The organism is Mesorhizobium sp. M0074 (assembly GCF_040322975.1).
GTDB lineage: Bacteria > Pseudomonadota > Alphaproteobacteria > Rhizobiales > Rhizobiaceae > Mesorhizobium.
In genome coordinates this window covers 1-115343 of sequence record NZ_JAMYUM010000017.1, presented here as the reverse complement: position 1 = coordinate 115343, position 115343 = coordinate 1, and the positions used below count along the sequence as shown (strand labels likewise).

The window sequence follows — 115343 nt, the reverse complement described above, 5'->3', positions numbered from 1 at the left end:
CTTCGGCCGCCTGTTGGAAGAGGGCGCCAACGGCATCATTGTCGAGCAGCCAGGCGTAATCCTCGTCGGCCATACGCATCGCCTGGCAGCGGCTGAGCTTCAGTGCCTTCAACATATGGTAGAACTGATGCACGTCGCTCAGCCCGCTCCAGTGCTCGCGTAGGTCGTCGACCGTGGCGGCTTGGTCTGGACTCACTGCGTTATCGCGCACCCCGCTCGCCTCGACCGATATGATCGGCTCCTGGTCGGAGGATGCGAGCTCTGCCGCCAGATTCTGATAGGCCTGCAGGTTCGAGGCGGGCCTGAGATGTACTTTGTGCATCGCCTCGCCGGTGGCATCAAAGAATTGCAGGCTGCGGCGGATCTCGGCTCCCTCGCGCTTCTCGACGGCGAAGCCATACGCCCACGCTTTCGGGAAGATGCGCAGGTCGATCTCGTCGCCGAGCACCATGGCATGCGGGTTGCCGGTGACCACTTTGTCGTAGACGCCGATCTTTTGGTGCACGGCACTTTGGTTGCGGGTGACCGCCATCACCTCGCCGACCGCTTCGAGGCCGGTCAGCAGATCATCGACGCGCGGCTCGATGCGCACCGCGCCGTGACCACAATGCGCCGCGACCAATTCGGCTTCCGAAATGGCCAATCGAGCGGCGAGATCATGCTCCCGGATTTTCGGATTGTCTTCGCACGCCCGCCGGATTTCGTCCGGCGATGGTTTCTCGCGCTGGTCCATGTCTTACCCCTGCTTCCACCTACGTGTGAGGATCAGCTGCACTGCCCGGGAATCTTCAGCCGATAAGGCGCGCCGAAACGCTCGACCCTGATCTGCTGCTGGCCCGTGAACAAAGTGTCGCTGGACAGCGTGCGCACGTCGTCGCACCCGCGCGAAAACCGGGGGTGCTATCGGAGCGGCGAGACCCGAGTGACACGTGCAGGCACATGCCGATGGAATCTCATCGAGCCGGTCGGTGGCCACCGGGCGGTGGTGAGCGATTGTGGGTGTTGTCGCAATCGGCCAATCGGTCATTCGGATGCCACGGGCGGCGCTGCTTCGCCAAACAAAGCGTGTCTGACCCAGTCCTGACATGTTGCTCCCTTGCTTCGCCGCATCGATCGCGAGGGCACCCACGACACGATTGTGGATCGGCAGTCTCTTGCCGCCTCGCCAGTGGAGCTTCAAAAACCGTGCCAATTGCGCCGAAGCAAGCTCAGAAGGAGTCTTCTGCAATGGTCATTGGTTTAATGTGAGTTCAGCCAACAACTCAGGCCCAACATCCCGCGTGGCGGACCCGACAAACCCGACAGTACGTGTCGGTTGGCCGACACCTTCGCAGCAATGGACTCACAAGAACCACCGCAGGGTCAGAGATGCCGCGCTGTGTTGAAACATTTTTTCGCTTTGGCACGGTGCATGCAACGTGATGCGCAAGCAGGTCCCGGACTGAGGAGAATGGAGCCATGATTACGCTCACCGACAACGCTGTTGCCGCCATCAAGACTGCTCTTTCCCGCGCCAGCGAGCCGGCGGAAGGCTTTCGCATCATGGTCCAGGCCGGCGGCTGCGCCGGCTTCAAATACTTAATGGGCCTGGAGAGCGTGTCGCGCGAGGGCGACGCGATCACCGAGACAGATGGGATCAAGCTGTTCGTGGACGCGGGCTCCCAACCGCATGTCGCCGGCATGACCGTCGACTTCCTCACCGGGCTCGAATCTTCCGGCTTTGTCTTCGATAACCCCAACGCGCGCGAGAAGTGCGGCTGCGGCAAGTCCTTCAGTTGATCGCCCGAAGCGCCTGTGCGGGTCCATGAAGCGATTGCCGCCGACGGACTCATTTGCGGCAGAGGAGGCTTATATGGCCGGCACAACAGATGTCCCTGTCCTCAAGAACAAGGCAAGGTCGAAGCCGATCTTGGGACCGGCAATCGCTTCAGGTAGGATGCAAAGAACGTCGCCTGCCGAAACAGTTCGGTTCCTGGTGGCACCCAAGCTGCTGGCGGCCAAATCGCGCCGCTGCGCCAAATTCGGCTTATCGATAACGTTGTCGTGTTCGGGCGTCCTTACCTGCGGGCTGACGGCGGCGACTGCGGACTTGTCCATGTGGACGCCGATCCGGTCTACGTCAAACTCTCGGGCGTCTGCGCCGGCTGCCAGTTCGGGCCCATCATCATCAACGGCATACGCCAGAGGCTCAATGAGGCGGTCGCGCGCTCGCGTCATTCCGGTCAACTGAGGATCGCACATGAAACCTGTCTACCTCGACAACAACGCAACCACACGGGTCGATCCTGAGGTCGTGCAAGCGATGTTGCCGTTCTTTAGGGAACAATTCGGCAACCCTTCGTCGGCGCACGCTCTTGGCGCCTCAGTCAGTGCGGCGGTGAGAAAGGCGCGGAGGCAGTTGCAAGCTCTGATCGGCGCGGAGTTCGACGATGAGATCACCTTCACCTCGGGTGGGACAGAAAGCGACAATGCAGCGCTTCTTTCGGCGCTCGAGGCGGCGCCCAACCGAACCGAGATCGTGACGTCCGCGGTCGAGCATCCCGCCGTGCTGACGCTCTGCGCGCATCTTGAGAAGACCCGCCGCGTCAAGGTGCACAGGATCCCGGTGGATTGCCGTGGCCGGCTCGACCTCGACGCCTATGTGGCCGCCCTCACCCCACAGGTGGCAATCGTCTCGATAATGTGGGCGAACAATGAGACTGGTGTGATCTTCCCCGTGGCCAGGCTTGCCGAGTTGGCCAAGGAAGCGGGCGCCCTTTTCCATACCGATGCTGTGCAGGCGGTCGGCAAGCTTCCGATGGACCTGAAGTCGACCGCAATCGACATGCTGTCGCTCTCCGGCCACAAGCTGCACGGGCCGAAAGGGATCGGCGCGCTTTTCGTAAAACGTGGCGTCAATTTCCACTCGCTGATCAAGGGGGGCCACCAAGAACACAACCGGCGTGCTGGCACCGAGAATACGCCCGGCATAGTCGGGCTCGGCATGGCGGCCGAACTCGCCTTGAAATTCATGGACGACGAGACCACACGGGTAAAGTCGCTCCGCGACCGTTTAGAGGACGGGATTCTCCAGAGCATCCCAAGCACCTGTGTCACTGGTGATCCCCTGGAACGGTTGCCCAACACCGCAAACATCTCCTTCGAACATGTCGAAAGTGATGGAATTCCACTCCTCCTCAGCCGCGTGGGCATCGCGTGTTCCTCCGGCTCCGCCTGCACCTCCGGCTCTCTGGAACCGAGCCATGTCCTGAGCGCGATGAAAACGCCACACGCGGCAGTCCGCTTCTCCTTGGCGCGGGACAACGGCGAAGCGGACGTCGACCAGGTGCTCGAGGTCATGCCGGCAATCGTGGAGAAGCTGCGTGGCTTTCCCAGTTCTGGGCCGGGTAAGCGAAGCTCCGAAGACGTTCAATCCGGTCTATGCCTGAGCGGCAGCAGAACAGGCTACCGTCCATGACCCGCCATGTCTTTCTCAACGATACGACCTTGCGCGATGGCGAGCAGGCGCCCGGCGTCGCCTTTACCATGACGGAAAAGCTGGAGATCGCCGAGTCTCTTGCGGCGGCCGGCGTCACAGACATCGAGATCGGCACGCCGGTCATGGGCGCCGACGAGATCGAAACAATTCGCGCCGTGGTCGCGCGGCGTCTCCCGGTTCGGCTCATGGCCTGGTGCCGGATGACGTCGCTGGATTTCGATGCAGCGATCGAGAGCGGCGTCCACGCCGTCAATCTATCGATGCCTGCGTCGGACATCCAACTTGCCGCCAAGCTCGGCCTCGATAAGGCGGGAGCGCTCCAGGTCATCGAGCATATGGTCAGGCGCGCAGCCGCCGCCGGCTTCTTCGTCGCGGTGGGCTGCGAGGATGCCTCGCGGGCCAATCGGGATCATCTCGCCCGCGTCATCGAGACGGCTGCACGCGCCGGCGCAAGCCGCGTCAGGCTAGCCGACACAGTCGGCGTTCTCGACCCGTTTTCGACCTTGGAACTTGTCGCCCAGCTCGTGGCGCAGTCTCCAATCGACCTTGAATTTCATGCGCACAACGATCTCGGACTTGCTGCCGCCAACACGCTGGCCGCGATCCGCGCAGGCGCGCGCCATGCGTCCGTCACCGTCCTGGGGCTCGGCGAGCGTGCGGGCAATGCCGCGCTGGAAGAGGTGGCCGCCGCGATGGCGGTCTTCGACGGCGCGGATACCGGCATCGAGCTGACCGCATTGCCCGACCTCGCCGCCCAGGTGGCTTGGGCCGCCCGCCGGCAGACCGCGGCCATTAAGCCGGTCGTCGGCGCCGATGTTTTCACCCACGAATCCGGCATTCACGTCGCAGGGCTGCTGAAGGACTCGCGTACTTATCAAGGGCTCGATCCGGCTCTCGTGGGCCGCTGCCGGCGTATCGTCATCGGCAAGCATTCCGGCGCCACTGCGATTGCCCATGTGCTGAGCGAAAGCGGTCGCGATCTCGACCCGGATCTGGCAGCCGCGATGGTGGCCCGCGTCCGGCGCGAGGCGGCCGAGACCAAATCGACCGTCACTGCAACTCAACTGGTCGAGCTCTACGATGGAATGTGCAGCGAGGCATCCCTCGCGGAGCTGTGCGGGTCGAGGTCAGCCGTGCGCGAGCGCACCGACACCACAGTTTTCCGACCAGGGAGAATGCAATGAATTGTTCCGCTGACAGCCGCCCCATCGATGTCACCGACATCCTCGCACGACTGAAGCGCCTGTCGGCTGCGGAGGAGTTCTTCGCAGTCCTTGGCGTCTCCTATGATCCGAAGGTGCTGAATGTCTCGCGGCTCCATATCATGAAGCGCGTGGGCCAATACCTTGCCGAAGAAGATTTCTCCGGTCTGCCCGACCAGGTGATTGCCGCGCGGGTGCGCGCGACGCTCGAACGCGCTTACGAGGACTTCGCGGTTTCCTCGCCGCTCACCCATCGGGTCTTCAAGGTGCTCAAAGACCACGATCCGAACAAACCTGCCACGCCGGGCCGCACCTTTGTCCCGTTCGACTCCGTACTGAAGCGGTTCGGACAGGAATGACCGCGACACGGGTTGCGACGCGACAATGTCGAGAAGCCGACAAATCCAGTCATCACCAGGCGCCCTCAGAAGCAACCAAGCGAAGTTCTAGGAATAGGGGGCAGCGCAAAACAGTTGGCACGAATGATGCGCACCAAAGAGATAACCGCCAAGCCCGCATCCGGACAGGAGCCCCCAATGCACATCGTAATCTGCATCAAGCAGGTGCCGGACTCGGCACAGATAAGGGTCCATCCGGTGACGAACACGATCATGCGCCAGGGTGTTCCGACCATCATCAACCCTTACGACCTGTTCGCCCTCGAAGAAGCCCTCAGACTGCGCGACTCCTATGGTGGCGAAGTCACCGTGCTCACTATGGGTCCGCCCATGGCAGAGGACGCGCTGCGCAAGGCGCTCGGTTACGGCGCCGACCGAGCGGTGCTCTTGACCGACCGCTATTTTGCCGGCTCCGACACGCTCGCGACCTCGTTCGCCCTTTCCCAGGCAATCGCGAAGGTTGGCGAGACGTTCGGCACGCCAGACCTCGTCTTCACCGGCAAGCAGACGATCGATGGCGACACCGCCCAGGTCGGGCCCGGCATCGCCAAGCGCCTCGGACTCGTGCAGTTGACCTATGTCGCGAAGATCGCCTCTATTGACCTTGCTGCGCGCGAGATCAAGGTTGAGCGCCGCTCCGAAGGCGGCACACAGATGCTGAAGAGCAGGCTCCCTTGCCTGATCACCATGCTGGAAGGCACAAACGAGATCCGCCGGGGCTCGATCCAGGACGCCCTGTGCGCCGCGCGCAGCCAGGTCTTGAAATGGAGTGCGGCCGACGCCGGCATTGAGGATCTCACCAAATGCGGCCTGCGCGGTTCACCGACGGTCGTCAAGCGCGTTTTCGCCCCTCCTGCGCGGGCGGAAAAGGCGGCAAAAATCGACACCGCCGAGATGGCTTTGCGCGATGTCGCTGACGAACTCATCACGGCAATCTTCACCCGCCAGCCGGCATTGGAACATGAGCTCGCCTTCAACGGCGGCGCGTGAGAGGGCAAGGATCAGACGATGTCGAACGCGAACCGAGAAACCCCTCGCCCTGCCGCCGGCCGTGCCGGAATAAAGAAGGAGCTGCCCGCGCATTTCAAGGACTACCGGCACGTTTGGGTTTTCATCGAGCTCGAACGCGGTCAGGTCCATCCCGTATCATTCGAACTGCTCGGCGAAGGCCGCAAGTTAGCAGACAAGCTTCAGGTCCAGCTTGCGGGCGTCGTGCTTGGACCGCCGGGAGAGGCCATCGGGAACGCCGTTGCCGAAGCCTTCGCTTATGGTGCCGACCTTGTCTACATCGTCGAGGAGCCGCTGCTCGCCGACTACAGGAACGAGCCTTTCACCAAGGCGATGACGGATCTGGTCGATACCCACAAACCCGAGATCCTTCTTCTCGGTGCCACCACACTCGGCAGGGATCTTGCCGGCTCCGTGGCGACGACCTTGCAGACAGGGCTCACGGCCGACTGCACCGAACTTGATGTGGATACCGACGGTTCGCTCGCCGCCACCCGTCCGACTTTCGGCGGTTCCTTGCTGTGCACGATCTATACGCTCAATTTCCGCCCCCAGATGGCGACAGTGCGGCCGAGGGTCATGCCCATGCCGCAGCGGGCGGATAAACCGGTCGGGCGTGTCATCCGGCACAAGCTCTCGGTAGCCGAGGACGAGATCGTTACCAAAATCCTCGGCTTCCTGCCGGATAGTCAGTCGGCAAAGGCAAATCTTGCCTATGCCGACGTCGTGGTTGCGGGAGGCCTCGGTCTAGGCGCGGCGGAGAACCTGCAGCTTGTGAAGAATCTCGCGCGAGCAATCGGCGCCGAGCACGGCTGTTCGCGCCCGTTGGTCCAGAAGGGCTGGATGCCAGCTGATCGGCAGATCGGCCAAACTGGCAAGACCATCCGGCCGAAGCTTTACATAGCGGCCGGGATTTCCGGCGCCGTCCAGCATCGGGTTGGCGTCGAGGGGGCGGATCTCATCGTGGCCATCAACACCGACCCGAACGCGCCGATTTTCGATTTCGCTCACCTCGGGATCGTCACCGACGCGATCCGCTTCCTGCCCGCACTGACGGAAGCCTTCACCCGGCGGCTGTCGCCCCACAGTCGCGACAAGCTTGCGAGCTAAGGGATGGACATGATTGAGGAACAATTCGACGCCATTGTTATTGGGGCCGGCATGTCCGGAAACGCAGCTGCTTACACCATGGCCAGCCACGGCCTGAAGGTGCTGCAGTTGGAGCGGGGTGAATATCCGGGCTCCAAGAATGTCCAGGGTGCCATCATGTACGCGAACATGCTGGAGAAGATCATCCCGGATTTCCGGGACGATGCGCCTCTCGAGCGGCATTTGGTTGAACAGCGGCTTTGGGTGATGGACGACACATCCCATACCGGGATTCACTATCGGTCGGACGACTTCAATGAGGCGAAGCCCAACCGCTACACGATCATCCGTGCCCAGTTCGATAAATGGTTTTCGCGTAAGGTGCGCGAGGCCGGCGCGACGGTTCTGTGCGAGACGACCGTGACGGAACTCATCCGTGACGCCAAGGACAGGGTGATCGGCGTCCGCACAGACCGGGCCGGCGGAGCCATCTACGCGGACGTGGTCGTCCTCGCAGAAGGCGTATGCGGACTGCTTGGCACGCGGGCCGGCCTGCGCGAGATGCCGAAGCCGCAAACCGTGGCGCTCGCCGTCAAGGAAATGCATTTCCTGCCCGAAGAGGTCATTGAGCAGCGGTTCGGCCTCAAAGGCGATGAAGGCTGCGTGATCGAGGCGGTGGGCACGACCTCCCGCAGCATGGCCGGGCTCGGCTTCCTCTATACCAACAAGGAGTCGATCTCACTGGGCATTGGCTGCCTCGTCTCCGATTTCGCCGCGATGGTCGAGAGCCCTTACGTCCTCCTCGACGCCTTAAAAACCCATCCTTCGATCCGGCCGCTGATCGCCGGCTCGGAAGTGAAAGAATATTCCGCGCATCTCATTCCCGAAGGCGGCTACAAGGCTATTCCGCAGCTCTTTGGCGACGGTTGGGTCGTGGTCGGCGATGCCGCGCAACTGAACAACGCCATTCACCGCGAGGGTTCGAACCTCGCCATGACCTCCGGCCGCATCGCGGCTGAGGCAATCATCGAGGTCAAGAGCCGCAACGGTCCTATGACCAAACGGAATCTCGCCCTTTACAAAGCCATGCTGGACAAGTCCTTCGTGGTCAAGGACCTAAGGAAATACAAAGACATGCCGGCCTTGCTCCACACCAATTCCTGCAATTACTTCACGGCTTATCCGCGGTTGATGTCGCAAGCCGCGCAGAACTTCATGCGTGTCGACGGCACGCCGAAGATCGAGAAGGAAAAGGCGACCACGGCGGCCTTCATCAAGGCGCGCTCGCGCTGGGGGCTGGTCAGCGACGCGGTCCGCCTTGCATTGGCGTGGCGCTGAGGGGAGACGAAATGACGATCGCAGTGACGAAGTCACGTGTCGAGGACAAGCTTTACCAGAACCGCTACTTGGTGGATTCTGGCCGTCCGCATATCAAAGTGCGACCGCACGAGAGGCCAAGCGCGAACTTGCTCGCGCTGACCCACGTCTGCCCCGCGAAATGTTATGAGTTGAACGACAAAGGTCAAGTGGAGATCACTGCCGACGGCTGCATGGAGTGCGGCACCTGCCGGATTTTGTGCGAGACCAGTGGCGAGATCGAGTGGAACTATCCACGCGGCGGCTTCGGAGTCCTCTTCAAATTCGGATGAGGACGCACGCACCGTATCAAGAGGGTCAATCTTGGTACACCTGAGGTCGCGACCAACGCCAAGTCTATCTTTGCTTGAATTGCCGCGCCACGAAGAGGCGCTCGTGAATACTGTGCTTTCACAATTCAGACTCAGACACGAAAGGAGGAGCACTCTGGACGACAACCGCTGAGGTGTTTCCATGGCTCACGTACCGCAAGATCGGGTCGACGAGGTAGCACCTCGGGATACCCGCCCTGAACCGCCCATCAAAAGCATGCCCCAAGCAGATATCGCGCTCAGGGGACTCTACGAGATATCGAAGGTGCTGACCGCCCCCAGCGAGCTGGAGATTACGCTCGCCAATGTCGTGAACATCCTGCCTTCGTTTCTGCAGATGCGTCACGGAGCAATCGTCGTCCTGGACGCTGAAGGAGAGCCGGAGATTGCCGCAACTGCCGGCAATACCCACGCACCTCAATCAGGCACTCGCCGCGTCATACCACAGGCCATAACAGATCAAATCGTCGCTACGGGGACGCCGCTCTTCATACCGGACGTCCGCAAGTCCCAACTATTTCAGGCTGACCTTCAAACATCTTCGAGCAGCGGCACCATCCCAATTGCCTTTATCGGTATCCCGCTAAAGGCTGATCATAAAATCCTTGGGACATTGTCGATCGACCGCGCCGGAGACGGCGCCACCGACTTTCGCGACGACGAGGACACATACTTCCTGACGATGGTCGCCAACCTTGTCGGCCGGACGATCCGTCTCCATCGCATCCTGAGTACAGATCGTCAGCGGTCTGTCCATGAGCAATGGAGACCGGAGAAATCGCCCAACGAGGGGAGGACCTACGACCCTGCCCGGCATGCGGATGTCAAAATCGACGGGATCATCGGGGAAAGCCCCGCACTCAAGCAGGTGCTCGAAACCGTCTCGGTCGTAGCAGGGACCAATTCCACCGTGCTACTGCGGGGTGAAAGCGGCACCGGCAAGGAATTCTTTGCGCAAGCCATCCATAAGCTCTCACGTCGGAGGAAGAAGTCTTTCGTCAAATTGAACTGCGCCGCACTGTCTGAAAGCGTTCTGGAGTCAGAACTGTTTGGGCATGAAAAGGGCGCTTTCACGGGTGCTATCTCCCAGCGCGCCGGTCGTTTTGAATTGGCAAATGAGGGAACGCTGCTACTTGATGAAATCGGCGAGATTTCGCCGGCCTTTCAAGCCAAGCTGTTGCGTGTCTTGCAGGAAGGCGAGTTGGAGCGAGTCGGCGGCACCAAAACGCTACAGGTCGACGTGCGCCTCATATGCGCCACCAACAAGGACCTCGAGACGGCCGTCATAAAAGGGGAGTTCAGGGCCGACCTTTATTACCGCATCAATGTGGTGCCAATCATCCTGCCTCCGCTCAGAGAGCGACCCGGCGATATTCCACGCCTTGCGAACGCCTTCCTCGACCGATTCAACAAGGAGAACGATCGCGCACTCGCCTTCGCTCCGTCGGCGCTTGACCTGATCTCGCAATGCTACTTCCCTGGTAACGTCCGCGAGCTGGAGAACTGCGTCCAAAGGACGGCGACACTTGCGCGTTCAAGGACGATCACTCCATCCGATTTCGCCTGTAAGAAGAGCCAGTGCCTTTCCTGGCTCCTCTGGAAGCGAGCCGACCGCTCGAATGGCGGCAATGCCATCGACGATCTCGCACGGGTCAACGCAGTGCCGGTCGGATTGCGGCTGCCGGCCAGTCGCATCGGTGCCTCCGCAGGCAAGGTATCTCCGCTTACGGCCGGCGATCCGAACGATCCCGCTTGTCCCCCGCGTCTGACGGAACGCGACCGGCTGATCGACGCGATGGACAAGGCCGGTTGGGTTCAGGCCAGGGCGGCTCGTATCCTCGGCCTCACGCCGCGGCAAATCGGCTACGCCCTGCGCCGGCATGGTATCGAGGTGAAGAAATTCTAGACGTTGTGATGACGTCAAACGTAAGCCCGGAGTAGTCTCCCTCACACTCTGCGCGCCCAAGGCTGGTAGCCTTCGCGACCCGATTTGCTTGTCCACTGTCGGAAGCCCGACAAAGGTGTGTCGGAGCAATCCGACGGAATCCGACACGAAAGCCAATTCGTGAACCAAAACCGCTCTTTGAGCTGGCATAGCTCTTGCGGTTTGAACTGCGACATTCACCCAGCAACGGAGCCGTTCGATGTCCGCACCGGCAATTTCGCTTGAGAGCCTCAGCACGACATTCGATGACCAGTTGCTTGCCACCGTGAAAGCCGGGGGCTGCGCGTCTTCGTCCTGCGGCTCGTCGATAAAGCCGGACGACACGGATCCGGCTATCTGGGAGAAGATCAAGGATCACCCCTGCTTTTCAGAAGAGGCGCATCACTATTTCGCGCGCATGCACGTCGCGGTCGCGCCCGGCTGCAATATCCAGTGCAACTACTGCAATCGCAAATATGACTGCGCCAACGAAAGCCGGCCTGGGGTGGTCTCCGAAAAGCTGACGCCCGACCAAGCGCTACGCAAGGTGGTCGCGGTCGCCAACGAGGTGCCGCAGCTCTCCGTGCTCGGCATCGCCGGACCGGGCGATGCCTGTTACGACTGGAAGAAGACGAAGGCAACGTTCGAACGAGTTGCCAGGGAAATCCCAGACATCAAGTTTTGCATCTCCACGAATGGGCTCGCGCTGCCGGACCATGTCGATGAGCTTGCCGACATGAATGTCGATCACGTGACGATCACCATCAACATGGTCGACCCTGAGGTCGGTGCAAAGATCTATCCTTGGATCTTTTACGACCATCGCCGCTACTTCGGCATCGAAGCCGCCCGGATCCTGCACGAGCGGCAGATGTTGGGTCTGGAGATGCTGACCGCGCGCGGCATCCTCACCAAAATCAATTCGGTGATGATCCCCGGCTTGAACGATGAGCATCTGATCGAGGTGAATAGATGGGTCAAGGAGCGAGGCGCGTTCCTGCACAACCTCATGCCGCTGATTTCGGACCCGGCGCACGGCACGCACTACGGACTGAGCGGGCAACGCGGCCCAAACGCAATGGAGATGAAGGCTCTTCAGGATCGTGTCGAAGGCGGCGCCCAGTTGATGCGCCACTGCCGGCAGTGCCGGGCAGATGCCGTCGGCCTGCTCGGTGAGGATCGTGGCCAGGAATTCACACTCGACCGGATTCCCGGCGAGGTCACCTACGATGCCCGCAATCGCAAGGCCTATCGGGAGCTGGTCGCGGAGGAGCGCCGTGATCACGTGGCGGCTAGGGGAGAAGCGATCGGATTGGTCAAGGCAGCGAGCCCCGGCAAGTCCCTTCTCTTCGCGGTGGCGACCAAGGGCGGCGGCCGCGTCAATGAACATTTCGGCCATGCGAAGGAATTCCAGGTTTATCAAGCCTCGCCGAGAGGGATCAGTTTTGTCGGGCATCGCAAGGTCGAGCAGTATTGTCTCGGCGGCTGGGGCGGAGAAGCCGCCCTCGATGGCGTCATCGCAGCGCTTGAGGGCATAGATGTCGTGCTGTGCGCCAAGATCGGAAACTGCCCGCAGGATCAGCTCGCCGACGCTGGAATCCAAGCCACCGACGCATATGCCCACGACTATATCGAGACCGCAATCAGCGCGATTTACGCGGCCGCGTCTGGGACCCCCGCACTCGCGGCGACGGCCTGAGCGCGTCTCATCCATTCGGACCAGGAGTTAAAATGGCTTTCAAGATCATCGCATCCCAATGCACCCAATGCGGCGCCTGCGAATTCGAGTGTCCCTCCGGCGCGATCAAGTTCAAAGGCGAGAGCTATGTGATCGAGCCGCAAAAGTGCACCGAGTGCGAGGGGGTCTTCGATGCGCAGCAATGTGCCTCGGTATGCCCGGTGCCGAAGACCTGCGTTCCTGCGTGACGGACATTGGGCTGCCGACATGGTCGGGGATGCCTTCGCAGGACGCCTGGAACGCCTTTGTTCACAATCTGCAGCCTCAAGAGAAATCAGGGAACGGACATGTCGCTCGGACGCGAAGAGGAGGTCGAAATCCGCAGGCCTCCACGATTCATGCCGGGAGAGCGGGTACGTGCCACTCGCCACATAAAGAATGACGGCACCTATCCTGGCAGGGAGATCGGCGAAAATCTCGTGCGGAAGGGCGACGAGGGATATGTGCGCGACATTGGCACCTTTCTCCAGCAGTTCTTCATCTATGCGGTCGAATGGATCGACCGTGGCACCGTCGTCGGCATGCGAGCGCGTGAACTGATGAGCCTCGACAAAGCCGAGGCGCCCTGCAGTGCTGAAAACAATACCAATGAAGGGACGGCCAGATGAAAGTCATGATCCGCAGGACCGATGCTGGCTTGTCGGCGTATGTCCCCAAAAAGGACCTCGAAGAGCCGATCATCAAGCTTGAGAAGGAAGAGTTGTGGGGCGGAACTGTGACGCTCAGGAACGGGTGGCGGCTCCTCCTACCCGATCTTCCACGGGATACGCGTCTGCCGATCACCGTCGAGGCAAGGAAGGTTTCCGAAGAGGACTGATGCTGCCCCTTGATAGGTGCGTCGCGAGGAAACGAGCATGAACACCATCCTGACATCGGGCCACCTCGTCATCGTGCGGGACAGTTTTGCCGAAAAGCTGCTTGACCTGGCGGAGGAAGCGCTCGCCGCCGATGAGGTGATCCCCTATCTCGGTCCGGGTCTTCTTGAATTCAACTGTGCGGAACCGCCTGTGCCGCATACGCCGGAGCTCGTTGCCGCGGCACTCAATGCGCGGGCGCCAGCCCCTTCCAGGATCCGCACCAATATGTGGTCGGTTGCGCAGTTCATCGAACAGCGCCGGCATCGCCGGACGCTTCAAGCTTGGATGACCGACATATTCGCAGCGCCGGTGGCGCCGACCCTCCTCCACGCCTGGCTCGCAAGGCTGCCGCTCTCCCTCATCGTCGACAGCTGGTACGACGGCGCGATGCGCACGGCTCTCGTAGAGACCGGCCGAACGGACGTCGTTGAGATACAAGGCGTCACGCGGGCGAACGAAATCCGGGACATTTGGACGAAAACCTACGATCTGTCCGGGAGGGAACTCGACCCCCGATCGGGGGCAAAGACGGTTCTCTATACACCTCACGGGAGTATTAGGCCGGCGCAAAACTTTCTCGTCGCAGATTCCGACTATGTCGAAGTCCTGACCGAAATCGATATCCAGACACCGATCCCAGACGTGGTGAAGGAAGGGCGCATCACCCGTGGATTTTTCTTCGTTGGCTGCCGCTTCAACGATCAGATGCTGCGCACCTACGCCAGGCAGATCATGAAGCGCTCCCGAGGTCCACATTGCGCGGTAATGGACGCGGAAACGCTGTCCAGAAACGAAGCGCGTTTCCTTGCGGCAAGCGGAATCACGGTGATCGACATGCCAGTAAGTGAAGCCGCGGCTCGGCTTATAGGAACGGGCACTGCTGCAGGTGGTGGACAGGATTAACAATGGCCGGCCCCTTTGATGATTTCCTTCGGCTTGCCTCGAAGGCGAAAAATGCAGTCGGGAATACACCCGTGAGCAGTGATGCTATCGACAGCGCAACGAACGCTCTGAATTCGTTGACCGATGTGGAAGCGGCGCGCTGGGGCCGGGATTTGAGTACGCTGTTGCGCATCACGCGTATGAATTTGCGGCATCCCTGGCAGGTCGCCTTCGCTATGGGCTCGACGATTATGGCGGCAATCCTCCAGTTGCTCATTCCCCAGCTTCTCGGCCGGGCTGTCGACCAGACCCAGACAGCCATTGGGGGCGGTGTCGCGGGGACCGCGGCAGGACAAGCGCTCTGGACCCCGGCTCTCCTGCTGCTCGCCGTCAGCGCGCTACGCGGCCTTTTCACGATGGCGCAGAACTATTTTGCCGAAGCCGTCGGGCATCATCTCGCGTACGAACTGCGGCTCGCCTACTACGACAAGATCCAGCGTCTCAGCTTTTCCTTTCACGACCGGGTCCATTCAGGCGATCTGATCACCATCGGAATGCTCGATCTCCAAGGCGTGCGGATGTATTTTTCCACCGCGCTCGTTCGCGTGCTCCTGCTCACCATGCTGATCGGGATCGGCGCCTACATGATGATCTCGACCGATCCCATGCTCGGCCTGGTCGCGCTGAGCTTCGTGCCTTTTGTCGCCTGGCGCTCATCGGCCACACAGCTTAGGCTGCGCGCCACCTGGCTCGACCTGCATGAGCGGCTTTCGGTACTAAGCCGCGTGATGGAGGAAAATCTCGCAGGCATCCGCGTGGTCCGCGCTTTTGCGGCTCAAGCCTATGAGATGCTGAAGTTCGACGGCGCTTCCAAGAACGCGCTCGACCTCGCCCACGACCGAGTTGACATCTACGTGCCCAGCACGTCGGCGATGACCTTGTCCTTCTTTTTCGCAATGGGATTGGTGCTCTGGATCGGTGGCAGCAGGCTCGTCGCTGGCGAGATCAGCGTCGGAACAGTGGCGACCTTCCTGACCTTCATGACAATCCTGCAAATGCCAGTCCGCCAGGTCGGCCTCATGGTCAATGCCTTTGCCCGCGCTTCTAGCTGCGGTTCGCGGCTTTTCGGTCTCCTCGACCAGGCGATCACAATCAGGGATGCTCTCGAGGCCAGACCGCTCGAGATAAGCGACGGCACTCTGCGCTTCCACAATGTCTCGTTTGCGTACCCCAGCGCCGAAAACTGCGCCATTTTGAAGAACCTCAGCTTTGAGGCCCGTAGAGGCGAGACGATCGCGATCGTCGGTCCGCCGGGTTCGGGCAAATCGACGATGGCTCATCTGGTCCCCCGCTTTTACGACGTGACTGGTGGCGCCATCACGCTGGACGGCCAGGACATACGTAATGTCACCCTCGCGACGCTTCGCAAGGCGGTCGCCGTCGTACAGCAGGATGCATTCCTATTCACCACCACGATCGAGAACAACATCGCTTATGGCGATCCCTGGGCGAAGAGACAGCGAATAGAACGCGCTGGCGAATTCGCCCAGCTCCACAACTACATCCTCGGGCTCCCAGCAGGCTACGAGACGGTCGTGGGCGAACGCGGCGTCTCTCTCTCTGGCGGCCAGCGCCAGCGTCTCACGATTGCTCGCACCATGATGCTGCGCCCCTCCGTCGTCGTTTTCGACGACTCAACGGCGGCGATCGATGCCGGCACCGAGCAGCGCATCCGCGCGGCGATGCGGCGCTTCGCCAAGGGTCGGGTGACGATCATCATCGCGCACCGGCTGAGTGCGCTTATGCACGCCGATCAGATCCTTTTTGTCGATAACGGCGAAATCGTAGAACGCGGCACGCATCAAGAGCTTTTGGCGAAGCGGGGACGCTACAGGGCCCTTTACGATCTCCAGACGCGCCCGGGTGATGACATTATGACCCAGTATGGGGGCGCCCGCTGATGGCGCAGGGCCGCGCCGGCGAACTCGAAGCCGAACGTGACGACGGCAGACGCCCTCCGCGCGCCGTTGTCGGCTCGCACCGCATCGAGGAGGAGATGTTCGGCCGGGCTTTCGACAAGAGCATCCTCCGGCGCATCTGGACCTTCGTCCGTCCCTATCGGGCCAGGGTAGTCATCACCATTGCAGCAATGCTGATCTTCACCGGGACGCAGCTTCTCATCCCGTTGATCATCCGCTACGCGATCGACCAGGGCATGAACCCGGCAAGGACCGATCGCTCAGCCCAGCTTGCGGCCGTCGGCGCGTTCGTTTTGGCGATTTTGGTCAATTTCGCTGCCGGCTACATGCAGGAAACCGTGGTTGGGAAAGTGGCCGAAACTGTCCTGTTCGACATCCGCCGCGCCATGTTTGGCCATCTGCAGAAGGTTTCGCTCTCCTTCATGGACAAGACCGAGGTCGGACGCCTCATGTCGCGCCTGCAAGGCGACGTCAACTCCATACAGGAATTCCTCGAAACCTCGGTATATTCCGTAGGCGATGTTGCGCTTCTCTTCGGCATCGTTTTCGTAATGCTGTGGCTCGACTTCCGCCTCGGCCTCCTGACGCTCTCGGTTCTGCCGGTCCTGGTGATCGTCCGCATTGTCTGGCTGCCGCGTGCCCGCGCCGCCTTCATGGCTGCACACGAGACTAATTCCGTCGTCAACGGCGCGCTGGCCGAAGCCATTCACGGCGTGCGCACCGTCCAGTCCATGGACCGCCAGCAGGTGAATTCCATTCTTTTTGACGACAAGGCCCATGCCAACCTCAGGACCCACCTGATCGCTGCCAAATATGCACTGGTCATGGTGCCTATCGTCGATGGCCTCACCGGCCTCGCCATGGCCGCCGTTATTGTGGTCGGCGGCTCGATGGTCATGAATGGCCGCATAGATGTGGGCGTATTGGTTGCCTACCTATTTTACATCCAGCGCTTCTTTGACCCGATCCGCTCACTCACCCTGCAATATTCGGTCATGCAGCGCGCCATGGCCTCAGGCAAGCGCCTGACCGATGTGCTCGACGTCAAGATCGATATTCAGGACAAACCCAATGCCGAGGTGCTTTCGCCCGAAATGGACGGCTCGGTCGAGTTCAGGGACGTCACCTTCGGCTACAATCCGAACCGTTCGGTGCTGAAAAATGTATCCTTCCGGGTCAATCCCGGCGAGACGGTCGCACTGGTCGGGCCGAGCGGTTCTGGCAAATCGAGCGCGATGGCCCTGGTCCACCGCTTCTATGATGTTCAGCAGGGCCAAGTGCTGGTCGGCGGACATGATGTGCGCGATCTCACCCAGGAATCGCTCGGCCGCCAGGTCGCCATGGTGCTGCAGGAGCCGTTCCTGTTCACCGGGACGGTCTTCGAGAACATTCGATACCACAAGACGGAAGCCACGCGGGACAAGGTGATCGAGGCCGCCAAGGCGGTCGGCGCCCACGACTTCATAATGAGCCTCGCCGACGGGTATGAGACCCAACTTGGCGAACGCGGCGACAACTTATCTCTCGGCCAGCGCCAGCTTATCAGTTTCGCCCGCGCCCTCGTCGCCGACGCCAAGATCCTCGTGCTCGACGAAGCTACCGCCAACATCGACAGCTACACGGAAATGCAGATTCAGAAGGCTCTGATAAAGCTGCTTGAAGGGCGCACTGGCCTCGTCATCGCCCACCGTCTTGCCACGATCCGGGGTGCCGACCGCATCATCGTGCTTCAGAATGGCCAAGTTATTGCGACTGGCAACCACGATCAGCTATTAGCCATGGGGGGCCTGTATTCCAAACTCTACAATCTCAACTACGCCTCCTTTGACGATATTCCAGAACACGATACGACCGTACAAGCCGGCTCCCAGACCTGACGTCTTGGCGGCCTTGTGGTACTGACATTGACCTCGGGCGTGCCGGCGGACACTCAGGCCGCCGCAGACGAGGAAGCAGGCAGCATTCATGCAAAGCACTCGCGCGGATCGTGAAGACCGGCTGCGAACGATTTCCTCCAGCGTCGTTATCCGACCGCGGTGCACGCCGCGACATCGGGCGAACTCGCTCCAGGTGGTGTCGCTCGGCGTAGCAAAGCCGCTCGCGAGCGCGCCCTCAACAGCGCCGTAGCGAGTGACGGCTTTGCTACCGCCGAGCCGCTGATGAAGCTGGATGCGGGAGCCGCCACCGGCGCCGCCACGGTCGAGAAGAACCTCTTGCGGCGGGCTATGGGCAACGACTAGCGCGAGCGCGACGAGCAGATGCGTGCCGGCATCGTGACGCGCTCGGCCATCATCTCCTTAGGATCGTGCAGTCTCACACCGTGCCCAGATGCCGGCCAACGCACAAACCTGGTAATCTGTGCCGCCGGCTCGTCGTCAGTTTGGCCTCCCTCACGATTTCCCAATCCCCACCACGTGCACGCTCGAGCAATGTGAGGGAGCGCTGTTACAACGATTTACCTTCGGATCAGACCGCGAATTTCATGGTCAGCCAAGTCGAGCCATGATTTCGGATTGAATGGTCGTCGCGGTGTATAGGGAAGCATCTAGCGGCAGATTCCCAAATGCCAGTTGACAAAGAAGGTAGTTAGCACCTGCCTCTTCCAACTGACTGAGCAGAGCTTCTCGCACAGACGCTGCTGATCCTACCACGCACAATTCACTCTCGACTGCCGCATCGAAGGTCAGCGGCAGGTTGGGTGGAGTGGGGATAGTGTTAAGCTCGTAAAGGAATTGGAAGCTCTTGAGCCATCGTTCGTAAGCAGGTGCCGCGAGCGAATAGGCATGTGTGTCACAACGCCCAACCACGACCATGCGGAGCAATCCAATAAATGGCGCTCGATCGCCCGCGCCAGCGTTGTCCTCTTGATAGGCGCGGAACGCATCAGTAGTTTTGCGGACAGAAGAGGAAGGTCCTACACACGCGATATTTGCTCCATTCGCAGCGGCCCAGGCTGCGGACTCGGGTCGATTGGCGGCGACCCATGTCGGCGGATGTGGACGCTGATGAGGTCTTAGCGTCAAAGGAACGTCATTGAGCTCAAAATGGCGGCCTTGATAGCACAGCGTGCCAACCTTCATGGCATTAACAAGTATTTCAACAAGAATTTCGCTGGCTTCCGCATAGCGGCCCGGCACCGCGTCCGCACCAATCCCGAAGTAACCCAATTCGATCGGGAGAGCACCGCGCCCTATGCCCAGTTCGAGCCTGCCACCGCTCAACTGGTCCAGCATACAGATCTCTTCGAACGCACGCAGCGGATGATAAAGCGCAAGCAGCATCACCAAGGGTCCGAGACGCAGGCGCCGGGTGCGCTGGGCGACGCTCGATAAGAACAGATTCGGCGATGGACCTCTCCCATGGGGGGTACAGTGGTGCTCGGCGAGATGATAGGCATAGAACCCTAGCTGATCGCACGCCTCTGCTAATATCAGGCGATCTTCGTACTGCCGGGCGATATCGAGGCCGTCCTCGTCCAGATGATCGAAGATGCCGAAGGCTAGGTTTGAAGGAAAGACGTTTGTCACTCGATTGTCCCCGATTTTAAAGAAAAATGTTGTCGTGCTTGGGTGACCAAGCAAGTCTAAAGATAGCAATGTGTGATATCGGATTAGCGTCAGCGTACCGAACGAGCAGAGCCTGACGCTCCCCTGCCCGTGGTGCCTGGTATGTTTAAGCTTCCAACTATATCGCGAGCGGCAGCAAGAAATGCATCCAATTGCTCTTTTGTGCCGATGCTGACGCGGATGCAATGTTCCAAACCATTGTCCGGAAAGTAGGCAACGAGTATCTTTTGCCTTTCCAAGGCTGCTTGCCACCATGAGCCGTCCTGTCCCGCTGGCACACGGGCTAGCAAGAAATTTGCGTGGGAGGGCGTTACGGAAAATCCAAGTTGCGACAGTGCGGCTGTCACTCGCTGTCGTTCATGTCTGATGTGCTTGTGGTTCTCTGCGTAGGCGCCGCGATGCGCAAGCACGCTGATACCAACCGCATGCCCGATCACGTTCATGTTGAAGACGTTCTGGATGTTGCGCAGCCTGCCAATAATCTCAGGGTGACCGAAACCGAAACCGACGCGAATGCCGGCGGCGGCATAGCTCTTCGAAAATGTTCTCAAGATCAGAAGGTTCGAATAACGGTTGATGAGGCGCAGCCCGTGATCGGGTGCAAAGTCGACGTAGGCCTCATCAAGGACGACCAGGCGATCCGATTGTGCCACGAGGCGTTCGATATTGCTTATCGAGAGGAATGTTCCGGTCGGATTGTTTGGATTGGCCACCAGAATGAACTTGGCGTCTTTTGCCGGACCGGAAAGCAATTGCTCCATTGGCAGCGAATGAGTTTGACATCCGATCTCGAGAAACTCAGCACCATGCAACATGGCAAGTTTGCGGTTGAACGAAAACCCTGGCGATATCATCGCCACCTTGTCGCCAGGGGCGAGGAAAGCTCTGTAGATGAGTCCGAGCAGTTCAGACGACCCGTTGCCTGCGATGACCTGATCCGTGGATACGCCATAGGTACTGGACGCTGCTTCCCTCAAGCTGATGTTATCGTCGTCCGGATACAGATACTGGCGATTGAGGGCCGCCACTGCACTTTGCATTATGATTGGCGGCAACGGAAACGGGTTCTCATTCGTATTCAGCTTGACAAAACTTTTGTCCGGCGCTGGTCCGTTGGACGGCAGAGCATCTAACTGTCGCGTCCCTTGCGGAAGAGACGAAAGCACAGCTTGCAGTTTTGCATCGGACATATTTTATCTCCGTTTCAGTCGCACAGGGGCATCCGTATGAGCTCGCAACGAGAGCAACATGGCGGACGGATTGACGATGGCAGCGTCGCCTTTCACAAGATGGTCGCAACGCCGGCTGCCACGGGAATTCGGCCAGGCTGTCCTCGGTCGGATCGACTTGACGCGGACGCGGATCTGCATCCCTGCGCGGGCCAAGCCGCTAAGCGGTCTCAGCTAATCCGCCTGAGTCATGCTTTCACAGACGCTTGACCTCGATGCCGTATTTCCTCAGCACGTAGCCAATCTGGCGCGGGGTCAGTCCAAGCAGGCGCGCCGCCTTTGCCTGCACCCAGCCACATCTTTCCATGGCAGCAATGACGCGCTCGGCGTCGGTGGTCCTCGCGCCCAATGAGTGGGTTGCTCCGGCAGGCGGGACTGTGGTGGCGGCCGAACGAGCGGCCGCATCCGGCGGCGTGGCCGGATTCACTGCCTCTGGCAGGATTGGCGCTGGTTGCAGCGCGGCCTTGCCCGATCTGCTCTTCCGCAGCGCCTCAGCAAAGCATTGGTCGTGGGAGCACGCAAAGTCGTTTCTCCCGATTGATAGTCCCTCCGCCAGGATCGCTGTCCGGTGCACGCAATTTTCAAGCTCGCGAATGTTGCCGGGAAATTCACATTTCATCAGTACTTCAATCGCACGCGGATCGAAGGTCAGCGTACGGCCGTTCTCATCGTTGAAATTCTTGAGAAACTCAGCTGCGAGGAGCGGAATATCGCTGCGCCTTTGGCGTAACGCCGGCACCAGCAAGGGAACCACGTTGATGCGATAATATAGGTCGGCGCGGAACTCATTCCTTGCAACCGCCTCTTCAAGGTTCCTGTTCGTGGCGGCAATCACGCGAACGTCGACCTTGATGGTCTGGTTGCTGCCGACGCGCTCAAACTCCTGCTCCTGCAGCACGCGCAGTAGCTTTGCCTGGAAGGAGGCCGAGATCTCGCCGATCTCATCCAGAAACAACGTCCCCTTGTCGGCGAGCTCAAAGCGACCCTTGCGGGAATTGAACGCGCTTGTGAAGGCACCCTTCTCATGACCGAACAATTCGGATTCCAGGACTGTCTCTGGCAGCGCTGCACAATTGAGTTTGATGAAGGGCCGCTTGGCGCGCGGCGACAACTCGTGAATTGCCTTGGCAACCAGCTCCTTCCCGGTACCGGATTCGCCTCGCAACAGAACCGTGGTCTTTGCCTTAGCTACCACTGCGATCTTCTCGAGCAGCGCGCTTAGCGCCGGACTATCGCCAATCATTCCCTTGACGTGAACCTTCTTGCGCTGCGGTGCAGGGTGCTTGACATCAGAGAATTGCGTTTGCAGCCGATCTTCCACCTCCGTCGGTCGTTCGCGGTCGCCCGCGGAGAAGCGGTGCAACTTGACTGTCTGTCCCACCATGTTGGCTATCATGGTGAGCAGCCGGACATCATAATCGAGCCGATACGTTGACCTGCTGTCCAAGGCGCGGTCGATAGTCAGCGTGCCTACGGCGTTCCCATCAACACGAATGGGAACGCCGATGAAGGACACGGTGTCGGAGGCCCCAAGCACCTCTATGTCAGCGGCAGTGAAGGCCGAATGCACCGCTATGTTCTCGGCGACGAGCGGCGTGTCCGTCGTCACAATCAGATCGATTGCCTTGCGCGGCAGGCGCATCCGGGAGCGCTCATCGCTGTTCTCGTCGCAGCCGGTGACTACGGTGATGTCCAGTACGCCCTCAGCGTCGAAGAGAGCGATGATGCCGTGCCGCATCTGCACAAACGAGGGCAGGAGATCGACGACCTTGGCCAACGTGACTTCGAGCCGGGCCGGGTCGGTGAGTACTTTCGATATTTCGAAGATGCCGATAAGCGCGTGCTCGTGCGATGGCACAAAAGGGACCGCGGTGTTCGTCTCGGACTTTGGGTAGCCCCTTTTCGCATCCGGAAGCGAAATGCGGCACTCGCTGGCATTTTGTTCTGATTTGGGAATGTTGTGGTGCATGTGATCCTCGATCTCGCGCCGTGAAATGCATGCCGGCGGCATGTGCGCCCGCGACGTCGCGGGCAAGCGCGAAAATGCTCTGACGTGAACTCGTGCCACCGCCGTGTGGTCGAGTGCAAAGCGGGTCGACCCCTGACGCATCGCTTGGCTCTCCCTCCACGAAGCTTGGCCACGTTCTCGGCTTGCACGGGGGCAACCACACGTTGATTTTCAAAAGACTGGAGCGAGGCGGGATAGTCAATCGAGCTTTCTTTCATTCGTGAAAGGAAACCTCGCGGCCTATGATAGAATTCATCAGTTCTAATTTTTGTCGGCGATGTTGAACGACAGAAATACGGCGCCGGCGATGCGGTGCCCGAGCGGCTGACCGCGCCGAGTATAAAATGCCGGGCCGTGCCATTGACCAGCGCCTGCAAACCAGGGGCGGGAGCGATAATCAATGCCGACGACACTGGTCGGTCGCGGCAACCGCCATTTCCTCGATATTGATGACGCAGATAAGGCGGCGGCGTCGCGTGTGAAGGCGCGAAGCTGGCGGTCGAGCGCGGCTTTCTCGGCGGTGCTCGGAACTTCTGAACCGCATCGTCGCGGTCAGCACCAGCGGCGTCAATCCCTACGTCTCGACGTCGCTTTCAAGCTGTCGCTGCAGCGGCAGCGCGGCAAAGAACACGGCAATTCTCCGCTCTGGTGCCAGCGATGCGGCCCTTCCCAAAGTCGGCAAACCGAGGAGCCCACCACGATGTGCAGCAAAACCGCAAGCCAGAGAGATCGACCGGCAATCTGCCGGAGAACATCAAGCGCGTGCTGGACGGCGGCCTTGTCATTCCCGTCTTGTGCCACCGCATTCATCCCATCATTGGCGAGCCCAACGTCACAGGTCATGCGGATCCATTTGGCATGGGTATTGCGGCGGCGTTGGTGCAGCGTTCGACCGGAGCGCCGCGATAGGGAGAAGCCCGGGAGAAGTCACGCCACCTTGATCCGGTCAGGGAGAGAGAAACAGTGTCAGCTGCACAAGTCCGCGGCGCGAGTCCCGCGCCCCGCAAACCCTTCTATGCCAAGCTTTACGCGCAGGTGCTTGCCGCCATCGCCCTCGGCGTCGCAATTGGCTATTTCTATCCGGGAACCGGCGAGAGCCTGAAGCCGCTGGGTGATGCCTTCATCAAGCTGGTCAAGATGATCATCGCGCCTGTCATCTTCCTGACAATTGCGACCGGCATTGCCGGCATGAACGATCTTCACAAGGTCGGCCGGGTCGCCGGCAAGGCAATGGTCTATTTCCTCACCTTCTCGACGCTGGCGCTGATCGTCGGCCTCATCGTCGCCAATGTCGTCCAGCCTGGCGCCGGCCTCAACATCGATCCGGCCTCGCTCGATGTCCAGGCCGTGAATACCTATGCCGCAAAGGCCCACGAGCAGTCGGTCACCGGCTTCCTGATGAACATCATCCCGCCAACGATTGTCGGTGCCTTCGCGGAAGGCGACATCCTGCAGGTGCTGTTCTTCTCGGTTCTGTTCGGCATGGCGCTCGCGATGGCCGGAGAGACGGGCAAGCCTGTCGTTTCCTTCCTTCAGGCGCTCATCGCGCCTGTCTTCAAGCTCGTCGGCATTCTGATGAAAGCCGCGCCGATCGGCGCTTTCGGCGCAATGGCCTTCACCATCGGTAGATATGGCATCGGTTCGGTCGTCAACCTCGCGATGCTGGTCGCGACGTTTTATTTAACCGCCTTCCTCTTCGTGTTCGGGGTTCTCGGCGCGGTCTGCCGCTACAACGGCTTTTCGATCTGTTCTCTTATTCGCTACATCAAGGAAGAGCTGCTGCTTGTCCTCGCAACGTCCTCCTCGGAGGCCGCGCTCCCCTCGCTCATGCAGAAGATGGAGAAGGCGGGCGCCAGGCGTTCGGTTGTGGGTCTCGTCATCCCGGCCGGATATTCGTTCAATCTGGACGGCACGAATATCTACATGACCCTGGCGGCCCTCTTCATCGCGCAGGCGACGAACACGGATCTGTCAATCGGCGATCAGGTGCTGCTGCTGCTCGTTGCGATGCTTTCCTCCAAGGGCGCTGCAGGTGTAACAGGTGCGGGCTTCATCACCCTGGCTGCTACGCTCGCCGTAGTTCCGAGTGTTCCCGTTGCTGGGATGGCACTGATACTCGGCATCGACCGCTTCATGTCCGAATGCCGGGCGCTGACGAATTGCGTCGGCAACGCAGTGGCATCCCTCGTCGTTGCCCGCTGGGAAGGAGAATTGGACCGAGCGCAGATGAAAGCCGCCTTCTGCGGTCATCAGCTTGCCGAGGCATCAAACCGGCTATCCTCCGCCGAGTAAGGGCGACGCACCGCGACCGGTTTCGCCAAGCTGGTCACATGACCTGAACGATCGACTCGCAGCCTCTAAACGGCGCCTCACGGACCATGTATCAGAAGCGCTAAATGTGTGAGTGCAAATCGTCGCCGCCCTAAGCGAATGAACCTTCCGTTATACCCGGCCGGTCTACGTCTGGAGTAGTCCGATACGCTGTCGATCATTCAGTATGCGGGCGTCTTCACTTTGCCCACCCGAAACCATTGTCGAATCGCGCTAGGTGACAGAGAGCCAGCCTGCGTCAAAAACCAATCAGAATAGGACCCATGACCAAGCGCCCCACAATTGCCGATCTCGCCCGCGAAGCCCGAGTCAGCGTAGCAACGGTCGATCGGGTTCTGAACGCCCGCCATCCGGTGCGCGAGGAGACCGCGCGGCGGGTCCACGACGCCGCCCACGCGATCGGCTATCACGCTGCCGGGCTCATCAAGCAGCGCTTGCGGCGAGACCTACCGTGCTACCGTCTGGGCTTCATCTTGAGAAAACCGGCCCAGCATTTCTACCAAGACTTTGCGCGCGAGGTCGAAGCGTCGGTCAATTTGGCCCAGTCCTTCCACGGCATTCCGCTCATCCAATTCGCCCCGTCACATATGCCGAGCGACCTAATCGCACCGCTCAAGGATTTGGGCGCACGCTGCCATGCGATCGCGATGGTGGCACCGGACCACCCAAAAATTACAGCAGCGGTTGAGGACCTCAAGGCCAAAGGCATTCCCGTTTTCTCGCTGCTTTCCGACTTCGCCGCCGGCGTGCGACAGGGCTATATCGGCCTCAACAACCGCAAGGTGGGGCGCACGGCCGCTTGGATGGTGTCCAAGGTCGCAAAACGGCCCGGCAAGGTGGCGGTGTTTGTCGGTAGCCATCGTTTCCAGGGGCACGAGCTCCGTGACGTCGGCTTTCGCTCCTATTGCCGTGAGAACGCGCCGACGTTCGAGGTGCTCGATCCGCTTGTGAACCTGGAGAAACGGCAGGTCACCTACGAGGCAACGCTTGATCTCATGCAGCGGGAACCCGAGCTCGTCGGCTTCTATGTCGCCGGGGGCGGCATGGAGGGCGCCATCTCCGCGGTCCGGGAAGAGGGTAAAAGTCGCGATCTCGTCGCGATCGTGAATGAAATCACGCCGGAATCTCGGGCGGCACTCGCTGATAACATCATCACGATGGCGGTCGCCACGCCAATGCGCCGGCTTTCCCAGGAGCTGATAACGCTGATGACGCGGGCTATCGAGACCGGCACTGCTGAAACACCAGGACAGACATTTCTGCCGTTCGACATTCATCTGCCGGAAAATATATGAAACTGATGGCTTCTATCGTAAGCGGGGAAGTTTCCTTTCATAAATGAGAGAAAGTTGATTGATGATCCCATCCACGCGGGGTAGCCGCACCCCAAAGGACTCAGCCGCGGCCCAGGATGAAGCGCCAATTGGGTGAACGGATCGGCCACGCGTTCAGGCGGAAGCGCGAGGTAAATTGCCTACATCCGCAGCGTCAATCGCGACCGGCTTCATTGCCAACATCTCGACGTTGTCGGTGCAGGGCGGTGTCGTCAAGGATGCCTCACGCCAGTAGCCGAGCGAGGCCGGCACAGTCCATTGGGATTGACCTCGTCGACCGGCATCTCCTCGCCTGGCCGCGCGTGAAAAGCCGCGGCAAGGCCGGCAAAGTTGGCATTTGAGTGGGGCTAGACATCTTCTGGGACTTCGCACGCGAAATCGGAGGCGGCAGTCAACTCAGCACCAACCGGGCATGTGTTCTGCTCGTTCCTGGCCCTCGTACTCAGCAAGGAACTGCGCCGCTCTGCCCCGAATGGCAACCGCTCCTCCGCGACCGCCTCCAGGAGCCACCATCGAAAAGGATGGTCGCGTCGTCACCACCACGTCACGGCAAAAGTGGGCAACGTCTTGAAGGCAGCTGGCATCGCTCTGCGACACAGCTCGACAAACAACTCGCCTGAGATCACCCCCAAAAAGGTAGTGGTAACACGCGCCGGCGCGCGCCTAACATGCTGATTAATGACATTATTCTTACAGCCGGTGTTTAAGTGGGGCTAAATCTCTTCTGGGACTTCGCACGCGAAATCGGAGGCGGCATTCAATTCGGTACCAACAACGGCAAGGTCGGATCCGGCGTGCCCGAGACGCTCAATAGTTTCAAGCAAAGGCGCCAGGCGAGATGCCTCCTGCAACATCATTTCCCGCATCCACAGGCTTGCCGGATCAGTATTGTGAAGCGCAGGCCATTGGACGGCCTCCGTGAATGCGGGATGAGGAAGTGGCGGCGGAAGTCCGACAATCCGCAGGGGTGTTGTTTTTGCGAAATGCTGCGCCAGCCGTAAGGGCATGGTCCCGATGCGGTTGGTGCCTGATACAACGGGCGGGATCATGCTAAAGCCCTGTACGACGACCTCGATACGTCTCTCGAAACCGTGCTCGAGCAAATACCATTCCTCCATGGTGGGCTGCCGGGTGTGCCTGAATCTGAGCACAACATGCCCCATGGACAAGTATCGCTCGAATGTAAGTGGCTCTGACAGCTGCTTGTTCGTGCCGCAGCCTACGCATACGAGCATATCTTCGAACAGGGCTGCGCGAGGATGTTTCGACATGAACACTTCCGGCATAATCAGAAAATGAACGTCGCCGCGCCGGAGAAGCTCCTCGGGGTCGTCGGAAATAGGCAGACATTCGAAGCGGACGGCGGGAGCTTCCCGCGCAGTACGCTCTACGATCTTCTTAAAAAATACGAGCGTGAGGTAATCGGAAAGCATGATTCGGAAGAGACGATCCGATTGGGCTGGGTTAAAGGCGTCCCAGGAAATAATCGATAGCTGGATGTGCAGCAATGCGTCCCGGACTGCTGGGGCGAGCCCCTCCGCGCGCGGTGTCAAAATGAGCTCGCGGCCGTTCATCGCAAATAGCTCATCGCTGAAATAGGCGCGTAACCGAGCGACGGCGGCGCTCATGGCCGGCTGGCTCAGGTTAATACTCCGGGCCGCCGCGGTGACTTTACGTTCCCTGATCAGAGCGTCCAGCACAACGAGGAGATTTAGATCCAGCCCCTTAAAACGCATGTCCTGATCTATCCAGCGTGTGGATGGGTATCATCTAAACAATCAATTTTACGAATTTACGAACCATGCATTAGAGGAACGTAAATGACCGACGTCAAGCTCAAATCGACGGCGCCGCAACACGGGCGGGAACATCGAAAGAGCTCATTTGCGAGCCCGACCGGCTGGCTCACCTTCGCTAACGACAACGGTTGAGTGCAGTCAAACAACGCCGCCGCTTTGGCCGGGTAATGCGGCCCGCAAGAAACCAATAAGAAAGAGAGATCCTGAATGCGCTCGCAGGTGCAGTGGAAGTTGTGCTGGGAAAATGAGTTGCAGCTCTCCGACCATGTCGAGCTCGCCAAGTTCTTTCGAAATACCTATGGGCCGACTGGGGCGTGCAACGCAGAACCGTTCGAAGGTAGTCGAAGCTGGGCCGGAGCCAGGCCTGAACTCCGCGTAATCGCCTATGATTCGAGCGGTGTAGCGGCCCACATGGGCATACTGCGCCGTTTCGTCAAGGTTGACGCGGTCGATCTATTGGTGGCTGAGCTGGGCCTGTACGGGGTACGTCCGGATCTTGAGGGCCTCGGAATCGCCCATTCAATCCATGTCATGCTTCCAACACTGCAGGAGCTTGGCGTTCCATTCGCTTTCGGAACCGTCCGGGACGCGCTGCGGAATCATGTTGAGAGGTTCGGGCGGCGATACAGCCCTTTGGCTGTTTTGTCGGGAATTCGCGTGCGCTCCACCCGACCAGAGGCGCGCCTCGACCTGCCGCCCACACGCATCGATGACGCACTCGTCATTGTTCTGCCAGTTGGACGACCGATCAGCGAATGGCCCACCGGCGCGATGATCGATCGGAACGGACCAGAGCTATGAGCCGTCCCGATTGCTTATACGAAGTGCGCCGTGAGTGCTCTGACGGCACCGGCCGTCGCAGCGTTTATCTGACGTTCGACGACGGTCCCAATCCACTTTTCACACCGGAGATTCTGGATGTGTTGGCAGAGCAGCGGGTGCCGGCGACTTTCTTCGTCATCGGCGCCTACGCCTTAGAGCACCCGGATCTAATCCAACGAATGTTTGCAGAAGGGCACGAGCTAGGCAACCACACGATGACTCATCCGGATCCGTACAAATGCGGCTTCGGCGAAGTGCAACGTGAGATCTTTGAAGCGAACGGCGCCATCATGAGGGCGTGCCCTCAGGCCTCGGTGCGCTATATTCGCGCGCCCTACGGCGCCTGGAGCGAAGAAGTCTTCACAGCGTCACAGATCGCCGGGCTGACGGCCCTCCATTGGTCCGTCGACCCTCGAGATTGGTCTCGCCCTGGGGTCGACGCGATTATCGATACCGTGCTCGCCTCTGTCCGGCCGGGCGCAATCGTACTCTTGCACGACGGATGCCCTCCCGGCGAGTTGAGCCAGGGCGCTCACGCCGGTCTGCGCGACCAGACGGTCACGGCGCTGTCCCGTCTGATTCCAGCACTTCATGAGCGCGGATTTGTAATCCGCTCACTTCCTCAACATCACTGAACAAACGAGATCCCATGACTCTTCTTGGTACAACCAGCACTGTGGCCATTTCGCTTTATGCACTGCTCTCGACTACTTATAAGAGCATGCAGGGGATTTATGCTCTGCCGACAAACGACTCATCGGCGTTGGAGGATCTCGTCGGCTCCGATCAACTGCCCAGCGTGGATGTCATCGTCCCCTGCTTCAACGAGGATCCGCGCACGCTTTCAGAGTGCCTGGCTTCCATTGCAGACCAAGAATACGCCGGAAGACTTCGGGTCTATGTGGTTGATGACGGTTCTGGAAATCGCGAAGCCGTAGGAACTGTCCACGAAACCTACGCGCGCGACCCTAGGTTCGACATCATTTTGCTTCCCGAGAATGTTGGAAAGCGCAAGGCACAGATCGCCGCGATACGCCGCTCATCCGGGGATTTGGTGCTTAACGTTGATTCAGACACGATACTCGCGTCCGACGTCATTACCAAGCTTGTACCGAAGATGCGAGATCCAGCGGTCGGCGCAGTCATGGGTCAGTTGACGGCCAGTAACCGGAGCGAGAGCTGGCTGACCAGGCTGATAGACATGGAGTACTGGCTGGCTTGCAACGAGGAGCGCGCGGCACAGGCTCGCTTCGGTGCCGTTATGTGCTGTTGCGGCCCATGTGCCATGTACCGCCGGTCTGCGCTCCTTTTGTTACTGGACCAGTACGAGTCGCAATTTTTTCGGGGCAAGCCAAGCGACTTCGGTGAGGATCGCCACCTCACTATCCTCATGCTGAAAGCAGGCTTTCGAACCGAGTACGTTCCGAGCGCCATCGCGGCCACAGTCGTTCCGAACAGACTCGGACCGTATCTGCGCCAACAACTCCGTTGGGCACGAAGCACATTCCGGGACACGCTGCTTGGGCTGCGCTTGCTGCCCGGCCTCAATAGCTATCTCACGTTGGACGTGGTCGGACAGAATCTCGGGGCGCTACTCCTCGCCCTATCGGTACTAACGGGCCTCGCACATTTCGCACTGACAGGCACTGTGCCTTGGTGGACGGGCCTGATGATTGTGTCCATGACCATAGTCCGATGCAGCGTGGTAGCGTTTCGTGCTCGACAGTTTCGATTTCTGGGCTTTTCCCTGCACACGTTCATCAACATCTTTCTCTTACTTCCCTTAAAGGCCTACGCGCTGTGTACATTGAGCAATAGCGATTGGCTGTCGCGAAGCTCTGCTGTCGCTACATCGAACACTGGGGGAAAACAGGCCCCCACCCAAACTCCGATCACTGGATCAAGCAGGGCAGAATTCTCACCGCATGCGGCTCCGCTTCGCAGGCTCAATCTTGGGCGGGATTCTTCGGGATTAGCGCTTTCGGGCAACATTTGCGGCGACGAGTGATCGCTGATTACCTAGGTGGACGAGAGGTGGACGAGTTTGACCCAGAACATGAATCATCAGTTGCTCGATCGGGAATTGGCCGCAGACGATCCGTGGCGCCTCGACGGCAATCCGTTCGAGCGGGAGCGCCACACGCAAATGCTCCAGCTGGCGCTTGCCCAAGGCTCCATTACAAATGCCCTCGAAGTCGGGTGCGCTGCCGGCGCATTCACGGAAAAACTAGCCCCCTACTGCCAAGGGCTCACCGTCATCGATGTCGTGGCGCAAGCGATTGCTCGAGCACGTCAACGGATAAAGGAGCCGCCGCGCATCAACTGGATAGTCTCCGATGTTCAACAGTTTTCGACCGACGAGTTGTTTGACCTGATCGTTGTGGCGGAGGTCCTATACTACCTCGAAGACATAGCCGAGATGCGCGCGGCCGTCAAAAACCTGGTGCGGGTGCTTGCGCCAGGCGGGCATCTGATCTTCGGATCGGCAAGGGATGCTAATTGCCGTCGCTGGGGTCACGCCGCTGGTGCTGAGCCGGTCATCGCCATGCTGAACGAAACGTTGTTCGAGGTAGAGCGTCTTGAGTGTCGGGGCGAGTCGGTCAACGAAGACTGCTTGCTCGTCCGTTTCCGGAACCCGCTTTCCGCTTCCTGATGAATCGAATCTATCGCCGTTAACGTGGAGACACTATGCGCATCTGTGGTACCAAGCTGACCCATGATGGGGCGATCGCCCTTGTCGAGGATGGACTGCGTTGAGCAGGAAAAGCGGCACAACAATCCGCGTTACCAAACCATCGATAATCTCGACGCAATTGTCGCCGCTTTGGCGGAACAGGGGCTAAATCCTTGTGATGTCGATCAGTTCGTTATCGACGGCTGGGATGGCGAAGACGAGTCACAGTTTCAGGTCCGGCAGGCAACCGAGCAACCGCCGGTCGAGGCGACCCTCTAGGTAAAATGAACCCATGTCCACGGTAGCGATCGATCTTACTGAGGTAAGCAAAACTTATGACAAGCTCGTTGTCGACAGACTGTCGTTCCGCGTTGCGGCGGGGGAATGCTTCGGGCTCTTGGGACCGAACGGTGCGGGCAAAAGCACGATTGCGCGTATGGTCCTCGGCATGACATCGCCTGATGCGGGGAAGATTACTGTGCTCGGCGCTCCAGTGCCGGCGCGCGCGCGTTTGGCACGTATGCGCATCGGCGTGGTCCCGCAGTTCGACAATCTTGATACCGCGTTCACTGTACGCGAGAACCTGTTGGTGTTCGGGCGCTACTTCCGGATGAGCAGACGCCAGATCGAAGCGGTCATACCGTCGCTGCTTGAGTTCGCCCGCCTCGAGAACAAAGCGGATGCGCGCGTCGCCGAACTGTCCGGCGGCATGAAGCGGCGCCTGACGCTCGCGCGTGCGCTGATCAATGACCCGCACTTGCTGGTGATGGACGAGCCGACCACCGGCCTCGATCCGCAGGCCCGCCACCTGATCTGGGAACGGCTGCGATCGCTGCTGGCGCGGGGCAAGACTATTCTTTTGACTACCCATTTCATGGAAGAGGCCGAGCGGCTGTGCGATCGGCTGTGCGTTATGGAGGAGGGGCGCAAGATCGCCGAAGGCCGCCCGTCCGCACTCATTGACGAGCAGATCGGCTGTGACGTGGTCGAGGTCTACGGCGGCAATCCGCATGAACTGGGTGCGCTGATCCGGCCGTACGCACAGCGCATCGAGGTGAGCGGTGAGACGCTTTTTTGCTATGCACCCGATCCGGAGCAGGTGCTGGGGCAGCTACGCGGGCGCGCGGGTCTGCGCCTTCTGCAGCGTCCCCCCAATCTCGAGGATGTGTTCTTGCGGCTAACCGGGCGCGAGATGGAGGACTGAACAATGGGCGAACGTTATGCGGCGGGCATGCCCGCCAATGCGTGGAATTGGGTCGCGGTTTGGCGCCGCAACTATCTTGGATGGAAGAAAATCGGGCTTGCATCGGTTCTCGGCAACCTCGCCGATCCGATGATCTATCTGTTCGGTCTCGGCTTTGGCATCGGAACAATGATAGGTCCTGTTGAGGGCACTTCGTACATTGCGTTTCTCGCGGCTGGCATGGTTGCCACAAGCGCGATGGCATCGGCGACTGCTGAAACGGTTTACGGGAGTTTCGGCCGCATGGACAACCAGCGCACCTGGGAAGGAATGCTATGCACTCAGCTGACGCTCGGCGATATCTTACTCGGCGAATTGGCGTGGGCAGCCACCAAGGCCCTGATGGCGGGCACAGCAATCACTATTGTTGCCACCACGCTCGGCTACACATCGTGGCCATCCATCCTCTGCTTGCTGCCAGTCATCGCTCTCAGTGGCCTCGCCTTCGCGAGTCTAGCGATGGTCGTCACGGCGCTTGCGCCCAGTTATGAATATTTCATATTCTATAATACGCTTGTTATAACACCCATGCTGTTCCTTTGCGGCGCGATGTTTCCGGTCAACCAATTGCCCGGCGCTTTTCAGGACGTCGCCTCCTTGTTGCCGCTCGCACATGCAATTGACCTCATTCGTCCGGCGATGCTTGGCCGTCCGGCCGGCAGCATGGGCCTGCATATCGGCGCGCTTTGCATATACACGGTTTTGCCGTTCTTCCTATCGGTTGCTCTATTTCGTCGTCGGCTGATGCGTTGACGCTACTCACCATTCGTAAAATTGATTCTTTGGGCGATACCCATCCACGCGTCGGATAGGTCAATACATGCGTTTTAAGGGACTCGATCTAAATCTCCTGGTTGTGCTGGACGCTTTGATCAGGGAGCGTAAAGTCACCGCCGCGGCCCGCAGTATTAACCTGAGTCAGCCGGCCATGAGCGCCGCCGTCGGTCGGTTACGCGCCTATTTCAGCGATGAGCTATTTACGATGAACGGCCGCGAACTCATTTTGACACCGCGCGCGGAGGGGCTCGCCACAGCAGTCCGGGAGGCATTGCTGCACATCCAGCTGTCGATTATTTCCTGGGACGCCTTTAACCCGGCCCGATCGGATCGTCGCTTCCGCATCATCCTTTCCGATTACCTCACGCTCGTATTTTTTAAGAAGATCGTAAAGCGTGCTGCGCGGGAAGCTCCCGCCGTCCGCTTCGAATGTCTGCTTATTTCCGACGACCCCGAGGAGCTTCTCCGGCGCGGCGACGTTGATTTTCTGATTATGCCGGAAGTGTTCATGTCGAAACATCCTCGCGCAGCCCTGTTCGAAGATATACTCGTATGCGTAGGCTGCGGCACGAACAAGCAGCTGTCAGAGCCACTTACATTCGACCGATACTTGTCGATGGGGCAGGTTGTGCTTAAATTCGGGGACACCCGGCAGCCCTCCATCGAGGAATGGTATTTGCTCGAGAACGGTTTCGAGAGACGTATCGAGGTCGTCGTACAGGGCTTTAGCATGATCCCGCCCCTTCTATCAGGCACCAACCGCATCGGGACAATGCCCTTACGGCTGGCGCAGCATTTCGCAAAATTAACACCCCTGCGGATTGTCGAACTTCCGCCGCCACTTCCTGCCGCATTCACGGAGGCCGTCCAATGGCCTGCGCTTCACAATAATGATCCGGCAAGCCTATGGATGCGGGAAATGATGTTGCAGGAGGCATCTCGTATGATTACCCCGCCTAAGAGCACCGGACGTCTCAGTTGTCGGCCGACGACCCCTCGGTTATGAGAGGAGGCATGGATGGCGATTGGGATTGGGCGATTCCTGCATTGTCGAGAACGATGCAGGGAGAGCAGATCCTTCAGCCTGAAGAGGTGGCAGCGATGCTGCCGCTGCATGAGCTTGGCTGGGGAACCGACGGGCGAACGAATTCGGGTGCGCTCGCAACACGGTGCCTCGGTATCTAAGCGAGGGCGGGACTGTTCCGTTTCGCAAGCCTGTGCGGCCGACCGCGTTTGACGGACTGGACGATTGGCTGCGGGAGCGCTTCTTCCCCCATGGCTCGGGCTGGATGACGATCTCGACCCGCTCCAGATGCGCCGGGAACGCCTTGCGCGGTCGCGCAGCACGTCGCGGCTCGCCTGTCGGTCTTGCGGCCTCGAGCTCGGACTCAATCGCGCCGAGCCCGGTCTGGATTTCGAAGGCGAAGGCCTGCTGGGCACGTTCGAGCTTCTCGGAGCTGCGACCGAAGCGGCGCGCTCCAGCTGCTTGACGATCCCATGAAGGTCGGCGATCCTCTCCTGGGCACGCTCGTTGAGTGTCGCCATCCGGACGATCTCGGCCTTGAGTGTTTCGCTCCGGAGTTGTTGCAGTTCGGCCTTCTCCGCCGCCATGGCGACGAACATCGCCTTGAGCGGATCGATTTCGTGGGGACGGGCCGAAGCGCTTCTCGTCATGACGCCGACAGGAGCTTGTTTTACACGGCCTGAAGCCCGCCTTTTGCGCCTGAGTCACTTCGCCACCGCCTTCCGGCCGGACGCCGTCGCCGTTCGGCTCGAACGCGCGTCCAGTCCATGCCTTCGACGAGCGCCATCAGTTTCGGCGCGGCAAGCCGATCACGCCGTTCTCCGCCAGCGGAACTTGTCCTCGTCCAGCGCTCACGGTGCGGGTATGCCGGCGTCGAGCAAACAGAGAGAAGTTTGGGGCCCAACCAGGACGGCCCCGTTACGAAGTTCGTCCTAGTCTAGTCCCGGTTTGAGTGTCGAATCTTCATCGATTGCATCGGCGACCAGCGTCCCCGCCGCCTGCGAGCCCGCAACTGCTCAGCAGAAGGAAGTGAACGTGAGTGCATCCATTTCGTAAATGCGTGTCTATCCAAGCAATCGATTTCTCTAATTATCCGATGAGGAATATGAAACGCGTCAGGCAGGGTGCATCATTAGGAGTATTTTCGATGGCAAACATTATCGAGGGTGGCCCGGGTTCCGAAACACTCCTCGGCACCAAGCTTGAAGATTGGATGGAGGGTTTCGGGGGCAATGACTGGATTGACGGTCGTGGCGGCAACGACGAGATCTCGGCTGGCGCGGGCAGTGACCGAGCCCTCGGCGGCGAGGGTAACGACCGCATCTTCGGCGGAGATGGCTGGGACGATCTCTCCGGCGACAACGGCCGCTTCAACGCGCGCATCTCCGGTGAGGACAATGACAGGCTCAGCGGCGGTCCCGGCCAGGATGTCGTCTACGTGGGTGACGGCCAGGACACGTTGACCGGGGGCACCGACAGTGACACGTTCGTGTTCCAGTTCCACAATCCGGTGCCTGGGGTCGTCCCGAGTGTCGGGTCGAAGCCGGACATTTCCACTATCACCGATTTCAACCCGGCGGAGGACAAGTTCGCCTTCGATGCGGTGGGCCTCTACAACGACGGTTTTGGCGCGAACTTCGTCAACAACGCCAGCATACAGTCCGGCTACCCGGTGAGCAGCTTCTACAGTGGTGCGGCCTCGGGTGCGAACGGCGAACACGTCGTGGTGATCACTGGCGAATCTTTCAACTCTGCTTCTGAAGCCGCGAGTGCGATCTCCGGCGAGCACGCCGGCGACATCATTGTCTACCAAAGCAGCTACACCGACAGAGTCGCAACTCTGGCCTATGTCACCGCCGACAACAGCGCGCATGAATTCGTCCACCTGGGCGGTGTGGTCACCGTGGCCGACCTAGGCCTGACCGCGTCGGACTTCACCTTCGTTTGATCCAGAAAACCCATACGGAACAGCGCCCCGCCCCCCTGGGCGGGCGCTTTCCGTTTCCGCTACTTGCGATGGGCCGGGGCGCCCGGGAGCAGTCGCAGCGTGTACAGCTTGACGAAGCCCTGCACGTCGCGCTGGTCGTACACCGAAATCTCCCTGAAGGCGTGGAGGCGGAAGCCTGTTCGGGCCCTTGCGGCCGGCCACGATGACGTTGCCCTTCCAAACCTTCAGCCGGACGGTGTTGTTGTTGACCCGCTCCATTAGATGCCAAACCAAACACATTCGGCGGGAGCACTGATCCTGAATCAGCGAGCGGATGCAGTCGGTTGCCGCTCGGGGAGCAATATAGGGAGCTGGGTCGCCAGATCCTCACGGAGACCTACGTGAGTAACCATTCCTTGAAGGATTCAGCTTTGAGACCTTTCCCTCTGACTTCCGCTATTTGGGGAATTCTGTTGATCAGCGGCGTGGTCAACGTGCTTGCGCTGATCTCGCCGCTGTTCATGCTTCAGGTCTACGACCGCGTTCTGGCAAGTGGCAGCGTATCGACGCTAGTGGGGCTCGTCGTGCTTGCTGCAGGGCTTTATGCGTTCCAATGCCTGCTCGACGTTTTGCGCGCCCGCGTGCTGCTGCGGATTGGCGAGCGTTTCGATGAACAGTTTTCCGGACGCGTTCACGATGCGATCGTTCGCCTTCCGCTTTTAACGCGCATGCCGGGCGACGGCTTGCAGCCGCTACGCGATCTCGACAATGTTCGCGGATTCTTAGGTGGAAACGGCCCGACAGCGTTCTTCGATCTGCCATGGATGCTGCTTTATCTTGGCATTTGCTTCCTCTTTCATTTCTGGATCGGCATGACGGCACTTGTCGGGGCGATCGGTCTCACATCTCTGACACTCCTTACCAACACTCTCTCGCAAGGGCCGATACGCGATACCATTGACCACAACATGGTACGCAATGGTCTACTGGAAGCAGCGCGCCGCAATGCCGAGGTCGTGCAAGCTCTCGGTCTCGCAAAGCGGATCGCTGCCCGATGGCACAAGGCCAATGCCAAGTATCTGGCCGCCAACCGGAAAGTCGGGGACGTGGCAGGTGGGCTGGGTGGCATTTCAAAGTCGCTGCGCGTGCTGCTGCAATCGGCCATTCTTGCCGTCGGCGCGTACCTTGTCATCAGGCAGGAGACTACGGCCGGGGTCATGATTGCCAGTTCGATCACGATGGGGCGTGCGCTGGCTCCGGTCGATCTGGCCATTTCAAGCTGGAAACCCTTCCTCATGGCGCGCCAGGGTTGGGCGCGGCTGGAGGACCTCTTGGGAAAGGTTCCTGAAACCGCTCCTGTTATGCCAATGCCTGCACCTGAACGCGAACTCCGCCTCGAAGGCGTGACAATCGTTCCGCCCGGCGAAAGGAAGCCGACCGTGACCGGCCTTGCGTTTGCCGTTCAGGCGGGAAGCGCACTCGGGATCATCGGTGCATCGGGTTCGGGCAAGTCGACACTCTCGCGCGCCATCGTCGGCGCATGGGCGCCGGTCGCCGGAAAGGTTCGCATCGACAGCGCAAGCCTCGATCAATGGGACCGGGAAGCGCTAGGCCGTCATATCGGCTATTTGCCGCAAGGTGTTGAACTATTCGACGGCACCATTGCCGAAAACATCGCTCGTTTTGAAGATAATCCTGACCCTGAGGCTATTGTCACCGCGGCGAAAGCAGCGGGCACGCACGAACTGATCCTCCGATTTGAGCACGGCTACGAAACTCCGATTGGTGAGGCCGGATCGGCACTTTCCGCCGGGCAGCGCCAGCGTATCGGTCTTGCCCGTGCTCTTTATCGAGACCCTTTCCTTGTTGTGCTGGATGAACCCAATGCCAATCTCGATGCGGAAGGCGAGGCTGCGGTTGTCAAGGCGATCGCCTCCGTGCGCGAGCGCAAGGGCATTGCGGTTGTCGTTGCCCATCGGCCGAGCGCCATCCGCGCCGTGGATTTGGTGTTGGTGATGGAAGGTGGACGGCAGCGAGCATTCGGTGCGCGTGATGAGGCGCTTTCCAAAGTCCTTAAGGGGGCAGCGATGGCATCAGGCGCTGGGGTCAAGGCCATCGAGTCTACACAGGATAACGAGCGCGCTGACATGGAGGATCCCGGTGTCCGGCATTCATCAGAACAATGACGTTTCCAGGTCCATTCGCCGGCACCTGGTGGCGGGCCTGCTGGCGAGCGTGATCTTTGTGGGAGGAGCCGGAGCCTGGGCGGCCTTCACGAATCTCTCCGGCGCGGTTGTCGCGTCCGGACACTTTGTCGTCGATTCCTATGTGAAGAAGGTGCAGCACCCGACCGGCGGGGTGGTGGGAGAAATCCTGGTGAGCGAAGGTGATAAAGTAAAAGCCGGCGACATCCTCATGCGGCTCGACGCCACCCAGACGCGCGCCACTCTCGCTGTAGTCACCAAGCGGCTCGATGAGCTGGCCGCCAACCTGGCACGACTCGAAGCTGAGCGTGACGATCTGGCGGAGATCGCCTTCCCGGACTGGCTGCTCGCCCGCAGAGATGTTCCGGACGTAGCTTCGGCAGTACATGGCGAGACGCGGCTGTTCGAATTCCGCAGACAATCCCGCGACGGAAGGCAGGCGCAGCTAGCGGAACGCATCACTCAATATGAGCACGAGATCGAGGGGCTCAAGGCGCAGGCAATCGCTTGTGAGAAAAGCACCGAGATCCTCCAAAAGGAAATTGCTGCCCTGAGTGGGCTGCGCGACCAAGGCATTGTCTCGGACCAACGCTTGAACAGCCTGAAGACGCAGGTTGCCACTTTCGGCGGCGAACGCGGTGAGAAGATTGCACATCAGGCACAGACGGCAGCCCGCATAGCCGAAACGCGCCTGCAGATCCTGCAGATCGATCCGGATTTCAAGACGGAAGTCGGCCAGGAGCTCAGAGAGGTTCAGGCGCAGGTTGGGGAGTATGTTGAGCGCAAGGTGGCGGCTGAACAGGAGCTGCGACGGATCGATATTGTCGCGCCGCAGTCAGGCGCCATTCAACAACTCGCAGTTCATACGGTCGGAGGAGTGATCACGCCCGCCGATCCGATTATGCTAATCGTGCCGGAAGGCGACGATCTTGTGCTTGAAGCACGAATCACCCCGAAGGACATCGACCAAATCCAGCTTGGTCACAAGGCCGTGCTGCGGATGTCAGCCTTCAATCTGAGGACCACGCCGGTATTGAACGGATATGTCAGCCGGATCGCAGCCGATCTGGCGACGGACGAAAAAAACGGCGTTTCGTATTACCTGGTGCGTCTGTCGGTTCCGCATGCGGAACTGACGAAGCTCAAGGACCTGACGCTCGTGCCCGGCATGCCGGCCGAAGCGATGATCCAGACGGGCGAGCGTACGGCGCTTTCTTATTTTGTGAAGCCGCTGTCGGACCAAATCAGTCGCGCATTCCATGAGGAATGAAAGTAATCCACAGAAATATTTTGTTTGTATTCTTGTTGGTTGTTACGCATGCATGAGAGTCATAACCGTCTGAAAACACAGCCATACTTTCCTCAGTTGGATTGCGCCTCTGACTCAGATTCGTGGTTCCACGGTCATTTTGCCCTTCCAAGTCGCCGACCATTCAGTTCTTGGCCTCGAGCGCATTAAGATACCCATCATCGTACACAAAGGCTGGAAAAGAGTCCGGTGTCTTGAGCGATCCTGAGGTCTGGAGACCTAGGGTGAGCCTGCAAGCACAGGGCCAGGACATGATTGAGCGTCTGCAATATTCGGACAGGTACATAGGAAGACAGGCAGGCGTCAAAAACGCGCTTTCAACGCGCTAAACCGATGCTACGCACCCCGAGCGTCTTGCCGCCCTCGCTCCCGCCGGTAGGAATCAATCGCGAGCAGGCTGCGACGTTCATCGGCGTAAGCTCAACGACCTTTGATGAAATGGTCCAGGACGGCCGGATGCCGCAGCCACGAATGCCGAGCAAGGGGCGCATTGTTTGGGACGTCGAGGAACTTGTATTGGCGTTTCGAAAGCTCCCTCACCGCCAAATCGGAGGAGCACCAAAGCTTGACGAAGATTCGCCGCCACTAGACAATCCTTGGGATCGAAAACCACGAACATGACGGATGAGCCCGTGAAGGTCGATCTTAAGGGCGTAGTGAAGGACACTGATCGCCACGGCAATGATCGGTACTATTTTCGCGCACCGGGTCGGAAGAAGGTCCGGCTCCGTGAACCGACCGGCAGCGACGAGTTCCTCGAGGAACTGCGGTGCGCGCGCGCCGAGGTCACTTATGTTCGGCCCGGCACTCTTCCCGAGATTTGCCGGCGCCTCCCCAAGCCTTCTGAGCCAGCGAAGAAAGGCACGTTGCTGTGGCTTTGCCAGGAGTATTACCGTCGGGGCGGCACGGAAATCACCCAAGACACTATGGCGCGCCGACGAGCAATTCTGGAGCGCGTATGCGAATTACCTCATCCCCTCGAAGGTGACCCGGATCCTCAGTATCCCACCAAGGGATCTCTGCCATTCGCCGGTATGAAACGGTCTCATGTTAAGGAGATCAGGGACACCAGGCTCGACGCCCTTGGCGCGGCAAACAATATCGTAAAAGCCATCAGCGCGATGTTTGAGTGGGCAAAGGACACAGAGATTCCGGGCGTCGACTCCAATCCCGCCCGCGGCATCAGACGGCTAAAGAGCGGCGACGGCTGGCACCCATGGGACGTGTCGGAGATCGTTCAATATGAGAAGCGGCATCCGCTGGGTACCGCAGCCAGACGTGCGCTCTCGATCTTCATGTTTACTGGCCTGCGGTTGTCCGACGTCGCGATCTTCGGTCGACAGCACATCACGCTCGTCTACAACGAGGAGACCGAGCAGTGGGAGAAGTGGATCAGAATTAAGCCTGGGAAGACCAGTCGTAACAAGGATGCGGTGTTGGTGGAGCTCCCGCTTCTGCCCGAACTAGAGGCGGAACTTGAGCACACGCCCTCCGACCAGATGACCTTCCTGGTCAATGAGTATGGTCGCCCGTTCTCGGAGAACGGTCTGGGCAACAAGATGCGCCAGTGGTGTGATCAAGCTGAGCTGCCGCACTGCAGTGCTCATGGAATTCGCAAGGCCGGCGCGACGATCGCCGCTGAGAACGGCGCGACGCACGAGCAGCTGAAGGCGATATATGGGTGGACTACGTACCAGCAGCCCGACCACTACATCAAGAAAGCGCGTCGCCGGAAGGTAGCGAGAGCGGCGAAATACCTGCTGGTTATCGATCGAAAAGAGAACAAAATTGTCCCAGTTTCTGAGGGGGTTGAAAGAGGTGGGACAAAAATGGCCAAAAAATCCAATTAAATCAACGGCCACAAAAGCCAATGGTGGGCCCCGGAGGATGCTTGGAAAGGAAGCCAAGCGGTTAGGGATCAGTGGGATCGCGAAGTATTCAAATCTCTTCCAATGTTTTTCGATGTTTTTGTCCCGCTCACAACGGGTTTGTTTCAGCCAGCTCGACTACTGACGTTCGTGCACGGCGAAGAAGAACCCCTTGCTGTATCATATGAGAGCGTCGCGGTAACGCCAGAAGCGGCAGTAGGAGAAATAACTGCGGACGACTCGAATAGGGCCGATTTTGGACTGTCGGCTTTTTGCATGGAGCAGGCTAAAGGTTCCGTCCGCCAACAGCCACATACAAGCCGCAGCCGCCACGGCGCGTTTCCCGCCAGCATCACCTTACCCGCCGTGGTTTCTGCCTCTGCTGCATCGGCGCCTCGGCCATCGCGGCAGGTGGCGGACGGCTCAGCCCCCGCGCTGCCTATGCGGAGGCCAGGGGCATTGTCAGCTTGATCAAGGACAGCGCCACCACGTCGCCCATCACGGTCCACAGGCTGCGCAACAATGTCGGCGTGCTGGAGGGGTCGGGCGGCAACGTCGCCGTGCTGACCGGGCCGGATGGCAAGATGCTCGTGGATGCGGGGATTTGGCGTTTCGAAACAGCAGATGACCAAGTCGCTGCAGGCCATTTCCGCCGACCCCGTGCCCCACCTGATCAACACCCACTGGCATTTCGACAATGCCGACGGCAATGCCTTGGCTGGCGCCGGCGGGCGCAAGGATCATCGCGCAGGACAACACCCGCAAATATCTGTCGCAGGTGCAGCGCGTCGAGGAGTGGGATTACAATTTCCTGCCGCTGGCCGCCGACGGCCTACCGACGGACGTTTGCGACGAGAGCCACGATCTCGAGCTCAACGGCCAGTCCATCGCGCTCAAGCACTACGGTCCGGCCGACACCGACAGCGATATTTCCGTCACCTTTGGGGAAGCCGACATCGTGCATGTCGCCGACACGTTTTGGAACGGCGTCTACTCCTTCATCGACTACTCGACCGGTGAGCATCGAAAGGATGATCGCGGCCTCGGATGCCAATCTCGCGGCGACGACCGACTAGACGATCATTATTCCCGGCCGCGGACAGCCGGTCAGCAACAGCACCGAGTTGCAGGCTTCTCGCGATATGCTTGTTGGCATCCGGGACAACGTCGCCAAGCTTAAGCGCGAGGGCCGCACGCGCGACGAGACTGTCGCAGCCAAACCCACGGCCGCTTTCGACGCCGTGTTCGGAAACTTCGTCATCGACCCGGCCTTTTTCACCCCCTGGTCTACGAGGGTGTCTGACAGAAGCCGTGCAAAGGGAGGATTGCCATGGGCAAACTCCGCGGAAAGGTGGCCGTTACTACCGGCGCGGTCTCACCATTCACCTCGCGCAATCATCCCGCGAACAGCGCCTCAAGCTCGCAGCCCATCTACGAAAGCACGGCCAGTCTAGCCTCGCTTCTCATTGAAGACGGCGGCTACGTCATCGACGGGCGCGTCGTCACTACAAGAAATCTGTGCCACGAGAACGATCCCATATTTACTTTTGCCAAACTCACTGGTAACGTCTACACAAGAGGGGCGGTACACTGAAATGTACTTGCTGGATCAACTACTTCTCAAGCATGGAGTAGAGCCATCAAGGTTCAACGAGCCAGCAATTTTGCCGGTGAGCTACCTCTACGCGCACGATCGCAATGCTTTCAAGATTATTAATGAGCTCGATCTGCTTGGTGTGGGCCTTGAGGCGTATTCAAAGCTGAAACTAGGCAGAAAGGTCCTGTTCTTTTTGGACCACTATAGTCCAGCACCGACGCCCGAGACAGCAGCACTGCATGCGCAACAGAGAGCGGTCGCCAAAGCACTTGGGGCACCCATCTTTGACGAGGGTAGCGGCGTGGGGCACCAACTCGCGCTCGAGACGTCAGTGCGCCCAAATGACATTGCGGTTGGTGTCGACAGCCATACTTGCACCGTGGGAGCAGTCGGTGCGCTTGGTTTGCGGATGCCGCCCGTGAGCGTTGCCGCTGCCATGGTGTCGGGCACTGTAGAGTTTTACCGACCAAAGATCATCCGGATACAGCTCCTAAATAGTCTCGAACGCCCGTCAACAGGTAAAGATGTGGCATTGTTCCTTGCGGGCCTCGGCCCTAGGCGTTTTGCCGATGCTCTATTGGAAGTGGGTGGCCCCGGTCTGAACTCGCTTGAACTGCCCGATCGAATAACGCTGGCGAACCTCTCCACAGATCTCCACGCTCGAAGCGTCTTGTTTGAGGTCGACAATGTAATAGTAGATTCTCACAATATTTCGGACGAACATAAGACGGAGTGCTCACTCGACGAGTATACGGATCGGGTTGTGGTCGATTTGGCACAAATTCCTCCGTTCGTTGCTCGTCCAGGCGGCATTCACAATGTCGTTCCACTCAGTGAGCTGAGAACAAGATCAAGAGTTGACGTAGTGGCCGTAGGAAGTTGCACAAACGGCCAGTTTGAGGATTTTGTGGCTTTCTGTAACGCTCTAGGTAACGATAGAATCGCTCCACATGTGCGTGTAATCGTAACTCCCACATCCGGCACGGTGCTGAAACGGCTCAGCTCAAGTGGTCTTCTTTCAAAGCTTATTGAGCTTGGAGCTACAATAAATCCGCCAGGGTGCGGCCCTTGCATGGGACTACACCAAGGAATACTTTCAGATGGAGAAATTTGTGTCGCAACCGGCAGCCGCAATACGGCTGGGCGGATGGGATCGAACAAAGCGGAAATATATTTGGTCAGCCCTCGAACAGCTGGGCTAGCCGCGATTGCTGGTTACATCGGTCATTAAATGTATAGGAGCAAAAAATGACAAATATGGTGAAATCACTGCCAGGCGGCAACGTCTTTGTTGTTGAACCGGGTTTCAATGGCGTAGTCACGCCTGACGATTTTCGCGCGCTCACAGAGCCAGCGAATCCCGAACTATTCGACGACGACTTTCTTACCGCCACGGAGAATAAGGGGCCATTCATTATGGTACTGGGTTCTGGGTTCGAGACCGCCGACGTTACGGGCGGTCTTGGCGCCTGCGCAGGTCTTGCCAGCGTTGAACAGCTTAGATTTTTGCAAGGGCGTGGTCTCTCGACGATCGTCATGGCTCGGTCACACCCGGTTTTGGTACAGAATGCCAGAGCTGTCGGTCTTGACGTCGTTGTTGGTGGCGTCTGATGCTCCGCGAAGTTCGAATCGAGGTGAACAAGCGCTGTAACCTAGCATGCGCTCATTGCTACACCGACAAAAAGGGGTCGCTTGCTCCTATTTCAACTATGGAAGATGCGATTGCTCAAGCTAAATCAATGGGAGCGACGGATCTCTCACTGACCGGCGGAGAACCATTGTTGGATCCAGAAAGAACGCTGGCGCTTGTTCGTGCTGGGAAGGCTAACGGAATGAGAGTGCGATTGAACACAAACGGGTGGTTTGCCGACCGACCGATGCAAGAGAGACTTCACCAAAGTGGCCTGACTGAATTGCAAGTGAGCATGAGCCACGCGGATCCAGAAGCATTTGACCGTTTTGTCCGACGCAAGGGGGCGTTTGAACACGCGCTGTCGGCTATTACTACATCGTCTAACCTCAGGATGCAGGTTACAGTGCGATGTACACTGATGAATAGCAACGTCGACCAATTACAGCCTCTCTACGAACTGACCGCTACAGCAGGCGCCACTTCCTTCAAGATTAGGGCGTTGGTGGAAGTTAATGGGGTTGCTGATCTTGAACCTGAGGTGAATGAGGCGCGAAGGCTTCTTGCGATTGAGGCTCTCAAAAAGAGCGCCGACAGTCGTCGTGTACCAATAAGCTTCGCAGACGAGGGTGAATTCGAACTAGGCTCTCATCCCTATGTGGAGCGTCTCGAATGCAAATGTGGCGAATTGGCGGTTTTTATTACGGCAGAGGGTGTTGTGACACCTTGCCCGTTCCTGCGAGAAGATAGTCGGTATTGGTGCGGCGACATAAATCGTCAACCCATCGGCGAAATAATGCATTCGGACACCTACCGACACTTCGTCGGTAACCGCACTTCGGGTTCATGCGGGAACGATGCTGCCTGTGCCTGCAAGGCAAACCGTGTCTCAGAGCCAAGTCACGCCGCCTCAACATCGCGGCACATTAAGTTGCAATAGTATGTTGTCTCCGGAAGATCCGCGATGGACCCTTTTGCCCGAGGCTGACAGTACTCTCTATTTGCACATGCCGGCCGACCAGAATACAGACGATATGGTCTGTGGTCCGTTTCGTTCTGCTGGTAGCGCGATCGAGCGCAGTGCTCTCACCTCAATTGACGACACACGCAGGCGAAGGCTGGTAGCTTACGAGCAACAGACTGCGGAGGAGAGCGCAAAAGTCAAGGATCAGCGCAGAGAGGTAGACCTTCGACTGGAATACGTTGGAAGTGCCCCGGATGAACTTGTTCGCTCTTACCACGACGCAGTTCTGGCTGTTGAGGCGTGCATACCGTCTATTTTCGGCGGTGTCGTCTGCTCGATGATGCGAATAGTAATCAGTGCATACATCTTGGATGCCAAAGGTTGGATTGTTGCGACAGCAAGGGATAGAGAGAAGATCCCTGGTTTGTCGACCCCTTTGTGCTATCTAAGGTCCAATCAAGACCGTATCGAATGGTTCGGCGATGAACTGGCCCCCCCGACATCTAGCGGGAGTATGGCTGTGGAGTTTCACTCCCTGGTACAAAAGCCAGGTCTGTTGCTACATACTCATCCTGTGTTTGCTGTCCTGCTGGATAGACCGGTTCAAAATTCTCATCTTTTGACAAGCGCACCGCGCAGTTCGGCATTTGCTGAGGAAATTGCAAGAGCCGCACTGGAGCATCGAGTTGCATTCCGGCCGAAGGAAGGAATTTGGACATTCGGTGGGTCCAGCGCCGATGTCGTGGGAGCTACGCGCACGTATCAAGCGGGTGCGGTGGCAGAAATCTTGGCAGAACTCTCTCTATAGGCCGATCTCGACACATTTGAAGATAGGTTGGTCAATCCTACCCATTCACTAGCGCGTCGCATAGACGCTCTCGACAAAACACCACGTGTGCATGGTCATTACCTCTTCAAGGGTATTAAGTTCTCCGGGCGATCCCGTTGAAATACGCCTCTAGTTCGCTAAGGCACTGATTGCGGTCATTCAAATCCGTTCGGATGCTCGGTCCCTCGCACAAAAGCCGCCGGTCCTTGTAACGCGCCAGGAAATCCTCGTGCCAAGCGGTTGTTTCAGGTTTTTCGGCTTTGCGCTCACCAAGGCGTAAAAGTGTCGCCGGCAGGTCGCACCAGAGCAGTGCCGTTGGGATCCAGAGTCGCCAGCGAGCCCTAAAGAAATCGGCTGGTAGCAGCGTCGCGATCGTCAACCACCCTCGGTCCAGCACTGCCGGCCTGCCTGCTGCACATTCCAGTGCTTCGGTGATGCCGCGCAACCCTGCATTAATCACGCCTTCGCGGTCGCCGCTATCGTAGGCACGCATCAACTCCCCGCCATGAGGATTGCCGAAAGGACGCAAATACTGCGCACCCACCATGTCCGCCAGCAGCTTCGCCAACGTCGTTTTGCCGGCTCCATCATGCCCGTCCAGCGCCATTATCCGATCCGTCAACCTGACACTCCTAATAGGGGTACAGGCGCACGATCTGCTGCTCGTCGTCGAGCTCGAACCAGTAATGTCGATGCGAGGCCTTCTCAAGTACCGCTCGTGGTTCGCCAACAAGTTCCATTTGCCCTTTTGGTGATACCCGTGATCCCGAATTACTGGGATCGGGTCGGAGCAGAACACTATCTTTTTGCATGGTCACAGCCACGCGCGTTCCCTTGCCGGGTTCCATCCGCAAAGTTTTTCGCGCTGAGAGCGGAAGCGTCAGTACTCCGCCGGGCGATATTTTCGAACTCCGGTTCTTAATGGTCATTATGGGCATCAGGACCTCCTCTCTCTTGTGCGACTACCTATGATGCGAACATGATCTGATACAGTTTCTCATACTGATCCAGAACGGCGGCTGGCTCACCGCCCGACCGCCACTGGTCTTTGTCCAACGCCTCACTGTCATCGGCGGCGCGACTTCGCACGCGCATGCAATCGGGACTAATCTCCCCGAAAATGACGGAGCCCGTGCGATCGACGAAAAAGCATATGTCGATGAGCTGAAGCCCCCGTTCGGCAAACAACTCTTCTAGCCACCCGAACGTGTCGCGTGCCAGTTGCTTGGCGCGCGCGCAATCGTCGATCCAGATGCTGGCGTAGTCGTCGGGCAGCGGCTCGTCTGCCAGACGCTTGCCATTTTCGTCTGCAAGAGGATTGCGCCAGTCGAAGCATACGAGCGGCGTCTCGAAACGGCTCCAGCGCGCCAGCGGCGTTCCACCGAAAGCAGTCTCATGGGCCTCGGTGTAGCGATAACGATGCACCGGGGATCCAATGTGGTAGCGCTTAACGCGAACCTCGAGATTGCCAGGTGTCACGACATGCTCCGCGAGAAGAAGCCCCTGGTCACTGTCGACCAAGCCAAGGAACGCATTGGACAAATGCCGGGGACCAGGTCGTCGGGTCATTGCACGGAAAACTTCGGCACAGAACATCGTGCGCACGCGTTCGGTCCCTGGGACAATTCCGTACCGGTTGTTGGTGAAAGAATATACCGACGGCAAAAACCTGGCGAGCGCAATTCTGGGTGTGAGAAGGCGTACCTCCTTGCTTTCTCCAACCGCCAGAAGTTTCAGTTCGCCGAACGTCACGGAAAGACCGCGCAGGACCTGTTCGAGCATAGAATCGGCACTGCCGACGAGGTGAACAGAAATGACTTCTCCAGACGGCCCCTCGATGGTGAATCCGTCCGGCAGGCCGCCTAGAAACCTGACGGGGAGTTCAAGATCGGCGCACTGATCGAGGAGCACCTCAGACGCGTATCGAAACGAAGTTGCGGCTCTTGCCACGTTTGGTTCTCACTCACTTGGGGCGCAGTATTCGAAAATCTTCGTCAAGGCGCCTTAGCGTCTGTTCTGTTGCAGTTGCGGCGGCGGCCAGCGCGCTTGCCGGTCCCTCCGCAACAACACGCTGCTCGTGATAAGCAGTATCAAAGCCGCAAAGCTCAACCAACCACTGCTGAACTTTTTCTTTTGGCCAGTACCGCCCGGCTGCACCAAAGGTTCCCTTCGCAATATTGGCAGGAATTTTCACAAAGTAACTATATAGATTTCGACGATCGTTGGCATCTGAATTATTTGCCTGCAGCGCATATCCGATCATGCCGAGCTGCTGGCGCAAGCGAACCATGCCGAAGCTGAGATTGCGAGCCAGGAGCATCGGAGTCTGCTTTTGCGGCAATTCCACCTCGCCGAACAGGCAAAGGCCATAATCGGCGAGATTGTCGCCCGATAGAAGTTGCATATTCCACAGCTGCCGAGGGGTGTAGACGCCGACGTTCAGTTCCTTCCCGCCCCAAGTCGGGCACGTGTTGGCCATCTTTTGCAGGGTCACCGTTTCGTCGTCAACCACCAGCACCACGTCATAGTCGGCAAACCTCTCACTCAAGACGCTGGAGCCATACACGATGATCGCCTGCAGTCCCTGCACCCTGTCTCGGAGGTCATCGAGGAAGCCGAAACGTTTCGTGCGCGGATCCGATGTATCGATTTGTTTGATGCTGGCTCGCTCGGCGGTCATAGAAACGCCAAGCCGCTCGACCACGTGATCGAACAATTGCCGCAGGTCGAGCAGCCGTTGGATCTTCGAACGATCCGTTCGGGCTGCCAACGCTGCTACAGCGTCGCAAAGGCCAATTTCCGCCAGTTGCGGCATCTGAGCCTGCAGCAGGCCAGCTTGCCAAAGCTTGTCATACTTGCTCCCGATCGTTCCATCGGACGCTCTATCTTGCACAATGGCGGCCGACATTGTGACGGACGCCAGGAACAGGACTGACTGAATCCAGAATCGTGTTTGTTCGCCCGTGTCTGCGATCAGGCCATCTGAACCGGGATAAGCCATTCTCATGCTGGCGGCGGCTGGGCGCGGATGCACGGCCTCGAAAAAGCGAGGCTGAAACAGGGATGACCAGGACAGCGTCTGAGGTGAAATGCAGCGAGAATTTGCCAGACCCTGTTGCCAAGCCCATCGATGGATGTCGATCAGGTCGGCCTCGCAATAGTCACTGCCGAGGAGAATAAAGTCGACAGTGAATGGCTGCGCCCTCCAGGATGGCGGATGCTCCACGCGATGCACGTCCACTACCGCTTTAGGAGTCGGCATCTGCACTCAATTGGTTGGGCACCAGTTGTCAACGGCGGGAAGCGTAGGCGTTTCCGCCGCTGAAAGCCAGCCGACACACGCGGCAATCGAAGCGTGCAGGAGGACTTGAGAATCCTGGCATCGAGACCTACGCCAATCACGCCGTCCAGCGCCGCTATCTGCTCTCTGAATGCCCAGCAGCCATCTGCAGATTCCCTCTCGAGCGTCAATTGCTAATTTCAGCCGTGGGACGTTGGGCTTTTCCGATCGGTGGCCGAGCAACGTGAGACCGGCGACCTTCCTTCGCTTGCCAAAATCTCGGTCTTGAAATTGAGACTCGCACTCTGGGAGAAACGACTTGAAAATCAAGCATATTGGTCTCACTCTCCTTTCGTGTTTGTGGGGGCGGCAATGGGCTATGTTGAGATATTAGGTGAGGTCGATGTTTTTCAATATTGGCCTCATGGAGTATCTGATGTCGACACTTTGAAATTCATTCCGGATTTGACAACCGCGACGTACCTTTCGGATAGCGCGCCCGTTAAGGTTGGCGCGTACTTCGAACACGGCGGCAGCTTCCAGCCGGACGACAACGAGCCGGGCGTAGAACGGTTCAAGGCAATTCTTCGCAGCAGCAGCGGAGGTTCATTGTCAGTTCGTCTGCAAGGCATCGATGCGCCGGAGACCCACTATGCCCCAAACCTTCGCGAGGGCATGTTCGATGGCGACTACGCCAAATGGATCGCCAAACATATGTCGCGGCAGATGTCGTACCGGCAGCCGTACGGAAAGCTGTGTACCGATTTCTTTGCTAACGGATTGCGCTCGAAGCTCGGCATAGGTCCGTATGACCCCGCGAACCCTGAAGTCAAGGTCACCGCAAAGCTCAGGGTACTTGCCGACAGCATCAACAGTGCTGCAGATGTTTTCGGCAGGGTTGTTGGATATGTTGCGATTTCGCACAACGGGCAGGACGTCGTCTTGAACGATGTTGCCCTGTCGGAGGGGTTCGCTTTCTGCTCTTTCTACGGGAGCATGACATTGCACGAGATGCAGCGTCTCGCCGATCTTTTCGCCGCCCACGGGTCGGACCGTGCACGAAGATCGCAGTTGAGGAGCAATGTTTCAAACCATTTGCGTGACTTCGAGCCAGGGCTGTGCACGACGAAATCCATGCGTGACACCGATCTAGACGACAACGGTGCCAACTCAATTCGAGGAACGGATTCCTTCCGCTCGAAGTGCTTTGATCCGAAGCTCTTTCGGCGCTGCGTAGATTGGATCGGACGACGAGAAGCGCTCAACGATGCCAGCACATTGCTCGATTACATGCGCGCCAACGACGAGGAGGTGGTGCTGTTAAGCGACTTCGCCGCCGCGAATGGCGACTGGACCCAAGCTCGAAAGTTCTCGATGGGCTCTCTCATCGGCCGCGACGGCGCCTTTCGCTACAAGCCGGGCGAGGTCGTCTTCGAAGCCCGGCCGATCACTATCGTCGACGATCAGCGGCGGCCTCTGCCTGACAGCTTCCTGGCGCCTTATCCTTAAGTCATGTTCGTGGGTGATCATCTGGCTGATGCCAAGGCATCCGCAATCCGCTTCAGGCTTGCCTCGGCTACCCCGAGTTGGCCAGGCGCATGTTCCGAGGTGGCTAGCTCTGCCGCAGTTTCGGCGAGGTCGTGAGCGCACTCGGCCGCAACGGCAAGTGCAATACTTTCGGGAGCGGGAAGCGTGACGTGACGCGTCAGCCCAAAGGCGGCGCCTGCATTCGAGCCGTCGCCTCGGCCCGATGGAAGCTTGGCGAGCGCCTCGCCAAGCGGCTTGATGACCGTCGTCATCGCGTTGATTGCAGTATCGCAGAATAATTCCGCGACCTTGCTCGCCGGGCCAGACGCAAAGGCATGCTGCAGTAATCGCAGCATCAGCGAGTAAACATCGTCGAACAGATCACCGAGTTGGCTCGCGAACGGGTCTCTGATCAGGTTGACCCTTCCATGGGCGTTCCAGTCGCCTCGGATTCGGGGCACAGGATTTTCAAGGACCGGTCGCGCTGGTTCGAAGGAGGGGTCGCGCTCTTTCTCTCTTACAAGCGAAGCCAATGTCCGTTGAAAGACAGCAAAATGGGAGTCTCCTCGGTCATAGTCGGTCCCTTCACCTTGCTCCGTGATCATGTCGATCGCGGCGAGGGCAGAGGCCCTGTCTTTGATCGGAACGATGTTGGGGAAGTGGGTGATGTCAGGCCCCATCTCGCCTTGGGCGCCTTGAAAGAAAAGCTGGTCCTCCGGCAGGCTAAGAATCTGCTCGCGGATGAGCGCATAAAGCTGGCCGACCGATCGATAGGCTGCCGGCGCGTCATTGTCGGTTCGCGTATCGACAGGAAGGATGAGTTGGTCGGCCGGCGTTTCGTATGACACAAAGCGACGGAGCGCGGACGGACCAAAGCGCTCCAGAGCAAGCGGCAGATCGAAGCCGTAGTACGAACGGCGTTGAGGGAAATTCGGTCGCAGATAGTACGGCGATCCGCCCACGGCCGCGAGGATGTTCCAAGCCTGAGCAAGATGGAGCATCTCTTCGGCTGCGACCATGTAAATTTCTGAGGCCCAGAGCCTTGCGGCCTGAAGCTGCTTCCAGCTCAACCCACCCTCATCGAGGTCTTGCTTGATCGAGAACGCGGCGAACAGATAGGAGCATGCCAAGCCGTGTTCGAGTTCGCATGCCTCTGTGAGCAGGCTTAAGAGGCGTGATCGGCTTGCCTGCATGAATCTACGATCCTCTTTGCAGCAACGAGGAAATCTTCGATGCTGCCCGCAGCGCCAAGGCTGCGACGGTCAAGGTTGGGTTGGCTGTTCCACCAGTGGGAAAGGTAGAAGCGCCAACGATAAAGAGGTTGTCGTGTTCATGGGCGCGGCAGTGCTGGTTTACGACCGAGCTACCTGCATCACTTCCCATCCGCGTTGTGCCGATGATGTGACCTGCGCCTGAATAGGTATCTTTTGGTTGAGGTTTGCGATCAGCATCTGGGATCTCGAGGCGATCGAAAATGCTCGAGATTAATGCCGCGGCCTTTTCGAAAGCCAGGCGGTTGTAATCCTCTAGGTGCATGGAAAGCTGGGCGCGTGGCATGCCAAACGAATCGGGTACTGCGTCAGCAAGTGTGACGCGATTGTCGGCGGAAGGCAGCATCTCGGTGGAATAGCTTATTCGGAACTGCCGGATCAGCCGATCACCTAACGCGACCCTCAATCGAGCTCCGATCAAGCCGTCCATAAGCTTTTGTTCAAGAGCCGCAAACGGAGTCTCGACCCGGCCCATGCCGTCGTTGCCGATCGAGAGTCGGAAGGCGGCGTGCGACGCCCGAAACGTACCGTCGCGAAAGGTATCGATGCCCACCGTGGTGGGTGGCCCGCGATAGGGGAAAAGCGGTTGCGGAACGACAGCAGCGGTCTGGCCCTGGAGGTGATCCATTAGGTTGCGGCCGACCTGACCGCTGCTGTTTGCCACGCCGGTGGGCGCCGCGTCACCGTCGCTAGAGATCAGCAGGAGGCGGGGTGTTTCGATTGCATGAGCTGCAATGACGTAAATGTCGGCCTGGAGACGTCTCTCGCCCCTCCGCCCCTGTTCATCCCACCGGGTATAGCGCAAAGCACTGACGCGCCTGGTCATTCTATCAAGCTCGATCCGCGTCACGACGGCCTGCGTGCGCAGAACCGCACCAGCGGTCGTAGCCTTGCTGACATGCACAGTGGCATCGTACTTTGCGCCAATTGGACATATGGGAACGCAGGACGAATTTCCCGCGCAGGCCGGCCGGCCGTCATACGGTCGTGAGTTTCGGGCCTGGGGCGTGGTTAACACGCGGACATCGGCTCCATCGAAGGTCAACCCCTCGACGGCTTTCGCAACGACGATATCGCCGTAAGCCGGCCATATCTTGCTCATCGGGAAGGCACGGCTACGGTGTGCTCCGTGCAGGCCATTGAGCTCCGCATGATCACCGGCAACGCCGAGCTCCGTCTCGGCTTCACAATACCACGGCTCCAGGTCGTCGTAGTCGATCGGCCAATCCACGCCCACCCCATAGGAGGTCGCCAATCGGAAATCCGCCGGCACATGGCGCGGCATGTTTCCAAGCATGTGCCACGTCGATCCACCGACCCGGCGCAGATACGTACTTTTGAAAGGCGAAGGCCCCAACTGGATGTAGTCCTTTTCGGAATCGGGGCTCCAGACCGGAGACGGAGGCTGGTTGTCGGCATATGGGGAACGTGGCGTTTTGATTGCCGCAAGCGAATAGTCCGCCACGAGATCCTGCCGGTTCCCGCCCGTCGGCCCGGCCTCGAGCATCACGACGCGGTAGTTGGCGGCGGCCAAACGGTAGGCAATGAGGGCGCCAGCAACACCGGCACCGACAATGGCGACGTCGCAGCGGTCAAGATCATCAGACATCTGGAGCGTACCTCCAGTGGCCAAAATAGCCGCCGGAAAGGCCCGGCGGATGGGCTCGCGCGGCGCGCCAGATCAGTCCCCCGAAATACGCCTCTTCACTAACGAATGCGGCTTCGACACCATTCTCGGCTGAAAGTCGCCCGGCGTACCAGAGATGTGCGAGCCGTCGTGCCGCATGGCCAACCTCCGGCTGTTGCTCCATCGTGGCGATCAAGGCCGCCTCTGGATCGGCATTGGCCTTCGCTTTATCGACGGCGATCGCGAGGCTGGCGAGTTCGGAAGCCCAATCAGGCCTCGAGGACATGATCGTGGCGTAGACCTGTTCAAGCTCCCCGCCGATATCGGAGTAGCCGGTCACAAACCTCGACATTTCTAGAAATGTCGCCACGCCCTTGCTATCCCCCAGATACCATTATTCCTACTCCCTACCTTTTACCTCAAGCAAGCCGTACGCTCCGATTGTCGGTCCTCATCTATGACATAGAGGCACGTTCTAGATGGCGCTGCCACTGCGGCAGGCACTCCCAAGAGCTGAATCGAACGAGTAAGACTGACACAGTTTTGTTACTTGTGACATTACGCGCTCCCACAGCCAAGTCTACTGGATAGGCGGTCGTTCCCTTGATACCTTCGGAGACGAAATAGAAAAGGACGCTATCTTGGAGGGGAACTGATGACACGAATTGCATTTTTCTTCCTTGTCTATCTTTGCCTTTTGGGCAGCCAGCTTCGGGCCGACGAACCACGCCCGCCGGTGCGAGTGGCCGTGGTTCAGTTAAACTCTTCCAAGGTGGGAGACTTCGGCGCGATGTTAGGTTACGCGAAGGCTGCGAAGGACCGGGGGGCCGAGATCGTAGTCTATCCGGAAGAGGCGGTTTTTGGCTGGCTCAATCCAAAGGTGTTCTATGAAGCGCAGCCAATTCCCGGTCGGGCGCAGGCCGCCTTCGCGACCATTGCGAAGCAAGCCGGTGTTTGGGTTGCGACGGGCCTGGCAGAGAGAGGCCCACAGATAGCCTCCAACCCGGCCATCTACGAGGTGTTTGATTCCGGCATACTAATAGATTCGGAGGGCCGGTTAGTCCTGCATTACCGCCAGCACAACGTCATCAAAAATGCGTTCAGTGAGTGTCCGGTCAAGTATGGATCGCAAGGATGCAGTTATCGCCGGGTCCGCTCAGTGATGTTGAAGTCGTCGAGACCCCGTTTGGTCGCATAAGCATGCTAGTATGTGCCGATGCATATACCTTCGACACGTCGACGTTAGATGCCCTGAAATCGCTGAGGCCAGAACTCGTCATTATTCCTTGGGGCGTTACGGCGGGATCGGCCGCTGAGTGCGGCAAGACCGGCTTCAATGCGACGGGCTTCGCAGTGCAGGCGGCGGCACATCTCGGATCGGCCTACGTTGTCGGCGCCAATTCGGTGGGATCACGTCCCTACGGCCGGTTTCTTCCTTCCTGGTACTGCGGAACAAGTGGCTATGCGCCCCCCCTCGGAAAGGTGGGTGGGGTTGCGGACGAAGAGCAAGAAATGGCGATTTTTGATATCCCGCTTCAATAGGCGAGATCAGCAGACCCCCCATTTACCTGACGCGCTCGAATTCGAGCGTATACGGATGAGGTTGTTCCCGATCATCACCTTTCGGCGATCTTGTCCAGAAGCGAACTCAGCAAGCGACGCCGGCGGGTGGCTCCAAGGAAATCTCCCCTTCGTCGGCAGTACTCAAGGGACGATTTTTTCAACGGCACCGGCGCTACCGCATGGACCGGAGTGGCCAAGCGTCACAGAATGCGAGGATGCGTAGCAAGATCTCTGGCCTGCTGCCGGTTCGTGGACGCCGAGATAAGGTGTTTGGACTGCCCCTGGCGCGATAGACAGGCCCCGCCTAACCTTTGAGCATAGGAGGCAGCTTGTGAGTACGCAGCGGTTTACCCCGGAATTCAAGGAAGAAGCAGTCAAGCAGGTCGTTGACCGCGGCTACGGCGTGCCGGATGTCGCTGCGCGTTTGGGCCTCTTCAGGCCTCCCGAGATCACGATCTTGGTCCATGTCTCGCAAGATGTTCTCATGCGGAGGACGAGAGAAGCCGTCAAATCAGTCGGTCGCAGAAAGGGATAGCAAGGCGTGCGATTCGGAAAGCTGTGAGTCGGATCGGCTGTCAGGCAAAAACCGCAGGTTCAAATCACGGGCACGCAACAGCGACCTTCACTGATCGGAGCGATTAGGCGCGCGTTTCGCCGCCTGTTTCGGTCGAGCCGGTTTAGGCGCCGTTGAGCTTTGCCCATACCAACGTCTTTTCCCACAGTCGATCGTTGATGACGCAGCGAGAATTTGATGGAGTACCGTCAAAATTGACAAGATCGATACGCCCACCTCTATTTCTGGATCGATTGATCACTGCAGTTGGGGCCGTGTACACGTGGGCGGAAGAAGACAGAGGTCGAGACGGTGAGGACGGTTTCTCGCGACGAGCTTTACGAGCAGATCTGGTCCAAGCCGATGACCGAGGTTGCTGCGGACTACGGCGTTACGGGCACGGCATTGAAGAAGACCTGCGATCGCCACCACATTCCAACACCAGAACGCGGATACTGGGCAAAACTGAAATACGGCAAGCGCGTCAACAAGCAAGCGCTGCCTCCATCGGCCGAACCAAACTTGGCGTTGGTGAGGATCGCAGGAAGTTCCGAGCAGCACCTGTCGCCATCCGTCCGCGAAGCCAAAGAAAAAGCCCGAGATAGGCTCCACAAGCACGCTGCGGCCAATCCGATGGTGGCCACTACGCCGGAGTCTACGCCCAGCTTCGTTGAGCTCCCGTCTCTCGCTGTCACAAGGCGCGCGATCTCAAAAGCGCGTCCGGACGATGAGGGCTTCGCGATCGTTCGGTCCAGGGGCGTTGTCCCTCTCAAGATTGCTGCGGCTTCCATTGAAAGGGGAATTCGCATCCTAAGTCAGTTGTTCGCTCTTGCAGAAACTCAAGGCCATTTGCCCAAGGCAACCGAGAACGGGTTGGTACTCGTTGTCGAGAATGAACCAGTTGCGTTCGGCCTGGAGGAGCAGCCCGAAAAGACCCTGCATCAACCGACGCCGGCAGAATTGAAACGGCGGGATGAAAGAACGCGTTGGGGCAGCACCAACGACGCTTGGCCCAAGTACGACCAGTCTCCATCCGGCCGGCTCGCTATCGTCATTCACGCCAACCCGTATTCAGGCCTTCGCCGCATATATTCCGACGGAAAGACGCAAGCCTTGGAAAGCATGCTGCCGGACATATTGGCAGGCTTCGTTGGACACGCGGCGTTCATCAGCGAACGCAGGAGAGAAGGCGAGGAACGAGAGCGTCGTCAACGAGACGCCGAAGCCCAGCGGCAACGCGAGGAAGCGTTCAATAGCCGCGAGAAGCGCCGTATGGAATTTGTGGATGCGATCCATGAACAACTGACCCATCGGGACAAGCTGAACGCGGTGCTGACCCATCTCGAGAATACGACGCCTGAGGATGTCGGCAGAATGAGCGCGATGGCGACTTGGATCCGGCAGCGCCTGAAGCAGATCGATGCTCTGATCAGTCCCCATTTCCTCGATATTTCGGCAAGATCATCGAAAGTCGATTTTGATGAGCCAGACCCTGAAAAAGAGGCCGAGAGCGGCAATGGCTACTTTGGTTATTCGCCTTCCATCAGCCTTCAACTTTGGTCGATTGACAACGAAAAGAAGCTGGCCACCGCGTGCTCACCGCTGGGATGGGCGAGCGCTGTAGGGACGATGGTCGAGAAAAATCCGCCGGATTAGAGGAAACTATTCTGCATGAAAGATGCGCGGTCATCAAGACCACGCTGAAAAGCTACCGCTTTCTGGTCGTCTATTGCGCCCGGGTCGTGTCTCCATGTTGGCCGCTGAGGGGGTAGATCATGATCCCGGGAAGAATTTCTGCCTGACACGGCGATTGCGCCCTAGCGCCCGTTCTAGCTCCAGAACCGACAGGTGGTATTGGTCGACTCGGCGTTTCGAGCAGATCGCGTCGAGCTTGTCGTAGAGTGTGGCGTCCTTTGAGCTGAGGTGATCACGCCGAACCCTTGGGCGCCGTATTGCTCGAGCATGTCGCCGACGTCCGTCAGGCGTGTGGCTCCGAGGGACGAACCGTTGGTGACAAGCTTGCACTGGAAAATCCATTTCTTACGCTCCACCCAAGGGCCAATTGTTGCCTCATGGATGATGATATCGCGGCCGCCATCCCTCGATCTCGATTTGCCGAGCTTCCGAATGGTATCGGAATTGAACTTCGGGTTGTCAAAGATCAGCTGGTAGCAAAGCTCTTCGAAGGCCTCGTCGTCCAAGCTCGTCCAGTCGCACTGAAAGAAAGGCGCGGCGCCGGTCGCGGTGGACAGCTCTTCGGTCATTTGGGCCGAAGCCTCGCGGAGCGCCTTGGCCGTCTGCAGCTGCGCCGGCCTGATGTCGTAGAGGAAATGGAGGAAATAGCCATCATTGACGAACGCAAGCGTACCAGTCTCGTGAAGGTAGCAGCCCTCCGCGAGCGTTGGCATGCCTTCTGCCGTGTCCCAAGTCGTGATGCCCATGGGAGCGGTTTTCTCTGCTTTCGGCGAACGGAGCGCGTTGAAGGGGTCGGATGACCAGCGTTCGCCATACTCGTCGTCTTGGGTCACGAGCCCTGCGCAGACCCGGGATTCGAAATACCGACCCGATGGGAAGCGGACCAGGAGGCCCTCGTGATGCACGAACGACTCGCCGTTGACGATGACGAAATCGGCTGGCAGGAAGTCATTCAGACGGTACTTCTGATCCGTTTCGACGAAGAATCGGTCGGGGCCTATCGCCACCGGCACAAGCCACCCGGTCCGCGAAGCATAGCAGCTCCCGCCTAGTATGCCGCTGAAGCCGCTGCGATGAACCCGAGGCGCCGCTCTGGGAAGCCCTCCATCTGACTGCTCCATGCCTCCGGCGCTTCGGATCGCAACTCGCTGTTCGCGGCGTGAAGGTTGGCGAAATACCAGTCGATAATCTCCGGCGCTCGGGGAACCAGGGTCTCTAGCTTGTCCTCATAGTCATAGACCTGTTCGCGAAGGTTCTGCAGTTCCTCCAGTTCTGCATCGTCTGTGAAATCCTCGAGTTCCCCGAGCAGAAGCGCACAGTCGGCGATGGCGCCGAATAGTCCCGGCCTTGGTCCAGTGAGGACGGCCCTGATGCAGCGGTAGCCTCCGGGTGGGTTTTCGGTCCTGACACACTTCGCATGTACAGCCATCCGTTCGATGGCCCACGACGCGTCAAGAAGATCTCCGCAGATGTCGCGATAGGACTGGGTTGACCCGAATGAAGGGAGCGGCACGTAAACGAAAATCCGATCGTAAGCATGTGGATCAAGCGTCGCCAGATCCATTTCGAACTCTTCGCCGAGATCGATCTCGAGCGTTCGCGCATTGCCCCCGGCATCGTCCTCCATCTTGTTTATCCCTTATCCTAGGTACCAGCCCCACCGGCTCCCGTTTCTGGCTTGCATCCCGGTTCAACGACCATTGTAGGCTGTCGATCGAAAACACAGCGTCAATCGGATTGGCGAGCTGCCGACAGGGTGCCATTTACAGCAGATACGTCCGGGTTACGGGCCACAATTTAATTGTCAGACGATCTGATGCGCGCGCACGATGGTCCCACCAGCGCCCAGACGGCATCCACAACCTCCACCAGCGACAGGCCGTCGTGGTCGATTGATTGTGCGTAGGCACGCCATTGGCGCTGCTTGGTCCCATCGTCCAGCAATGTCGTTGAAAGACCAGGTGGCCTACCGTTAGGAATGTCAGTATGTCGCCGCTCGAAAGTCGCTCGGATAGCAGCATCCAGATCCGTATCTGCGAGAGGGACTGCCTTGGGGATCGCCCACAGATCGTAGTAATCTTTCATGCGACCGTTGGCGATGCCCAGCGCGACCATGGCCTGAAATTTCTCAGCGATAACTGTTGCCGGGGGATAGGTCCGTATCTGCGGCGTCTCCATGCCAAGCAACGATGGATAGGCGAGCGGTTGCGCCGCTGCAGCTAGAGCGTCGCCAAACCCTATGTCGATCGTAATTGGGATCCTAGACCGCTCCAAAAAGGCTGTTGTGCGTAGGCGAACCCCGCCATATTCCATCTCTTCGCGGATCGTGGTTGCAGTCAGGCCTTGGGTATCGAATACAAGCCCATCGTCGGTAGCGATTGCCATGATTTCGGCAAATGTAGCTCTGAGCTTTTCCGGGTTGGCATCGCCATGCCCAAGAAAGTCAGCGTCTCGCGTCTCGCGATTGCCACCGTCGATCCATAGGGTAACGAGCATCCCTCCCTTCAGAATGAAACGATCGCGCTGGTCCGAGACAGACAGGCGGTAGAGCAGCCGTTCTAGCGCGTAGCGCACCAGCACGACTTCATAGACCCGCGCTTCCTTGCGGGCGAGGTTCAGCAACCGCTGCTTGATCGAGGCGGCCCGATTTTTCGGGTCTCTATCCATTCGAGGTGAGCGCTTCAAGATAGGGGCGCATGATTCTCCAAGAGTCGCCGGCGATTGCGACTTCGGCTATTTTACTGGGCGTGGCCTTGCGCTGTTCAAGCGCGGCCCTCAGGCCTTCGACCGCGACCGAGCGGTCGACCAGCTTTCGGTTGCGGAAGACATCGGCGAGGGTTTTCGGGACAGAGAAGATCGGAACGTCGACCCCCGAAATTCGATGATGCTCGATTCCTTGGTTCATATATTTGTCCCGAAGCTCGACGATGCGGATCGGGGGATATGAAGGAACCGGTGCCCAGTCCCTCGCGCTGATTGCGACCCATATCTTGCGAGGCATCTGATCCGTCAGCCCGTGAAAGGCCAGCGCGGAAACCATCGCGATGACGCCTTTCGGCACCCGCTTCGCGGCTTCGGCGAGTGCCTGTTCAGTCTCGACCTCGCTACCGGCGCGTTGGTAGAGGCCGCGTGAAATGCGAATGAGTTCGCCATTTTGGACAGCGCGCGATATCGTCTTGCCGTCGATTCCGGCCTTGCGGAGTTCATATGCGCGAACGATCGGCGTCGAGTTCAAGAGTGTGGCGAGTTGTTCACGCTGGGTTAGTTCCAGGCTATCCATTTGTGGCACACCCTTGGTAGCGTTTCTGTCGGCCAGCTTTCGGGACACCTGCGGCGTCACATATCCTAGGTGTCATCTCGAACATACCCAGGATATGTGACATGCAAGCGCGTCACAAAACCTGGGTCTCCTTCACATCATACCCAGGTTATGTGACACAGGTCCAGGCCACATATCCTGGGTCTCGTTTTCGACACACCCAGGATATGTGACATCACTCCCCCTGCGAGGCTAGCGGCGCGGGCGAACAAGATCGCTTTCGAAATCACCGCTTTCCGACCACACCCAGGCCAGCACCCGTCCAACCGTCTCATCGAGATACGCTGCCCGAAGTCCACATTCCCAGACGATAGCGACGCGCCAGCCTTCGGCGTGCAAGGCATCGACCACCTCGCGGTCTCGGGTCACGTTCCGATCGAACTTCGCAGTCCAGAATTCCGACCTTGACGCTGGTCTGCTGCACCAGTGACAACCCGTGTGACGATGCCAGAAGCATCCGTGGACGAAGATCACCGCCCGTCGCGAAGACAGAATTATATCTGGTCGGCCAGGCAAAAGCGCCCCGTGCAACCGATATCGCAGGCCAGACCGATACAGCGCCTTTCGCAATGCCATTTCCGGCCTGGTATTCTTCCCTCGAATGCCGGACATCATCCGAGAACGGGTCGCCTGATCAACTACATCTGCCATCGATCCAAGCCTGTCATTTCCCCGCAGAGGTGATATTAATCGGACTTTTGCTCCCCGGGGTCGAAAGCGCATGATTCTTGCCAACATATTCAGTTGTTGACATATTTGCAGGTCCTGGAGGACTGGCAGAAGGGTTTTCGAGCGTTTCCGGCGCCGATGGAAAGCGCGCGTTCAAAATTGCTCTGTCGATCGAGAAGGACAAGGCGGCGCACTCAACCCTGCAGCTGCGCAGCTTCCTCCGCCAGTTCGGCAATTCCCTTCCTGAAAGTTACTACGATCTGATCAATCAGGGGGGCGACATACCCGACTGGTCCAAACAGTACCCAAAGGAATGGGCGGCTGCGGAAGAGGAAGCTTGGCAACTCGAGCTTGGCAAGGAAGATCCCGACGATCGACTGAACGATCGACTCGACGCCATCCGGACCGAAAGCGACGGCAAAGTCATCCTTATCGGCGGCCCGCCCTGCCAAGCCTATTCCCTCGTTGGCCGTGCCCGCAACCAGGGCAAGGAAGGATATGTGGCCAGCGAGGATCATAAGCACTTCCTGTACAGGGAATATATCCGCATCCTCGATCGACTCCGGCCAGCGGCCTTTGTCATGGAAAACGTCAAGGGCATGCTGTCCTCGTCGGTCGACGGCGAGAATCGGATTTTCGATCAGGTAATTCGTGACCTGCGTGGAGACCGGCCCCATGGAGAGGAATACCGGCTGATTGCGCTGGATCCGCGCAGCCGAGGACAACTTGGCTTTGGCAGGTTTGAACCACGCGCCACCGATTTCATAGTTCGTGCCGAGGATTTCGGAATTCCTCAAGCACGCCACCGGGTGATCGTCGTCGGCCTCAGGTCCGACCTGGCTGCGGATTTGCCTGATTCGGCCCTCGCCGATCTGATGGTTCGCCATAGCCTGACTGCAACCGTCGGCAATGTACTGGATCGGATGCCGAAGCTGCGCAGCGGTCTCAGCCGAGGCGTCGACAGCCGGGAGGAATGGAAACAGATGGTCAGCATCGCCATGGCCTTTGTTGCCGACGTGGACACTGGTCTGGCCGATGATCTGCAAGCAGCCTTTGCGCAGACGGCTCATCAATATCGTACGAACTTCGAGAGTCTGAACGACATACCCGGCCGTGAGGCGCGAGGCGTCGGCATCTCGCCGGACTGCCCCTCCCACCTTCGTGACTGGCTGATCGATCCCAGGCTGGAGACGCTGCCAAATCATGCGACTCGTAGCCATATGGCGAGCGATCTTGCGCGTTATTTCTTTGCAGCTGTTTTCGCCGAAGTCGTCGGCCGCTCACCGAAGGCTTCGGATTTTCCAGAGGAGCTGGCACCGGAGCACGAGAACTGGAATTCCGGCAAGTTTGCCGATCGCTTCAGGGTGCAGCTCTCGGGCGGTCCTTCAACGACGGTTACAAGTCACATCTCGAAGGATGGACACTACTTTATCCATCCTGATCCAATGCAGTGTCGCAGCCTTTCGGTGCGCGAGGCTGCGCGTCTTCAAACCTTCCCCGACAACTATCTCTTCCAAGGCAATCGTACCCAGCAGTATATCCAGGTTGGCAATGCGGTGCCGCCTCTCCTTGCCCGCTGGATCGGTGAAGCTCTTTTCGTGATTCTGACGGCCGAGAGACGCGATGCAACAGAAAACGAAATGAACCTGTCGTATGTTGCCTGACCAAGCCCGTTTGCAAGATCACGCGGATATTCGCGTACGGCTCTTGTGACGAAGTCGTTCGCGTTTTTTCATTTCAGCTTGCAGCCGATGGCCTGCGGCGTACAAACTCCATTCGGGGCGATGAGTCTATTCACAGCGGGGCGGGCGATGTCGGTATCAGCGACACAAATGGATGCGTTTGTCAGGCAGTTGCGCGCGCGACTGTCATCGGCAGACGGCCTGGATGATGCGGCTCGCCTCGTCCGGCAGGACCTCGAACCGTTTCTTGGCCGCTTCTCGGACGAGACCGAGCAGGATTTTGCCGCCGCCATCGAACAGGTTCGCGGATCCATTCGCCCCGTCGAAATTCTCAGGGTCAATTCGATCTTCCGAATCCGCCAGGACTGGTATCACGGGCCGGCGGAGACTGATCGTCACTGGCCCGCGTTGCGGGCATATCTCGTCGACTCCAAGGGCTGGTCCGCAGACACTGTCGATGACCGGATCGGCAAGGCGTCGAACGAGATCGTCTCCCTGCTCGAAAATCCCTCGAAGGAGAGCTTTGCATGTCGTGGTCTGGTCATTGGACACGTGCAGTCCGGCAAGACCGCCAACATGACCGCCGTCATCGCAAAGGCGGTCGACGCCGGCTACAATCTGGTGATCATTCTGGCTGGCCTCACGAACAAGCTTCGCAAGCAGACGCAGGGGCGCATGCAGAAGGATCTGGTCGATCGGCTGAGAGACCAGTGGCAGCTCGAGACTCGGGATGACGAGCAGGGTGATTTCAGGATGCCGCCCAATGGCGGCTTTCCGATGCCTGTGGAAGGGGCAGCGCAGCTCGCAGTCGTGAAGAAGAATGTTGCTCCGCTCGGACAGTTGCTTCTTACATTGGAGCGCACCCTGCCCGCGATTCTGCGCCGTCTCAAGGTCCTTGTCATCGATGATGAATGCGATCAGGCGAGTGTGAACACAGCCTCGGGCGAGTACGATATGACTCGCATAAACGAGAAGATTCGCCTCATCCTCAAGAAGATCCCGGCAAATTCCTACGTAGGATATACCGCGACACCGTTCGCAAACGTGCTCATCAATCCCTTCCCTGCTGGAGGAAGGGAACTCGACGACCTCTACCCGAAGGACTTCATAACCGCGTTGCCGACACCAGGAGGTTATTTCGGGACCGAGCGTCTGTTCGGCCGCCCGCCTGTCGACGCGGATTCCCCGCAGCCGGAAGAAGAGGGCCTCGACATGATCCGGGAGATCCCGGAGGACGACACGGCGTTCCTTCAGCCTCCGAGCCGGGCAGAAAAGGATCATTTTCTGCCTCGCATGACGGAATCGCTCGAAGATGCGGTTCTGTATTTCCTGGCGTCTTGCGCAGCGCGACGGTTCCGAGGCGATGCAGACAGCCACATGTCGATGCTGATCCACACATCAGCGTATGTGATCATGCATGAGCGACTGGCCACCTTGGTGAAGGCATGGCTCGAGGTGATCGCCGACCAGATCACGGACCCCGGATCTGCTCTTGGGACACGGATGCTCGGTCTCTGGGAGGCCGAGCAGCAGCGCGTGCCTGATGACCTGTGCGTCTTGCCCCATGTCACCGGAGATCAGCTGATGCCATTCATTCCAGCGGTCCTCGAGGCGCTGGAAGTTCCTGTTGAGAATGGCACCAGCGAAGATCGGATCGACTACGATGGTCCTCCACGGACGTACATCGTCGTCGGCGGCTCGATCCTCGCTCGCGGCCTGACTATCGAGGGCCTGTGCGTGAGCTATTTTCTGCGCACATCCAGCCAGTATGACACGCTGCTGCAGATGGGGCGGTGGTTCGGCTATCGGCCCGGATACGAAGACATGCCGCGCATTTGGATGACCGACTCGCTCAGTACGGCGTTCCGTTCGCTCGCCCTCATCGAGGCCGAGATCAGGGGGGATGTGGCGGAGTACGCGGTCCGCAAGACGACGCCTATGGAATTCGCGGTAAGGGTGAGGTCGATCCCGGGGATGGCGATCACTGCCGCAAGCAAGATGAGAGCGGCTATCCTTACCGACGTGAGCTATGCCGGCAAGCACGTGCAGACAATCCGCTTCGATCATCGCAGGCCTGAGATCGTCCGGGGAAACTGGACCGCCGCCGCCCATCTGATGACACAGGCCACCGACCTCGGATTGCGCGACCGGGAATCGACGCGCATCCTGTTTCGCGGTGTCCCCGGGCGCCTGATAGTGCAGTTTCTTCGGGCATACTCGGTGCAGGCGTCCCACAGGGAGCTCTCAGCCGAGTTCCTGCTGGGATACATCGAGGCATCTGGCGACAGCGCGCGAACATGGAACGTCGGAGTCGTCGAACCGAGGAGCGGGGAGCCGTCGGCAACACCGATGGGCGAACTTGGCCCGGTACGGCTTTCGACAAGAACGCGACTGGAGCGGCCGGATGATTTCGCCGACATCAAGGCGCTGATGTCGCGAAGAGACGTCCTGTTCGACTGTGCCGATGGCGGAGAGGCCACGGCAGAGACAGATTGGACCAGGCTGAAGGCCGTGCGCGCAAGCGTCGTCGGCAACGTGCCGCTCCTGCTGCTCTATCCGATCGACAGGAACTCGACACCGAGAAGGCCGTCGGGCCAGCGCGTCGCCCTTGAAGCCGTCGGGGATCTGGTCGGCTTCGGGATTGTCTTTCCCGGGTCGGCAGACGGCTCAGGCGGATATTACAGCGTGAGACTGGAACCACCATCGGCCGACGATCTCGAAGATATCGAAGACGAGATCGCGGAACAGCTCGAGGCCGGCCGTGTCCACTGAGCCGTCGCTCGAAGAGTGGTCCATGCTGCGCCGTGGTGGTCACGCTTCGAGCGAGCTCGGGATTCCCAGCGTGGATACGGGAATCGAGACCGGCTTCGGAAGCGTTCGTCTTGCGCTGGGCAATGCGGGCGAGCTGCGCGTGCTCCTCCCGATAAGACACAGCGAACGGATCGCGCAGGTCCCGAGCAGTCCGTCGCTTGGGATCGGCATCGCGACTTACTCTCTCAATGGTGTCTCCGTACGCTATCTTGACATTGTCTGCCTGGCAGCCGGCCTGGACGGGGTCTTTGCGGATGTCAGCGCGGAGATGATGAAGCGTATCAGGGCCGGCTTGTCTCCAGTCGACGCCTGCGCGTCGACGCTCGACGACTTCAGATCGCTGCTCGCCGATCCGACTTCTGGAGTAACAATCCAGGAAGTGAGAGGTCTCGTCGGCGAGCTCCTGATGCTCCGACGGATGCTTCGGCTTGATGCGCGCGCTTGGCAGCTCTGGCGCGGCCCCATGATGGAACGTCATGATTTTCGCGCTGGCAGACTCGCACTCGAGGTCAAATCCTCCGCGAGGGTGACGGGACTTTCGGTCCAGATTTCAGCGATCGATCAGCTGCTCGCTCCAACGGGAGGCGTGCTGCATCTCGCGCTATATCAGCTCGAGCAGTCGACGGGCGGCGACCTTTCCGTGTCGAGATTGGCCGCAGAAGCCACGTCGATGGCGTCGGACTCCCTTGGGGTCCGGAATCTTCTTGCGGCTGTCGGCTGCGCTGACCCGAACGCTCCGGTGTGGAACAGGGCGAACTTTCATCTTGAGGGTGAGCACCACTATGTTGTCGGCGACGACTTCCCCAGGATCATCCCGGAGAGCTTCGCGACCGGGGCGCCGCCCACAGGCGTTACCATCCTTTCCTACTCAATCGACCTTGTCGCTGCCGAGTCCAGCCGTCTGGCTGCCGTTCGTGCCGACGCTCATGTCAGCGAGATGATCGCATGCCTCGACCACCCCTGACACTGCACTCCGAGGCATATTCGGCTTCCGGCAACCTGGCCGCCGACGGCTATCTGAAGCTGCTCGGTGCGCCCTCGATCGATCTTGTCCAGACGGTGGTGAGGGAGGCCGTGCAGAACAGTTGCGATGCCGCCCTGTCCGACGGCGGAGCCGAGGTCCATTTTCGGTTGCGTACGCTTGATCCGGAACAGGCCGCGATTCTGCGTCTCGACATCCTGAGCCAGCGACCGCTCGACGGCAAGGCGGCGGGCAGCCTCGACGATTTCCTGCATTCCGAAACTCTGCGAGTGCTCGAGATCTGTGACTTCGGCACAGCCGGTCTCGCCGGACCGACTAGAGCTGACCTGGCGTCCGATGACGAGCCAACTGACTTTGTCGATTTCCTGAGGAACGTGGGGTCACGCCGCAACACCGTGCACGGCGGCGGCACATACGGCTATGGCAAGACTTCTCTCTATCTGGCGAGCCGCTGTTCGGCGATCGTGATCGACAGTCAGACCTCCCTTGCAGGCGATCCCGTCCGCCGCCTCATCGCTGCCCAGCTTGGATCAGCATTTGACGCGGACGACCCGCACGGAGTGAGACGAAGGTTCACCGGAAGGCACTGGTGGGGTATTCCCGCCGACGGCGATGAGTACGTCGACCCGATCGAAGGCCGGGAGGCGGCGGACCTTGCCGACGCGATCGGCTTTCCTGCGCGCGACGCTACCCGATCAGGCACATCGATCATGATTCTTGACCCCGCGTTTGTCGGCGCCGATGGCGAGCATGCGATGAGCCTCGTACAGGAGGCACTGCTCTGGTTCTTCTGGCCCCGGCTCATCGAGGACACGCCCGAGACCCGGAAGATGCAGTTCCGCGTTTTCATCGAGGATACGGAATATCCACTGCCGCGGCCTGAGGACTTTCCTCCACTGGATCTCTACGCGCGTGCAATGAAGGCCTTGCGGACCGATCCGGCGAGTGGCGAGGAGATACGCTCCTTTCGGCCGAACAGGGTGCTTGGTCGCTTGAGCATGGTTCGAGGGCTCCGGGCAGATCGAATCTCGCCAGCAGGTCGTGAGGGTAGCCTGTTCCCGGAGCGATCCGCCGCGATCGCAGTGATGCGGCCCGTGGAACTGGTGGTTCGCTACTACGAAGGTGTGCAGCTTCCCGATGATCGCTTCGAGTGGGCTGGTGTCTTTATCGCGTCAGATGAGCAGATCGTCGAGGCTGCCTTCGCAGAAGCAGAGCCGCCCGCCCACGATGATTGGCAATTCGAGGCGCTCGCCGACAAGGAGGCGCGCAGTATCGTGCGGATCGCCGTCCGCCGCATCAAGGTTGCCGCGGCAGAATATGCAAATCCGCCGGCGGCGGCGCCGATCGGCGGCGATAATGGACCGTCGCTTGCGACGGTCGCCGGCCTGTTTGGACGGGTACTCGAGGGTGAAGGCGAAGGTGCAGGTCCTCGAGCTCCCGGGGGCGGTGGTGGCGGTGCAAGCCGTGGTGGCACCGGCGTCACTCGGCCCTTGTTCCTGAGACTGGAGGAAGGCCAGGACGGGCCTGTCGCGGTTTTCGAAATGGTCGTGAGGGGCGACGGCGCGGCAAACTCGCTGCTTCTTGAACCTGCACTTGTGATGGACGGCGGCACCGCAGCCGAAGCGCCGTCGACCGTCAAACCTCGTGTGCTCGACGCTCGCAATGAGCTCGGAGAATCGCTCGGCAGCGGGACGCGGATCGAGATCGGTGATCGAGTCGGCAGGTTCGAGGTGGCTGTTGCGATGCCATCCGATTGCGCCGTGACGCTCGGTGCGCGACTGTCCGCGGCAGCCGACACATGAGCCGTATCGCCTTTCCATTCCTGACGCTAGGGACCGACGCCGTGCAGGCCGGCCCATGGGTACTCGTCGAGAACGATCGTGAAGTCGTGATAGAAGATCCCTGGATTGCGGACTGGGACAGCGGACGCGACGTGACCCTCAGGCGCCGGATTGCTGTCGATCTTGATATCGCCGCCTCACAGCTGCGGATCGACATCGCGCAGCTCGCCTTGGTGCTGTTGATGCGCGTCGGCACGGGTTCGGGCAACATGCCCCGAACGATCATTGCGGCGACGCGTCGCGAAATTCGCGCTGGAGAAATTCTTCTCGAGGAGCGAGTGGCGGGACACGGCCTTTCCCAGCGCCTTCTTGCCGAGACAATGATCCTCCTCGGCCAACCCGGTTCAGGCGCCCACACGCTGTCTCCGTCGCGACCAGCATCGAGGCTCTGGTCTGACCGGATCGATCTGCGTCTCGAGGGCGAGGAGCCCAGATTCCCGATGGAATCACTGAGTTTCTCCCGCCGCTTCGCTGGAAGGCCGGAAGCCTATGCGCCATGGTACCTGCACTGGGCCCCAGGAAACCTCCACCGGGACTTCGGCGGAGCTGTGCGACTTTTCCTCAACAGCGATCGCCCCGACTTCACCGAGCGTCTTCTCGCCGGCGATCGTGCCACCCTCCAGGTGGTGCTTGCCGATGTCATGACGCAGATCATCGCGACATCGCTGCGACAGTCCGATTTCGAGCAAGCGGTCGCTGAGAGCGACTCCAACTCCATAGCAGGTAGAGTCGAGTTCTGGATCCGGCTGGCCTTTCCCGGCCAGGACATCCAGACGATTCGGAGCATGCTCGATCTAAGACCATCCTCGTTCCATGCAGCGGTTCTCGCCGCTGCGGACGTCGCGACCGAGGAGGCTCGCGCATGAGCGTGGCACTACTGCCGAGACTCGACCGCATCGCAGTCGACGCGTGCCTTTCGTCTACAGCGGGTCTCATGGTGACCGTCGATGCTGGGCTGGAGTCTGCCCATTTTCCTGTCGAGGCAACTTATGCTGCGAGCGGTGGAAGCCCGGTGCCCGACGAGTTCCTCCGGACACTCCGATCGGCTCTGCTCGAGATCGGGCATGCCTGCGGATTTCCGGACCGAGGTAGCGCCATCGAGCGAGCTCGGTTCGACGAACTTGCATCCATCCACCTTGCACAGGTGCCTGAGTTTGAAAGCGGAGAAGCACTGCGGGATGACGTGTGGGCGTTCCTCGCGACGGTAGTTCTGCCTGACCTTGTGGCATGGCGATTCGCCGGAAGGCCGGCCGAGCGATTTCAGGGAGGCATCCGCAATGCATTCCAGAGGCTGTGGATGAGAGGGCGAATACTCGACAGAGGTCCTCTGACCGGCCGCCGCTGGGAGCTGCTGGCAGAGCTCACGGAAGATGCTCTTGTCCAGATCACCGAGCGCCCATCCATCGGAAGTGACGCGCGACTTGCGCGCGGGTTCGCCGAGGCCTGGGTCAGGGCGGCAGGTCGGCTCGGCCGTCCGGCTATGGAAGATGTAACGCGGGAAGCTATCATCCGGCTGAGACTGCGGAATCAGATCCAGGTCCTCTCGGAGATTGAGGATTCCGAACTGGGGACCGTCATGGATTCCTTCTTCACCGGAGACAGTACACCGCCAGCGCCTGCCAAGCCCGGTTGGGTAGGCCGCCTCCTCGGTCGGACCTGATCAGCAATTGGCAGCAGTTTTGTTCGTAGGAAGGATGCGAATGCGCTCGCGGTTCTATCAGTCCCTGAAACTGTCTCAGGGTCGGCAACGAAGGGCAATCTACCTGGCAAGGTGAACCGAGCGAGCCTCGCCGCCATCCGACATGGGCGGGATCTCATCCGGCTGCGGAACGAGTGCGTGCGAGCACTGTAACCGCCTTCCGGAGTTGCGCTTCGTCGAGGCTGGCAAAGCCGAACCGAAACGCCTCGGGCGCGTTTGCCGCGTCCAGCGTCAACCGGATTCCCGGCGTGACGGCAACGCCTGACCGAGCTGCAGCACTGGCCCAGGTCTCCGCACTTCTACTTCCACGCAATCGTAGCCACAGCGCCAAGCCTCCTGCTGGGAGGTCGAACGTGACGTCTTCACCCAGAAGCCGGCGATTTCCTAGGCCAGGAAGTCGCGCCGCGCTGCATAGATCCGCCGCGCTTTGCGGGCGTGCCTGCGCAGTTCGCCGTCCTCGATAGGCGCTGCCAGCGCTTGGTTGGAGCGGCAGGTCGCTTGGCGGTCGATCGCTTCGCGCCGGTCCGCCATGCGGGCAAGGATGTCCGGCCGCGCGGCCACGCAGCCAACCTTACCGCGGGCGCGAGCAATTTAGAGAGAGAACCGACATAGACGATGGCTTGGTCCGGATCCGTCCGCGCGGCAAGCGGCAGCACGGGGCGACCGTCGAAACGGTACTCATGATCATAGTCGTCTTCGCCACATCGATACCCTGGGCGTCGACCGGCACACCGATGATCTTGGCGCCTGCCGCTCGGAACGCCGACCAAGCGTCGGACAAAAAGCTGGGGTGATCAGCGCTCGTCGAAAGGCGCGCGCCAGTTCAACGCGAGGCATGATCCTCAGGATCGGGGGATCCGTCCGACACGCGCAACAGGGATAGCGAGGCCTTTCCGGTCTCAGCCATGCTGATTCCTAATCTGTAGGTCACAGGTTCGATTCCTGTCGGGATCACCAATATTTTCAGGTGCTTAGCAAATTGCCGCCGTACTTTTTTGCAAATTAGTACGGCAATTAGTACGGCGTTTTTGATGGCCAGTCGGCAGCGCTGATATGGATTCGTGCGACATCCATTGTCTTGTTGCGGGGATGCGCAACCGCTGATACCGACATTTCCTTCAGATGGCGATTTGAGGTTCGAGTCTGTCGAGAAGACTCGCCGCACCGGTCTCGTGTTGATAAAAAGCGTTTTTCTGAGATTTTCGTACTGGATTGTATCACAGTTTGTATCTCAATCTGTATCGCTCAATGCGGAGCCGATATTAAGCTCGTAGTGGCTCAATCTCGAAGCTTGGAGCATCGCCCATACGCTAACCGGCGCTAACGGAGAGGATGCCTGGGGCGCCGGTCTAGACGAAACGAGCGCCGTGGCCCTGGTCCTCCGCAGTTTCTTTCGGAACTTGCGCGTGAGCGTCAGCGACGTTCGTAAGGGCAATAGTCTGCGTTGCTATGGTTGATCAATCAAACAGCGGCCGATGGCACCCGCAGATCGGCTTAGGGCGTCCTTGGTTGTTCAGAGACAATCTCTCATACGCTCACCTCTCCTAAAAATTTCCCTGTGGATATTCCCTCTATGACGATGCGGTGTCGTATTCGTTTGGTCGCGGCTGAGTAGAAGTAAGCAACTTGGGCCCGGGGGAATCATGAACAAGTTGCTTGTTGGCGCGGCATTGCTTGCCGCCGGTGTCTTCGGCGCGGATACATCTTTCGTTTCTTATATTAGAATCTCCGCAGGGATGGCGGCTTTTGCGCAGGAGGCGCAAGGAACTTCGTCCGACCCTAGCGCGCCCGCAAGCGGTGACCTTGGCAATGGCGGGGCAGCTATGGGCAGCGGCGGCTCATCGGATCAGCCGAGTGCGGGGGATGAGCCCGCTTCCGGCAGTGCACCTGCGACCGAGACCCCAGATGCAGCGGCCGCGGTCGGCACGACAGATCAGTCGACCGACACGGAAGCTGCACCCGAGGAGCCGGCCGCAGCGGCTGCCACCGCGACAACGACCACGACAAGCGGCGATCCCGAGGCGATCGGCACGCCCAAGGTGGACCTGCCGAAGAGTTCAGGCAATGGCAATCTGGGCTATGCCATCGGCATCGACGTCCCGGACTTTCGCGGCATTGAGCCGTCGATCGCGCTCACCTACGAGTCTTCGCGCAGAACCAAGCTAGGTGCCCTCTACCAGGGCTGGCTGGGCTATGCCTGGGGTCTCGGCGGTTTCGACGTCATCGAGCGGGCAAGCCCCGGCTATGGCATGCCGGCCTTCGATGGCACCGACATCTATCTGCTCGATGGCCAACAACTGGTCGCCTGTGTCGCCGGCATGGTGTCGCCGTCGTGTTCGACCGGCGGCACGCATGCGACGGAGAATGAATCCTATCGCCGCATTGCGCTGAACGGCACCACCAACGAATGGAAGGTGACCGATCGCGACGGCACCGTCTCGACCTTCCGCTCGGTCGCTGCCGTTGCCAACCTGACGCCGACTGCCGGCACGCCGGCCTATGATCTGGCCCTAAGCTATCGCTGGCTGTTGACCTCGGTCACCGACACCAATGGCAACAGCGTCGCCTACAGCTACACCTGTCCGGCAAGCCCGGTCTGTTACCCCGATACGATCAGCTACAACGGCACAGTCGTAAAATTCTATCTGGAGACACGGCCCGACCTGATCCTGATGGGCAATGGCCGCGACATCTCCGAGACCAGCCAGCGCATCAAGGCCATCGGCGTCACCGTCGGCGGCTCCCTGCGCGGCGCCTACAAGCTGACCTACGATCAGGCGCCGTTCTCCAACGCCTCGCGTCTGATCGCCGTCAGCCCGTGCCCGGCGAGACAGATGCTGGTCGGGCGGATTTCGAGGCAGTGGGCTTCCGCACCCTGATAGAAGGTCTGCGCGGCAAGCGTATGGGTCACCGCGACCAAGGGCGAGTCCGGCTTTTCGCCAAGCGCAAGGCGAAGCCCAAGCGTCCGATGAGCGGTCAAGTCGCGAATGAGAAGGTCCGAGAACGGCTTGCCGTCGTCCTCCGCTTCTTCGTCGCTGCCGCCATTGGTATCCGAACCGCTGCCGTCTTCGATGATCTCGCCATTGTCGTTGACGGCGTAGTCCTCGCCGTCTGACCGCGTTTCCGCTTCCGGTCCCGCCTGCTCATCCTCGGCGCGAATGAAGCCACGTTCGATGCGCGCCGCGCCGTCATAGGAAAGCACGACAAACACGCCGCCATGCGAAACAATATCAGGATCGTAGGCGTGGCGCGAGCGTCGATGCGCTCGATCTCCGCTTCAAGCTTACCGAAACGCTGATCGACATCGTTGGGCAGTTCCTAGGCGCTATCCCATTCCTCCGCGAGCCGGTTGAACTCGTCGGATGCCGTGGCGTAGGCGGCTTTGTCTTCCTCCGACAAATCCACCGGTTGCGGGTAGGTGCGGCGCAATCCGTTTGCGTGCGGGTAGTCGATATGGACATCTGCCCATTTCCAGCCTTCGGTCTGCCTGACGGTTTCCGCGATGCCTTGCAGCTTCATTTCATGCGCATCGTTCACGGTGTCGATGACGCAGCGGATCGGTTCGGTCTTCCTGATCTGCTTGCGCTTGACGCGCAGCAATTGCGCCAACCTGCGGCCTTCGCCGATGCTGACGAAATAGAAGTCGGTCTCAGCACCCTCCCCGTCAAGCTCCGGCTCGACCACAAGGTTTTGCAGGATGCCCTTGGCGGGGATACTTGCCGCATAGGCTTCGATGATCGCCTCGCTGTGCGGGGTCTTGCGCGCATTGCGGGGCGACTTCTTCAGCTTGTTCAGCGGAATGAAGACCTCGGTGCCGCTTTCGCCGGCATTTGCGGTCTTCGCACTTGTTTCATTGGTCGTCATGGTTCTGGTCCTTTCCCGTTACATGCGGAAGGCATGCCCCTCGGCATGCCTTCCGGGGGCGCGTGAGCGCGCGGCAGAGAGGGGGGCGAATGCCGGCGAGCGGAGCTGGGCTGCGCGTCGAGCGGGGCGGATCGGATCAGTTCAAACGATGATGGTCATGTCGCGCCTTGCGAGCGAGCGGCTTCGCTCTGCGCAGGTGGCATTCGCGGGGGAGAGATGGCCAAGACCATCTCTCCCATACTTTGGAGGACGCGGGTCCTAATCCTAAAAGCAGCAAGACGCCGAAAACAGTCATCCGTCGCCAGTTCTCACCGATGAGCGCAAATGGCCGAGAGTTGACCGTCAGCTTGCAGGACGAGATTGCTTGAGCAGTCGTTCTCGTCTCATAGACAACCCACGTTCCGTGCTACTATTCAATGGGATTGCGGCTCGCCACGGAATGAGAAGTCGGCGTCTACGACGAGATCGGTCAAGTCGTGCCATCCAGGCGTGACACGGCCGCTAAGGCAGCGATTAGATTTGCATGGATCCAGCGTGCTTTCTCATCAGCGGTCATGAAGCCATCGAAGTACGAGGCATAGACGCAGAAGCTCAAGTCGACCATGTCGTTGCGCATTCTGTCCATTCGCTTGACCGGTTGACTGCCGCGTCTGATCCACCAGAGCAGATGAATGACGAGTCCAAGCGCATATCGGAAGAGATAGGTCCGAGCGATGCGGATGTCTCCGAGGTTCTGCCATGGCAGGCAGTAGGCGTGTGCCAGATTTTCCCATACCTGCATGGCGGCGCCGTAAATGGTTTCCATCATCGCGGTCGAGTATTGGTTGTTCGTCCTGATGATGCGGATCTCGGCCTTGGTGAACATCTGCGCCTCCATTTCGGGCAGCGATACCGCTATGTCGACCGCACCTTCGATCAGCTCCGGGAGGAGGCTGTCTGCAAAATTCCAATGATCGCGCAGTTGCTCCAAGATGGGCGCATCATCAACTGTGGCGCGCCTGATCGTGGTAACCATCTCAAAAATGATGCCTGCCATTCCCTTGAACTGCATACGCTCATGCAGGTCCGGCTCGGTCGGGTCGAGCCGGATTATCTCGCCGTTGGATCGCAGCAGGATCAACTGATCGGGGAAGTCGCCGACGACCGACAGGCCGTGCTTGATGGCTTCCAGCGACCGCTGTTTGTAGATCTCGATCCAGGCATAGTCGGCGAGCACCGCGAAGTTATGTGGACTCGCCTGAAGATGGGATCGCAACTCCTGCGATTGCAGCATGCTGCTGTCGATAACCAGAGACGGCAAATCGATTCCCCATTATTCCACTGGACTGGCGGCCGGATCACCGTTGAGGACCGCGATGATGGCTGCCAACCCGTCAAGAACACCGCCGGCCAGATGCTCGAAGTGGGCGCGATAGGTCTGACGCTCGGCTATGGCCTTCCTTTGCTCTTCCGCTTTGGTCGTTCCGCCAGTGTGGGCCGTCAGCGTGCTTCGGAGTGCATGCAAGCGCTGCAATGGCGCAATCGTAGCTTTAGCCTTTTCCGCAGGAACGCCGGAGGCAACCAGAATTGCCTCGATCAGCCGGAGCGAACGCCAGTTAGTCTCGACCTGCGCCTCACGGTTGGTCGCGATTTTTCGCAGTTCACTTTCCTTGAAGCCCTCTACGACGAGCTGGTCGAGATGCATGATTTCATGGCCCCACTCGGCCGCGTTATCCTGGGACGGGTACTGGGCGGCCAGCCGTACCGCCTCCCCACGAGGGATCCACCAAGGCGGACGCAAACCATCCAGCGCAGTCGTATCTCGCTTGAGTTCGTCCAAGGGATCCGCGTCATTTGTCCACTGCCCCAGAAAATCGCTGGTGAAGCTGCGCTTCGAGATTGGTGCCTTGGGCTCTTCGTTGAATGATTTCCAGTACAGCTGCTCTTCGTAGGGCAGATGGGAGAGGTCCTGCAGGTAGGTGTGGACCTGTCCGGCCTCGTTGATGTCGAACGAACGAAGCTCCCAGACATCGCGACACCGGATCATGCGACCGTCGATCTGGTACTTATCCGTGTCGGCCTTGTATTTCGACATGACGTCTGCGCGGAAGAAAACCGGGGAGAGCTCAAACGGCAGGCCCTCGACGGCATCGAAGTAATTTGTGCTGGCTCCTGGCACGGCCGAACAGGTTGCTATCCGGCTGTACCGAGCATCCTGGATTATGAAGTCGGCATGTTGCCTCTTGAACCGATCCGACGCCGTGTTTTCGTCCTCTATCACCTCAGCCAGGATCTTGTTTGGACGGACGATGATCCATCCATTCACGAAGCTGGATCGGCCGGGAACCCGTCCCGAATGATACGCTAGGTCAGGTGCTGCGAAGCTGTCACGCTCGGCGTCCTGCCAACCGTCAAAACCCACCTTCTTGTGATCGATCCGGGTAAAGTCGAACTTTGCGGCGAGGACCGTCTGAGTGACCGCCATGTATTTCACAAGATCCTCGGTCTTAACGGTGACCAAGGTTCCACTATGGCCTTCTTCGTCAGCCGGAAGCTGCTCGACCTTGATGATCGGTTCAATATCACCACGCCGGTTCACGCGACAGTATGCGTTTCGCTCTCTCAGGAAATGAACGTCCAGCGCCTGGACCAGTCGTTGGTCTAGCTCGACATATGGATCGAGGCCGTGCATCCGGCGCCGGTACACCAACTGCTGGCCTCCGGCGAGCGGCGAGCCGCCGCTCTCTCCAATTCCGGCTTCGAGATACATCCGCTCCGGCTCCCCGCCGCCCCAAACGTGCTCGAGCCGCCAACTGGAGCTGGGATCAATGAAGACAGGTCCGAGTTTTGCGTGATCAACCGGGTTAGCCTTCTCTGCTTTCATCAGAACCGCAAAGAGATAGAAACACTGCGCGCTGACATAGATTGGGGTCCATTGTCCTGTCAGGACGAGCTTGAGGTACTCCACCGACTCGGCTGCGTTCTCCAACCACTGGCCGGGTCTGTCATCCGGTACGCACGTGTACTTCTGAAGGTTTTTCATGGCAGAGCGTGGAGATCGTTGGAGTCTGCGAACTGGTGGATGAGACGATCTCCGCTCTCACGCGCGACCGCGACATGCTCGTTCGTCAGGAGAAAGATGCGGTCGCCGAGCTTCAAGTACCACCCGCCGCCGTGCCCTACGCCATGGTCGCGCGATCTCTGAAGATCGGTGTCCGGGACTGCCTCAGGTATTCGGTCATGCCCGCGAGAATTCAGGCAACGCGGCATCCCACTCGGCTTTGGTAAACACGAGATCAGCCATCTCCTTCTTTTGACACCCATTCGTACTCATGCGCGCTGGCGGAGACGCGCTCATTTGACAGTACCAAAGCCACTCTTCGTGATGACGGCAAACATCGCCGCTGAAAACTTTCGGTATTCCATAAGATGGTGGGTCATCAACTCCACGATCGGTATATGCGAAGCGGATGGCCGGAAGGTGACCTTGTGCTGAATGGTCTTTACTGTCCCGTCCGGGAACGTAACTTCGCCGTGAGATTCCATGCGGTCGAGCCCTAAAGGGACATCGTTGTCCATCATCCGCGACTGTCTGGTATCGAAGGCGCGTTTGGGCGTCCGGCGGGGGACCACAATGGGCATGATTGCCTTTGAGGTCTTGCCTTTCGTAGACACCAGCCAGCCCTCGGCCGGCGCTTGAACGACTTGGCGGTGGACGACCTCGTCGCGGTAATCCCGCAGCTCGGCCAGCCATGCCTGATGGGTTTTGACGACCTCGAGGATCCCACCCTGCTGCCCCTTGTCGACCATCTTCTCCAAGGTATGTATCGAATGCGCGACGATGCCGGGCATCGTTCGGGCCGCCGCGACTCCAAGGAAGTCCAGTCCGGACCGGACGGCAGCCAAGAATGCAGAGAGCTCGTGGACGTAAGCCGTGGACTGCCCGCTGTTCACGACCAGCGATGCCGTAGAGGCGACAGCATTCTTGGCCGGCCTGCCTTTGTTCTTCATCGCTGCAATTGCCGCAGCTTCGGCCGTCCCCAACATGGACTTGACGTTGCCGATGTGGTGTTCGGCCGCCTGCTGCTTCCGGAACGAAAACATCAATTGCGTCTCGAAGTATTCCTTGTCGTCCCACTTCTTGAAGATCGGGTGATCTGGCGCAGTTGGAGCGTCATCGATCGCCTTGAGCAGCCCGTCTAAAGCTTCGCGATACGTCAGTGGGTGGGTCGGCTTCTTCATCTGCGGGGTAGCGAGCATGGGGATGGATTGGGACCTTGCCGGATGTTGACCCTGATATCAACAAGGGATTCTAGACCGTGTCCCCGGAGACGCCGGCCGCATGGCTGAATGGCCGAGATAAGGCGCAAACGAACCTGCTCGCCCAGATGACCGCTCTTAGTGACTGGCTGCGGCCGGCTCTCCGTCCGACATGAGGCGCAAAGCCGCGATTCCGCGTTCCATCATGCCCAGATCGCTTGCCGTCAGATTCGTTCGCGCAGCAAAACCGCAACGAGATTAGGCCCGCAGACTCAGCCGGCCGGGATTACTGGCGCAGCCGGATCGTGTGGTCCGGGAACATGGCCGGCAGGGACCACAGCAGACGCGCCGAGGACGTGCTTCTCCTGGTCGTCGAAGAAAATGTGGGCACCGAGTGCCTTCAGGATGGGTGCCTTCTCGCGGCTGCCGACGAAGTGGGCCTCATCAGCCGGGGTCCCCCATGCCCTCAGCGTGCGAATGACGCGCTCGTGGGCAGGGGCGTTCCGAGCTGTGACGAGTGCGATGCGGACCTTACTCACGTTACCGTCATTGAGGAAAACGCGGCGCAATGCCGATAGCTTATGAAGAAAATTGCCAAACGGGCCACGCGCCATTGGATTGGTCGCGTTCTCTGTCTCATGAGCTAGGAAGGCGTCCAGGCCCTTTTCTTTGTAGATTGCGTCGGACTCGGGGCCAAACACGACAGCATCGCCGTCGAACGCGACCCGGACCTCGCCCTGCGGCGTTTCGGCACGATCCTTGGGTGCCAAGCCGAGCCGTGCGGCCGCTGCTCCGCCGTCCACTGCTCCCTTTACGTCCGCGTCCGCGTTTGAGAGAAACAGGTCGATGCCCCACGCCGGGACAAACGGCGCAAGCGATCGTCCGCTAGTAAAACTGCCCGTCTTGACGACAAGCTCGTAATGATCGATCGACCTGAAGGCTCGGAGGGAGAGGTCGGGCGAGTTCTGCGACAAGAGGATCACTTCAACATACGGAGCAGCGTCAGGATCATTCAGCGCGAGTAATCGCTCGACTACCTCAAAGCCTGCACCCTTGCGGAGGATTACGTCCTCCCGTTGGAGTTGCATAGCCGCATACGCCTTGACGCCGTACTTCTCAAATACGCGATGCTCCTCCTCCAGGTCAAAAAGAGCGCGCGTAGAGATCCCGATGCGAAGAGGGCTAGCCCTTAGCACAGCCACCGGATCGACACTCCCCTTTTCGGCCTCGGTCAAAAGCGAGGCTTCCGCCAGTTCCATATGCCCTCCCTCCCGTATTGGGCCCGCCGCAGCGGTGCCCCCCTTCTGTACTTGCGCCATTTCGAAAGAATTGGAGACTTGGGTTCCTTGCCTATCTTTGCCATGCAATCGCTATTTCCTGACTTTTCAAAACGCGAGGTGGTATTGGAAGCATTGTACACGTCGTGGCGAAGGTCCACAGAAGCCAATTTTGCCCCCAATGATGAGGCGATCATTACGCGGGATGCGCTGGCGGAGCAGCTGTACGTCCGGTAGAAAATATTGAGATTGACTTGGTTTGGGGGAAGTCGGCAATGGACGCAGTCAGACGGGTATCGCTATGGATTGGTGTAGTCGGGCGGGCTTCTCTGCGGATATCTCTATGGATTTTTGCTGTAGCTATTGTCTTACTCCTTGTCCTGCACCCGCTGCTACCGGATACGATCAGCGTGCCAGTTTCCCAGCTGGGAACAGTGACGCTGCTGTTGCGCGATCCTTTTCGTCTCTTATGGTCCGAAATCGTTGCCCCGTGTGCCGGTTTTCTTAATCAGCATTTCGACAAGGTTCTTGCCTGGCCTGTGGCTGCGGTCGTGATGGTCTACCTGCTGCTTCGCAGCGGTGTTCTTCCTGCTGTCTTGCCGTCTGCCATGGGCAGAGTTAGGACGTTGAATCTTTTCGGTTTCAAGCTGGAATTAAGCGAGCAGATTACGGAAATCGCGCGGGAGCGCGATGATTTGTCGAAGGCGCTGTCGAGCGTACGCGCGAAGATCGAAGCGCAACTGCGCGTGAAGGTCGTCGAGGCGAACATCCCTCAGAACTTTGCGCGTTTCGTTTCCGATGTGGGTAGTGAGCTCAAGGACCGCAACACGAATTTCGATGGCGCAAAATGCCGCGCGACTATCTACATTGAGGATCCGATTTTCGCGGGACAATTGATGCAGCTTTTGGAATACGTTTCGGGAGATGGAACTCCTCTTCCTGGTCTCGCTGCTGGCCGTTCGTTTTCTATCCGGCGAGGAATCGTGGGCCGCGTATGGCGCTCACACCTGCCAGAAATAGAGGGCGTATTGCCGGACGATCTAGCGACCGTGGAGCCTGAGGACAAATACAAATACATCGCGCGTATTTGGGGGATGACCCAGTTAGAAGCCGAGCATGCGGCGAAATACCCATCTTATATTAGCGTACCGTTCGAATATACGCTTACTCGTTGCGGCGTTTTTTACATGGACTCCACAATGGAGAATGCGTTCACGAACGAAAACAATAAAGCTGGGTTGATCATGTTCATCCAGAAAAAAGTAAACGAGTTGCGCATGGATGGCGCGATTGGCGAACTGGATGCCTCCCTTGCCGCGAGCCGTCTGCAGATTCCGCTACTGGAGCCTTTGGATGCAAAATAGTTATTCTGCCGTCGCCAATGAGTATTATGACGCCCAACTGCATCCTACCTGTGCCGGTTTCGGTGTTGCTAGTGGCGCACTGATGAAGCGGCACTTCGAATTGGTTCCTGACAAGGGAACGATTTTCGAAATCGGCGCGGGACGATCCGGACTACTGGGAGCCATGCCGAAGGCCACCGGCGCCAAGCTTTTGATTTCCGACATATCTCTCGACATGCTCAATCATTCGCGGTCAGCCTTCAACGGAAGGGCAGAATTCCTCGTTTGTGACGCCGGTGACCTGCCCGTTGAATCGTCAAGCGTCGACCTCGTCGTGGCGCTTCTGGGGGACCCCTACAATTCTTCGGCCGTTTGGACGGAAGTCTATAGAGCCCTGAAGAATGGCGGCGGCGTGTTCTTTACAACGCCTTCATGGGAATGGTCGACGGCGTTTCGAAATTCAGCGCCTGGCGAGCGAACCGGCTCGGCCTTTTTCTTCACTGGGTCGGGGAACGCTCTCTATCTGCCATCTGAGATATTGCCTGTTTCAAGTCAGATTCAGCTCATGGGTGACAGCGGCCTCGAGGTTCAGTGGGTCGACCCATTCACGTTAGGGGATCTCAAGAGCGCAGGCGCCAAGATACCCTCCAAACTTGGCGACTATCTCCATGACGCAACACCAGTTGTCACGGCATACTGGGCGACCAAAGTTTCGTTGTAAGCGTAGCGAATTGGCGGTCCACTTCCATAACTGCGTTGCCAGAACCCTATCGGTCATGGGATCGGTCCCCACATCATGGCACGTGTGCTTGGCTTAGGTGTCGACCGGTCGAGCATGCCGCGCATTGGCAGGTGGTTTTCTGTGAAGCACGGCAAGGCGCTGGGCGCGGCTTTCCGCAAATGGTCTGACGAACCGGACCTTGAGCGCATCATTGTGAGCCACTGCGATGTTATCACCGACCAGCCGCGCAAGGTGCTCGAGCGCGTTGCGTAAGATTTCGGGGCATAGCAAGATTTTCGGGGAGGTGGCGCCGCATATAAACCGCGCTATCCGGGTAGTCTGCAACTGACCGAAAGCGTGGGGCAGCTATGTGCAATGACTACGAGCAGCATATCGCTTGGCCGAATATTGCCGCATGATGCAATCGATGGCGCTCGACGTTCCAACCCATCAAACCGAACTGGATTTGCCACAGGCGGATGACATCCGCATCGGTGACCCCGCCCCGATCATGCGAGCCGCCGGCGACACAATCGAACTCACGCGTATGACCTTTGCCTTTCTGCCCTCCGGCCCCAAAGGCGGGCCGATCTTCAACTTTCGCTCGGACGGGCGGAGTTTCGCCAACAGCAAGCGCTGCCTTATTCCGGCATCGCCTTTCTTCGAATTCACCGGAAAGAAGTCGCCAAAGGCGAACCATCGCTTCACCCTCAACGGCGCCCCCTTCATGGCGATCGCCGGACTGTGGCGCGACGGCGAAGGCAACAAGCCGCCGACATTCGCAATGCTGACGACTGAACCCGGGCCGCATGTGGCGCCTATCCACAATCGCCAGATTGTGGTGCTGCGCCCGGAGGATTGGGCGGCATGGATACATCTCACAAACCCCGAGGCAGAGCTGTTGAAGGCACTCCCGGCAGGGTCGCTGGTGGTAAAAACCGTACGGGAGGGGAGCGACTGACCTTTATTGCGAGGTTTGCCTTACCTTGGCAGCTGCATTGAGGATAGCGGAAGCCAGGTTGAATTCGGCGCGTCCGGGATCGTAGGGTTGGCAACGATACGTCCACGCGAAACATGTGCACCTCCCGATCACTGATTGCCTAGTGGCCGCTACTTCCATCAGCTACGCTGGCCTCACAACTGAGCACCCTCGAGCCGCACCATAGGCGGTTGGTATCCGGTTTGTGCTGTATGGGGAAGGAGGCACGCGTGTCAGATTTCGTGAAAGAGTGGATGGTCGAACGCAGGGAAAGCCGCTTCCCCAACACTGTGACGATGGCCTTTTTCTCCCCTCAGTCTCAGATGGTTACTTTGGACCAATACAGCCGGAGGGACCTGCCCAAAGCGCTCTTGGCCAACGACCATGGTAAGGCCGCGGAAATCCTGGCGACCATAAGTCATGAACTCACGCATTGGGCTGACGTCGTGGGAACAATTTGGGGACGCGCTTACTTGAAACGCGTCTATCAGGCCTTCAGGCTGCTTCCCACAGCGGGCAAGCCGCCCTCGGAGGCAGACTTCCCGTGGTTCGTGGACCTTTACGACGAGACGCGCCGCCTGACGTTTCCGAGATACTATCAGACGCTAGTAGAATCCAAGGAGCCTCACAGTGCCGCGCGTCCCTGGCAGATCGCCTTTTCTGCCGGCCAGGAGATCGACCCCTCAGGCAGATTGGATCCGTCCAGACCTATCCTGTTCGTTCGCTTCCTAGACCACGAAACCGGCGCCCGCCTCATACGGCAGCCGCTGACTGTCGGCGCTCTCCTGGAAACAACGGCGGTTGCGTCCGAGTATTCGGTTGTCCGTACCTACCTCGAAGCCAAAGTGCCGGAAAACCAACGGACTGCAATGGCCGACGACATAACGAAGGACGGTCTTGCCAGGCTGTACGCACCGAGTCTGACCTTGTACTCCGCACCGGTCCACCTGTTTGCGCACTACGCGAAAATCAAGGACGCTGCCTTGGCGTATCGGCTCGCAGCCACCATCGCGCACCTTTGTCTCAACCTTGGCGACGACCATTTTGAGGGCGTCCAGCTCCCCGACAGCATGGAGCCGTGGGCAAACCTGTTCCCATCCTTCAAGCAGAGGGGCGACCGCGCGTTTGCGTTCGCGGTGATCAGTTCCAATCTCGAACCCTGGCAAGTTGGTATGGACGAGACCAAGTGGATCGATGTAGCGCTCGTTCGGACGGGTCTGCCGGATCGGCGATCGATTATGGAGCAGGCGATAGAAGCGATGGCGATGCACCAGCCCGGAGGACAAGGAGCTCCCTGGGACGAAGCCGAGCGCTACATGCTTGAGCTAGGGCTCGGAGTCGCGAGGGGACGGTCGAACAACCCGTCGTTTAGCCCGATGCACGCTCAATCCTATTCAGGGGTGGTTCCTCCAATGTTCGACTCGGAGGGCGAGATCTATCTGTTCCCGAACGACAAGTTCGACCTTACAAGGTTCGCACCCGAGGCAATGATCGATCTGGATTGGGCTCTGGACGGGTATACCCGCAACCTTCTGTCGGGCTGTCGCTAAGCTCATATGATCTGGCCACTTGAGGGCTCCTACCTTGCGATGCTCTGGAACGCATCGACCGATGTCCAACCCGGCTTTTTTTCAAGCCCGCATCCGCTGACGTACGCTGCCGCGCAGCGACTGGGGCGGCCAAAGCGCGGTGGGGGCTTGACGAGCTCTTCACAGCGTTTTGGGTCTCGGTAGACATGCTCTGAGGATTCATGGCGCGTATTCCACCGGGCCGAAACCGAAAGGCACACTTTCAATGACCCGAAACCCCCCATCGAAATGCTCGATTGCCTTCCAGGCGAGTAGCGCTGCCAGCAACGCGGAAACCTCGTTGCTGTTCTGTCCTTTGACGTAGCCGTAGGCGTCGACCAGGATGCGCCCTGCGTCGGCAAGATCCTCGTCTGAGACTTTTCCCTTGATGGCTGCGATCTGGTTCATGTGGTGAAGCAGTGCCGCCTCACCGTAACCGATGGGCTGTGCAAACGCTCGCAGCCAGGCAAGGGCGATGGCCACCAGGAAGCTGGGAAAGGTTGCCGGCGGTGCTGCGACCAGAGCAGGAAGAGCGTTTGCCCCTGTTGCGGTCAGTGCAATTGCCGGCATGAAAGCGAAAGGATCCCGCACCAGGTTGGAAAGCTTCAGAGAATAGGCGAGTTGCCGGCGCTTGCGCGCCAGCACCATTCCCAGAAATCCCTCGCGCCGAGGCGAGACGATCTCGGGAGGAGCTTCCTGCCAACGACTATCGGCGACGCCGTCGAGCGCGTTGATCGCACCGTGAAGCTCGGTATCGGTCACCTTGGCCAACCGCGAGGGCGAAGGGACTTGATCGAGCAATTCCCTGATCGAAGCGATCTCAGCGGACGTCAGCGACTGCGCGTTCTGCATGGTGCTCCACCTATCCTTGTCTGGTGCCTCGAGCCGGGGCGCTCCGAACCGCCGCGTGACGCATCGCCCCACTATGGCATTTGCCGCCTTGGGGCTCCAGCACACCTATTTGAAATCCCGCGTCTTCACCTTGATCTGGTCGATGTGCAGATAAGGATCGATGATATCTCGCGGCCGCGGCCCTTTGTGCATTCCACGCGGGTCCGGCGTCGGGCTGCCGTGATGAAACTCGTCGCCGCGCCCATGCGGCAGGGGGAAGGCAGCATCGCGATCGCCAACGCTGGCCAGCTCAGCTGAGAGATCACTCAGCCGGTGCGCGACGAGATGAACCACCTCGCCTTCCCTTTGGATGCGCCCGTATACGCCAATCATGCCAGCACCAAGCACAACCCTGCGGAATTTTTCGAATACCTTCACCCATACAACCAGATTGGCGATGCCGCTCTCGTCCTCGATCGTGATGAACATCACGCCCTTGGCTGAGCCCGGCCGTTGCCGGACCAGAACGAGCCCGGCTGCTTCCAGCCATTGCCCATCGCGCGCCTGCATGGCCTCGCGGCAAGAGACGATGCGCTTGCGGCGCAGGTCGGCGCGCAGGAAGGAGACGGGATGATCGCGCAGGGTCAGCCCGACATGTCCATAGTCCTCGACCACCTCGCCGCCTGATGTCATGGCGCGTAGCGCGACTAGGGGCTCGCGGATCTCCGGCACCGTTTGCTGCTCGCGAGCCGAGGCCGCGGCAAACAGCGGCAGCGGTTCGTCGCGCAGCGCCTTGATCGCCCACAGGGCCTCACGCCTGGCCAGCGACAATGAGGGTTGAAAGGCGTCGGCCTGGCGAGCTCGACCAAGGATGCCGCGGGAACCCCGGCTCGATGCCAGAGGTCGTCAACCGACGCAAAGGATTGGTCGGCGCGTGTGGTGACGATGGTCGCGGCGTCGGCGTTTGCAAGACCACGAACCATCCGCAAGCCAAGCCGAACGGCAAACCGGTCCTCACTTTCGGTGGGCTCGAGCGTGCAATCCCAGCGCGACGCGTTCACACACACCGGGCGAACCTCGACACCGTGGTCACCGGCATCGCGAACGATCTGCGCGGGTGCGTAGAAACCCATCGGCTGGGCATTGTTAAGACATCGGGGTGATGACATTTCAGCCAAGACGATGCGTAGGCGATCAATGCAAAGCTTGCCGCATGGCTCTCGGGAAAACCGTAACTGCCGAAGCCCTCCAATTGCTTGAACGTCTTTTCGGCGAATTCGCGCTCATAGCCGTTCTTCACCATGCCACCGATCAGCTTGGCGCCGAAGCTGGAGACACCGCCAGTGTGCTTGAAGGTTGCCATGGCGCGGCGAAGCTGATCGGCCTCGCCCGGCGTGAAGCCGGCACATTCGATCGCGACGCGCATCGCCTGTTCCTGGAACAGCGGCACGCCCAGTGTTTTTCCGAGCACCTTTTCGAGCTCCGGCTTGGGATAGACAACCTCCTCCTTGCCTTCGCGCCGCCGCAGGTAGGGGTGTACCATGTCGCCCTGGATCGGTCCTGGCCGCACGATCGCCACCTCGATTACCAGGTCATAGAAGGTCCGTGGCTTGATGCGCGGCAGCATTGACACGGCTCGGGATTCGATCTGAAAGTTGCCGAGCGTATCGGCCTTGCGGATCATCGCATAGGTGCGCGGATCCTCGGCCGGGATCGTGGCGAGATCCAGATTGATCCCCTGTGCTGTGACAAGAGATCAAAGCCGCGCTTCATGCAGGACAGCATGCCGAGCGCTAGCACGTCGACCTTCATGAACTTCAGCGCGTCGATGTCATCCTTGTCCCATTCGATGACCTGACGATCCTTCATTGCGGCCGGTTCGATCGGCACCAGATCGTCGAGCCTGTCGCGAGTCAGGACGAAGCCACCGGGGTGTTGCGACAGATGACGCGGTGCGCCGATCAGCTGCCTGGCCAGGTCAAGCGCCAGGCGCAGACGGCGATCGCCGAGATTGAGGTTCAGTTCCTCCGCATGCTTTGGTTGGACGCCTTCGTCCGACCAGCCCCACACCTGCGACGACAGCATCTTGATTAGGTCTTCGGGCAGACCCAGAGCCTTGCCGACATCACGCAGGGCGCCTTTGGAACGATAGCGGATGACGGTCGAGCAGAGTGCTGCGTGCTCACGGCCATAGTTATCGAACACCCATTGCATGGCGATTTCTCGGCGCTCATGTTCGAAATCGACATCGATATCGGGCGGCTCGCGGCGTTCTTCCGAGACGAAGCGCTCGAACAGCAGGTCATTGCGGTCGGGATCGATCGAGGTGATGCCCAAGACATAGCATACAGCGCTGTTGGCGGCAGACCCCCTGCCTTGGCAGAGGATGTCCTGACTGCGGGCAAAGCGCACGATCGAATTGACGGTCAGAAAATACGGCGCGTATTGCATTTTCTCGATGAGCTGCAATTCATGCTTGAGCGTACCAACAACCTTGTCCGGCACGCCTTCCGGAAAGCGCGTCGTGGCACCTTCCCAGGTCCAGTTTCTCCAGCGCCTGCTGCGGTGTCAGACCCGGCACCATGCGTTCCTCGGGATATTGATAGGCAAGCTCGTCCAGTGAGAATCGACAGCGCTCGGCGATCTCGAGGGTATGCGCGATCGCTTCGGGATAACGGCCGAACAGGCGTGCCATCTCAATCGGCGGCTTCAGATAGCGGTCGGCATGTCGTTCACGCCGCAGCCCGGCGTGGTCGATCGTGACATTGTGCCGGATGCAGGTGACGACGTCCTGCAGGATGGGCCGTGACGGCTCGTGGAAGAGCACATCGTTGGTAACGACCGTTGGCACGCCGGCCTGTCCGGCAAGATTGGAAAGATCGTGCAGCCGCAAAGCGTCGTTGGGACGGCGGCGCAGCGTCAGCGCCATGTAAGCCCGGTCGCCAAACGCTTCGCACAGTCGCCGCAGCCACATCGAGGATGTGTCGTCGGCCTGATCGGGAACGAACACCGCAACAAGGCCGTCGCCATAGCCGACGAGGTCGGCCCAATGCAGCACGCATTTCGCCTTGCCACCGCGCTTCTTGCCCAGAGACAGCAAGCGGCAAAGCCGCGAGTAGGCGGCGCGATCGGTCGGATAGACCAGGATGGAAATCTCTTCCGCCAGATCCAGCCGGCAGCCGACGATCAGCCTGACGCCGGTCGCCTTTGCCGCCTCATGCGCGCGCACGATCCCGGCCAGGCTGTTGCGATCGCAGATGGCAAGTGCGGGCATGTCCATTATGGCGGCCTGCGCAAACAATTCCTCGCAGGAACTGGCGCCACGCAAGAAGGAAAAATGCGAGGTGCATTGCAGTTCGACGTACGGTGCGATCATCCGAAAATGCCGTGCAGGAACCAGCGATGGGAGCCGGTCGCGGCATCCTCGCCATCGCCAGCGCGATAGATCCAGTAGCGCTCGCCGGCATCGTCCTCGACCTGGAAATAGTCGCGCACCGCGGCAAGTTCGGCGTCGCGCTTCCACCACTCGCCGAAAACGCGCTCAGGGCCATCGGCCCGCTTCACCCTTCGACGGATGCCTCTCCAGGTAAAGCTCGGTGGCGGATGATTAGGCAATAGAGCTATCGCCTCGATCGGCTCAGGCACTGCGAACAGACGAGCCGGACGCGGCCAATGGTCTGGCCAGGCATCGCCGGTCTCCACCGACGCGGGGGCGACACGCCGAACTGATCGTTCGGGCACGTCGCTGGCCACCGGGGCAAACCGATAAAGCATCTCCTCGCCGGCACGATTGCCCAGTATGTCGATCAGGTCCGAAATGTCAGCGTCCTGTTGTTCGATGAGTGAGGAGATCGTCTGCCTGGGCGTCAACGGTTCGGCTCGAGGCGCCGACAAGCGCATCAGCTCGATGCCGAAACCGGGATCGACCCGCTCGATCTTGTCGCAAAGCAGACGCGTCAGCCGCTTGACATCGCGGATGGGCAAGGCGGTGCCGACGCGAATGGCTTCGATCCGGTTGTCGACGCGGTAGAGCAGCAGGTCGAGCCGTCGGGCGCCTAGCCCCCTGGTCTCCAGCTCGAGGCATAGCGCTTGCACAAGCTTGCCGATGTAGCGCGCGATAGTGTCGGCCGCACCAATGGGCTCGCCAAAGGCATGCTTTACCTCGACCACCTCCACTGGCCGCACCGGCTCGATCGGTTCGGCAAGGCGGCCAGTGGCCTGGTCAAGACGGCGGCCCAATTCGGGCCCAAAGCGCAGGGTCAAGGGTGCGCGAGGCTGCTGCAGAAGGTCCCCCACCCTGTCGAAGCCCAAAACGCGCAAACCGCTGACGATTGCGTCGGGCAACCGTAGAGACGGGATGGGCAGAGGACGAATGGCGTCGAGGGTTGCGTTGCCAGCGACCACGCTGACGGTCTGCCGGATGTAACGCGCAACGGCGTGAGCGGCACCCCAGCTATCCGCAATCGCTGCCCGCGCCGAAAAGCCGACCTGGTAGAGACGTTCGACCATATCGACCAGCATCATCTGTTCGCCGCCATGAAGGTGATCGGCGCCCGTGGTGTCCATGACCAATCCGTCCGGAGGATCCGCAGCTACGATCGGCGCGTACCGCCGCAATGCCCACAGCGCCAGCCGCTCCAATCCCTCCGTGTCGGCATCGGGCTCCGCGTCCATAACCACCAGACCCTGAATGAGGGCCTGCGCTTTCGTGCCGGCATTCCGATGCGTAGGCCCGCTTCCATAGCCGAGCGATCTGCCGCGATCACCAAGCGACGATTGCCTTGCCGCCCGACCAGCACCAAGGGTCTATCCGGTGGCGGCGAGACGTCGCCCAATTTCCTTCTGAGCCGGTCGGTCGACCAGCTTGGAAGGAAGAGCGAGACGACCTTGGGCATCGCATGCCTCCACTTCGATATCGAGCGTTTCCCCTCCACGAGACCGGATCAGTTCAAGTTGCCATCGCGCCCGGCCAACGCCTGGCACAGGCAGCGGCCGTGACGGCAGCACAGAAACCCGCCAGCGGGTGACAGACGCCGTCGGCTGCCCAAAATCGGCGGCTTCGGTCTGTCGGCGCCAGCGGCGGACGGCGATGCCCATGGCGCCGGAGCCTTCCGATGCAAGCTGCAAACGTCGCGAGGCCGTCATCGACAGCCGGGCAACCTCGGCAACCACAGCCCCAAGCCCCATGTGCCGCAGGCCTTCCTCGAAGCAGGCGAGCAGGGATTTGTCGTCACCGGCTTCGACATAGATCACCCGGTCCGGGTGAAGTCCGACCTGGGCGATTGCCGGCGCAAACAGATCCTGGCGCGTCACACACCACAGCACCTTGCCCTGCGTCCTGGCCGCAATTCCTGCAGCAAAAAGCGACGCGGCGGCGCCATCAATCGCTCCATTGCCACCACCGGCAACTTCATGGAGCGCGCCAAGTGCCACACCGCCCCCAGGCAGGTGGCTGTCGATAGAGGAAATGCCGAAAGGGAGCACCGCTCTTTCGGGCGTGTTGCCGCCTTCGAGACGCGCAATGCGATTTTGAAGATCGGAAATGGCAGCGTTTGGCGCCGATGCACTCATCTGGTCCCCTGAACGCGAAATGCTGATGGTATGTTCCTCATTTGTTCTCTTCCTAGTAAAGAGTCAATGGCATGGTGAGGTGGCGCTGCGGAAGAAATGTTTGGCGCGACCGCTCACTCGGTGGCACCGATAGAGTCGTTTGCCGACAGGACGATACGGTCGAAGGGCACGATGCCCCGCTGGACGTCGCGCCGGCGACTGCCGGCGCCCAAAGGAAAAACGGCGCATAAGCCGCAGTCCTGCGCGCGTCCGCAAATGCGGACATTGTCGCGCGCGGGACGGAGGAAATTCGCCCCCGCCGCGGACGGTTAACAGGACAGCCGTAGGAGCGTCAGCATAGCGCCGGCCGCAGGACGGGACGCGGGACCGACTGTCCCCGTCCGCAGCGGTCCGCATCATGATCGGCAATGGAGCCGTTGCCTTGGAATTCGACACGGAGCGCCGATCATCGCTCTGGTGGCTATCCCGTTGAAAAAACGGAACCAATTCCTCTGTTGCCAAGAGCCTATTGACTCCAATGTTCTTATTTTGTTCACTGTCGGTGCGATTGGCACAGGAGGCGAACCATGGAACTTCGCTTGAACATTGAAGGTGCAACGCCCGAAGAACTGGCACGCGGTGTCTTCGCGCGGGCCGGCATTACGGCTTTGCAGGGCGCGGAAGGTTTGTTCGCGTTGGAAGGGTGGGACATCAAAGGCTTTCCGGAAGACGACAAGCCCACCGAGGACGAGGACCGGGCTGCTTCGGTTTGGATGGAGGCCGACGAGGCTGCGACGACCGCATGTTGTGCGGGCTGGCCGGAGGACAGAGTTCCGCGCCATCAGATCATGGAGCTGATCGACGTTCCCCGAACGAGATTGCAAGCCGAGGCGCTTCCGGACACGTGGCCGGCGCGCAAGCAGCTCTATCCGGACGTCGTCAAACGGCTGGAGGTTACAGCTGGCCCGGACCACCAGATCGATTTCGATATTGCCTTCGTTCTGGGTTGGGTGTGCGAGCGGCCGACGCTGGAGCGGTTGAGCCCCTTTCGGAAGATGGCGACCGTATCCCCTTCTTCACCAGCGACCTTGCCCAGGTGGAGGAAATGGCTCGCAAGGCGCTCAAGAACTGGACTATCGAGATTGACCGGGATCCCTACGATGCCCACGTTTTCGACCCTGCAGCCGTCGATGACGGTGACGAATTGCGCATGGCGGCGTGGCGCGATTTTCGACGGCTCCCTGCTTATGGAGAAGCCGCCTGCAAACCCCGCAGTCGCACTGACCCTGGCGATGATGCGCGGCCAGTCGATGCATTTCGAATAGTGGTCAAACGCAGTCGGGGCTCACCAACGCCATCGGTCATCGACTGCGACTAACCACACCAGGTTGCGCTGCCCGACGACCTTTACACCGACCGGAACTTCACCATGATCGCGAAGTTCTGCCAAGAACGAGGGCTTATGCACCATATGGCGGGGACGCATAGCTGATGACGCATCGCTATGAAAACTGTCGGGAAGTATCGTTTCTCGCGGGCCTTTTTGGATCGTTTCGTCAACGAACGCTTCAAGTGCTAGGCTTGCTTTCCGCATACCGCATTCCCATGCTTTCCGGTAAGCATGTATGCCCGAACGCCCAACGCGCATATTGTAACCTGAGCCACTTGATTTTGCTGGGCCTCGTCTTGGAAGCTACTCGAATCCTCGCAGTCGCTGCGGTGGGCAAGACAGGCTTGCGGGTCAGGGACTAAAGGGAGGACCGCATGAGCGACGTGGCGAAGGTTCTGGGACTGATCGAGAACTGCAACGATCCCGAAAAGCTGAAATCGTGGATCAGGAACGCCCGGGACAAGGGTGAGCCGGGCGTGGCCGACGCCGCTTTCCGCAAGCTGGTTTCGGTCCTACCCAAAGAGAAACCCCGGACCGGGGAGCATGATTTCTGGCAGACGATACATGCCTTCGAGCTTGTCCTGTCCGAAGAGCGAGGAAAGACGACCCGGCTCGCCCGCACTAGGCAGAAAGTCGCAAGGGCGGGAGTGGTCCAAACCCTTCAAGACTGGGCCATGAGCGCGAAAAGCACCGACGGCTTTGTCATGCTGCTGGAGCGGAACATGCCGGAGCTGACCGGCGAAGCCATCGTTGTGCGGCACGCGCCGCAGTTTGGCGCGGAGGTCGTCGCGGCGGCGAGGCGCAGGCTAGAGGCAGCGGGTATCGATATTGCCACGCTTCCTGGCGCACACGTTCGGAATGACTGTCCGCAAAAAGGGCGGCCATCTTGAGTTGCCGCCGATCGTGGCGGGCGAGTGGCGCGGCGAAATCGTAGGCTCAGCCAACGTCAACTTCGGCCAAGTGGTTCAGCCAGGCCCGCCCCGCCAGTCGGTCGAATTCACCTATATCATTCTCCCCGCCACGCTCATCATGCCGGACCCGGCGTTTAGGTGGCCGGGCGTCGTCATGATCATGGCGCCCACGCCCATGAAGACGGAGTTCAGACGCGGGCACGCTCTTCCAGGCCGATCGCCTGCCGTCGCTGAGTCTCTCCCTCGAAGTCACCAGGGCGCAGTTTTCGGACATGCTTCCACGCATCGAAGCGCGGCGGCTCAAGAATTTTCATTTCACCGTGGAGGAGCAAAGAGATTCTTGGCCTGTGCGGAGCTGGGGCATGGGAGCCACGACAGCCTAGCGCGTCGGCCCCGCCCCCATTCTATTCGTCTCGACGATTGCAGGGTGCGCGGCGTCCGACATTCCGACTGGACCTCGTGGATGTCGAGCGTTGCCTGAAACCTATTGGGTGCTACGCGCGGCAACGAAGTGCAGAATGCGTCGAGCTGAGTCGGAGGAAAGGCGGTAGCGCTCTCCCGACTCGAACCCCCGCAGCCGCGGTCTGCTATCCTATTTTCACGCCGTTACCGCCGTTTGCCGCATTGGCCGGACAGATCCATTCCAGGCATAGCAAGGAAAGGGTAGCGTGATTGCTTCTTAGGTGAATGCTCCACTGTCGCGGAACTCAGCCCGCGAGGCGATGTGCAGCGAGAAAAGCAATGAAACGCGCACTTGGCGGGCTCCTGCTGTTCGGCATTAATCGAGAACAGGCAGCGGTAGCTATCGGCGTCAGTCCAACGACGTTCGACCAGTTGGTCGCGGATGGCCGTATGCCACAACCGCGGATGCCCAGCAAAGAGCGCTATGTCTGGGACGTGGAGGAACTGGCAGAGGCATTCGGGCGGCTACCACACCGCAACAGCAAACTTGACGGCGTGTCCTCTAGCGATAATCCTTGGGATCGCAGATGATGGACGTGGCGAGCACCATGGTGAAATTCAATCTGAAAGGCGTTGTCGAAGACAGGGATCGGCACGGCAATATCCGGCTGTACTTCCGCGCACCGGGTAGAAAAAAGATCCGTCTGCGAGAAAAGCCAGGTTCAGCCGAGTTCCACGAAGAAGTGCGCTGCGCGCGAGATGGCGTTCCTTATGCTTCGGCTCAGAATGTGGTCAGGCCTGTAGTGAGGCCAGTGGCCTCGCGGGGCAGTCTGATGTGGCTTTGCCAGGAGTATTTCCGGCGCGGTGGCGCAGAAGTCGGCGAAGGCACGATGCTTCGACGACGAACAATACTCGAAGGCGTTTGCAAACTGCCTCACCCGCTGAGCGGGCCAGTCAATCCGGACTTCTCGACGAAGGGTTCATTACCATTCGCGGCCATGAAGCGGGCTCACGTCAAGGAGCTCCGTGATACCCGGTCAGACGCTCCGGGGCAGCCAACAATATTACAAAAGCCATTAGCGCAATGTTCGCTTGGGCCAAGGATGCCGAGATGGTCGAGGTCAATCCGGCAAACGGAATAAAGCGCCTGACTTCGGGCAATGGCGAAGGTTTCCACACCTGGGAAATGTCGGAGATCGTCCAGTATGAGAAACGGCATGCGCGCGGCACCATGGCTCGTATGGCGCTGGCGATTTTCATGTTCACAGGTTTGCGACTGTCCGATGCAGCAATCTTCGGCAGACAACACATTACCCAAGTTCGCAACAAGGATACCGGGACATGGGAGAAGTGGATCAGGATCAAGCCTGGCAAGACCGACAAGAGCAAGGTGCGCAAGGAAGCGATTGCCGTCGAACTGCCTCTGCTCCCAGAACTCGAGGATGAGCTTTCCTTCGCCCCGGCCGGCAACTTGACATTCCTTGTCACCGAGTATGGTCGGCCTTTCTCGGAAAACGGCCTTGGTAACAAGATGCGCCAATGGTGCGACGAAGCGGGGCTCCCGAGCTGCAGCGCCCACGGGGTCCGCAAGGCAGGCGCCACTGTTGCCGCAGAAAACGGCGACGCACGAGCAGCTGAAGGCAATATACGACTGGACTACTTACCAGCACCCGGACCATTAGATCCGGAAAGCGCGCCGTCGGAAGGTCGCGCAGTCCGCCCGCACACTTCTGATTTTCGCTCGAAACGAGAACGAAATTGTCCCACTTTCTGAGGGGGTTGAAAGAGGTGGGACAAAAATGGCCAAAAAATCCAATTAAATCAACAGCAACAATAGCCAATGGTGGGCCCGGAGGGACTCGAACCCCCAACCAAGCGGTTATGAGCCGCCGGCTCTAACCATTGAGCTACAGGCCCCACGGCGCTGGATTAGTGTTTTTCCCTGAACCGCACAAGGCTTTCCGAGGGCTTTCCGAGCAGGCGTTCCAAGGGGGCTGGCAGAGATCGCCCAAATCAGCCCATATTGATAACCTATTGCACGTCGCCCATTGGACGCCGGCCAACACTCGGCTGTCTTGGGATCCCAGATCGAGGAGATTTCATGACCAGACGTATTTTGCCCCTGGCGATTGCCGCCGCAATCGCGTTTCCGGCGATCGCGGCCGCCGCCGATTCGCCACCGCCGCCGCGTATCGTCGTCACCGGTGAAGGCGAGGCGGCGATAGCACCCGATCTGGCTCTGCTGACGCTCAGCGTCATGCGCGAAGCCAAGACGGCACGTGCAGCGCTCGATGCCAATAACGACGCCATGGCCGCAGTGATCGCTGCCATGAAATCGTCCGGCATCAAGGAGCGCGACCTGCAGACCGCGGGCATCCAGATCAATCCGCGCTATAACTACACCAATAAGCCCGACGGCAGCCAGGAGGCCGAGCTTGTCGCCTACCAGGTGACCAACACGCTTTCGGTGCGCATCCGCGACATCGACAAGACCGGCGACATTCTCGATAAGGCGGTGTCGCTCGGCGTCAACCAGGGCGGCGGCATCTCCTTCTCCAACGACGATCCGGCGGCAGCCGTCACCGAGGCGCGCAAGAAGGCCGTCGCCAATGCCACGGCCAAGGCCAAGACGCTGGCCGAAGCGGCCGGCGTCGGCATCGGCCGGGTCCTGGAAATCACCGACCAGAATTTCGCACCACCGCCGATGCCGATCAACGCCAAGGCATTCGATGCCGCCGGCGCGTCGGTCCCGGTGCAAGCCGGCGAAAATTCCTATACCGCGCAGGTGACGGTGACTTTCGAATTGAAATGACCATCGCTTGCAGAATGAAAAACCCCGGAGGATCGATCCTCCGGGGTTTTTTTGAGCCGCGCTTTCCGTCCTGGCGGAAAGGGACTCCGCTACTCTACCGGCTGAAAAATCGCCGGCCGCAAAGCTCCGACGGGCTTAGCGATAGATGATCGGACAACCGCGCTCGTTGGCGAATACGATTACGACGCGGTCGCCATACTGGCGGCCGGCAACCTTGACCGTGCGGCGGTTGATGTCGATGATGCGGGCGCGGTGCAGGCCCATGCGTTCGGCCTTGTCGATGGCACGCTCCGGCGAACAGGACCGGCGCCAGCCGCCATGACGGCGGTGTTCGCGATAGTAACCATCATCTTCGTCGCCGGTATAGACGCCGACGCGTGGATCCTGGTTGTTGCCGAAGCCGAGATAGATGCTGTCAGCATGAGCGGGGATGGCAGCAAGCGTGCCAAGGCCGACAAGAGCCGAAAGAGCCGCCGTCTTGATGGTGTTGAACATTGTCTTCTCTCCTTGTTGAGGGTTTCCACCCGTTTTCGTCGAACCTATGGGAGGAGAATGCACCCGCCTGTCTGAATTTTTTGCGAACCGGCCATTCATCCCCCGTTCATGCGGCAAGAATGGGCCAGCCGTTAGTCTCTCCGTTTCTGGAACCGTTCTATGCAGGGCAGATGGGGAACGTACCCTTTTGCCATGGTTCCCGGTCTTCGTTACCGCAGGAATCCTAAGGCTCGTCCGCGAGCATATGGTCGAAATAGTCGTCCGGCTCGGCAAGATCGGTCTCGCTGGCGCTGACCCGGCCGCGCATCGAGATGCCGGCCTCGTGCACGGTCTCGTCGCTTCCAGACACCAGCCTGTGCCACCAATAGAGGTCGCGGCCCTCGGCGACCAGCCGGTAAGCGCAGGTCTTGGGCAGCCAGCTGATGGTGCGCACATTCTGCGGCGTCAGCCCGACGCAATCCGGAACACGCGCCAGCCGGTTGGCATAGTCGGAGCAGCGGCAGCTTCCAGCGTCGAATAGCCGGCAGCCGACGCTGGTCCAGTAGATCTCTCCGGTGTCCTCGTCTTCGAGTTTGGACAGGCAGCATTTGCCACAACCGTCGCAGAGTGATTCCCACTCGGCCCGGGTCATCGCCTCGAGCGTCTTGGTCTTCCAGAACGGCTTTTCCATCGTCGGCATGTGGCCCTCGGACGCGTCAAGGTCAAGCACGGCAACCGTGCACCCTCGTCCGAACCATACGCCGGGACCATACGCCGGAACATACGCCAGGACCATACGCCAGGACCATACGAATGACATGAAGTCGCCTTCAAAACGCCGGTCAATCGCCCTGTGCCACCGCTAGAACCTACAAACAGGAACCAAACATGGTTGCTGAAAGTTTGGGCAGGGATGGGACGCCACAAGGAGTGTTTATGATGAAACGCCAACCATGGATTCTGGCAGGCACGGCGCTTGGCCTGTTGATGGCGTCCGCGCCGTTAGGCGCGTTCCCGCTGCAAGGCAATGCCGCATTCAGCCCCGTGCAACGTACCGCAGCGCCGCTCATCCCAGTGCAATCGAGTTGCGCCGAGGGCGAGTCGGCGGAGGCCTGCGCGCATAGCCAGCAGGCAGAGCAGCCCAGAAAGAAGAAGCGCGACCAGCAGCAGCAAACGGAATCCGCTCCGGCCGAGCAGGCGGCTCCAGCCGAGTCCGAGCAACCCCGCAAGAAGCGGCGCAATCAGCAGCAGCAAACAGAATCCGCTCCGGCCGAGCAGATCGCTCCGGCCGAGACCGAGCAACCCCGCAAGAAGCGGCGCAACCAACAGCAGCAAACGGAATCTGCTCCCACCGAGCAGATCGCTCCGGCCGAGACCAAACAGCCCCGCAAGAAGCGGCGCAATCAGCAGCAGATCGAAGCGGCCCCATCGGAACAACCGGCCGAGCAGGCAGCGCCGGCAAACGACAACCAGCCCAACGTCAATCCGCGCAAGAAGAAGCAAAAACAGAACCAGCAGATCGAGGCTGCCCCGGCAGAACAGGCTCCGAGTGTCGAGCCCGGACAAAAGCCGGGCAAGCGCAAGAAGCCTGCTGAATTGACCGGACCCGCCACGGAGGCGGAAGGCCAGCCGGCGCCGACCAATAAGGAAGCGACCCCACAGGCCCAACCGGCTCCGACCGAGCAGCAGGCCGCTCCCGTCCAGGGCGAACAGCCCCAGGACAAGATCAAGAAACGTGGCAAGAGGCCTGTCGGCGAACAGCCGGTGACAGGAGAGCAACAGCCCTCGACCGGCGAACAGCCTTCGACTGGCCAGGCCGCGCCGGTCCAGGGTGAAAATCCGGTCCAGGGTGAAGCCCAGGCCAATCCGAACGAGGCACCTGTTCTGGACAGCCAGAAGGATGTCTTGCGCAAGCGCAAGGGTGGCAAGGAGCGCGGCCAAAATGCCGGTAAGCAGCAGGGCAACCAGCCCGCCCAGCAGGGCGAGAACCAGGTGGAAGCCCCGAAGCCGGCTCCGGTCGATCAGGGGCCGCCGCCCACCGACGACCGGGCAGCCCAGCGGGAGATCAAGCCTGAAAAGATCGTTCCGGTGACCGAGGAAAAAGGCAAGCGCGTCGAGCGTGCGCCGGACATCGAGGATGTTCGTCGTCGTCCGCGCCCCCAGGGTGCCAACGTTGTCAGGGAATTCGGCGACCGCGTCATCCTCCAGTTCAACAACCAGACGTTCGTCGAAAGCAGCGATGCACCGCGCATGCACCGCGGCGCCAGGAATGTCTATTATGAGGACCTGTCGGGCGATCGCACCCGGGAAATCGTCGAGCGTGACAATGGTGTCCGGATCGTCACCATCCGCAACCGCTACGGCGACGTCATCCAGCGTTCACGCATCGCGCCCGACGGCCGCGAATATGTGCTGAGCTATGTCGACGAGCGGCACTATGACGATGATGCAGACTGGCGCGACCCGGGCGACGACCTGCCGCCGATGCGCCTTACCATCCCGCAAGAGGAATACATTCTGGATTCCGAAGAGGTCGAGGATCCGGACGACTACTACACCTTCCTCGAACGGCCGCCGGTCGAGAGGGTCCAGCGCCTCTATTCGATCGACGAGGTCAAGCGCTCGGCCCGCGTGCGCGACATCGCCCGCCGCATCGACCTCGACACGCTCAACTTCGAATTCGGTTCGGCCTCGATTTCCGACACCGAGGTCCAGAAGCTGGAGGGTGTTGCCAACGCCATGGACAAGCTGCTGAAGAAAAACCCGGCCGAGAGCTTCCTGATCGAGGGCCATACCGACGCTGTCGGCACACCGGAAGCGAACCTTGCTCTGTCCGACCGCCGCGCCGAGGCGGTCGCCGAAGCCTTGACCAACGCCTTTGGCATCCCGCCGGAGAACCTGACGACGCAGGGCTATGGCGAGGAGTATCTCAAGGTCAACACGTCGGGACCCAACCGCGAGAACCGCCGCGTCGCCATCCGCCGGATTACCCCCCTGGTAGCGCCGGTGGCCAGCGCCCAATAAACCGCAATGTGAACCGCGCGATTTGATCAACCATTGAATCGCGCGGTCATCAATCTTGAAACGCGCGGTTACCCATCCCAGATTCTGGAAAGGGCGTTCCCTGCCCTGTCCCGACTCCAGCGGGACACACGAGCCCCGCCGGTTCCCCTCCCCGGCGGGGTTTCGTTTTTTTGCAACCTTGCAAACCGCCGCAGCCTGCCCGAAATACGGCACTCCGACAACGGAGCCCGAATCGCCGCATGAAGCGCCTCGAACTCGCCATCGAATCGATCATTCTCGCCTCGCGCTGGCTGCTGGTCGCCTTCTATCTCGGACTGGGTGCGGCACTTGCCATCTATGCCGTGTCCTTCGGCAAGAAGCTGTTCGAGTTCGTCTCCGTCGCCTTCACGCTCGATGACACCGACACCATCCTGAAAATACTCGGCCTCATCGATGCCGCGCTGGTCGCCTCACTGGTGGTGATGGTGATCATCTCGGGTTACGAAAACTTCGTCAGCCGCTTCGATGAAAATGACGGCAAGGTGCATTGGCTGGGCACGATCGATGTCGGCTCGCTGAAGGTCAAGGTCGCCTCGACAATCGTAGCGATCTCCTCGATCCACCTCTTGCAGGTGTTCCTGAACTCGGTCTCCTACACGACCGACCAGCTGATGTGGCTGACCATCATTCATCTGGCCTTCGTTCTGTCGGCACTGATGCTTGCCTATATCGACCGGCTGATGGGTCTTGGCAAAGCCAAGAGAGCCGAGGAGTGAGCACGCGTCTGTGCCGGTCTTTTGAGAGATACTTCTGTAGCGAGATACTTTCCGTCAGTAGATACCTTTGATTTTGGTATCCGACCGGCCGAACACCTCGTCCGGCACAAAAAAGTCGCCGGCGAGCGGGCCTGTCGCACCCGGCGCATAGGCCGAGAAATCGCTGACGCCCTCAGCGCGCAGCACTTCTTCGTCAATGTAGAAATTGCCGGTCGCCTCACGCGACGGCCTGACCAGGATGGCGTATGCCGCATCGGCCATGATGTCGGGCGAACGGCTCATCGCCGCCACCGTCGCCCCGCCCAGGAGGTTACGCACCGCCGCCGTGTCGATGGTCGAGATCGGCCATAGCGAATTGACCGCAATGCCGTCCCTGGCGAACTCGGCGCTCATGCCCAGCGTGCACATCGACATGCCGAACTTTGCCATCGTGTAGGCGACATGGTTCTTGAACCACTTGGCCCTCATGTCAAGCGGCGGCGCCAGATTCAAGATGTGAGGATTTTCCGCCAACCTCAAGTGCGGAATGCACATTTTGGAGACGAGAAAAGTGCCGCGCGTGTTGATCTGGTGCATCAGATCGTAGCGCTTCATATCAGTCTCCAGCGTGCCGGTGAGTTGGATGGCACTGGCGTTGTTGACGCAGATATCGATGCCGCCGAACCTCTCCACGGTCTTGGCGACCGCTTCGGCGACCTGTTCTTCATCCCGAATGTCGCACAGCACCGGCAGCGCCTTGCCGCCGGCCTGCTCGATCTCGTGCGCCGCCGTGTAGATCGTCCCGGGCAGCTTCGGATGCGGCTCGGCGGTCTTGGCCGCGATCGTCACATTGGCGCCATCGCGCGCGGCGCGCAGCGCAATCGCCAGCCCGATGCCGCGCGACCCGCCGGAGATGAAAAGCGTCTTTCCCTTGAGCGACATCCTTGCGCCTTCCTTCAACATGAAAGACACGATCCTTGCGCGGCTGAGAACCGCCGCGCAAGGCCCAACACACCGGATGCGGGTTACGCTGCGTCGGCCTTGAGACAATCTGAGCTAGACCAGCACCAGGCCCTGCCGCATGGCGATGGCGATCGCATCGGTGCGGTTGGCGGCACCGAGCTTCGTCAGGATCGCTGCGACATGGAACTTCGCCGTATGCACGGAGATGTTCAGCCGCCGCGCGATGACCTTGTTGGGGGCGCCCTCGGCCAGCAGCGCCAGCACTTCGCTCTCGCGCGGCGAAAGCGTCGGCCGGACGATCTGCTCGTCGGTCAGTTCCTCTTCGAACCGGTCGCTGTCATGGAAGATCAAATCGTGATGCCGATCGGATAGAGCATGGCTGTCGCGCGAAATCCGGTAGCCCGCAGCCGCGAGCCGCGCGGCGGCGGCGATCAGCAACTCGTCCGCTTGCACCGGCAGCACGGCAAACACTGTATCGGCCGGCCGTTCGCGGGCCGCTCGCGACGATAGCAGCACGCGAGGCATAGCCGCGTCGACGAGCCCGCCTTGTAGCCCATGATCATCGACGATGGCGACATCCGCCGCCTCACGCCCGTCGACTTCGCCGGCCAGAACCGGCCGCAGATCATCGGTCGCGGCGAGAACGGCGGACAGACTTCGCGCGCGCTCGACGTCACCGAGCGCGATCAGCACCGTCAGCCGTCTGCCAGCGACCTCACCGCTTACCATCTATCCCTCAGCTCAGTGGCTTTTCACCGATGGTCAGGGAAACCTCACGGTTCTCGCCGCCGCGCACCACGCCGAGTGTCACCAAGGCACCGGCGCTGTCCGGCCCGAGCTTGCGGATCAGCTCGCGCGGGCCATGCACCGTCTCTGCGTTCCACGACACGATGATGTCGCCGAGACTGAGACCGGCTGATTTCGCCGGCCCGTTATCGTCGAGGCTCATCACCATGGCGCCCTGGGTATCACCATTGCGGACCGGATGCAGGCCGGCGCCAAGATAGCCGCGCGCCACATGACCCTTCTCGCGCAGCGTCGTGACTGCCCGCTCGATCGTTTCGTAAGGCATGACCAGCGCCCGCCGGCGTGGCCCGAACAGCAGCATGCCGATCAGTCCACCCTTGGCGTCGAGCACAGGGCCACCCTCGAAACGGCCGCCGGCATTGACGGCAAGGTTGATGCGCCGGTCGATCGTGCCGCCGCGCATTGAACGCCAGGCCGGGCCGACCTCGCCGACCGTGCCGAAGGTAGCGAGCGAGGTGCCGTCGCTATTGCCCGCCACGACCGCCAGGTTGCCCGGCCGCACCGCATCCGCCTTTACCAGTGACGGGGCGCCCGGCGCGCCGGCCGGTTTCAAAACGGCCGTGCCGGTGGACGGGTCGCGGCCGACCAGTTCCGCCTTGACGGCTTCGCCCGAAGAAAACGTCAGCTCGATCTCCTCGCCGGCCTCGACCGCCTCCTCGGCAGTGACGAAATAGCCGTCCCGCCAGTGGAAAGCAGTTGACGTCCGGTGGTGGGTCGCGAAGCTGGCCGTCGCTGGTGCCGCGGCTGCCGCGATGTCGGCAATGGCGTCGGAAAACGTGCTCAGATTGAAATCGCTCATGATCTGTCTCCTGGGTTCTTCGTGACCCAGATATCGCCCGGCAGGACGTTGGCGGATACTCGCCTGACGGCTAGTTTGGGCATGTGACTGGCCATCTGGTCAGGTCGCGGCCGGTCCGGCCGCTCCGCACATATAGGCATTGTTCATCTTGTTCCAAACGGAGCCCTCGGATGGCCCTGCCCGCCCAGCAATTGCAATATGACGATGCCCTTCTCGATGCCTATTCGGCGACGGTCGCCGATGCCGTCGACCGCATCGGGCCCGCCGTCTGCCGCATCGAGCGCATCGGTGGCCCGGGCGGCCATGGCTCCGGCTTCGTCATCGCGCAGGACGGGCTGGTCGTCACCAACTTCCACGTCGTCGGCGATGCGCGCAGCGTGCGCGTATCAATGCCGGATGGCGCCTCCAGGGAAGGCCGCGTGCTCGGCCGCGATCCCGACACCGACATTGCGCTGGTGCGCGCCGACGGCAACTTTGCCGACGTCGCGCCGCTTGGCGATTCCAAGCGATTGAGGCGCGGCCAGATTGCTATTGCCATCGGCAATCCGCTCGGCTTCGAATGGACCGTCACCACTGGCGTCGTCTCGGCACTCGGCCGCTCGATGCGTGCCTCCACCGGCCGGCTGATCGACGACGTCATCCAGACCGACGCCGCGCTCAACCCCGGCAATTCCGGCGGACCGCTGGTGTCCTCGGCTGGCGAGGTGATCGGCGTTAACACCGCGATGATCCACGGTGCGCAAGGCATCGCCTTCGCGGTTGCCTCCAACACCGCCAATTTCGTCATCTCGGAAATCATCCGCTTCGGCCGTGTGCGCCGTGCCTTCATCGGCGTTTCCGCCGACACCACCAACCTGCCGCGCCGCGCAGCCCTTTTGTCGCAAGTATCGAGCAGCACGGCGGTGCGCCTGCGCACCGTCGAAAAGAACAGCCCGGCGGCCAAAGCCGGCCTCAGGGAAGGCGACATTATTGCCGCCATCGACGGCCGTCCGGTCACCGGCGTCGACGATCTGGTGCGCATGCTCGACGCCGAGCGAATCGGCCGCGAGACACTGTGCACGGTGGTGCGCCGCTCCGGCATTACTCAGGTCACCGTGATGCCGTTGGCGCGGGCGAGTTAGCGCGCCGCAGCACCCTGCGCATATTGCGCCATAAATTCTGGGCTCGGCGGGATCGGCCTGATCACGTCGATCAGCACGCCATTGGGATCCCTGGTGATGAAATGGCGCTGGCCGAAGGGTTCGTCGCGTAGCGTCCGCAGGATCGGCAGGCCAGCGGCGGTGATCCGCTTATAGATGGCATCCGGATCCCTGACCTCGAAATTGATCAGCAGGCCAGATGTGCGGCCCCGCCCTTCCTCCGGGATCGTCTCATGATCGCCCTGGACGATGCCGAGGTTGACGCGACGGTCTTCGGCCGAGCGCAGATGCACGTACCAGTCGGCCTCAAACAGCGGCTTGAAGCCGAAATGCGCAACATAAAAGGCTGCCGTGCCGGCAACGTCGCTCGTCATCAGCACCGGATAATAGCTCGTCGTCCTCATCTTTCCTTCTCCCGGCAAATAACATACAGTCTGCAGGTAAATGGAATTAACATACAGGCTGCATGTATGCAACAAGGATCCGCTCGTCGCTCCAACCGTGATCGCACCGCCGCGACACGCGCCGAGCTCATCGCCGCGGCTCGCAAACTGTTCACCGAAAAGTCCTATGCCGAGACCGGCACACCCGAGATCGCCGCCGCTGCCGGCGTCACGCGCGGCGCGCTCTATCATCACTTTGCCGACAAGCAGGCGTTGTTTGCCGCTGTGGTCGAACAGGAGGCGCAAGCCGCCTCGGAAGAGATCGAACGCGCGTCGCCGCCTTCGCTATTTGCCCGCGATGCGCTGATTGCCGGCTCGGATGCCTATCTGGCTGCCATGCGTGCGCCCGGCCGTACGCGGCTCTTGCTGCTTGATGGCCCGGCCGTGCTGGGCCGCGCCGCCATGGATGCGATCGACAATCGCCATGGCAACCGTTCGCTGCGCGAAGGCCTTGTTGCCGCGATGCGCTCGCACTCCATGACGAGACTGCCTGTGGAAGCACTGACCGCTTTGCTCGCAGCCGCCTTCGACCGCGCAGCGCTCGCCATCGAAACTGGAGCATCGATCGAGGACTATCGCGCCGTTCTCATGGCGCTGATCGACGGCCTGTCTCCGGCTGCTCCTCAGGTATCTCACCCGGTTCGAACTCGTTGAAACAGCCTAGCTGGCGCTTGAACTGGTCGATCAGCCAGGCGGCCGCCGGTTTCGGGCTGCGATCGGCGCGGTGCATGGCATAGAGCGGCGAGCGGACTTCGCTGTAAGGCTCGAGATCGAGTTCGACGAGCCGGCCGGTCGCCAGATCATCGGCAATCAGCCATCGCGGCAGCCCGCCCCAGCCCAGCCCCTCGCGCATCAGCACGTGCTTGGTGCGCACATCCGTCAGCCGCCAGGTGCGGTAGGCGAAGACGCCATAGTCACGCCCGCGCGTACGCTCGGACTGGTCCGAGACGACCAGTTGGATGTGTTCGCGGACATCCTCTAGCGCCACTGGTCTCGGCAGCAGCGCCAGGGGGTGATCAGGCGCTGCGGCTGGCACCAGGGAGAAGAAGCCGATGCGAAGCAGATTCACGTCCGTCTCACCCAGAAGCCCCCCGATGCCGAGATCGGCCTGTCCGCCGACAACATGATCGAGGATAAGGCCAAGCGAGCCGATATGGAGACGCAGCGTCACGGCCGGGAACTGCGCCTCGAATGCCTTTAGCACCCGAACCAGAACCGGCGACGGTAGCGTCACGTCGACCGACAGCGTAACTTCCGCCTCCAATCCCTGCCGGTATCCGTCGACACGCGAGCGGATGCGTTGCAGCACGCCGACCATGCGCCGCGCATCTTCCAGCGTCGCCTTGCCGACATCGGTCAGTTGCGGTTCACGCGTGCCCTCGCGCTCGAACAGCTTCAGCCCGAGCTGCGCTTCGAGGTTGGCGATGGCGTAGCTGATCACCGATTGCGCGCGATTCAATTTGCGCCCGGCGGCCGAGAAGCTGCCGGTCTCGGCCACCGCAACCAGGATCTGCAGTTGGTCAAGCGTCGGGTTCGGTTGCATCGTTCAATCCACATTTTAGATGGATAATATACAAAATACACCAGTTTTTCAAATGGGTCTGCGCACACATATTTGCCAGGAGATTTTAATCCAACCCTGGAGACCCCATTATGTCCATCCTTCTTGTCACATCGAGCCCGCGCGGCGCTGCCTCGCACTCGACCCGAATTGCTACTGAATTCGCTGAAAAGCTTGTTGCCGCCGATCCGTCGAACACGCTTGTCGTGCGCGACCTCGTCGCCAATCCGTTGCCGCACATCGATGCCGATTATGCGACCGGCATCTACACGCCGGCCGAAGCGCGCACCTCACGCCAGGCTGAAGTCGTTGGCGTCTCCGATGTCGTGCTGGATGAACTATTCGCGGCCGATACGGTGATTCTCGCCACCGGCTTCATCAACTTCAACATCTCCTCGACGCTGAAGTCCTGGGTCGATCACATTGCCCGTTCCGGCAAGAGCTTTGCCTATGGCGAGAACGGCCCCAAGGGGCTCGTCACCGGCAAGAAGGTCTACATCGTACTGGCTTCGGGCGGCATCTATTCCGAAGGTGCGGCCGTGCAGTTCGATCACGCCATTCCCTACCTGCGCAGCGTGCTTGGCTTCCTCGGCATGACCGATGTCGAGGTCATCCGCATCGAAGGGGTCGGCATGGGCGCCGATGCGGTGGCAGCAGCGCTGGCCAAGGCCTCGACCAAGGTCGACGCCATTGTGGCTGCGACCGGAAATGCCGAGCGCGTGGCCACCGCGGCATAAAGCGTCAGCATCGTCTGAATTGTACAAGGGCAGGCGCCGGCGCCTGTCCTTGTTGTCGTTGGCGACAACCTATTGTGGTGGGCCACACAACCGCCATTGGTTATTCCGCTTGTCTGCGCTATCGGTCGCGGATGTTCCTTTCCGTTGCCACAACGCACCGTCCGGCCACCGATCTCGGTTTCTTGCTGCACAAGCATCCGGATCGCCTGCACGAGACCGACCTGTCTTTCGGCAAGGCGTGGCTGTTCTATCCCGAGGCAACCGAAGACCGTTGCGAGGCTGCACTCCTGCTCGATGTCGATCCTGTGGGACTGGTGCGGGGCAAGGGCCAGGCAGAAGGCCTGCTCGACCAATATGTGAACGACCGGCCTTACGCAGCATCATCCTTCCTGTCGGTGGCGCTGAACAAAATGCTGCGGACGGCGATGACCGGTATATCGAAGGAGCGCCAGGAACTGGCCGACAGCGAACTGCCGCTGGAAGCCGTGGTTACTCCACTGCCAATGCGCGGCGGTGAGGTTCTGGTTCGAAGTTTGTTCGAACCCATGGGCTGGACAGTCGATCTGACGCCAATCGAAGGAAACGGGGGTGCTGCAGGCGAGCCCCGATATGGCCATCTGAAGCTGACTGGCACGGGCCGACTCAGCGCCTTGTTGAACCACCTCTATGTGCTGATCCCGGTGATGGACGATGCCAAGCATTATTGGGTCGGCGAAGCAGAGATCGACAAGCTGCTGTCCAAAGGCGAAGGCTGGCTGGAAAACCATCCGGCCAAAGACCTGATCGTGCGCCGCTATCTTGGCAATCGCAGGGCCTTGACCCGCATCGCCCTGGAGCGACTGGCTCCCGAGACGGCTGGCGAGGCACAACCTGCCGAGTTGCGCGTCACGCCCGAGGAAGCGCTTGAGACGCCTATCCGGCTCAACGATCTGCGCATGGACGCAGTTGTCCACGCCATTCGGGCGACGGGAGGAACCACGGTTGCGGACCTGGGATGCGGTGAAGGCAAGCTGCTCGACAGGCTGGTGCGCGAGCGATGGATCCACAAGCTGTTCGGTCTGGATCCGGCGGCGCGCGAACTGGAATGGGCCGCAAAGCGTCTCAAGCTGAACGAATTAGGCGGGCCGCCCGAGGGCCGGGTCACGCTGCTGCATGGATCGCTGACCTACCGGGACAGCCGTTGGGCCGCAGCCGACATCGCCGTTCTGGTCGAGGTCATCGAGCATCTCGACGAGGACAGGCTGCCCCTGGTCGAACGCATCGTTTTCGGTGAGACGGCGCCCAAATCCGTCATCGTGACCACTCCGAATGCGGACTACAACGCTCTGTTTCCAAGACTGGTCTCTGGCGCATTTCGCCATCCCGATCACCGTTTCGAATGGAGCCGGGCTCAGTTCCAAGCCTGGGCGGCCAAAATCGGCGAGATCTATGGCTATGCAGCCACCTTCAGCGGTATCGGAGCCGAGGACCCGACCCTCGGCGCCCCCACACAGATGGCGGTGTTCACCCGATGAGAGAACCCGATAAGACCAACCTCACCATTCCTGACTTCGCCCTCGTCGTGCTGATCGGCTCGACCGGATCGGGCAAGTCGACTTTCGCCGCCAAGCATTTCCTGACGACCGAGATTATCTCGTCGGACCAGTGCCGGGCGCTGATCTCCGACGACGAGACCGACCAGGACGTCTCTGCGGATGCCTTCGATCTGGTTCGCGAAATAGCCGGCAAACGGCTTAAACACCGCAGGCTGGCCGTCATCGACGCCACCAATGTGCGAGCCGCCGACCGCAAGGCCTGGATTGAGCTGGCGCGCAAGTGGCACGCTTTGCCCGTCGCCGTGGTCCTCGATCCAGGCGTCGAGGTGTGCGTCGCACGCAATGCGGTGCGAGCCGACCGGCAGTTCGGCGCCGGGGTCGCCCAGCGCATGACAACCGAGATCCGCAAGGGTCTTGGCGCCCTGCAACGCGAGGGCTTCCGCCAAGTCTGGAAGCTTACCAGCGAGGCCAGCATCGACGCGGCCGAGGTGTCGCGACAGCCGCTGTGGACCGATAAGCGCGACGACCATGGCCCGTTCGATATCATTGGCGACATCCACGGCTGTTCGGATGAGCTTCATATCCTGCTCGCTCGATTGGGCTACAGCATCGTCTGGTCTGAGCATCAGGGCGACCGAACGGTCACCGTGGTCCCACCAGAGGGCCGCAAGATCGTCTTTGTCGGCGACCTCGTCGATCGCGGCCCCAACTCGCCCGACGTGCTGCGCATTGCCATGAGCATGGTCGCGGCTGGAACCGCATACTGTGTCCAGGGCAACCATGAAGGCAAACTCAGCCGCTGGCTAGAAGGCCGCAAGGTCACGGTCGCTCACGGCCTCCAGCAGACTGTCGATCAGCTAAATGCACAGGACCGAGGCCTGCGCGAGGCGCTGCCGGCCTTTCTCGACGGCCTGCGCAGCCATGTCTGGCTCGATGGCGGAGGCCTCGCCGTCGCCCATGCCGGCCTCAAGGAAGAGATGATCGGACGCGGTTCCGGCGCTGTGCGCGAGTTCGCTCTGTACGGCGAGACCACAGGCGAGACCGACGAGTTCGGGCTGCCCGTCCGCGCCGACTGGGCCGCGGCCTATCGTGGCAAGACGGCCATTATCTATGGACATACGCCCACGCTATCGGCTGAATGGGTCAACAACACCCTGTGCATCGACACCGGATGCGTATTCGGCGGCAAGCTGACGGCCTTGCGCTGGCCGGAACGCGAACTGGTCGAGGTGCCGGCAATCCAGACCTGGTCGGAGCCGATACGTCCGCTGGGCGGGTCCGGTCCCGGTAAATCGGCACAGGCCGACGCCGACGGCGTGCTCGATTATCAGGATGTCTCCGGTCGCCGTTGGATCGAGACCGGACTGAGGGGCCGGATTGTCGTGGCCGAGGAGAACGCGTCGGCAGCACTGGAGGTGATGAGCCGCTTCGCGCTCTCGCCGCAATGGCTGATCTATCTGCCGCCGACCATGTCGCCGTCCGAGACCAGCAGCCAGGACGGCTGGCTGGAACGTCCGGAGGATGCCTTCGCTTACTTCCGCGAGCGCGGCGTTGCGCAGATCGTGTGCGAGGAGAAGCACATGGGTTCGCGGGCAGTGATCGCGCTCTGCCGCAACGCGCAGGCGGCACGCAGCCGCTTCGGGGTCCCTGGCGACGAAACCGGCGCAATCTGGACCCGCACCGGACGCTCCTTTTTCAACGACAGTGCCATGACGGAGGGCCTGCTCGCCCGTCTCCGCGCCGAGGTCGACACGGCGGACCTGTGGAAGGAATTGAACAGCGACTGGCTGCTGCTGGACGCCGAGATAATGCCTTGGTCGGCCAAGGCCGGCAGTCTGATCGAAAGCCAGTATGCGCCTGTGGCCACATCCTCTGCCGCCGGTCTCAAGGCCAGCAGCGAAGCGCTGGCCCGTGCTATTGCGCGCGGCGTCGATGCAGCCGGCCTGAACGCACGCCTTGAAGACCGGGCCGTCCGCGCAGCCAAATACGCCACCGCCTGGGCGCCCTACGTATGGCCAGTTTCGGGCGTCGAGGACCTTAAGGCCGCGCCTTTCCACCTGCTGGCCAGCGAGGGACGTATTTGGTTTGACCAGGACCATGTCTGGCACATGTCGCTCGCGGACCGTCTGGCTGCCCGTGGCGGCGTGGTCACGCCGACTCGAAGGCGTATGGTTGATCTGGCCGACGGCGGCGCGTGTGCCGAGGCCGTCGCCTGGTGGGAAGCGCTGACTGGCTCAGGCGGCGAAGGCATGGTGGTCAAACCACGCGACTTCGTCAGCCGTGGCAAGAAGGGGCTCATCCAGCCGGCGCTGAAGGTCCGCGGCCCGGAATATTTGCGCATCATCTATGGTCCCGAATATGACGCGCCCGACAATCTCGTCCGCCTCCGAGAACGCGGCCTGGCCGGCAAGCGCAGCCTGGCGCTCCGGGAGTTCGCGCTTGGCCACGAAGCACTGACGCGATTTGTCGCCAAGCAGCCGCTACGCCGGGTTCACGAGTGTGTCTTCGCCGTGCTGGCGTTGGAAAGCGAGCCAATCGACCCAAGGCTGTAGTAGCCGATCTATCCGAAGATCTTTTCGCCTTGCTCGTCGACCAGCTGGATGCCCTTTTTAATCGAGATGTCGACGGCATCATCAAGCCCGGCAAAGCGGTCGGCGCGGATGAATTTGTGCTCCTTCATCACGCCGTCGATCTCCTTCGAAACCACGCCGCAGGTCTGGTACTGGCCCTCCGCCTTGTAGGGCGTGGCGCTGATCAAAAATCCCTTGTGCTCGATCTGCTTTGCCGGCGCCGCTGTCTTTGGCTCGGCGGCTTCGTTGCCTCCGCCGAAAAGACGCTTCAGAAAAGACATGGGGTATCCTCCAACGGCAATCATCCTGCACCACATAGCGCGGTGCAGGATGATTTTCAGTACCGGTCCTTGGCCGAGCGGGCAAGGGCCGCAGCTAGCTTGGCACTCAGAGATCAGTCGCGCGACAACGCTTCCAAGGCCTCTGCGGCAGCTTCCAATATGCTGATTGCCTCGGCCTGCTTTGCTTCAGGCGCATCGGCGATTTCGCCGAGCGCGGCGCGCAGCCGGTGGCGCACGGCGCGAAACTCGTCGCGCTTTTCCGAGCGGCCGCGGCCGCGCCGGCCGCCGTCCTCGCCTTCATCGTTCCAGCCGAACCAGTCGCGCGCCTTCGCCATCTTGCGGCCGAAGCGCTCGAGGTGGTCGAGCACGTGGTCGATCATCTCGCGATTTTCGTTGAGATGCGCCTGCCCCGCCTCGGTGATCGAAAACACCTTCTTGTTGCCTTCCGGCGCAGAAACGGCGTAGCCGGCCTCCTCCAGGAAGGTCAGCGTCGGATAGACCACGCCGGGGCTCGGGCTGTAGACGCCGCTGGTGCGCTCCTCCAGCGCCTTGATGATGTCGTAGCCGTGCCGCGGCGCCTCGGCCAGCAGCGACAGCGTGATCAGCTTGAGATCGCCGTCGGCCAGCATGCGGCCGGCGCGGAACATGTCGCCCGGCCCGCCGCGTCCGCCGCCTCTCATGCCATGCCCGAACGGGCCAAAGCCGCCGCGCCCACCGAACTTGCCGGCCATATGCATGAAAACGCGCTCGGCGTGTTCGCCAAAACGATGATGCCCGAAATGATCGCCTTTGTGCATTGTCTGCTCCTTGAGTTATGTCTTACGATATATCTCAACTAAGTGCCCGCCACGGTCGAGTCAAGATATATCTTACGATGTATCTGAAAATGGCACCAGCAGGATTGATTTCGCCAGCGAGGGCAGCTAGAGGGTGCATGAGGGCCGAAGGCCGCTCCGTAAGCGTCTGACGTGAAGCAACGCATCCACCCCGGTCGTTCCGGGCAGTTACGCCGACAATACCGGCGAATGGATGCAAGGCGACGAACCGGATGCTTCAGGGAAATCCAAATGACCATGAACACCCCGCGCAGTAAGCTGCCTGCGCGCTATGCCGCCGTGCTCGGCCCGCTGGTGCTGTCGTTGCTGATGACGTTCATCGTGTCGTTCATCTCGACACTGAAAAGCCTTGGCTTCCAGCCCGACATGCTGGCCACTTGGCTGACGGCTTGGGGTCTGTCCTGGCTGGTGGCCTTTCCGACGCTGCTGCTGGTGCTGCCGGCGGTGCGCTGCATCATTGGCTGGCTTTGCGAGCCCGCGGCTCGATAGCAGGGCACGCGAAAGGCCTGGAAACAATCTCCGGACCTTTCGGTGCGGAGCGAATAATACCGTTACCAGCGGCCTTTGCGCCGATTCCAGGCGTAGAGCAGATCGGCGAAACGATCATAGCCATAGCGCGTCAACGGCAGTGCGCCGGGATTGCCGAACAGCGTTGCGAGCCAGCCTTCGCCGGGCGTCGTCCGCCATACAGCAATGGCAACATCGGCGCCGGCCAGCAATTTGCCGTCGGCGTCGATCGCATACAGCCGGCGCCGGATGTCCTCCAGCCCGATGCCGTATCCGGCCAGCGCCGCCGGTTCGGCATTGATGTCGCGAAATTCGATCCGCCCGGCCTTGACCGCCTCGATCAGTCGCCGCTTCTGCCGGCTGATACCGGCATCGCAGACCGGACAGCGCGTATTGTACCAGACAGTCAGCAGAGGCTTGGCCATGTTTCGAAACGGCACCAGAGGACACGCACGGATTATCCGAGAAATGCCGTTGCGCCGCAACGTGACACGATACCGGCGGAATGGCCGGTTTCGCTGATCCAGGTCGCCCAAAGGGTACGCAGCGGTTTTACGATAACGACATGCATAAAAAGAAGAGCTTAAAGCGCGTCGCAAGGGCCGTTCAGCGCGACGCGCTTCAGGAGCAGCGGCTCACCCGAGCGAGGTGATGATCTCGCGATAGGCATCCTCCGGGAAAGCCTTGAGCGTCCGCGTCCTGACGTTGCCAGCCGTCGCCAGCATTAACGAGAAACGAGCCAAGACGGCATCGTCGGGCGCTTCGAGCACCGCCACCATGTCGCAATCCCCCATGGTGAGATAAAATGCCTTGAATGATCCGCCCATGTCTCCCAGCATCTTCTTGGCGGCATCGAGCCGCTTCGGCGACTCGCGCACGTTTTTGGCGCCTTGTTCCGTCCAGTTGATCAGCACGATGTAAGTTGTCATGGCACACCTCCCTCCGGGGCCACGGAGCACGGCGTCAACCGCCGGGGCGGGCATCCGGGTTTGTCGCCCAGAGAATGCGTCCGTCGCGGAATTATCCTCTCGTAGGGCACGACACGCAAGAGCGGCGCGTTCAATTGTCGTAAGCAGATGAGTTGTCCGGGTTAGGTAGCAGACGAGTTGTCCGGTTTGATCTTCAGCGAACGGAGGCTGGGGATGAGAC

At 60.0% G+C, this 115343-nt stretch carries 102 protein-coding genes, 2 tRNA genes and 10 pseudogenes (1 of these 114 running past the window's edge); 72 read left to right on the top strand and 42 right to left on the bottom strand.

Features of this window, described 5'->3' with window-relative positions:
- Positions 1-733, bottom strand: partial view of a hemin-degrading factor gene (locus tag NKJ73_RS22465; protein ID WP_352571066.1) — the 5' portion only. Its footprint begins 335 nt before the window's first position; only the first 733 of its 1068 coding nucleotides appear in the window; it begins with the start codon at positions 731-733; its stop codon lies beyond the left edge, outside the window.
- A gap of 725 nt (positions 734-1458) precedes the next feature.
- Between NKJ73_RS22465 and NKJ73_RS22460 the strand changes: the two genes are divergently transcribed.
- From NKJ73_RS22460 to NKJ73_RS22375, 18 genes are all read left to right on the top strand, one after another.
- Positions 1459-1779, top strand: a complete 321-nt coding sequence (locus NKJ73_RS22460) for a HesB/IscA family protein (RefSeq protein ID WP_023678237.1) — start codon at positions 1459-1461, stop codon at positions 1777-1779.
- A gap of 264 nt (positions 1780-2043) precedes the next feature.
- A complete protein-coding gene (locus NKJ73_RS22455; RefSeq protein WP_352472419.1) occupies positions 2044-2289 on the top strand; it encodes a NifU family protein in 246 nt (81 codons plus the stop codon).
- A complete protein-coding gene (gene nifS, locus NKJ73_RS22450; protein ID WP_352571065.1) occupies positions 2240-3457 on the top strand; it encodes a cysteine desulfurase NifS in 1218 nt (405 codons plus the stop codon). Before NKJ73_RS22455 ends, nifS begins: the two co-directional genes overlap by 50 nt.
- Positions 3454-4662 (top strand): homocitrate synthase, encoded by a 1209-nt coding sequence (gene nifV / locus NKJ73_RS22445; RefSeq protein WP_352571064.1) that lies wholly within the window; start codon positions 3454-3456, stop codon positions 4660-4662. Before nifS ends, nifV begins: the two co-directional genes overlap by 4 nt.
- On the top strand, positions 4659-5039 hold the full coding sequence (gene nifW / locus NKJ73_RS22440) for a nitrogenase stabilizing/protective protein NifW (protein ID WP_352503026.1): 381 nt from the start codon (positions 4659-4661) through the stop codon (positions 5037-5039). Before nifV ends, nifW begins: the two co-directional genes overlap by 4 nt.
- Before the next feature lie 177 nt (positions 5040-5216).
- Positions 5217-6068, top strand: coding sequence for an electron transfer flavoprotein subunit beta/FixA family protein (locus NKJ73_RS22435; protein ID WP_352571062.1), 852 nt, complete (start codon positions 5217-5219; stop codon positions 6066-6068).
- A gap of 18 nt (positions 6069-6086) precedes the next feature.
- Positions 6087-7196: an electron transfer flavoprotein subunit alpha/FixB family protein gene (locus tag NKJ73_RS22430; RefSeq protein WP_352571061.1), complete on the top strand. Its 1110-nt coding sequence runs from the start codon at positions 6087-6089 to the stop codon at positions 7194-7196.
- A 9-nt stretch (positions 7197-7205) separates the two neighbouring features.
- The gene (locus NKJ73_RS22425) at positions 7206-8513 is read left to right on the top strand and encodes an FAD-binding protein (protein ID WP_023678244.1); all 1308 of its coding nucleotides are present in this window, start codon (positions 7206-7208) and stop codon (positions 8511-8513) included.
- Positions 8514-8524: 11 nt separating this feature from the next.
- Entirely contained in the window at positions 8525-8824 is a 300-nt protein-coding gene (locus NKJ73_RS22420; protein ID WP_023678245.1) for a ferredoxin family protein, read from the top strand.
- A gap of 181 nt (positions 8825-9005) precedes the next feature.
- Positions 9006-10769, top strand: coding sequence for a nif-specific transcriptional activator NifA (gene nifA, locus NKJ73_RS22415; protein WP_352571060.1), 1764 nt, complete (start codon positions 9006-9008; stop codon positions 10767-10769).
- Positions 10770-11007: 238 nt separating this feature from the next.
- Positions 11008-12486 (top strand): nitrogenase cofactor biosynthesis protein NifB, encoded by a 1479-nt coding sequence (gene nifB, locus NKJ73_RS22410; protein WP_352571058.1) that lies wholly within the window; start codon positions 11008-11010, stop codon positions 12484-12486.
- A gap of 32 nt (positions 12487-12518) precedes the next feature.
- Positions 12519-12713 (top strand): 4Fe-4S dicluster domain-containing protein, encoded by a 195-nt coding sequence (locus NKJ73_RS34315; protein WP_023678248.1) that lies wholly within the window; start codon positions 12519-12521, stop codon positions 12711-12713.
- A 99-nt stretch (positions 12714-12812) separates the two neighbouring features.
- On the top strand, positions 12813-13133 hold the full coding sequence (locus NKJ73_RS22400; protein ID WP_352491475.1) for a nitrogen fixation protein NifZ: 321 nt from the start codon (positions 12813-12815) through the stop codon (positions 13131-13133).
- Positions 13130-13342, top strand: coding sequence for a putative nitrogen fixation protein NifT (nifT, locus tag NKJ73_RS22395; protein WP_023678250.1), 213 nt, complete (start codon positions 13130-13132; stop codon positions 13340-13342). The genes NKJ73_RS22400 and nifT overlap by 4 nt, the downstream gene beginning before the upstream one ends.
- 37 nt (positions 13343-13379) lie before the next feature.
- Entirely contained in the window at positions 13380-14285 is a 906-nt protein-coding gene (locus tag NKJ73_RS22390; protein ID WP_352571057.1) for an SIR2 family NAD-dependent protein deacylase, read from the top strand.
- A gap of 71 nt (positions 14286-14356) precedes the next feature.
- Positions 14357-16225, top strand: coding sequence for an ABC transporter ATP-binding protein (locus NKJ73_RS22385; RefSeq protein ID WP_352571128.1), 1869 nt, complete (start codon positions 14357-14359; stop codon positions 16223-16225).
- Positions 16225-18120, top strand: coding sequence for an ABC transporter ATP-binding protein (locus NKJ73_RS22380; protein ID WP_352571056.1), 1896 nt, complete (start codon positions 16225-16227; stop codon positions 18118-18120). Before NKJ73_RS22385 ends, NKJ73_RS22380 begins: the two co-directional genes overlap by 1 nt.
- A 159-nt stretch (positions 18121-18279) precedes the next feature.
- A complete protein-coding gene (locus NKJ73_RS22375) occupies positions 18280-18483 on the top strand; it encodes a hypothetical protein (protein WP_352571055.1) in 204 nt (67 codons plus the stop codon).
- Between the two features lie 246 nt (positions 18484-18729).
- Here NKJ73_RS22375 and NKJ73_RS22370 read toward each other — a convergent pair whose 3' ends face one another.
- The 4 genes from NKJ73_RS22370 to NKJ73_RS22355 form a co-directional block, all read right to left on the bottom strand.
- Positions 18730-19770 (bottom strand): LLM class flavin-dependent oxidoreductase, encoded by a 1041-nt coding sequence (locus tag NKJ73_RS22370; protein ID WP_352571053.1) that lies wholly within the window; start codon positions 19768-19770, stop codon positions 18730-18732.
- An 89-nt stretch (positions 19771-19859) separates the two neighbouring features.
- The gene (hisC, locus tag NKJ73_RS22365; protein WP_352571052.1) at positions 19860-20999 is read right to left on the bottom strand and encodes a histidinol-phosphate transaminase; all 1140 of its coding nucleotides are present in this window, start codon (positions 20997-20999) and stop codon (positions 19860-19862) included.
- 235 nt (positions 21000-21234) lie between these two features.
- A complete protein-coding gene (nifA, locus tag NKJ73_RS22360) occupies positions 21235-23007 on the bottom strand; it encodes a nif-specific transcriptional activator NifA (RefSeq protein WP_352571127.1) in 1773 nt (590 codons plus the stop codon).
- Between the two features lie 300 nt (positions 23008-23307).
- The gene (locus tag NKJ73_RS22355; protein WP_352571051.1) at positions 23308-23475 is read right to left on the bottom strand and encodes a hypothetical protein; all 168 of its coding nucleotides are present in this window, start codon (positions 23473-23475) and stop codon (positions 23308-23310) included.
- A gap of 273 nt (positions 23476-23748) precedes the next feature.
- On the opposite strand from NKJ73_RS22355, the gene NKJ73_RS22350 reads away from it, so the two are divergent.
- The 4 genes and pseudogenes from NKJ73_RS22350 to NKJ73_RS34310 form a co-directional block, all read left to right on the top strand.
- Positions 23749-23955: a hypothetical protein gene (locus tag NKJ73_RS22350; protein WP_352571050.1), complete on the top strand. Its 207-nt coding sequence runs from the start codon at positions 23749-23751 to the stop codon at positions 23953-23955.
- Positions 23956-24009: 54 nt separating this feature from the next.
- Positions 24010-25338: a dicarboxylate/amino acid:cation symporter gene (locus tag NKJ73_RS22345; RefSeq protein ID WP_352571049.1), complete on the top strand. Its 1329-nt coding sequence runs from the start codon at positions 24010-24012 to the stop codon at positions 25336-25338.
- A 302-nt stretch (positions 25339-25640) separates the two neighbouring features.
- A complete protein-coding gene (locus tag NKJ73_RS22340) occupies positions 25641-26672 on the top strand; it encodes a LacI family DNA-binding transcriptional regulator (RefSeq protein WP_023678260.1) in 1032 nt (343 codons plus the stop codon).
- A gap of 414 nt (positions 26673-27086) precedes the next feature.
- Positions 27087-27331 (top strand): annotated as a pseudogene (locus NKJ73_RS34310) (IS1634 family transposase); the annotation flags it as partial.
- Positions 27332-27424: 93 nt separating this feature from the next.
- Here NKJ73_RS34310 and NKJ73_RS22335 read toward each other — a convergent pair.
- On the bottom strand, positions 27425-28447 hold the full coding sequence (locus NKJ73_RS22335) for a LysR family transcriptional regulator (protein WP_352571048.1): 1023 nt from the start codon (positions 28445-28447) through the stop codon (positions 27425-27427).
- Between the two features lie 270 nt (positions 28448-28717).
- On the opposite strand from NKJ73_RS22335, the gene NKJ73_RS22330 reads away from it, so the two are divergent.
- The 9 genes and pseudogenes from NKJ73_RS22330 to NKJ73_RS22290 form a co-directional block, all read left to right on the top strand.
- The gene (locus NKJ73_RS22330; protein ID WP_023678262.1) at positions 28718-29311 is read left to right on the top strand and encodes a NodA family N-acyltransferase; all 594 of its coding nucleotides are present in this window, start codon (positions 28718-28720) and stop codon (positions 29309-29311) included.
- Positions 29308-29967 carry a chitooligosaccharide deacetylase NodB gene (gene nodB, locus NKJ73_RS22325; protein WP_023678263.1) on the top strand — a complete coding sequence of 220 codons (660 nt, stop codon included), beginning with the start codon at positions 29308-29310 and terminating at the stop codon, positions 29965-29967. The genes NKJ73_RS22330 and nodB overlap by 4 nt, the downstream gene beginning before the upstream one ends.
- A gap of 14 nt (positions 29968-29981) precedes the next feature.
- Entirely contained in the window at positions 29982-31340 is a 1359-nt protein-coding gene (nodC, locus tag NKJ73_RS22320) for a chitooligosaccharide synthase NodC (RefSeq protein WP_352571047.1), read from the top strand.
- Between the two features lie 48 nt (positions 31341-31388).
- Positions 31389-31985: a nodulation methyltransferase NodS gene (gene nodS, locus NKJ73_RS22315; RefSeq protein WP_352571126.1), complete on the top strand. Its 597-nt coding sequence runs from the start codon at positions 31389-31391 to the stop codon at positions 31983-31985.
- 35 nt (positions 31986-32020) lie between these two features.
- Positions 32021-32243 (top strand): annotated as a pseudogene (locus NKJ73_RS22310) (carbamoyltransferase N-terminal domain-containing protein); the annotation flags it as partial.
- A gap of 55 nt (positions 32244-32298) precedes the next feature.
- On the top strand, positions 32299-33210 hold the full coding sequence (nodI, locus tag NKJ73_RS22305) for a nodulation factor ABC transporter ATP-binding protein NodI (protein ID WP_352571046.1): 912 nt from the start codon (positions 32299-32301) through the stop codon (positions 33208-33210).
- 3 nt (positions 33211-33213) lie between these two features.
- Positions 33214-34002, top strand: a complete 789-nt coding sequence (locus tag NKJ73_RS22300; RefSeq protein ID WP_352571045.1) for an ABC transporter permease — start codon at positions 33214-33216, stop codon at positions 34000-34002.
- Positions 34003-34069: 67 nt separating this feature from the next.
- Complete coding sequence (locus NKJ73_RS22295) at positions 34070-35032, top strand: LysR family transcriptional regulator (RefSeq protein WP_023678269.1); 963 nt, start codon at positions 34070-34072, stop codon at positions 35030-35032.
- Between the two features lie 8 nt (positions 35033-35040).
- Positions 35041-35303 (top strand): annotated as a pseudogene (locus tag NKJ73_RS22290) (hypothetical protein); the annotation flags it as partial.
- Positions 35304-35332: 29 nt separating this feature from the next.
- On the opposite strand, the pseudogene NKJ73_RS22285 reads toward NKJ73_RS22290, so the two are convergent.
- Positions 35333-35491, bottom strand: a pseudogene (locus tag NKJ73_RS22285) (IS66 family transposase); the annotation flags it as partial.
- A gap of 32 nt (positions 35492-35523) precedes the next feature.
- Here NKJ73_RS22285 and NKJ73_RS22280 point away from each other — a divergent pair.
- The 10 genes and pseudogenes from NKJ73_RS22280 to NKJ73_RS22235 all read left to right on the top strand — a co-directional run bounded on the left by NKJ73_RS22280 (position 35524) and on the right by NKJ73_RS22235 (position 46525).
- Positions 35524-35733 carry a hypothetical protein gene (locus NKJ73_RS22280; protein ID WP_023678271.1) on the top strand — a complete coding sequence of 70 codons (210 nt, stop codon included), beginning with the start codon at positions 35524-35526 and terminating at the stop codon, positions 35731-35733.
- A 464-nt stretch (positions 35734-36197) separates the two neighbouring features.
- Complete coding sequence (locus tag NKJ73_RS22275) at positions 36198-36998, top strand: calcium-binding protein (protein ID WP_023678272.1); 801 nt, start codon at positions 36198-36200, stop codon at positions 36996-36998.
- Between the two features lie 395 nt (positions 36999-37393).
- Positions 37394-39163: a type I secretion system permease/ATPase gene (locus tag NKJ73_RS22270; RefSeq protein ID WP_352571125.1), complete on the top strand. Its 1770-nt coding sequence runs from the start codon at positions 37394-37396 to the stop codon at positions 39161-39163.
- On the top strand, positions 39138-40451 hold the full coding sequence (locus tag NKJ73_RS22265) for an HlyD family type I secretion periplasmic adaptor subunit (protein WP_352571044.1): 1314 nt from the start codon (positions 39138-39140) through the stop codon (positions 40449-40451). The genes NKJ73_RS22270 and NKJ73_RS22265 overlap by 26 nt, the downstream gene beginning before the upstream one ends.
- 671 nt (positions 40452-41122) lie before the next feature.
- A complete protein-coding gene (locus tag NKJ73_RS22260) occupies positions 41123-42340 on the top strand; it encodes a tyrosine-type recombinase/integrase (RefSeq protein WP_352571042.1) in 1218 nt (405 codons plus the stop codon).
- A 404-nt stretch (positions 42341-42744) separates the two neighbouring features.
- A pseudogene (locus NKJ73_RS22255) lies at positions 42745-43661 on the top strand (MBL fold metallo-hydrolase).
- Between the two features lie 27 nt (positions 43662-43688).
- Positions 43689-43952 carry a hypothetical protein gene (locus NKJ73_RS22250; protein ID WP_352571041.1) on the top strand — a complete coding sequence of 88 codons (264 nt, stop codon included), beginning with the start codon at positions 43689-43691 and terminating at the stop codon, positions 43950-43952.
- A 1-nt stretch (position 43953) separates the two neighbouring features.
- The gene (locus NKJ73_RS22245; RefSeq protein ID WP_352571040.1) at positions 43954-45186 is read left to right on the top strand and encodes an aconitase family protein; all 1233 of its coding nucleotides are present in this window, start codon (positions 43954-43956) and stop codon (positions 45184-45186) included.
- Positions 45187-45203: 17 nt separating this feature from the next.
- Complete coding sequence (locus NKJ73_RS22240; protein ID WP_352571039.1) at positions 45204-45566, top strand: hypothetical protein; 363 nt, start codon at positions 45204-45206, stop codon at positions 45564-45566.
- Positions 45566-46525, top strand: coding sequence for a radical SAM protein (locus tag NKJ73_RS22235; RefSeq protein ID WP_352571038.1), 960 nt, complete (start codon positions 45566-45568; stop codon positions 46523-46525). The genes NKJ73_RS22240 and NKJ73_RS22235 overlap by 1 nt, the downstream gene beginning before the upstream one ends.
- Before the next feature lie 527 nt (positions 46526-47052).
- On the opposite strand, the gene NKJ73_RS22230 is transcribed toward NKJ73_RS22235, so the two are convergent.
- The 5 genes from NKJ73_RS22230 to NKJ73_RS22210 form a co-directional block, all read right to left on the bottom strand.
- Positions 47053-47268, bottom strand: a complete 216-nt coding sequence (locus tag NKJ73_RS22230; protein WP_352571036.1) for a hypothetical protein — start codon at positions 47266-47268, stop codon at positions 47053-47055.
- A gap of 204 nt (positions 47269-47472) precedes the next feature.
- Positions 47473-47985, bottom strand: coding sequence for a P-loop nucleotide/nucleoside kinase family protein (locus tag NKJ73_RS22225; protein ID WP_352571035.1), 513 nt, complete (start codon positions 47983-47985; stop codon positions 47473-47475).
- A 25-nt stretch (positions 47986-48010) separates the two neighbouring features.
- A complete protein-coding gene (locus NKJ73_RS22220; RefSeq protein ID WP_352571034.1) occupies positions 48011-48316 on the bottom strand; it encodes a hypothetical protein in 306 nt (101 codons plus the stop codon).
- Positions 48317-48344: 28 nt separating this feature from the next.
- Positions 48345-49328 carry a phosphoribosylaminoimidazolesuccinocarboxamide synthase gene (locus tag NKJ73_RS22215; protein ID WP_352571033.1) on the bottom strand — a complete coding sequence of 328 codons (984 nt, stop codon included), beginning with the start codon at positions 49326-49328 and terminating at the stop codon, positions 48345-48347.
- 13 nt (positions 49329-49341) lie between these two features.
- Positions 49342-50640 (bottom strand): hypothetical protein, encoded by a 1299-nt coding sequence (locus NKJ73_RS22210; protein ID WP_352571032.1) that lies wholly within the window; start codon positions 50638-50640, stop codon positions 49342-49344.
- A 249-nt stretch (positions 50641-50889) separates the two neighbouring features.
- Here NKJ73_RS22210 and NKJ73_RS22205 point away from each other — a divergent pair, with 249 nt between their 5' ends.
- Positions 50890-52167, top strand: coding sequence for a hypothetical protein (locus tag NKJ73_RS22205; RefSeq protein ID WP_352571031.1), 1278 nt, complete (start codon positions 50890-50892; stop codon positions 52165-52167).
- 17 nt (positions 52168-52184) lie between these two features.
- Here the strand turns inward: NKJ73_RS22205 and NKJ73_RS22200 are convergent, their stop codons facing one another.
- From NKJ73_RS22200 to NKJ73_RS22190, 3 genes are read right to left on the bottom strand one after another with little or no spacing between them, the layout of a single operon-like run.
- Complete coding sequence (locus NKJ73_RS22200) at positions 52185-53378, bottom strand: ferritin-like domain-containing protein (protein WP_352571030.1); 1194 nt, start codon at positions 53376-53378, stop codon at positions 52185-52187.
- A 4-nt stretch (positions 53379-53382) separates the two neighbouring features.
- Entirely contained in the window at positions 53383-55065 is a 1683-nt protein-coding gene (locus NKJ73_RS22195; RefSeq protein WP_352571028.1) for a GMC family oxidoreductase, read from the bottom strand.
- The gene (locus tag NKJ73_RS22190; protein ID WP_352571027.1) at positions 55058-55453 is read right to left on the bottom strand and encodes a sugar dehydrogenase complex small subunit; all 396 of its coding nucleotides are present in this window, start codon (positions 55451-55453) and stop codon (positions 55058-55060) included. Before NKJ73_RS22190 ends, NKJ73_RS22195 begins: the two co-directional genes overlap by 8 nt.
- A gap of 285 nt (positions 55454-55738) precedes the next feature.
- Here NKJ73_RS22190 and NKJ73_RS22185 point away from each other — a divergent pair, with 285 nt between their 5' ends.
- The 4 genes and pseudogenes from NKJ73_RS22185 to NKJ73_RS22170 all read left to right on the top strand — a co-directional run bounded on the left by NKJ73_RS22185 (position 55739) and on the right by NKJ73_RS22170 (position 58855).
- Positions 55739-56281, top strand: a complete 543-nt coding sequence (locus NKJ73_RS22185; RefSeq protein ID WP_352571026.1) for a nitrilase-related carbon-nitrogen hydrolase — start codon at positions 55739-55741, stop codon at positions 56279-56281.
- 2 nt (positions 56282-56283) lie between these two features.
- Complete coding sequence (locus NKJ73_RS22180; protein ID WP_352571025.1) at positions 56284-56625, top strand: carbon-nitrogen hydrolase family protein; 342 nt, start codon at positions 56284-56286, stop codon at positions 56623-56625.
- 352 nt (positions 56626-56977) lie between these two features.
- Positions 56978-57079: pseudogene (locus NKJ73_RS22175) on the top strand (transposase); the annotation flags it as partial.
- A 432-nt stretch (positions 57080-57511) separates the two neighbouring features.
- The gene (locus NKJ73_RS22170; RefSeq protein ID WP_352571023.1) at positions 57512-58855 is read left to right on the top strand and encodes a hypothetical protein; all 1344 of its coding nucleotides are present in this window, start codon (positions 57512-57514) and stop codon (positions 58853-58855) included.
- A 173-nt stretch (positions 58856-59028) separates the two neighbouring features.
- Here NKJ73_RS22170 and NKJ73_RS22165 read toward each other — a convergent pair whose 3' ends face one another.
- From NKJ73_RS22165 to NKJ73_RS22145, 5 genes are all read right to left on the bottom strand, one after another.
- Positions 59029-59901 carry a restriction endonuclease gene (locus NKJ73_RS22165; protein ID WP_352571021.1) on the bottom strand — a complete coding sequence of 291 codons (873 nt, stop codon included), beginning with the start codon at positions 59899-59901 and terminating at the stop codon, positions 59029-59031.
- Positions 59902-59942: 41 nt separating this feature from the next.
- On the bottom strand, positions 59943-60521 hold the full coding sequence (locus tag NKJ73_RS22160; protein WP_352571019.1) for a hypothetical protein: 579 nt from the start codon (positions 60519-60521) through the stop codon (positions 59943-59945).
- Positions 60522-60691: 170 nt separating this feature from the next.
- Positions 60692-61561 (bottom strand): nucleotidyl transferase AbiEii/AbiGii toxin family protein, encoded by an 870-nt coding sequence (locus NKJ73_RS22155; protein ID WP_352571017.1) that lies wholly within the window; start codon positions 61559-61561, stop codon positions 60692-60694.
- Entirely contained in the window at positions 61554-62174 is a 621-nt protein-coding gene (locus tag NKJ73_RS22150; RefSeq protein ID WP_352571124.1) for a type IV toxin-antitoxin system AbiEi family antitoxin domain-containing protein, read from the bottom strand. The genes NKJ73_RS22155 and NKJ73_RS22150 overlap by 8 nt, the downstream gene beginning before the upstream one ends.
- 231 nt (positions 62175-62405) lie before the next feature.
- Entirely contained in the window at positions 62406-62864 is a 459-nt protein-coding gene (locus tag NKJ73_RS22145) for a very short patch repair endonuclease (RefSeq protein ID WP_502900477.1), read from the bottom strand.
- Between the two features lie 77 nt (positions 62865-62941).
- Here NKJ73_RS22145 and NKJ73_RS22140 point away from each other — a divergent pair, with 77 nt between their 5' ends.
- From NKJ73_RS22140 to NKJ73_RS22115, 6 genes are all read left to right on the top strand, one after another.
- Positions 62942-64546: a DNA cytosine methyltransferase gene (locus NKJ73_RS22140; RefSeq protein ID WP_352571015.1), complete on the top strand. Its 1605-nt coding sequence runs from the start codon at positions 62942-62944 to the stop codon at positions 64544-64546.
- Positions 64547-64591: 45 nt separating this feature from the next.
- Positions 64592-67336: a Z1 domain-containing protein gene (locus NKJ73_RS22135; protein WP_352571013.1), complete on the top strand. Its 2745-nt coding sequence runs from the start codon at positions 64592-64594 to the stop codon at positions 67334-67336.
- 22 nt (positions 67337-67358) lie between these two features.
- Positions 67359-68339: a PD-(D/E)XK motif protein gene (locus tag NKJ73_RS22130; protein WP_352571011.1), complete on the top strand. Its 981-nt coding sequence runs from the start codon at positions 67359-67361 to the stop codon at positions 68337-68339.
- Between the two features lie 98 nt (positions 68340-68437).
- Complete coding sequence (locus NKJ73_RS22125) at positions 68438-70159, top strand: hypothetical protein (RefSeq protein ID WP_352571009.1); 1722 nt, start codon at positions 68438-68440, stop codon at positions 70157-70159.
- Entirely contained in the window at positions 70156-71064 is a 909-nt protein-coding gene (locus NKJ73_RS22120) for a hypothetical protein (protein ID WP_352571007.1), read from the top strand. Before NKJ73_RS22125 ends, NKJ73_RS22120 begins: the two co-directional genes overlap by 4 nt.
- Positions 71061-71858, top strand: coding sequence for a DUF6339 family protein (locus tag NKJ73_RS22115; RefSeq protein WP_352571005.1), 798 nt, complete (start codon positions 71061-71063; stop codon positions 71856-71858). Before NKJ73_RS22120 ends, NKJ73_RS22115 begins: the two co-directional genes overlap by 4 nt.
- A gap of 423 nt (positions 71859-72281) precedes the next feature.
- On the opposite strand, the gene NKJ73_RS22110 is transcribed toward NKJ73_RS22115, so the two are convergent.
- On the bottom strand, positions 72282-72458 hold the full coding sequence (locus tag NKJ73_RS22110; RefSeq protein ID WP_352571003.1) for a hypothetical protein: 177 nt from the start codon (positions 72456-72458) through the stop codon (positions 72282-72284).
- Positions 72459-72782: 324 nt separating this feature from the next.
- On the opposite strand from NKJ73_RS22110, the gene NKJ73_RS22105 reads away from it, so the two are divergent.
- Positions 72783-72854: transfer RNA gene (locus NKJ73_RS22105), tRNA-Arg, on the top strand.
- A 686-nt stretch (positions 72855-73540) separates the two neighbouring features.
- On the top strand, positions 73541-74776 hold the full coding sequence (locus tag NKJ73_RS34305; RefSeq protein ID WP_502905394.1) for a SpvB/TcaC N-terminal domain-containing protein: 1236 nt from the start codon (positions 73541-73543) through the stop codon (positions 74774-74776).
- Here the strand turns inward: NKJ73_RS34305 and NKJ73_RS22100 are convergent.
- From NKJ73_RS22100 to NKJ73_RS22080, 5 genes and pseudogenes are all read right to left on the bottom strand, one after another.
- Positions 74716-75761 (bottom strand): annotated as a pseudogene (locus tag NKJ73_RS22100) (ParB/Srx family N-terminal domain-containing protein); the annotation flags it as partial. The gene NKJ73_RS34305 and the pseudogene NKJ73_RS22100 overlap by 61 nt on opposite strands.
- A 469-nt stretch (positions 75762-76230) precedes the next feature.
- The gene (locus NKJ73_RS22095) at positions 76231-77034 is read right to left on the bottom strand and encodes a hypothetical protein (protein WP_352571001.1); all 804 of its coding nucleotides are present in this window, start codon (positions 77032-77034) and stop codon (positions 76231-76233) included.
- A gap of 39 nt (positions 77035-77073) precedes the next feature.
- Positions 77074-78783, bottom strand: a complete 1710-nt coding sequence (locus NKJ73_RS22090) for a hypothetical protein (RefSeq protein ID WP_352570999.1) — start codon at positions 78781-78783, stop codon at positions 77074-77076.
- Between the two features lie 311 nt (positions 78784-79094).
- Complete coding sequence (locus NKJ73_RS22085; RefSeq protein WP_352570997.1) at positions 79095-79982, bottom strand: hypothetical protein; 888 nt, start codon at positions 79980-79982, stop codon at positions 79095-79097.
- A 290-nt stretch (positions 79983-80272) separates the two neighbouring features.
- A complete protein-coding gene (locus NKJ73_RS22080; protein ID WP_352570995.1) occupies positions 80273-81259 on the bottom strand; it encodes a 5'-nucleotidase in 987 nt (328 codons plus the stop codon).
- A gap of 293 nt (positions 81260-81552) precedes the next feature.
- Here NKJ73_RS22080 and NKJ73_RS22075 point away from each other — a divergent pair, with 293 nt between their 5' ends.
- The 5 genes and pseudogenes from NKJ73_RS22075 to NKJ73_RS22055 all read left to right on the top strand — a co-directional run bounded on the left by NKJ73_RS22075 (position 81553) and on the right by NKJ73_RS22055 (position 85870).
- Positions 81553-82641, top strand: a complete 1089-nt coding sequence (locus NKJ73_RS22075; RefSeq protein ID WP_352570993.1) for a hypothetical protein — start codon at positions 81553-81555, stop codon at positions 82639-82641.
- Positions 82631-83341, top strand: coding sequence for a class I SAM-dependent methyltransferase (locus NKJ73_RS22070; protein WP_352570992.1), 711 nt, complete (start codon positions 82631-82633; stop codon positions 83339-83341). The genes NKJ73_RS22075 and NKJ73_RS22070 overlap by 11 nt, the downstream gene beginning before the upstream one ends.
- A gap of 141 nt (positions 83342-83482) precedes the next feature.
- On the top strand, positions 83483-83614 hold the full coding sequence (locus tag NKJ73_RS22065; RefSeq protein WP_352570991.1) for a hypothetical protein: 132 nt from the start codon (positions 83483-83485) through the stop codon (positions 83612-83614).
- A 95-nt stretch (positions 83615-83709) separates the two neighbouring features.
- Positions 83710-84302 (top strand): annotated as a pseudogene (locus NKJ73_RS22060) (SOS response-associated peptidase).
- 248 nt (positions 84303-84550) lie between these two features.
- Complete coding sequence (locus NKJ73_RS22055; protein WP_352570990.1) at positions 84551-85870, top strand: hypothetical protein; 1320 nt, start codon at positions 84551-84553, stop codon at positions 85868-85870.
- A gap of 198 nt (positions 85871-86068) precedes the next feature.
- On the opposite strand, the gene NKJ73_RS22050 is transcribed toward NKJ73_RS22055, so the two are convergent.
- From NKJ73_RS22050 to NKJ73_RS22035, 4 genes and pseudogenes are all read right to left on the bottom strand, one after another.
- Entirely contained in the window at positions 86069-86740 is a 672-nt protein-coding gene (locus tag NKJ73_RS22050) for a hypothetical protein (protein WP_352570989.1), read from the bottom strand.
- Between the two features lie 105 nt (positions 86741-86845).
- A pseudogene (locus NKJ73_RS22045) lies at positions 86846-90095 on the bottom strand (error-prone DNA polymerase).
- Positions 90092-91614, bottom strand: a pseudogene (locus tag NKJ73_RS22040) (DUF6504 family protein). The pseudogenes NKJ73_RS22045 and NKJ73_RS22040 overlap by 4 nt, the downstream one beginning before the upstream one ends.
- Positions 91526-92290, bottom strand: coding sequence for an ImuA family protein (locus NKJ73_RS22035; RefSeq protein ID WP_352570988.1), 765 nt, complete (start codon positions 92288-92290; stop codon positions 91526-91528). Before NKJ73_RS22035 ends, NKJ73_RS22040 begins: the two are co-directional and overlap by 89 nt.
- A gap of 566 nt (positions 92291-92856) precedes the next feature.
- Between NKJ73_RS22035 and NKJ73_RS22030 the strand changes: the two genes are divergently transcribed.
- The 4 genes from NKJ73_RS22030 (at position 92857) to NKJ73_RS22015 (ending at position 96746) form a co-directional block, all read left to right on the top strand.
- Positions 92857-93594: a hypothetical protein gene (locus tag NKJ73_RS22030; RefSeq protein WP_352570987.1), complete on the top strand. Its 738-nt coding sequence runs from the start codon at positions 92857-92859 to the stop codon at positions 93592-93594.
- Between the two features lie 439 nt (positions 93595-94033).
- A complete protein-coding gene (locus NKJ73_RS22025; RefSeq protein WP_352570986.1) occupies positions 94034-94549 on the top strand; it encodes a hypothetical protein in 516 nt (171 codons plus the stop codon).
- Between the two features lie 762 nt (positions 94550-95311).
- A complete protein-coding gene (locus NKJ73_RS22020; protein WP_352570985.1) occupies positions 95312-95563 on the top strand; it encodes a helix-turn-helix transcriptional regulator in 252 nt (83 codons plus the stop codon).
- 520 nt (positions 95564-96083) lie between these two features.
- Complete coding sequence (locus NKJ73_RS22015) at positions 96084-96746, top strand: site-specific integrase (protein ID WP_352570984.1); 663 nt, start codon at positions 96084-96086, stop codon at positions 96744-96746.
- Between the two features lie 67 nt (positions 96747-96813).
- Here the strand turns inward: NKJ73_RS22015 and NKJ73_RS22010 are convergent.
- Positions 96814-96889 (bottom strand) — tRNA-Ile (locus tag NKJ73_RS22010).
- A gap of 184 nt (positions 96890-97073) precedes the next feature.
- Here NKJ73_RS22010 and NKJ73_RS22005 point away from each other — a divergent pair.
- Complete coding sequence (locus NKJ73_RS22005) at positions 97074-97784, top strand: SIMPL domain-containing protein (RefSeq protein WP_352457554.1); 711 nt, start codon at positions 97074-97076, stop codon at positions 97782-97784.
- A gap of 135 nt (positions 97785-97919) precedes the next feature.
- On the opposite strand, the gene NKJ73_RS22000 is transcribed toward NKJ73_RS22005, so the two are convergent.
- Together NKJ73_RS22000 and NKJ73_RS21995 are read right to left on the bottom strand one after the other, a co-directional pair.
- Positions 97920-98279 (bottom strand): hypothetical protein, encoded by a 360-nt coding sequence (locus NKJ73_RS22000; RefSeq protein ID WP_023678277.1) that lies wholly within the window; start codon positions 98277-98279, stop codon positions 97920-97922.
- A 223-nt stretch (positions 98280-98502) separates the two neighbouring features.
- Positions 98503-98949, bottom strand: coding sequence for a YcgN family cysteine cluster protein (locus NKJ73_RS21995; RefSeq protein ID WP_352457557.1), 447 nt, complete (start codon positions 98947-98949; stop codon positions 98503-98505).
- Between the two features lie 248 nt (positions 98950-99197).
- On the opposite strand from NKJ73_RS21995, the gene NKJ73_RS21990 reads away from it, so the two are divergent.
- The gene (locus NKJ73_RS21990) at positions 99198-101282 is read left to right on the top strand and encodes an OmpA family protein (RefSeq protein WP_352570983.1); all 2085 of its coding nucleotides are present in this window, start codon (positions 99198-99200) and stop codon (positions 101280-101282) included.
- Between the two features lie 239 nt (positions 101283-101521).
- Positions 101522-102037: a TIGR00645 family protein gene (locus NKJ73_RS21985; protein WP_352570982.1), complete on the top strand. Its 516-nt coding sequence runs from the start codon at positions 101522-101524 to the stop codon at positions 102035-102037.
- A gap of 54 nt (positions 102038-102091) precedes the next feature.
- On the opposite strand, the gene NKJ73_RS21980 is transcribed toward NKJ73_RS21985, so the two are convergent.
- The 3 genes from NKJ73_RS21980 to NKJ73_RS21970 form a co-directional block, all read right to left on the bottom strand.
- The gene (locus NKJ73_RS21980; protein WP_352571121.1) at positions 102092-102958 is read right to left on the bottom strand and encodes an SDR family oxidoreductase; all 867 of its coding nucleotides are present in this window, start codon (positions 102956-102958) and stop codon (positions 102092-102094) included.
- A 114-nt stretch (positions 102959-103072) separates the two neighbouring features.
- The gene (locus NKJ73_RS21975; RefSeq protein ID WP_352570981.1) at positions 103073-103708 is read right to left on the bottom strand and encodes a helix-turn-helix transcriptional regulator; all 636 of its coding nucleotides are present in this window, start codon (positions 103706-103708) and stop codon (positions 103073-103075) included.
- 7 nt (positions 103709-103715) lie between these two features.
- Positions 103716-104585, bottom strand: coding sequence for a S1C family serine protease (locus tag NKJ73_RS21970; RefSeq protein ID WP_023678283.1), 870 nt, complete (start codon positions 104583-104585; stop codon positions 103716-103718).
- Positions 104586-104755: 170 nt separating this feature from the next.
- On the opposite strand from NKJ73_RS21970, the gene NKJ73_RS21965 reads away from it, so the two are divergent.
- A complete protein-coding gene (locus NKJ73_RS21965) occupies positions 104756-105706 on the top strand; it encodes a S1C family serine protease (RefSeq protein ID WP_023678284.1) in 951 nt (316 codons plus the stop codon).
- Here the strand turns inward: NKJ73_RS21965 and NKJ73_RS21960 are convergent.
- The gene (locus tag NKJ73_RS21960; RefSeq protein WP_023678285.1) at positions 105703-106128 is read right to left on the bottom strand and encodes a VOC family protein; all 426 of its coding nucleotides are present in this window, start codon (positions 106126-106128) and stop codon (positions 105703-105705) included. The two genes, NKJ73_RS21965 and NKJ73_RS21960, sit on opposite strands and share 4 nt — an antisense overlap.
- Before the next feature lie 66 nt (positions 106129-106194).
- Here NKJ73_RS21960 and NKJ73_RS21955 point away from each other — a divergent pair, with 66 nt between their 5' ends.
- Positions 106195-106821: a TetR/AcrR family transcriptional regulator gene (locus tag NKJ73_RS21955; RefSeq protein ID WP_352570979.1), complete on the top strand. Its 627-nt coding sequence runs from the start codon at positions 106195-106197 to the stop codon at positions 106819-106821.
- Here NKJ73_RS21955 and NKJ73_RS21950 read toward each other — a convergent pair.
- Positions 106754-107710: a LysR family transcriptional regulator gene (locus tag NKJ73_RS21950; protein WP_023678287.1), complete on the bottom strand. Its 957-nt coding sequence runs from the start codon at positions 107708-107710 to the stop codon at positions 106754-106756. The genes NKJ73_RS21955 and NKJ73_RS21950 overlap by 68 nt on opposite strands.
- A 110-nt stretch (positions 107711-107820) precedes the next feature.
- On the opposite strand from NKJ73_RS21950, the gene NKJ73_RS21945 reads away from it, so the two are divergent.
- From NKJ73_RS21945 to NKJ73_RS21935, 3 genes are all read left to right on the top strand, one after another.
- Positions 107821-108465 carry an FMN-dependent NADH-azoreductase gene (locus tag NKJ73_RS21945; RefSeq protein WP_023678288.1) on the top strand — a complete coding sequence of 215 codons (645 nt, stop codon included), beginning with the start codon at positions 107821-107823 and terminating at the stop codon, positions 108463-108465.
- Between the two features lie 131 nt (positions 108466-108596).
- Positions 108597-109979, top strand: a complete 1383-nt coding sequence (locus NKJ73_RS21940) for a 3' terminal RNA ribose 2'-O-methyltransferase Hen1 (RefSeq protein WP_352570978.1) — start codon at positions 108597-108599, stop codon at positions 109977-109979.
- On the top strand, positions 109976-112552 hold the full coding sequence (locus tag NKJ73_RS21935) for a polynucleotide kinase-phosphatase (protein WP_352570977.1): 2577 nt from the start codon (positions 109976-109978) through the stop codon (positions 112550-112552). The genes NKJ73_RS21940 and NKJ73_RS21935 overlap by 4 nt, the downstream gene beginning before the upstream one ends.
- Positions 112553-112560: 8 nt before the next feature.
- On the opposite strand, the gene NKJ73_RS21930 is transcribed toward NKJ73_RS21935, so the two are convergent.
- Together NKJ73_RS21930 and NKJ73_RS21925 are read right to left on the bottom strand one after the other, a co-directional pair.
- Positions 112561-112851, bottom strand: coding sequence for an HlyU family transcriptional regulator (locus NKJ73_RS21930; RefSeq protein ID WP_023678291.1), 291 nt, complete (start codon positions 112849-112851; stop codon positions 112561-112563).
- Between the two features lie 113 nt (positions 112852-112964).
- Positions 112965-113648: a PadR family transcriptional regulator gene (locus NKJ73_RS21925; protein ID WP_352570976.1), complete on the bottom strand. Its 684-nt coding sequence runs from the start codon at positions 113646-113648 to the stop codon at positions 112965-112967.
- A gap of 270 nt (positions 113649-113918) precedes the next feature.
- Here NKJ73_RS21925 and NKJ73_RS21920 point away from each other — a divergent pair, with 270 nt between their 5' ends.
- Positions 113919-114176: a DUF2798 domain-containing protein gene (locus tag NKJ73_RS21920; protein WP_352570975.1), complete on the top strand. Its 258-nt coding sequence runs from the start codon at positions 113919-113921 to the stop codon at positions 114174-114176.
- 62 nt (positions 114177-114238) lie between these two features.
- Here NKJ73_RS21920 and NKJ73_RS21915 read toward each other — a convergent pair whose 3' ends face one another.
- Together NKJ73_RS21915 and NKJ73_RS21910 are read right to left on the bottom strand one after the other, a co-directional pair.
- Positions 114239-114619 carry a thiol-disulfide oxidoreductase DCC family protein gene (locus NKJ73_RS21915; protein WP_352457540.1) on the bottom strand — a complete coding sequence of 127 codons (381 nt, stop codon included), beginning with the start codon at positions 114617-114619 and terminating at the stop codon, positions 114239-114241.
- A gap of 210 nt (positions 114620-114829) precedes the next feature.
- Positions 114830-115123 (bottom strand): GYD domain-containing protein, encoded by a 294-nt coding sequence (locus NKJ73_RS21910; protein ID WP_023678296.1) that lies wholly within the window; start codon positions 115121-115123, stop codon positions 114830-114832.
- Positions 115124-115343 lie beyond the last annotated feature (220 nt).

What these genes read in the sequence shown, in the direction of transcription:
- NKJ73_RS21935 (WP_352570977.1), top strand. Translation starts at nt 109,976, where the DNA reads ATGAGAGAACCCGATAAGACCAACCTCACCATTCCTGACTTCGCCCTC.
- NKJ73_RS21995 (WP_352457557.1), bottom strand. Translation starts at nt 98,949, where the DNA reads ATGGAAAAGCCGTTCTGGAAGACCAAGACGCTCGAGGCGATGACCCGG.
- NKJ73_RS22145 (WP_502900477.1), bottom strand. Translation starts at nt 62,864, where the DNA reads ATGGCAGATGTAGTTGATCAGGCGACCCGTTCTCGGATGATGTCCGGC.
- NKJ73_RS22005 (WP_352457554.1), top strand. Translation starts at nt 97,074, where the DNA reads ATGACCAGACGTATTTTGCCCCTGGCGATTGCCGCCGCAATCGCGTTT.
- NKJ73_RS22120 (WP_352571007.1), top strand. Translation starts at nt 70,156, where the DNA reads ATGAGCCGTATCGCCTTTCCATTCCTGACGCTAGGGACCGACGCCGTG.
- NKJ73_RS21950 (WP_023678287.1), bottom strand. Translation starts at nt 107,710, where the DNA reads ATGCAACCGAACCCGACGCTTGACCAACTGCAGATCCTGGTTGCGGTG.
- NKJ73_RS22000 (WP_023678277.1), bottom strand. Translation starts at nt 98,279, where the DNA reads ATGTTCAACACCATCAAGACGGCGGCTCTTTCGGCTCTTGTCGGCCTT.
- NKJ73_RS22335 (WP_352571048.1), bottom strand. Translation starts at nt 28,447, where the DNA reads ATGCGTTTTAAGGGGCTGGATCTAAATCTCCTCGTTGTGCTGGACGCT.
- hisC (WP_352571052.1), bottom strand. Translation starts at nt 20,999, where the DNA reads ATGTCCGATGCAAAACTGCAAGCTGTGCTTTCGTCTCTTCCGCAAGGG.
- NKJ73_RS22235 (WP_352571038.1), top strand. Translation starts at nt 45,566, where the DNA reads ATGCTCCGCGAAGTTCGAATCGAGGTGAACAAGCGCTGTAACCTAGCA.
- NKJ73_RS22075 (WP_352570993.1), top strand. Translation starts at nt 81,553, where the DNA reads ATGGACGCAGTCAGACGGGTATCGCTATGGATTGGTGTAGTCGGGCGG.
- nifA (WP_352571060.1), top strand. Translation starts at nt 9,006, where the DNA reads ATGGCTCACGTACCGCAAGATCGGGTCGACGAGGTAGCACCTCGGGAT.
- NKJ73_RS22180 (WP_352571025.1), top strand. Translation starts at nt 56,284, where the DNA reads ATGCTAGTATGTGCCGATGCATATACCTTCGACACGTCGACGTTAGAT.
- NKJ73_RS21970 (WP_023678283.1), bottom strand. Translation starts at nt 104,585, where the DNA reads ATGAGCGATTTCAATCTGAGCACGTTTTCCGACGCCATTGCCGACATC.
- NKJ73_RS22250 (WP_352571041.1), top strand. Translation starts at nt 43,689, where the DNA reads ATGGGCAAACTCCGCGGAAAGGTGGCCGTTACTACCGGCGCGGTCTCA.
- nodI (WP_352571046.1), top strand. Translation starts at nt 32,299, where the DNA reads ATGTCCACGGTAGCGATCGATCTTACTGAGGTAAGCAAAACTTATGAC.
- NKJ73_RS22435 (WP_352571062.1), top strand. Translation starts at nt 5,217, where the DNA reads ATGCACATCGTAATCTGCATCAAGCAGGTGCCGGACTCGGCACAGATA.
- NKJ73_RS22115 (WP_352571005.1), top strand. Translation starts at nt 71,061, where the DNA reads ATGAGCGTGGCACTACTGCCGAGACTCGACCGCATCGCAGTCGACGCG.
- NKJ73_RS22220 (WP_352571034.1), bottom strand. Translation starts at nt 48,316, where the DNA reads ATGCCCATAATGACCATTAAGAACCGGAGTTCGAAAATATCGCCCGGC.
- NKJ73_RS21915 (WP_352457540.1), bottom strand. Translation starts at nt 114,619, where the DNA reads ATGGCCAAGCCTCTGCTGACTGTCTGGTACAATACGCGCTGTCCGGTC.
- NKJ73_RS34305 (WP_502905394.1), top strand. Translation starts at nt 73,541, where the DNA reads ATGAACAAGTTGCTTGTTGGCGCGGCATTGCTTGCCGCCGGTGTCTTC.
- nifS (WP_352571065.1), top strand. Translation starts at nt 2,240, where the DNA reads ATGAAACCTGTCTACCTCGACAACAACGCAACCACACGGGTCGATCCT.
- NKJ73_RS22085 (WP_352570997.1), bottom strand. Translation starts at nt 79,982, where the DNA reads ATGAAGAAGCCGACCCACCCACTGACGTATCGCGAAGCTTTAGACGGG.
- NKJ73_RS22275 (WP_023678272.1), top strand. Translation starts at nt 36,198, where the DNA reads ATGGCAAACATTATCGAGGGTGGCCCGGGTTCCGAAACACTCCTCGGC.
- NKJ73_RS21985 (WP_352570982.1), top strand. Translation starts at nt 101,522, where the DNA reads ATGAAGCGCCTCGAACTCGCCATCGAATCGATCATTCTCGCCTCGCGC.
- NKJ73_RS21925 (WP_352570976.1), bottom strand. Translation starts at nt 113,648, where the DNA reads ATGCACAAAGGCGATCATTTCGGGCATCATCGTTTTGGCGAACACGCC.
- NKJ73_RS22160 (WP_352571019.1), bottom strand. Translation starts at nt 60,521, where the DNA reads ATGGAGGACGATGCCGGGGGCAATGCGCGAACGCTCGAGATCGATCTC.
- NKJ73_RS22150 (WP_352571124.1), bottom strand. Translation starts at nt 62,174, where the DNA reads ATGGATAGCCTGGAACTAACCCAGCGTGAACAACTCGCCACACTCTTG.
- NKJ73_RS22155 (WP_352571017.1), bottom strand. Translation starts at nt 61,561, where the DNA reads ATGGATAGAGACCCGAAAAATCGGGCCGCCTCGATCAAGCAGCGGTTG.
- NKJ73_RS22245 (WP_352571040.1), top strand. Translation starts at nt 43,954, where the DNA reads ATGTACTTGCTGGATCAACTACTTCTCAAGCATGGAGTAGAGCCATCA.
- NKJ73_RS22225 (WP_352571035.1), bottom strand. Translation starts at nt 47,985, where the DNA reads ATGGCGCTGGACGGGCATGATGGAGCCGGCAAAACGACGTTGGCGAAG.
- NKJ73_RS22130 (WP_352571011.1), top strand. Translation starts at nt 67,359, where the DNA reads ATGCTGCGCCGTGGTGGTCACGCTTCGAGCGAGCTCGGGATTCCCAGC.
- NKJ73_RS22050 (WP_352570989.1), bottom strand. Translation starts at nt 86,740, where the DNA reads ATGCAGAACGCGCAGTCGCTGACGTCCGCTGAGATCGCTTCGATCAGG.
- NKJ73_RS22090 (WP_352570999.1), bottom strand. Translation starts at nt 78,783, where the DNA reads ATGAAAAACCTTCAGAAGTACACGTGCGTACCGGATGACAGACCCGGC.
- NKJ73_RS22425 (WP_023678244.1), top strand. Translation starts at nt 7,206, where the DNA reads ATGATTGAGGAACAATTCGACGCCATTGTTATTGGGGCCGGCATGTCC.
- nifW (WP_352503026.1), top strand. Translation starts at nt 4,659, where the DNA reads ATGAATTGTTCCGCTGACAGCCGCCCCATCGATGTCACCGACATCCTC.
- NKJ73_RS22015 (WP_352570984.1), top strand. Translation starts at nt 96,084, where the DNA reads ATGGTCGAGGTCAATCCGGCAAACGGAATAAAGCGCCTGACTTCGGGC.
- NKJ73_RS22025 (WP_352570986.1), top strand. Translation starts at nt 94,034, where the DNA reads ATGAGCGACGTGGCGAAGGTTCTGGGACTGATCGAGAACTGCAACGAT.
- NKJ73_RS22070 (WP_352570992.1), top strand. Translation starts at nt 82,631, where the DNA reads ATGCAAAATAGTTATTCTGCCGTCGCCAATGAGTATTATGACGCCCAA.
- nifA (WP_352571127.1), bottom strand. Translation starts at nt 23,007, where the DNA reads ATGCACCACAACATTCCCAAATCAGAACAAAATGCCAGCGAGTGCCGC.
- NKJ73_RS21990 (WP_352570983.1), top strand. Translation starts at nt 99,198, where the DNA reads ATGAAACGCCAACCATGGATTCTGGCAGGCACGGCGCTTGGCCTGTTG.
- NKJ73_RS34315 (WP_023678248.1), top strand. Translation starts at nt 12,519, where the DNA reads ATGGCTTTCAAGATCATCGCATCCCAATGCACCCAATGCGGCGCCTGC.
- NKJ73_RS22340 (WP_023678260.1), top strand. Translation starts at nt 25,641, where the DNA reads ATGACCAAGCGCCCCACAATTGCCGATCTCGCCCGCGAAGCCCGAGTC.
- NKJ73_RS22020 (WP_352570985.1), top strand. Translation starts at nt 95,312, where the DNA reads ATGAAACGCGCACTTGGCGGGCTCCTGCTGTTCGGCATTAATCGAGAA.
- NKJ73_RS21955 (WP_352570979.1), top strand. Translation starts at nt 106,195, where the DNA reads ATGCAACAAGGATCCGCTCGTCGCTCCAACCGTGATCGCACCGCCGCG.
- nifV (WP_352571064.1), top strand. Translation starts at nt 3,454, where the DNA reads ATGACCCGCCATGTCTTTCTCAACGATACGACCTTGCGCGATGGCGAG.
- NKJ73_RS22240 (WP_352571039.1), top strand. Translation starts at nt 45,204, where the DNA reads ATGACAAATATGGTGAAATCACTGCCAGGCGGCAACGTCTTTGTTGTT.
- NKJ73_RS22080 (WP_352570995.1), bottom strand. Translation starts at nt 81,259, where the DNA reads ATGGAACTGGCGGAAGCCTCGCTTTTGACCGAGGCCGAAAAGGGGAGT.
- nifT (WP_023678250.1), top strand. Translation starts at nt 13,130, where the DNA reads ATGAAAGTCATGATCCGCAGGACCGATGCTGGCTTGTCGGCGTATGTC.
- NKJ73_RS21960 (WP_023678285.1), bottom strand. Translation starts at nt 106,128, where the DNA reads ATGAGGACGACGAGCTATTATCCGGTGCTGATGACGAGCGACGTTGCC.
- nodC (WP_352571047.1), top strand. Translation starts at nt 29,982, where the DNA reads ATGACTCTTCTTGGTACAACCAGCACTGTGGCCATTTCGCTTTATGCA.
- nodS (WP_352571126.1), top strand. Translation starts at nt 31,389, where the DNA reads ATGAATCATCAGTTGCTCGATCGGGAATTGGCCGCAGACGATCCGTGG.
- NKJ73_RS22030 (WP_352570987.1), top strand. Translation starts at nt 92,857, where the DNA reads ATGGAACTTCGCTTGAACATTGAAGGTGCAACGCCCGAAGAACTGGCA.
- NKJ73_RS22095 (WP_352571001.1), bottom strand. Translation starts at nt 77,034, where the DNA reads ATGCTGCAATCGCAGGAGTTGCGATCCCATCTTCAGGCGAGTCCACAT.
- NKJ73_RS22195 (WP_352571028.1), bottom strand. Translation starts at nt 55,065, where the DNA reads ATGTCTGATGATCTTGACCGCTGCGACGTCGCCATTGTCGGTGCCGGT.
- NKJ73_RS21975 (WP_352570981.1), bottom strand. Translation starts at nt 103,708, where the DNA reads ATGGTAAGCGGTGAGGTCGCTGGCAGACGGCTGACGGTGCTGATCGCG.
- NKJ73_RS21920 (WP_352570975.1), top strand. Translation starts at nt 113,919, where the DNA reads ATGACCATGAACACCCCGCGCAGTAAGCTGCCTGCGCGCTATGCCGCC.
- NKJ73_RS22035 (WP_352570988.1), bottom strand. Translation starts at nt 92,290, where the DNA reads ATGAGTGCATCGGCGCCAAACGCTGCCATTTCCGATCTTCAAAATCGC.
- NKJ73_RS22380 (WP_352571056.1), top strand. Translation starts at nt 16,225, where the DNA reads ATGGCGCAGGGCCGCGCCGGCGAACTCGAAGCCGAACGTGACGACGGC.
- NKJ73_RS22200 (WP_352571030.1), bottom strand. Translation starts at nt 53,378, where the DNA reads ATGCAGGCAAGCCGATCACGCCTCTTAAGCCTGCTCACAGAGGCATGC.
- nifB (WP_352571058.1), top strand. Translation starts at nt 11,008, where the DNA reads ATGTCCGCACCGGCAATTTCGCTTGAGAGCCTCAGCACGACATTCGAT.
- NKJ73_RS21930 (WP_023678291.1), bottom strand. Translation starts at nt 112,851, where the DNA reads ATGTCTTTTCTGAAGCGTCTTTTCGGCGGAGGCAACGAAGCCGCCGAG.
- NKJ73_RS21940 (WP_352570978.1), top strand. Translation starts at nt 108,597, where the DNA reads ATGTTCCTTTCCGTTGCCACAACGCACCGTCCGGCCACCGATCTCGGT.
- NKJ73_RS21980 (WP_352571121.1), bottom strand. Translation starts at nt 102,958, where the DNA reads ATGTCGCTCAAGGGAAAGACGCTTTTCATCTCCGGCGGGTCGCGCGGC.
- NKJ73_RS22185 (WP_352571026.1), top strand. Translation starts at nt 55,739, where the DNA reads ATGACACGAATTGCATTTTTCTTCCTTGTCTATCTTTGCCTTTTGGGC.
- NKJ73_RS22460 (WP_023678237.1), top strand. Translation starts at nt 1,459, where the DNA reads ATGATTACGCTCACCGACAACGCTGTTGCCGCCATCAAGACTGCTCTT.
- NKJ73_RS22390 (WP_352571057.1), top strand. Translation starts at nt 13,380, where the DNA reads ATGAACACCATCCTGACATCGGGCCACCTCGTCATCGTGCGGGACAGT.
- NKJ73_RS21945 (WP_023678288.1), top strand. Translation starts at nt 107,821, where the DNA reads ATGTCCATCCTTCTTGTCACATCGAGCCCGCGCGGCGCTGCCTCGCAC.
- NKJ73_RS22400 (WP_352491475.1), top strand. Translation starts at nt 12,813, where the DNA reads ATGTCGCTCGGACGCGAAGAGGAGGTCGAAATCCGCAGGCCTCCACGA.
- NKJ73_RS22300 (WP_352571045.1), top strand. Translation starts at nt 33,214, where the DNA reads ATGGGCGAACGTTATGCGGCGGGCATGCCCGCCAATGCGTGGAATTGG.
- NKJ73_RS22295 (WP_023678269.1), top strand. Translation starts at nt 34,070, where the DNA reads ATGCGTTTTAAGGGACTCGATCTAAATCTCCTGGTTGTGCTGGACGCT.
- NKJ73_RS22430 (WP_352571061.1), top strand. Translation starts at nt 6,087, where the DNA reads ATGTCGAACGCGAACCGAGAAACCCCTCGCCCTGCCGCCGGCCGTGCC.
- NKJ73_RS21910 (WP_023678296.1), bottom strand. Translation starts at nt 115,123, where the DNA reads ATGACAACTTACATCGTGCTGATCAACTGGACGGAACAAGGCGCCAAA.
- NKJ73_RS22330 (WP_023678262.1), top strand. Translation starts at nt 28,718, where the DNA reads ATGCGCTCGCAGGTGCAGTGGAAGTTGTGCTGGGAAAATGAGTTGCAG.
- nodB (WP_023678263.1), top strand. Translation starts at nt 29,308, where the DNA reads ATGAGCCGTCCCGATTGCTTATACGAAGTGCGCCGTGAGTGCTCTGAC.
- NKJ73_RS22420 (WP_023678245.1), top strand. Translation starts at nt 8,525, where the DNA reads ATGACGATCGCAGTGACGAAGTCACGTGTCGAGGACAAGCTTTACCAG.
- NKJ73_RS22210 (WP_352571032.1), bottom strand. Translation starts at nt 50,640, where the DNA reads ATGCCGACTCCTAAAGCGGTAGTGGACGTGCATCGCGTGGAGCATCCG.
- NKJ73_RS22280 (WP_023678271.1), top strand. Translation starts at nt 35,524, where the DNA reads ATGAAGGTCGGCGATCCTCTCCTGGGCACGCTCGTTGAGTGTCGCCAT.
- NKJ73_RS21965 (WP_023678284.1), top strand. Translation starts at nt 104,756, where the DNA reads ATGGCCCTGCCCGCCCAGCAATTGCAATATGACGATGCCCTTCTCGAT.
- NKJ73_RS22230 (WP_352571036.1), bottom strand. Translation starts at nt 47,268, where the DNA reads ATGTCCAAATTCCTTCCTTCGGCCGGAATGCAACTCGATGCTCCAGTG.